Source organism: Ruegeria sp. YKSD163, assembly GCF_059612905.1.
Window position 1 is genome coordinate 110,516 of the sequence record NZ_JBXWRM010000005.1, and the last position, 112,500, is coordinate 223,015.

The 112,500-nt window shown below is 64.1% G+C and carries 108 protein-coding genes (1 of these 108 running past the window's edge); 67 read left to right on the plus strand and 41 right to left on the minus strand.

Going from position 1 to position 112,500, the window contains the following annotated elements:
* The 3 genes in view from cobD to AC2FNA_RS08955 are tightly spaced (at most 31 nt apart) and all read left to right on the plus strand, a layout consistent with a single transcriptional unit that may run on beyond the window.
* On the plus strand, nucleotides 1–239 hold the 3' portion of the coding sequence (cobD, locus tag AC2FNA_RS08945) for a threonine-phosphate decarboxylase CobD (protein ID WP_496825769.1). 751 nt of this gene lie to the left of the window's left edge; only the last 239 of its 990 coding nucleotides appear in the window; its start codon lies beyond the left edge, outside the window; its stop codon occupies nucleotides 237–239.
* On the plus strand, nucleotides 236–1,156 hold the full coding sequence (gene cbiB, locus AC2FNA_RS08950) for an adenosylcobinamide-phosphate synthase CbiB (RefSeq protein ID WP_496825771.1): 921 nt from the start codon (nucleotides 236–238) through the stop codon (nucleotides 1,154–1,156). Before cobD ends, cbiB begins: the two co-directional genes overlap by 4 nt.
* A 31-nt stretch (nucleotides 1,157–1,187) precedes the next feature.
* Entirely contained in the window at nucleotides 1,188–2,351 is a 1,164-nt protein-coding gene (locus AC2FNA_RS08955) for a lytic murein transglycosylase (protein ID WP_496825773.1), read from the plus strand.
* 9 nt (nucleotides 2,352–2,360) lie between these two features.
* On the opposite strand, the gene AC2FNA_RS08960 is transcribed toward AC2FNA_RS08955, so the two are convergent.
* The 4 genes from AC2FNA_RS08960 to AC2FNA_RS08975 form a co-directional block, all read right to left on the minus strand.
* Nucleotides 2,361–2,723, minus strand: coding sequence for a hypothetical protein (locus AC2FNA_RS08960; protein WP_496825775.1), 363 nt, complete (start codon nucleotides 2,721–2,723; stop codon nucleotides 2,361–2,363).
* A 56-nt stretch (nucleotides 2,724–2,779) separates the two neighbouring features.
* Complete coding sequence (locus AC2FNA_RS08965; protein ID WP_496825777.1) at nucleotides 2,780–6,235, minus strand: chromosome segregation SMC family protein; 3,456 nt, start codon at nucleotides 6,233–6,235, stop codon at nucleotides 2,780–2,782.
* Nucleotides 6,236–6,363: 128 nt separating this feature from the next.
* Entirely contained in the window at nucleotides 6,364–6,762 is a 399-nt protein-coding gene (locus AC2FNA_RS08970) for a hypothetical protein (protein WP_496825779.1), read from the minus strand.
* Between the two features lie 37 nt (nucleotides 6,763–6,799).
* On the minus strand, nucleotides 6,800–8,008 hold the full coding sequence (locus AC2FNA_RS08975) for an aminotransferase-like domain-containing protein (protein WP_496825781.1): 1,209 nt from the start codon (nucleotides 8,006–8,008) through the stop codon (nucleotides 6,800–6,802).
* 153 nt (nucleotides 8,009–8,161) lie between these two features.
* On the opposite strand from AC2FNA_RS08975, the gene AC2FNA_RS08980 reads away from it, so the two are divergent.
* On the plus strand, nucleotides 8,162–8,932 hold the full coding sequence (locus AC2FNA_RS08980) for a FadR/GntR family transcriptional regulator (RefSeq protein ID WP_496825783.1): 771 nt from the start codon (nucleotides 8,162–8,164) through the stop codon (nucleotides 8,930–8,932).
* 91 nt (nucleotides 8,933–9,023) lie between these two features.
* Here the strand turns inward: AC2FNA_RS08980 and AC2FNA_RS08985 are convergent, their stop codons facing one another.
* The 5 genes from AC2FNA_RS08985 to AC2FNA_RS09005 all read right to left on the minus strand — a co-directional run bounded on the left by AC2FNA_RS08985 (nucleotide 9,024) and on the right by AC2FNA_RS09005 (nucleotide 11,652).
* Nucleotides 9,024–9,596 carry a F0F1 ATP synthase subunit B gene (locus tag AC2FNA_RS08985; RefSeq protein WP_496825785.1) on the minus strand — a complete coding sequence of 191 codons (573 nt, stop codon included), beginning with the start codon at nucleotides 9,594–9,596 and terminating at the stop codon, nucleotides 9,024–9,026.
* A 5-nt stretch (nucleotides 9,597–9,601) separates the two neighbouring features.
* Nucleotides 9,602–10,147: a F0F1 ATP synthase subunit B' gene (locus tag AC2FNA_RS08990; protein ID WP_496825787.1), complete on the minus strand. Its 546-nt coding sequence runs from the start codon at nucleotides 10,145–10,147 to the stop codon at nucleotides 9,602–9,604.
* Between the two features lie 86 nt (nucleotides 10,148–10,233).
* On the minus strand, nucleotides 10,234–10,458 hold the full coding sequence (locus AC2FNA_RS08995; protein ID WP_011048925.1) for a F0F1 ATP synthase subunit C: 225 nt from the start codon (nucleotides 10,456–10,458) through the stop codon (nucleotides 10,234–10,236).
* Nucleotides 10,459–10,534: 76 nt separating this feature from the next.
* On the minus strand, nucleotides 10,535–11,242 hold the full coding sequence (locus AC2FNA_RS09000) for a F0F1 ATP synthase subunit A (protein WP_235776025.1): 708 nt from the start codon (nucleotides 11,240–11,242) through the stop codon (nucleotides 10,535–10,537).
* A gap of 65 nt (nucleotides 11,243–11,307) precedes the next feature.
* Entirely contained in the window at nucleotides 11,308–11,652 is a 345-nt protein-coding gene (locus AC2FNA_RS09005) for an AtpZ/AtpI family protein (protein WP_496825789.1), read from the minus strand.
* Between the two features lie 230 nt (nucleotides 11,653–11,882).
* Here AC2FNA_RS09005 and AC2FNA_RS09010 point away from each other — a divergent pair, with 230 nt between their 5' ends.
* Nucleotides 11,883–12,224: an ArsR/SmtB family transcription factor gene (locus AC2FNA_RS09010; RefSeq protein WP_234165814.1), complete on the plus strand. Its 342-nt coding sequence runs from the start codon at nucleotides 11,883–11,885 to the stop codon at nucleotides 12,222–12,224.
* A 9-nt stretch (nucleotides 12,225–12,233) separates the two neighbouring features.
* Here AC2FNA_RS09010 and AC2FNA_RS09015 read toward each other — a convergent pair whose 3' ends face one another.
* Nucleotides 12,234–13,133 carry a DMT family transporter gene (locus AC2FNA_RS09015; protein ID WP_496825791.1) on the minus strand — a complete coding sequence of 300 codons (900 nt, stop codon included), beginning with the start codon at nucleotides 13,131–13,133 and terminating at the stop codon, nucleotides 12,234–12,236.
* The gene (locus AC2FNA_RS09020) at nucleotides 13,121–13,999 is read right to left on the minus strand and encodes a LysR family transcriptional regulator (RefSeq protein ID WP_496825793.1); all 879 of its coding nucleotides are present in this window, start codon (nucleotides 13,997–13,999) and stop codon (nucleotides 13,121–13,123) included. Before AC2FNA_RS09020 ends, AC2FNA_RS09015 begins: the two co-directional genes overlap by 13 nt.
* A 160-nt stretch (nucleotides 14,000–14,159) precedes the next feature.
* Here AC2FNA_RS09020 and AC2FNA_RS09025 point away from each other — a divergent pair, with 160 nt between their 5' ends.
* The gene (locus AC2FNA_RS09025) at nucleotides 14,160–14,906 is read left to right on the plus strand and encodes an aspartate/glutamate racemase family protein (RefSeq protein WP_496825795.1); all 747 of its coding nucleotides are present in this window, start codon (nucleotides 14,160–14,162) and stop codon (nucleotides 14,904–14,906) included.
* Nucleotides 14,907–14,955: 49 nt separating this feature from the next.
* On the opposite strand, the gene AC2FNA_RS09030 is transcribed toward AC2FNA_RS09025, so the two are convergent.
* A complete protein-coding gene (locus AC2FNA_RS09030; RefSeq protein WP_496825797.1) occupies nucleotides 14,956–15,501 on the minus strand; it encodes a prolyl-tRNA synthetase associated domain-containing protein in 546 nt (181 codons plus the stop codon).
* 62 nt (nucleotides 15,502–15,563) lie between these two features.
* Here AC2FNA_RS09030 and AC2FNA_RS09035 point away from each other — a divergent pair, with 62 nt between their 5' ends.
* The 13 genes from AC2FNA_RS09035 (at nucleotide 15,564) to rimM (ending at nucleotide 25,369) form a co-directional block, all read left to right on the plus strand.
* Entirely contained in the window at nucleotides 15,564–15,896 is a 333-nt protein-coding gene (locus AC2FNA_RS09035; RefSeq protein WP_496826001.1) for a hypothetical protein, read from the plus strand.
* On the plus strand, nucleotides 15,815–16,867 hold the full coding sequence (gene nadA, locus AC2FNA_RS09040; RefSeq protein WP_496825799.1) for a quinolinate synthase NadA: 1,053 nt from the start codon (nucleotides 15,815–15,817) through the stop codon (nucleotides 16,865–16,867). Before AC2FNA_RS09035 ends, nadA begins: the two co-directional genes overlap by 82 nt.
* 7 nt (nucleotides 16,868–16,874) lie before the next feature.
* The gene (locus AC2FNA_RS09045) at nucleotides 16,875–18,425 is read left to right on the plus strand and encodes an L-aspartate oxidase (protein ID WP_496825801.1); all 1,551 of its coding nucleotides are present in this window, start codon (nucleotides 16,875–16,877) and stop codon (nucleotides 18,423–18,425) included.
* Between the two features lie 14 nt (nucleotides 18,426–18,439).
* The gene (gene nadC, locus AC2FNA_RS09050; RefSeq protein ID WP_496825803.1) at nucleotides 18,440–19,288 is read left to right on the plus strand and encodes a carboxylating nicotinate-nucleotide diphosphorylase; all 849 of its coding nucleotides are present in this window, start codon (nucleotides 18,440–18,442) and stop codon (nucleotides 19,286–19,288) included.
* Nucleotides 19,289–19,614: 326 nt separating this feature from the next.
* Nucleotides 19,615–21,132 (plus strand): signal recognition particle protein, encoded by a 1,518-nt coding sequence (gene ffh / locus AC2FNA_RS09055; RefSeq protein WP_496825805.1) that lies wholly within the window; start codon nucleotides 19,615–19,617, stop codon nucleotides 21,130–21,132.
* Nucleotide 21,133: 1 nt separating this feature from the next.
* Entirely contained in the window at nucleotides 21,134–21,676 is a 543-nt protein-coding gene (locus AC2FNA_RS09060; protein WP_496825807.1) for a GNAT family N-acetyltransferase, read from the plus strand.
* Nucleotides 21,673–22,209: a GNAT family N-acetyltransferase gene (locus tag AC2FNA_RS09065; protein ID WP_496825809.1), complete on the plus strand. Its 537-nt coding sequence runs from the start codon at nucleotides 21,673–21,675 to the stop codon at nucleotides 22,207–22,209. The genes AC2FNA_RS09060 and AC2FNA_RS09065 overlap by 4 nt, the downstream gene beginning before the upstream one ends.
* The gene (locus AC2FNA_RS09070; protein ID WP_496825811.1) at nucleotides 22,206–22,715 is read left to right on the plus strand and encodes a GNAT family N-acetyltransferase; all 510 of its coding nucleotides are present in this window, start codon (nucleotides 22,206–22,208) and stop codon (nucleotides 22,713–22,715) included. The genes AC2FNA_RS09065 and AC2FNA_RS09070 overlap by 4 nt, the downstream gene beginning before the upstream one ends.
* Nucleotides 22,712–23,314 carry a GNAT family N-acetyltransferase gene (locus AC2FNA_RS09075; protein WP_496825813.1) on the plus strand — a complete coding sequence of 201 codons (603 nt, stop codon included), beginning with the start codon at nucleotides 22,712–22,714 and terminating at the stop codon, nucleotides 23,312–23,314. Before AC2FNA_RS09070 ends, AC2FNA_RS09075 begins: the two co-directional genes overlap by 4 nt.
* 4 nt (nucleotides 23,315–23,318) lie before the next feature.
* The gene (locus tag AC2FNA_RS09080; protein WP_011048942.1) at nucleotides 23,319–23,615 is read left to right on the plus strand and encodes a chorismate mutase; all 297 of its coding nucleotides are present in this window, start codon (nucleotides 23,319–23,321) and stop codon (nucleotides 23,613–23,615) included.
* A 93-nt stretch (nucleotides 23,616–23,708) separates the two neighbouring features.
* The gene (rpsP, locus tag AC2FNA_RS09085) at nucleotides 23,709–24,074 is read left to right on the plus strand and encodes a 30S ribosomal protein S16 (protein ID WP_234139885.1); all 366 of its coding nucleotides are present in this window, start codon (nucleotides 23,709–23,711) and stop codon (nucleotides 24,072–24,074) included.
* Between the two features lie 11 nt (nucleotides 24,075–24,085).
* On the plus strand, nucleotides 24,086–24,721 hold the full coding sequence (gene bluB / locus AC2FNA_RS09090) for a 5,6-dimethylbenzimidazole synthase (RefSeq protein ID WP_496825815.1): 636 nt from the start codon (nucleotides 24,086–24,088) through the stop codon (nucleotides 24,719–24,721).
* Nucleotides 24,722–24,865: 144 nt separating this feature from the next.
* On the plus strand, nucleotides 24,866–25,369 hold the full coding sequence (gene rimM / locus AC2FNA_RS09095) for a ribosome maturation factor RimM (protein WP_496825817.1): 504 nt from the start codon (nucleotides 24,866–24,868) through the stop codon (nucleotides 25,367–25,369).
* Between the two features lie 165 nt (nucleotides 25,370–25,534).
* Here rimM and AC2FNA_RS09100 read toward each other — a convergent pair whose 3' ends face one another.
* Nucleotides 25,535–26,917, minus strand: coding sequence for an IS1182 family transposase (locus AC2FNA_RS09100; RefSeq protein ID WP_496825991.1), 1,383 nt, complete (start codon nucleotides 26,915–26,917; stop codon nucleotides 25,535–25,537).
* 290 nt (nucleotides 26,918–27,207) lie between these two features.
* On the opposite strand from AC2FNA_RS09100, the gene AC2FNA_RS09105 reads away from it, so the two are divergent.
* Nucleotides 27,208–28,599, plus strand: a complete 1,392-nt coding sequence (locus AC2FNA_RS09105; protein ID WP_496825819.1) for a ferredoxin reductase family protein — start codon at nucleotides 27,208–27,210, stop codon at nucleotides 28,597–28,599.
* 77 nt (nucleotides 28,600–28,676) lie between these two features.
* On the opposite strand, the gene AC2FNA_RS09110 is transcribed toward AC2FNA_RS09105, so the two are convergent.
* From AC2FNA_RS09110 to AC2FNA_RS09120, 3 genes are read right to left on the minus strand one after another with little or no spacing between them, the layout of a single operon-like run.
* Nucleotides 28,677–29,432 carry a TylF/MycF/NovP-related O-methyltransferase gene (locus AC2FNA_RS09110; RefSeq protein ID WP_496825820.1) on the minus strand — a complete coding sequence of 252 codons (756 nt, stop codon included), beginning with the start codon at nucleotides 29,430–29,432 and terminating at the stop codon, nucleotides 28,677–28,679.
* Between the two features lie 58 nt (nucleotides 29,433–29,490).
* Nucleotides 29,491–30,291: a tRNA (guanosine(37)-N1)-methyltransferase TrmD gene (gene trmD, locus AC2FNA_RS09115; RefSeq protein ID WP_496825822.1), complete on the minus strand. Its 801-nt coding sequence runs from the start codon at nucleotides 30,289–30,291 to the stop codon at nucleotides 29,491–29,493.
* Nucleotides 30,292–30,341: 50 nt separating this feature from the next.
* On the minus strand, nucleotides 30,342–31,151 hold the full coding sequence (locus AC2FNA_RS09120) for a glycoside hydrolase family 25 protein (protein WP_496825824.1): 810 nt from the start codon (nucleotides 31,149–31,151) through the stop codon (nucleotides 30,342–30,344).
* Nucleotides 31,152–31,552: 401 nt separating this feature from the next.
* Here AC2FNA_RS09120 and rplS point away from each other — a divergent pair, with 401 nt between their 5' ends.
* From rplS to AC2FNA_RS09135, 3 genes are all read left to right on the plus strand, one after another.
* Nucleotides 31,553–31,936, plus strand: a complete 384-nt coding sequence (rplS, locus tag AC2FNA_RS09125; RefSeq protein ID WP_234139892.1) for a 50S ribosomal protein L19 — start codon at nucleotides 31,553–31,555, stop codon at nucleotides 31,934–31,936.
* An 11-nt stretch (nucleotides 31,937–31,947) separates the two neighbouring features.
* Nucleotides 31,948–32,169 (plus strand): 50S ribosomal protein L31, encoded by a 222-nt coding sequence (gene rpmE, locus AC2FNA_RS09130; protein WP_234139893.1) that lies wholly within the window; start codon nucleotides 31,948–31,950, stop codon nucleotides 32,167–32,169.
* 196 nt (nucleotides 32,170–32,365) lie between these two features.
* On the plus strand, nucleotides 32,366–33,175 hold the full coding sequence (locus tag AC2FNA_RS09135) for a division plane positioning ATPase MipZ (RefSeq protein ID WP_234137538.1): 810 nt from the start codon (nucleotides 32,366–32,368) through the stop codon (nucleotides 33,173–33,175).
* On the opposite strand, the gene AC2FNA_RS09140 is transcribed toward AC2FNA_RS09135, so the two are convergent.
* Nucleotides 33,176–34,423, minus strand: coding sequence for an adenylate/guanylate cyclase domain-containing protein (locus AC2FNA_RS09140; RefSeq protein ID WP_496825993.1), 1,248 nt, complete (start codon nucleotides 34,421–34,423; stop codon nucleotides 33,176–33,178).
* Nucleotides 34,424–34,497: 74 nt separating this feature from the next.
* Nucleotides 34,498–34,950, minus strand: a complete 453-nt coding sequence (locus AC2FNA_RS09145) for a MarR family winged helix-turn-helix transcriptional regulator (protein ID WP_496825827.1) — start codon at nucleotides 34,948–34,950, stop codon at nucleotides 34,498–34,500.
* 58 nt (nucleotides 34,951–35,008) lie between these two features.
* Between AC2FNA_RS09145 and hmgA the strand changes: the two genes are divergently transcribed.
* The 9 genes from hmgA to speB all read left to right on the plus strand — a co-directional run bounded on the left by hmgA (nucleotide 35,009) and on the right by speB (nucleotide 43,444).
* The gene (gene hmgA / locus AC2FNA_RS09150; protein WP_496825829.1) at nucleotides 35,009–36,364 is read left to right on the plus strand and encodes a homogentisate 1,2-dioxygenase; all 1,356 of its coding nucleotides are present in this window, start codon (nucleotides 35,009–35,011) and stop codon (nucleotides 36,362–36,364) included.
* A gap of 73 nt (nucleotides 36,365–36,437) precedes the next feature.
* Complete coding sequence (gene fahA, locus AC2FNA_RS09155; RefSeq protein WP_496825831.1) at nucleotides 36,438–37,691, plus strand: fumarylacetoacetase; 1,254 nt, start codon at nucleotides 36,438–36,440, stop codon at nucleotides 37,689–37,691.
* A 7-nt stretch (nucleotides 37,692–37,698) separates the two neighbouring features.
* Entirely contained in the window at nucleotides 37,699–38,058 is a 360-nt protein-coding gene (locus AC2FNA_RS09160; protein ID WP_496825833.1) for a VOC family protein, read from the plus strand.
* A 3-nt stretch (nucleotides 38,059–38,061) separates the two neighbouring features.
* On the plus strand, nucleotides 38,062–39,012 hold the full coding sequence (locus tag AC2FNA_RS09165; RefSeq protein ID WP_234220650.1) for an MBL fold metallo-hydrolase: 951 nt from the start codon (nucleotides 38,062–38,064) through the stop codon (nucleotides 39,010–39,012).
* A 181-nt stretch (nucleotides 39,013–39,193) separates the two neighbouring features.
* The gene (locus AC2FNA_RS09170) at nucleotides 39,194–40,807 is read left to right on the plus strand and encodes an FAD-dependent oxidoreductase (RefSeq protein WP_496825835.1); all 1,614 of its coding nucleotides are present in this window, start codon (nucleotides 39,194–39,196) and stop codon (nucleotides 40,805–40,807) included.
* 5 nt (nucleotides 40,808–40,812) lie between these two features.
* Entirely contained in the window at nucleotides 40,813–41,007 is a 195-nt protein-coding gene (locus AC2FNA_RS09175) for a DUF2783 domain-containing protein (protein WP_496825837.1), read from the plus strand.
* 4 nt (nucleotides 41,008–41,011) lie between these two features.
* Nucleotides 41,012–41,557 carry a VOC family protein gene (locus AC2FNA_RS09180; protein ID WP_234137529.1) on the plus strand — a complete coding sequence of 182 codons (546 nt, stop codon included), beginning with the start codon at nucleotides 41,012–41,014 and terminating at the stop codon, nucleotides 41,555–41,557.
* 158 nt (nucleotides 41,558–41,715) lie between these two features.
* Nucleotides 41,716–42,354 (plus strand): maleylacetoacetate isomerase, encoded by a 639-nt coding sequence (gene maiA / locus AC2FNA_RS09185; RefSeq protein ID WP_496825839.1) that lies wholly within the window; start codon nucleotides 41,716–41,718, stop codon nucleotides 42,352–42,354.
* Between the two features lie 130 nt (nucleotides 42,355–42,484).
* Nucleotides 42,485–43,444 (plus strand): agmatinase, encoded by a 960-nt coding sequence (gene speB, locus AC2FNA_RS09190; RefSeq protein WP_496825841.1) that lies wholly within the window; start codon nucleotides 42,485–42,487, stop codon nucleotides 43,442–43,444.
* An 85-nt stretch (nucleotides 43,445–43,529) separates the two neighbouring features.
* Here speB and AC2FNA_RS09195 read toward each other — a convergent pair whose 3' ends face one another.
* The 4 genes from AC2FNA_RS09195 to AC2FNA_RS09210 form a co-directional block, all read right to left on the minus strand.
* A complete protein-coding gene (locus AC2FNA_RS09195; RefSeq protein ID WP_496825843.1) occupies nucleotides 43,530–45,158 on the minus strand; it encodes an acyl-CoA synthetase in 1,629 nt (542 codons plus the stop codon).
* 141 nt (nucleotides 45,159–45,299) lie between these two features.
* Nucleotides 45,300–46,565, minus strand: a complete 1,266-nt coding sequence (locus AC2FNA_RS09200) for an ABC transporter permease (RefSeq protein ID WP_496825995.1) — start codon at nucleotides 46,563–46,565, stop codon at nucleotides 45,300–45,302.
* Between the two features lie 5 nt (nucleotides 46,566–46,570).
* Nucleotides 46,571–47,377 carry an ABC transporter ATP-binding protein gene (locus AC2FNA_RS09205; protein WP_496825845.1) on the minus strand — a complete coding sequence of 269 codons (807 nt, stop codon included), beginning with the start codon at nucleotides 47,375–47,377 and terminating at the stop codon, nucleotides 46,571–46,573.
* Between the two features lie 107 nt (nucleotides 47,378–47,484).
* Nucleotides 47,485–48,492 carry a taurine ABC transporter substrate-binding protein gene (locus AC2FNA_RS09210; RefSeq protein ID WP_496825997.1) on the minus strand — a complete coding sequence of 336 codons (1,008 nt, stop codon included), beginning with the start codon at nucleotides 48,490–48,492 and terminating at the stop codon, nucleotides 47,485–47,487.
* A gap of 397 nt (nucleotides 48,493–48,889) precedes the next feature.
* Between AC2FNA_RS09210 and AC2FNA_RS09215 the strand changes: the two genes are divergently transcribed.
* The 4 genes from AC2FNA_RS09215 to AC2FNA_RS09230 all read left to right on the plus strand — a co-directional run bounded on the left by AC2FNA_RS09215 (nucleotide 48,890) and on the right by AC2FNA_RS09230 (nucleotide 55,703).
* On the plus strand, nucleotides 48,890–50,287 hold the full coding sequence (locus AC2FNA_RS09215; protein WP_234137521.1) for an aminotransferase family protein: 1,398 nt from the start codon (nucleotides 48,890–48,892) through the stop codon (nucleotides 50,285–50,287).
* A gap of 145 nt (nucleotides 50,288–50,432) precedes the next feature.
* Nucleotides 50,433–51,008 (plus strand): hypothetical protein, encoded by a 576-nt coding sequence (locus AC2FNA_RS09220; RefSeq protein WP_234165787.1) that lies wholly within the window; start codon nucleotides 50,433–50,435, stop codon nucleotides 51,006–51,008.
* Entirely contained in the window at nucleotides 50,923–52,401 is a 1,479-nt protein-coding gene (locus tag AC2FNA_RS09225; RefSeq protein WP_496825848.1) for a Y-family DNA polymerase, read from the plus strand. Before AC2FNA_RS09220 ends, AC2FNA_RS09225 begins: the two co-directional genes overlap by 86 nt.
* A complete protein-coding gene (locus tag AC2FNA_RS09230; protein ID WP_496825850.1) occupies nucleotides 52,398–55,703 on the plus strand; it encodes an error-prone DNA polymerase in 3,306 nt (1,101 codons plus the stop codon). Before AC2FNA_RS09225 ends, AC2FNA_RS09230 begins: the two co-directional genes overlap by 4 nt.
* Nucleotides 55,704–55,718: 15 nt before the next feature.
* On the opposite strand, the gene AC2FNA_RS09235 is transcribed toward AC2FNA_RS09230, so the two are convergent.
* Nucleotides 55,719–55,913, minus strand: a complete 195-nt coding sequence (locus tag AC2FNA_RS09235) for a SlyX family protein (protein WP_234137513.1) — start codon at nucleotides 55,911–55,913, stop codon at nucleotides 55,719–55,721.
* Between the two features lie 104 nt (nucleotides 55,914–56,017).
* Here AC2FNA_RS09235 and AC2FNA_RS09240 point away from each other — a divergent pair, with 104 nt between their 5' ends.
* The 4 genes from AC2FNA_RS09240 to hisG all read left to right on the plus strand — a co-directional run bounded on the left by AC2FNA_RS09240 (nucleotide 56,018) and on the right by hisG (nucleotide 60,172).
* Nucleotides 56,018–56,821, plus strand: a complete 804-nt coding sequence (locus AC2FNA_RS09240) for a crotonase/enoyl-CoA hydratase family protein (RefSeq protein ID WP_496825852.1) — start codon at nucleotides 56,018–56,020, stop codon at nucleotides 56,819–56,821.
* 89 nt (nucleotides 56,822–56,910) lie between these two features.
* Nucleotides 56,911–58,398, plus strand: coding sequence for a histidine--tRNA ligase (gene hisS / locus AC2FNA_RS09245; RefSeq protein WP_496825854.1), 1,488 nt, complete (start codon nucleotides 56,911–56,913; stop codon nucleotides 58,396–58,398).
* Entirely contained in the window at nucleotides 58,395–59,483 is a 1,089-nt protein-coding gene (locus AC2FNA_RS09250; protein WP_496825856.1) for an ATP phosphoribosyltransferase regulatory subunit, read from the plus strand. Before hisS ends, AC2FNA_RS09250 begins: the two co-directional genes overlap by 4 nt.
* On the plus strand, nucleotides 59,480–60,172 hold the full coding sequence (gene hisG / locus AC2FNA_RS09255; protein ID WP_234142891.1) for an ATP phosphoribosyltransferase: 693 nt from the start codon (nucleotides 59,480–59,482) through the stop codon (nucleotides 60,170–60,172). The genes AC2FNA_RS09250 and hisG overlap by 4 nt, the downstream gene beginning before the upstream one ends.
* Nucleotides 60,173–60,307: 135 nt before the next feature.
* On the opposite strand, the gene AC2FNA_RS09260 is transcribed toward hisG, so the two are convergent.
* From AC2FNA_RS09260 to AC2FNA_RS09285, 6 genes are all read right to left on the minus strand, one after another.
* Nucleotides 60,308–61,306, minus strand: coding sequence for an ABC transporter ATP-binding protein (locus AC2FNA_RS09260; RefSeq protein WP_496825858.1), 999 nt, complete (start codon nucleotides 61,304–61,306; stop codon nucleotides 60,308–60,310).
* Nucleotides 61,307–62,296: an ABC transporter ATP-binding protein gene (locus tag AC2FNA_RS09265; protein ID WP_496825860.1), complete on the minus strand. Its 990-nt coding sequence runs from the start codon at nucleotides 62,294–62,296 to the stop codon at nucleotides 61,307–61,309.
* Nucleotides 62,296–63,183: an ABC transporter permease gene (locus tag AC2FNA_RS09270; RefSeq protein ID WP_234142889.1), complete on the minus strand. Its 888-nt coding sequence runs from the start codon at nucleotides 63,181–63,183 to the stop codon at nucleotides 62,296–62,298. The genes AC2FNA_RS09265 and AC2FNA_RS09270 overlap by 1 nt, the downstream gene beginning before the upstream one ends.
* Nucleotides 63,180–64,157, minus strand: coding sequence for an ABC transporter permease (locus AC2FNA_RS09275; RefSeq protein ID WP_011046412.1), 978 nt, complete (start codon nucleotides 64,155–64,157; stop codon nucleotides 63,180–63,182). The genes AC2FNA_RS09270 and AC2FNA_RS09275 overlap by 4 nt, the downstream gene beginning before the upstream one ends.
* 67 nt (nucleotides 64,158–64,224) lie before the next feature.
* A complete protein-coding gene (locus tag AC2FNA_RS09280) occupies nucleotides 64,225–65,799 on the minus strand; it encodes an ABC transporter substrate-binding protein (protein ID WP_496825862.1) in 1,575 nt (524 codons plus the stop codon).
* 120 nt (nucleotides 65,800–65,919) lie between these two features.
* Entirely contained in the window at nucleotides 65,920–66,852 is a 933-nt protein-coding gene (locus tag AC2FNA_RS09285) for a LysR family transcriptional regulator (protein WP_496825864.1), read from the minus strand.
* A gap of 98 nt (nucleotides 66,853–66,950) precedes the next feature.
* On the opposite strand from AC2FNA_RS09285, the gene AC2FNA_RS09290 reads away from it, so the two are divergent.
* Nucleotides 66,951–68,594 (plus strand): amidohydrolase, encoded by a 1,644-nt coding sequence (locus tag AC2FNA_RS09290; protein ID WP_496825866.1) that lies wholly within the window; start codon nucleotides 66,951–66,953, stop codon nucleotides 68,592–68,594.
* On the plus strand, nucleotides 68,594–69,490 hold the full coding sequence (locus tag AC2FNA_RS09295; RefSeq protein ID WP_496825868.1) for a CobW family GTP-binding protein: 897 nt from the start codon (nucleotides 68,594–68,596) through the stop codon (nucleotides 69,488–69,490). The genes AC2FNA_RS09290 and AC2FNA_RS09295 overlap by 1 nt, the downstream gene beginning before the upstream one ends.
* Nucleotides 69,491–69,496: 6 nt before the next feature.
* Here the strand turns inward: AC2FNA_RS09295 and dnaE are convergent, their stop codons facing one another.
* Nucleotides 69,497–72,997, minus strand: coding sequence for a DNA polymerase III subunit alpha (gene dnaE / locus AC2FNA_RS09300; RefSeq protein WP_496825870.1), 3,501 nt, complete (start codon nucleotides 72,995–72,997; stop codon nucleotides 69,497–69,499).
* A 196-nt stretch (nucleotides 72,998–73,193) separates the two neighbouring features.
* Here dnaE and AC2FNA_RS09305 point away from each other — a divergent pair, with 196 nt between their 5' ends.
* The 10 genes from AC2FNA_RS09305 to AC2FNA_RS09350 all read left to right on the plus strand — a co-directional run bounded on the left by AC2FNA_RS09305 (nucleotide 73,194) and on the right by AC2FNA_RS09350 (nucleotide 83,976).
* Nucleotides 73,194–73,418 (plus strand): hypothetical protein, encoded by a 225-nt coding sequence (locus tag AC2FNA_RS09305; RefSeq protein WP_496825872.1) that lies wholly within the window; start codon nucleotides 73,194–73,196, stop codon nucleotides 73,416–73,418.
* Between the two features lie 315 nt (nucleotides 73,419–73,733).
* Nucleotides 73,734–75,119: a xanthine dehydrogenase small subunit gene (xdhA, locus tag AC2FNA_RS09310; protein WP_496825874.1), complete on the plus strand. Its 1,386-nt coding sequence runs from the start codon at nucleotides 73,734–73,736 to the stop codon at nucleotides 75,117–75,119.
* Nucleotides 75,116–77,446: a xanthine dehydrogenase molybdopterin binding subunit gene (xdhB, locus tag AC2FNA_RS09315; RefSeq protein ID WP_496825876.1), complete on the plus strand. Its 2,331-nt coding sequence runs from the start codon at nucleotides 75,116–75,118 to the stop codon at nucleotides 77,444–77,446. Before xdhA ends, xdhB begins: the two co-directional genes overlap by 4 nt.
* Nucleotides 77,436–78,404, plus strand: a complete 969-nt coding sequence (gene xdhC / locus AC2FNA_RS09320) for a xanthine dehydrogenase accessory protein XdhC (RefSeq protein WP_496825878.1) — start codon at nucleotides 77,436–77,438, stop codon at nucleotides 78,402–78,404. The genes xdhB and xdhC overlap by 11 nt, the downstream gene beginning before the upstream one ends.
* Nucleotides 78,401–79,918, plus strand: coding sequence for an ABC transporter ATP-binding protein (locus AC2FNA_RS09325; protein WP_496825880.1), 1,518 nt, complete (start codon nucleotides 78,401–78,403; stop codon nucleotides 79,916–79,918). Before xdhC ends, AC2FNA_RS09325 begins: the two co-directional genes overlap by 4 nt.
* Before the next feature lie 39 nt (nucleotides 79,919–79,957).
* Nucleotides 79,958–81,040, plus strand: a complete 1,083-nt coding sequence (locus tag AC2FNA_RS09330; protein ID WP_496825882.1) for an ABC transporter permease — start codon at nucleotides 79,958–79,960, stop codon at nucleotides 81,038–81,040.
* A gap of 3 nt (nucleotides 81,041–81,043) precedes the next feature.
* Nucleotides 81,044–81,964: an ABC transporter permease gene (locus AC2FNA_RS09335; RefSeq protein ID WP_234137497.1), complete on the plus strand. Its 921-nt coding sequence runs from the start codon at nucleotides 81,044–81,046 to the stop codon at nucleotides 81,962–81,964.
* 53 nt (nucleotides 81,965–82,017) lie between these two features.
* Nucleotides 82,018–83,091, plus strand: coding sequence for a BMP family ABC transporter substrate-binding protein (locus AC2FNA_RS09340; protein ID WP_496825884.1), 1,074 nt, complete (start codon nucleotides 82,018–82,020; stop codon nucleotides 83,089–83,091).
* Nucleotides 83,092–83,338: 247 nt separating this feature from the next.
* Complete coding sequence (locus AC2FNA_RS09345) at nucleotides 83,339–83,572, plus strand: hypothetical protein (RefSeq protein WP_234137495.1); 234 nt, start codon at nucleotides 83,339–83,341, stop codon at nucleotides 83,570–83,572.
* Between the two features lie 5 nt (nucleotides 83,573–83,577).
* Nucleotides 83,578–83,976 (plus strand): hypothetical protein, encoded by a 399-nt coding sequence (locus tag AC2FNA_RS09350; protein ID WP_496825886.1) that lies wholly within the window; start codon nucleotides 83,578–83,580, stop codon nucleotides 83,974–83,976.
* Between the two features lie 45 nt (nucleotides 83,977–84,021).
* Here AC2FNA_RS09350 and AC2FNA_RS09355 read toward each other — a convergent pair whose 3' ends face one another.
* Together AC2FNA_RS09355 and AC2FNA_RS09360 are read right to left on the minus strand one after the other, a co-directional pair.
* A complete protein-coding gene (locus AC2FNA_RS09355; RefSeq protein ID WP_496825888.1) occupies nucleotides 84,022–85,260 on the minus strand; it encodes an HlyD family secretion protein in 1,239 nt (412 codons plus the stop codon).
* A gap of 3 nt (nucleotides 85,261–85,263) precedes the next feature.
* A complete protein-coding gene (locus AC2FNA_RS09360; RefSeq protein ID WP_496825890.1) occupies nucleotides 85,264–85,665 on the minus strand; it encodes a hypothetical protein in 402 nt (133 codons plus the stop codon).
* A gap of 151 nt (nucleotides 85,666–85,816) precedes the next feature.
* Between AC2FNA_RS09360 and AC2FNA_RS09365 the strand changes: the two genes are divergently transcribed.
* From AC2FNA_RS09365 to AC2FNA_RS09380, 4 genes are all read left to right on the plus strand, one after another.
* A complete protein-coding gene (locus AC2FNA_RS09365) occupies nucleotides 85,817–86,755 on the plus strand; it encodes an aldo/keto reductase (RefSeq protein WP_496825892.1) in 939 nt (312 codons plus the stop codon).
* Nucleotides 86,752–87,822, plus strand: a complete 1,071-nt coding sequence (locus tag AC2FNA_RS09370) for an NAD(P)/FAD-dependent oxidoreductase (RefSeq protein WP_496825894.1) — start codon at nucleotides 86,752–86,754, stop codon at nucleotides 87,820–87,822. Before AC2FNA_RS09365 ends, AC2FNA_RS09370 begins: the two co-directional genes overlap by 4 nt.
* Entirely contained in the window at nucleotides 87,819–88,469 is a 651-nt protein-coding gene (locus AC2FNA_RS09375; protein WP_496825896.1) for a DUF938 domain-containing protein, read from the plus strand. Before AC2FNA_RS09370 ends, AC2FNA_RS09375 begins: the two co-directional genes overlap by 4 nt.
* Nucleotides 88,470–88,539: 70 nt before the next feature.
* On the plus strand, nucleotides 88,540–88,875 hold the full coding sequence (locus AC2FNA_RS09380) for a carboxymuconolactone decarboxylase family protein (protein WP_234137488.1): 336 nt from the start codon (nucleotides 88,540–88,542) through the stop codon (nucleotides 88,873–88,875).
* 48 nt (nucleotides 88,876–88,923) lie between these two features.
* Here the strand turns inward: AC2FNA_RS09380 and AC2FNA_RS09385 are convergent, their stop codons facing one another.
* The 3 genes from AC2FNA_RS09385 to AC2FNA_RS09395 form a co-directional block, all read right to left on the minus strand.
* Complete coding sequence (locus AC2FNA_RS09385; protein WP_496825898.1) at nucleotides 88,924–89,850, minus strand: PLP-dependent cysteine synthase family protein; 927 nt, start codon at nucleotides 89,848–89,850, stop codon at nucleotides 88,924–88,926.
* A gap of 4 nt (nucleotides 89,851–89,854) precedes the next feature.
* Complete coding sequence (locus AC2FNA_RS09390) at nucleotides 89,855–90,466, minus strand: MliC family protein (protein WP_496825900.1); 612 nt, start codon at nucleotides 90,464–90,466, stop codon at nucleotides 89,855–89,857.
* 75 nt (nucleotides 90,467–90,541) lie between these two features.
* On the minus strand, nucleotides 90,542–91,393 hold the full coding sequence (locus tag AC2FNA_RS09395; protein ID WP_496825902.1) for a LysR family transcriptional regulator: 852 nt from the start codon (nucleotides 91,391–91,393) through the stop codon (nucleotides 90,542–90,544).
* Nucleotides 91,394–91,494: 101 nt separating this feature from the next.
* On the opposite strand from AC2FNA_RS09395, the gene AC2FNA_RS09400 reads away from it, so the two are divergent.
* Nucleotides 91,495–92,085, plus strand: coding sequence for an HD domain-containing protein (locus tag AC2FNA_RS09400; RefSeq protein ID WP_496825904.1), 591 nt, complete (start codon nucleotides 91,495–91,497; stop codon nucleotides 92,083–92,085).
* A gap of 308 nt (nucleotides 92,086–92,393) precedes the next feature.
* Nucleotides 92,394–92,822 (plus strand): EF-hand domain-containing protein, encoded by a 429-nt coding sequence (locus tag AC2FNA_RS09405; protein ID WP_496825906.1) that lies wholly within the window; start codon nucleotides 92,394–92,396, stop codon nucleotides 92,820–92,822.
* 52 nt (nucleotides 92,823–92,874) lie between these two features.
* Here AC2FNA_RS09405 and AC2FNA_RS09410 read toward each other — a convergent pair whose 3' ends face one another.
* From AC2FNA_RS09410 to AC2FNA_RS09425, 4 genes are all read right to left on the minus strand, one after another.
* Nucleotides 92,875–95,382 carry a GcvT family protein gene (locus AC2FNA_RS09410; protein WP_496825908.1) on the minus strand — a complete coding sequence of 836 codons (2,508 nt, stop codon included), beginning with the start codon at nucleotides 95,380–95,382 and terminating at the stop codon, nucleotides 92,875–92,877.
* A gap of 255 nt (nucleotides 95,383–95,637) precedes the next feature.
* Nucleotides 95,638–97,035: an FAD-binding oxidoreductase gene (locus tag AC2FNA_RS09415; protein WP_496825910.1), complete on the minus strand. Its 1,398-nt coding sequence runs from the start codon at nucleotides 97,033–97,035 to the stop codon at nucleotides 95,638–95,640.
* Between the two features lie 101 nt (nucleotides 97,036–97,136).
* Entirely contained in the window at nucleotides 97,137–98,927 is a 1,791-nt protein-coding gene (gene ggt, locus AC2FNA_RS09420) for a gamma-glutamyltransferase (protein WP_496825912.1), read from the minus strand.
* A 96-nt stretch (nucleotides 98,928–99,023) separates the two neighbouring features.
* Nucleotides 99,024–100,010, minus strand: a complete 987-nt coding sequence (locus tag AC2FNA_RS09425; protein ID WP_496825914.1) for a 2-hydroxyacid dehydrogenase — start codon at nucleotides 100,008–100,010, stop codon at nucleotides 99,024–99,026.
* Between the two features lie 158 nt (nucleotides 100,011–100,168).
* Between AC2FNA_RS09425 and AC2FNA_RS09430 the strand changes: the two genes are divergently transcribed.
* Nucleotides 100,169–100,672, plus strand: a complete 504-nt coding sequence (locus tag AC2FNA_RS09430; protein WP_496825916.1) for an SH3 domain-containing protein — start codon at nucleotides 100,169–100,171, stop codon at nucleotides 100,670–100,672.
* A gap of 42 nt (nucleotides 100,673–100,714) precedes the next feature.
* On the opposite strand, the gene AC2FNA_RS09435 is transcribed toward AC2FNA_RS09430, so the two are convergent.
* Complete coding sequence (locus tag AC2FNA_RS09435) at nucleotides 100,715–101,377, minus strand: TetR family transcriptional regulator C-terminal domain-containing protein (RefSeq protein ID WP_496825918.1); 663 nt, start codon at nucleotides 101,375–101,377, stop codon at nucleotides 100,715–100,717.
* 133 nt (nucleotides 101,378–101,510) lie between these two features.
* On the opposite strand from AC2FNA_RS09435, the gene AC2FNA_RS09440 reads away from it, so the two are divergent.
* The 8 genes from AC2FNA_RS09440 (at nucleotide 101,511) to AC2FNA_RS09475 (ending at nucleotide 111,590) form a co-directional block, all read left to right on the plus strand.
* Entirely contained in the window at nucleotides 101,511–102,365 is an 855-nt protein-coding gene (locus AC2FNA_RS09440; RefSeq protein ID WP_430539050.1) for an ABC transporter permease, read from the plus strand.
* Nucleotides 102,362–103,150 (plus strand): ABC transporter permease, encoded by a 789-nt coding sequence (locus AC2FNA_RS09445; RefSeq protein ID WP_496825920.1) that lies wholly within the window; start codon nucleotides 102,362–102,364, stop codon nucleotides 103,148–103,150. The genes AC2FNA_RS09440 and AC2FNA_RS09445 overlap by 4 nt, the downstream gene beginning before the upstream one ends.
* Nucleotides 103,147–104,244 carry an ABC transporter ATP-binding protein gene (locus tag AC2FNA_RS09450; RefSeq protein ID WP_496825922.1) on the plus strand — a complete coding sequence of 366 codons (1,098 nt, stop codon included), beginning with the start codon at nucleotides 103,147–103,149 and terminating at the stop codon, nucleotides 104,242–104,244. The genes AC2FNA_RS09445 and AC2FNA_RS09450 overlap by 4 nt, the downstream gene beginning before the upstream one ends.
* An 18-nt stretch (nucleotides 104,245–104,262) precedes the next feature.
* Nucleotides 104,263–105,324: an ABC transporter substrate-binding protein gene (locus AC2FNA_RS09455; RefSeq protein WP_496825923.1), complete on the plus strand. Its 1,062-nt coding sequence runs from the start codon at nucleotides 104,263–104,265 to the stop codon at nucleotides 105,322–105,324.
* 65 nt (nucleotides 105,325–105,389) lie between these two features.
* The gene (locus tag AC2FNA_RS09460) at nucleotides 105,390–107,453 is read left to right on the plus strand and encodes an FAD-dependent oxidoreductase (protein WP_496825925.1); all 2,064 of its coding nucleotides are present in this window, start codon (nucleotides 105,390–105,392) and stop codon (nucleotides 107,451–107,453) included.
* 1 nt (nucleotide 107,454) lies between these two features.
* On the plus strand, nucleotides 107,455–108,687 hold the full coding sequence (locus tag AC2FNA_RS09465; protein ID WP_496825927.1) for an aromatic ring-hydroxylating oxygenase subunit alpha: 1,233 nt from the start codon (nucleotides 107,455–107,457) through the stop codon (nucleotides 108,685–108,687).
* Nucleotides 108,680–110,251: a trimethylamine methyltransferase family protein gene (locus AC2FNA_RS09470; RefSeq protein ID WP_496825929.1), complete on the plus strand. Its 1,572-nt coding sequence runs from the start codon at nucleotides 108,680–108,682 to the stop codon at nucleotides 110,249–110,251. Before AC2FNA_RS09465 ends, AC2FNA_RS09470 begins: the two co-directional genes overlap by 8 nt.
* On the plus strand, nucleotides 110,244–111,590 hold the full coding sequence (locus AC2FNA_RS09475) for an aminotransferase (RefSeq protein WP_496825931.1): 1,347 nt from the start codon (nucleotides 110,244–110,246) through the stop codon (nucleotides 111,588–111,590). Before AC2FNA_RS09470 ends, AC2FNA_RS09475 begins: the two co-directional genes overlap by 8 nt.
* A 416-nt stretch (nucleotides 111,591–112,006) precedes the next feature.
* Here AC2FNA_RS09475 and AC2FNA_RS09480 read toward each other — a convergent pair whose 3' ends face one another.
* A complete protein-coding gene (locus tag AC2FNA_RS09480) occupies nucleotides 112,007–112,447 on the minus strand; it encodes a MarR family winged helix-turn-helix transcriptional regulator (protein ID WP_496825933.1) in 441 nt (146 codons plus the stop codon).
* Between the last annotated feature and the right edge of the window lie 53 nt (nucleotides 112,448–112,500).

Consider the following 112,500-nt stretch of genomic DNA (forward strand, 5'->3'; position numbering starts at 1 on the left):
CCCGTATCAGGCTGGCACAGGAGGCCACCCGGCTCGACACGCTGATGACCGCGCGCGGCGCCGAACTTCTGGGTGGCACCGACCTGTTTCGCCTTTACCACGTCGATGATGCCGCCGCCTGGCAGCACCGTCTGGCCCAGGCCCGGATCTGGAGCCGCATCTTTCCCTATTCCAACCATTTCCTGCGGCTGGGCCTGCCCCCCGTCGAGGGATGGGACCGGCTGGAGAGCGCGTTATGAGCACCGCCCTGCTCCTCGGCTTTGCCATGCTGCTGGATGCCGCGCTGGGAGAGCCCGACTGGCTGTGGTCGCGCCTGCGCCACCCGGCGGTTCTGATCGGCAACATCATCTCGGTTCTGGACGAAGAGTTGAACGAGGGCGGGCATCGCCGGCTCAAGGGTGTCGCGGTGACCGCGATCCTGGTGGTAGGGGCGTTGTCAGTGGGCGCGCTGCTGTCGCTGCTCGGGCCGGTGGCCGAGGTGCTGATCTGCGCCATCCTGCTGGCACAGAAATCGCTGGCCGGGCATGTGGCGGATGTGGCCGATGCACTGCGCCTGTCACTGCCCGAGGCGCGGCGCAGCGTCGCCCGCATCGTCTCGCGCGATACGGCCACCATGTCCGAACCGCAGGTGGCGCGCGCCGCCATCGAAAGCGCCGCGGAGAACCTCAGCGACGGGGTGATTGCGCCCGCCTTCTGGTTTCTGGTCGGTGGCCTGCCGGGCCTGCTGCTTTACAAGACGGTCAACACCGCCGACAGCATGGTGGGCTATCTGAACGAGCGTTATGCGCAGTTCGGCTGGGCCGCTGCACGGCTGGATGATCTGCTCAACCTGATCCCGGCCCGACTGACCTGCGGCATGATCGTGCTGCTGTCCAATGGCTGGCGCCACTGGCGCGGCATCGTCGAGGACGCCCAGCGCCATATCTCGCCCAATGCCGGCTGGCCCGAGGCCGCCATGGCCCGCGCGCTCAACATCGCGCTGGCCGGACCGCGCAGCTATCACGGCGAAATCCGGTATCTGGCCTGGGTAAACGAAGAGGGCCGCAAGGAAATCGGCCCGCGCGAGATCGAACGCGCGGTGACCCTGCTGTGGCAGGTCTGGGCGCTGGCCCTGGGTCTGACCTTGACGCTGGTGGCGCTGGCGGCGATCTTCTGATCGTATTACAGAACCAAACCAACAGGACATCATGCGCATTCTTCCCCAGATCATGGCCGCTATTGTGCTGGCCTCTCCGGCGCTGGCGCAATGCGGCGGCGGTTTTTCGAACTTTGTCGATGGTCTCAAGGCCGAGGCGGTTTCGATGGGACACGATGCGGCACTGGTCGACCGCTTCTTTCAGGGGGCGGCGCAGGACGCCAAGGTGCTCAGGGCCGACCGCGCGCAGGGCGTGTTCCAGAAACCCTTTGTCGAATTCTCGCGCCGTCTGATCTCACAAAACCGGCTTGAGACCGGCAAGGCGATGGGGCGCAAATACGATGCGGTGTTCGACCGGATCGAGGCGGAATACGGCGTGTCGCGCGGGGTGCTTCTGGCGTTCTGGGCGTTCGAGACCGATTTTGGCGGCTATCAGGGCGATTTCAACACCCGCAATGCGCTGGTCACGCTGGCGCATGACTGCCGCCGGCCCGAGCTGTTCCGGCCGCAGATATTCGCCGCAATCGAGCTTTACAGCCATGGCGATTTCGACCCTGCCCGCACCACCGGCGCCTGGGCGGGCGAGATCGGCATGGTGCAGATGCTGCCGCGCGATATCCTTAAAAACGGCGTCGACGGCGATGGCGACGGGCATGTGACCCTCAAGACCTCGGCACCGGATGCCCTGATGTCGGGCGCGCGGATGCTGTCGCATCTGGGCTGGCGTCCGAACGAGCCCTGGCTGCAAGAGGTCACCCTCCCCGCCCGGATGGACTGGTCGCTGAGCGGGCCGGGCAAGCCGCGTAACACGGCGGACTGGCAGGCCATGGGCGTGCGCTCGCGCGCGGGCGACCTTGCCGATCTGCCCGCTTCGCTGATTCTGCCGCAGGGGCATAAGGGGCCGGCCTTCCTCGCCTATCCCAATTTCGACGTCTATTTCGAATGGAACCAGAGCTTTGTCTATGTGCTGACGGCGGCCTATTTCGGCACAAGGCTGGAGGGCGGGCAGGTCTATGACGCCGGCAATCCCGCGCCCGGGCTGGACGGCGCGGGAATGAAAGCGCTGCAACAGAAGTTGCAGGCGCGCGGCCATGACGTGGGCAAGATCGACGGGATCCTGGGTGCGGGCACACGCGCAGCCGTACAGGCCGAACAGGCCCGGCTGGGCCTGCCCGCCGACGCCTGGCCCACGGCAGAGCTGCTCAACCGGTTGTGAGGGCCCGCCTCACTCTGGCCGGACCGGATACCGCTCGCCCGCTTCGGTGATCAGCAGCAGCCGGGTGCCGTTCAGGACGTAGAGGTCACAGCGGCTGAGGCCGTTGCGGAACAGAGTGCAGATGCTGCCATCCTCGGCGATGTGATAGGTCCCGAACGCAGTTCCGCCACCATTGGCCGGGGAATAGGTGTAGGAAAACGAGCCCCCCGCCGAATAGGTCGAGCGGCCATCGTCGTAGAAGGTCAGCGTGCGCCCGGCCAGCGCCTGTAGCTCCGCAGCATTCAGGGGGCGGTCACCCTCTTTCAGGCGCCATTCGGTGGCCATCAACGGGGTCGTGAAAAGGGTGCAGGCAAGGGCAAGGCGCAGGATCATGGGTCAAACCTAGTCCGGCAGCCCCTGCGCCCCCAGTCACGTTGCGGTGAGGCGGATCAGGCGACCAGCGCCTCGGCCTTCTTGAGGTCGACCGAGACCAGCTGGCTGACGCCCTTCTCCTGCATGGTGACGCCGAACAGCCGGTCCATCCGCGCCATGGTCACCGCGTGGTGGGTGATGATCAGGAACCTTGTGTCGGTCTGACGGCACATCTCGTCCAGAAGATCGCAGAACCGCGTCACGTTGGCATCGTCAAGCGGCGCGTCGACCTCGTCGAGCACGCAGATCGGCGCCGGGTTGGCCAGGAAGACCGCAAATATCAGCGCCATCGCGGTCAGCGTCTGCTCGCCCCCCGACAAGAGCGACAGGGTCGACAGTTTCTTGCCCGGCGGCTGGCACATGATCTCCAGCCCCGCATCCAGCGGATCGTCGCTTTCGACCATGACCAGATTGGCCTCGCCGCCGCCAAACAGGTGGCGGAACAGCATGGCAAAGTTCGAATTGACCTGCTCAAATGCAGTGAGCAAGCGCTCGCGCCCCTCGCGGTTGAGGCTGGCGATGCCGCTGCGCAAGGTCTTGACCGCCTCTTCCAGATCGCCCTTTTCCTTGGACAGCGAGTCGAATTCTTCCTGCACCTCGCGCGCGTCCTCTTCGGCGCGCAGGTTGACCGCGCCCATGGCGTCGCGCTGGCGTTTGTGACGGTTGACCTCGGCCTCAAGCGCGTCACTGTCGGGCATGGCGTCCGGCTCAACCGCCAGCTTCGCCAACAGCTGGTTCGGGGTCAGTTGCTGTTCCTCGGCGATGCGTTCGGCGGCGGCCTGCATGGTCTCGCGGGCGGCCTCGGCCCGGGCCTCGGCGGCTGCCCGGCCCTCGCGGGCCTCGGACGCCAGACGCGCCGCCTCGCGCTCGGCCAGGGCCGCCTCGCGGTGTTTCGTCTCGCCTGCGGCGAGCCGATCCGCGGCCTCGGCCCTGCGAGCCTCGGCCGTTTCAGTTTGCTCCGCCAGGTCCTCACGCGCTTCGGCAATCTCGCCGGGCACCTGCATCGCTTCGGTCAGTTCTTCCTCCGAGGCGGCCTTGCGTTCTTCCAGCTCGGCAATGCGCTTGCCCGCGGTTTCCAACCGGTGGCGCCAGCCGCTGAGGTCCTTGGTGACCTCCTGGCTGCGCTTGGTGCGGGCCTCGCCCTCGCGGCGCACCTCGTCATGGGTCGAGCGGTGGGTCAGCATGGTGATCCGCGCCGCCTCGACCGTGTGGCGGATATCCTCGACCGAAGCGCGGGCGGTGTCGAGATCGCCCAGATCAGCCAGCCCGGCCTCGGCCTCGCGCAGCTGCGCGCGGGCGGCCATCGCGTCTTCCTTGTGGCGGGTGACGGCCAGGCCCAGCGTTTCCAGACGCCCCTGGGCCAGGTTGCGCTCGGCCTCGGCCCGGCTTTGGGAGCGGGCGGCATCGGCCATGCGCTGATCGGCGGCACGGCGGGCCTCACGGGCCTGACGGTCGGCCTCGGTCACCTCGCGCAGGCGCTGCGACAGGCGGTCATGGGCGGCGCGCGCGCCTTCGGCCCGAGCGCTGACCTGGGCCAGTTCCTGCTTCAACGCCTCCAACCGGTTGAGCTGTTCCAGCCGCATCGCCGCCGCGCTGGGGGCGTCCTGCGCCCAAGCGCGGAACCCGTCCCAGCGCCACAGATCGCCCTCGAGACTGACCAGCCGCTGACCGGGTTTCAGAGCCGCTTGCAGGCGGGCGCCGGTGGCGGCATCAACCAGACCGATCTGCGCGATGCGGCGGCTCAGCCGGTCGGGGCCGGACACATGCCGCGCCAGCGGGTCAGCGCCCTCGGGCAGCGGTTGGCCTTGCGTGTAATCTGGCAGGTCAAGCCAACCCGAGGGCCCCTCGCCCTCGACCAGCGGCGCGCGCAGGTCATCGGCCAGCGCCGCGCCCAGCGCCTTTTCATAGCCCGGCTCAACCCGCATCAGGTCGAGCACATGCCCGCCCTCGGCGGTGTCGCGCTCAACAAGTTTGGCCAGCGCACCAGTCTCGGCGCGGATGGCACCCAGCTCGCCCTCGGCCTCGGACAGCTGCGCGCGGGCCTCGGCCTCGCGCGCCTGGGTCTCGCCACGCAGCTCGTCAGCGGCGGCCAGCGCCTCTTCGGCGGCCTCGGCGGCTTCGACAGCCTCTTCGGCAGCACTCTCGGCGCTCTCATAGGCCTCGCCTGCGCGCTCCAGCGCCGCGTGGGCCTCCGCGACCGCGCCCTGGGCGCGGGTCTCCTCGGCCTCGGAGCGGGCCAGCGTCTTGCGGCTGTCTTCGACCAGGCGCTGCGCCGACTGGTGGCGGGCGGCCAGTCGCGCCACATCCTCGGTCACCTGGCTCAGATGATCCTCGCGCTCTTGCAGGACAGCGGCCGCCTCGCGGGCCAGTTCCGCCGCCTCGGCCAGCCGGTCGGCATGGCCGGCCCCGGCCTTGGACAGTTCGCGCGCCTCCCATTCCAACCGCTCGATCGTGTCGCCCGCGTCGCGGTTCAGCCCGGTCTCTCGCTCGATGTCGCGGCCCAGCTGGGCGATGCGGGCTGTCAGAACCTCGATCTGCTGGCGGGCGCGCTGCTCCTGATCGTTAAGCGTGTCGCGCTGCACATGCAGGCGCTGGAGCACCGCACCCGCAATCGCCTCTTCCTCGCGCAGCGCAGGCAGCGCTGCCTCGGTCTCGGTGCGCAGCGCCTCGGCCTGACGCGCGGCCGCCTCGGCACGAGAGGCATCGAGGGTACGGTGACGCAACACTTCTTCGGCCTTGGCGCGCGCCTCGTCGGCATCGCGCCAGCGGCGATAGAGCAGCTGCCCTTCGGCCAGCCGCAGCTGTTCCCCGATCTCGCGATAGCGCGCCGCCTGCCGGGCCTGCCGCGCCAGTTGCGCCAGCTGGGTGCCCAGCTGTTCCAGCACATCATCCACGCGGGTCAGGTTGGTCTCGGTGCCCTTAAGCTTCAACTCGGCCTCGTGGCGGCGCTGGTAAAGGCCCGAGATCCCCGCCGCCTCTTCCAGGATACGGCGGCGCGAGGTGGGTTTGGCGTTGATCAGCTCGGCGATCTGACCCTGCCGCACCAGCGCCGGGGAATGCGCCCCGGTCGAGGCATCGGCAAACAGGATCTGGATGTCACGGGCGCGCACGTCCTTGCCGTTGGCCTTGTATGCGCTGCCCACGTCGCGGGTGATGCGGCGCACGATTTCCAACTGGTCGGCATCGTTGAACCCCGAGGGCGCCAACCGCTCGGAGTTGTCCAGCAATAGTGTGACCTCGGCAAAGTTACGCGCCGGGCGCGAGGAGGCACCGGCAAAGATCACGTCCTCCATTCCGCCGCCGCGCATCGCCTTGGGGCGGTTCTCGCCCATCACCCAGCGCAGCGCCTCGAGCAGGTTGGACTTGCCGCAGCCATTGGGGCCCACAATACCGGTCAGCCCGTCCGCGATGATCAGATCGGTCGGGTCAACAAAGCTTTTGAAGCCGGTCAGTTTGAGCCTGTTGAAACGCAAGTGCGGGCGGCTTTCGGTGATTCCAGTGTCCCGACAGCCTGCCCGGGCCGCTTGCCGCCTGTCAACGCCTCACCCCCATCATCTGGAGGGCTGGGCAGAGTTATCCCCAATATATGGCGATCTCCGGCCTAATAGGGCGTGCATTCGAAATCGGTATACTCGGTGTCACCGCTGGTCCAGCTGTCCACCTCGAAACAGTCGAACCGCAACATCGTCGCGGGCAGCGCCCAGTTGGCCGGGCGCCCGTCGCAGCTGAGGACGCCGGTCGCCACCGCCTGATCGCCCAGCACACCAACCACCCGGCAGCCCGAGACCTGCGCCATGGCAAACCCGGCCCGCTCGCGGATCGGGCCAAAGCGGGGGGCGTATTGCGGGTTGACGCGGATCGCCTCGGCCAGATTGCCGCGCACCCGCACGTCGAACACGCTGCCGCCCACATCGACACGGGTCGCAGGCAGGCCCCGGAACTCGCGGCCGGGGCCGCCGCAACCGGCCAGCAACACGATGAGAGAGAGCAGGCGGAGCATGGCCGCACTCTGCATCATTTCCGGTTAACAGAGGGTTTCACCCGGTGCGCAACAACTTGCCCAGCCGGGCCATCCCCTCTTCGATCATCTCCTCGGAGGCGCAGGAGAAGCTGAGCCGCAGAGTGTTGGCGCCCGACCCATCGGCAAAGAACGCGCGCCCGGGCACAAAGGCCACCCGTACCGTGTCCAGCGACCGGGCCAGCAGCGCGGCGCCATCCATGCCCTGCGGCAGGGTGAGCCAGACGAACATGCCGCCCTCGGGGCGGGTCCAGTCGACGCCCTCGGGCATGTGCCGGGCCAGCGCCGCCAGCATCGCGTCTCGGCGGCGGCGATAGGTGGCGCGCAGGCTGGCGACATGGCTGTCGAACAGGGTCTCGGCCACCCGGTGAATGGCGATCTGGTTGATGGTCGAGGAATGCAGGTCGGCGGCCTGTTTCATCAGCACCAACTGTCGGATCACCGCCTGCGGCGCCACCACCCACCCCACCCGAAGGCCGGGCGAAAGCGTCTTGGAAAACGACCCGCAATAGAGCGTCCGGCAGGCTTCGATCGAACCCTTGCGCGCGATCTCAAGCGCCAGGATCGGCGGCACCGGCGTGCCGTCATAGCGCAGCGCCTGATAGGCCGCGTCCTCGATCACCGCACAGTCCAGCGTCTCGGCCAGATCCAGCAGGCGCTCGCGTCCAGCCTCATCCACCGTCTCACCTGTCGGGTTGGCGAAATCGGCCGAGAGATAGGCCATCTTGACCCGCCCGCCGGCGGCCTCGGCCGCGGTGCGGTAATCTTCGGGCGCGCGGTTGGTGTTGATCCGCAGCCGGTCATAGGCCGGTTCATAGGCGTTGAACGCCGCCAGCGCGCCCAGATAGGTGGGCCAGCCCACCAGCGCGGTATCGCCGGGCGACAGGAACAGCTTGCCCAGGTAATCGAGCGCCTGTTGCGAACCCGAGGTGATCAGGATGTTGTCGGCGCCGCAGGGCACGCCCAGCCTGCCCATGTGATCGGCCAGCCAGCGGCGGAGCGGCAGGTAGCCTTCGCTTATCGAATATTGCAGCGCCTGCGCCTGGTGCGCCGGCGTCAGTGCCTCGGCAAAGGCGGTCGCAAAGGCCTCGGCCGGGAACAGCGCCGGGTCGGGGATTCCACCGGCAAAGGACAGGATATCGGGTTGGTCGAGCAGTTTCAGCAGCTCGCGGATTTCCGAGGCCTTCAGCCGCCCTGCCCGCGTGGCAAAGATTTCTTCCAGACTCATACCCCGGTCCTCCCTGTGATAAGGGTGAGACTAGAAAGCACGAAATTTAAGTCAATAATTCTGACCAATGTTACAGAGGACGTGAACGCGCCCTGTTGCGTCCTGCCGCGCCCGGTCATATGTTTTGACCACATTCAGAGGCCCCGCCCGCATATGCCATTCCAGAAAGTCCAACCCGAAAAACTGTCGACCTCGGTCGTGCGCCAGATCGAGATGCTGATCCTGCAAGGTATCCTGCGACCAGGCGAACGGCTGCCCGCCGAACGTGACCTGGCCGAGCGGCTGGGCGTGTCACGCCCATCGCTGCGCGACGCGGTGGCCGAATTGCAGGAACAGGGTCTGCTGGTGTCGCGGGCGGGTTCGGGCATCTTTGTGGCCGAGGTTCTGGGCAATGCCTTCTCGCCCGCGCTGACCCGACTGTTCGCCTCGCATGAAGAGGCGATGTTCGACTATCTCTCGTTCCGCCGCGATATCGAGGGGCTGGCCGCCGAACGCGCGGCGCGGCTAGGCTCGGAAAGCGACCTCAAGGTGATCCAGGCAATCTTTGACAAGATGGTCGAGGCGCATAAACGCGGAAGGAGCGAGGACGAGGCCCGGTTGGATGCCGAGTTTCACATGGCGATCATCGAGGCCAGCCACAACGTGGTGATGCTTCATATGCTGCGCTCGATGTTCGACCTGCTGCGGCAGGGCGTGTTCTATAACCGCAAGATCATGTTCCACCAGCGTACCACGCGCGAGGCGATCCTGGACCAGCACCGCGCCATCAACGCAGCCTTGCAAGAGCGCGACCCGGCAGGTGCCCGCGCCGCCGTGTCCGACCATCTGAGCTATGTCGAGCAATGTCTGGCCGATCAGGAAAAGGCCGAACGCAACGAAGCGATCGCCCGGCAGCGGTTGGAACATGAAGCAGGGCGTAGCTGAACCGCGCCCCGACAACTACCCTGACAACATCTTTGGAAACGAAAAACCCGACCATCGGCCGGGTTTTCCAGATCGGTACATGCTGTTGACGTCAGTGCAGCTTGGCACCCGCATCGGCAATGCCGGCATCGATCAGCTTGTTGGCCTCGGTCGCAGTCATGCTGCTGGCGATCACATCGCCGGCGGCGGCAACCGCGATAGCGATGGCCCGGTCGCGCACGTCCTTGACCGCTGCCGCCTCGGCCGAGGCGATCTGGTCCTGGGCAGCGGCCAGACGACGGGCGATCGACGCCTGCAGATCCACCTTTGCCTGCTCCGCTGCACGCTCTGCTTCGTCCTTGGCCGCAGCCACGATGGCATCGGCCTGGCCCTGCATTTCCTTCTGCTTGCGCTCGAAGGAGGCCAAGAGGCTTTGCGCTTCTTCACGCAGCTTACGGGCTTCGTCCAAGTCCGACTGGATGCCTTCGGCGCGCTTGTCCAGAGCCCCGCCGATCATCGACGGCACCTTGAAGTAGAACAGGACCGCGACAAAGACGAGGAACGCAATGGTCACCACGAAATCGGTGTTCTTCAGCGAGAAGAACGGGCCGCTCGCGGCAAGGGCCGGGCTGGCGATACCAGCGATCAGGACAAGGCTCAGGACAGGGGCGAGAATGTTACGCATGTCTCTTATCCTTTCATCCGCTGCTCGACGGCACCGGCAACAGAGGCCACGTCGGCCTTGCCACCCAGCGCATCGACCAGTGCCTCGGCAGTATCCTTGGCAACCGCTTCGATACTTTCCAGCGCACCGGCACGGATACCGGCAATCACCTTCTCCGATTCAGCGGCCTTGGCGGCAATCTCGGCATCGGCCTTGGCGATGGCGTCGTTCAGGCCAGCCTGAATCTCGGCACGAGCCTCGGCGGCGATACGCTGTGCCTCGGCGCGGGCATCGGCAAGCGCCTTGATATAGGCTTCTTCCGCTGCGGCGGCCTTGGCTTTCAGGTCTTCTGCAGCGGCGAGGTCGTTTGTGATGGTCCCCTGACGCTCGGCCAAGATCGCCGCGATACGCGGCAGGGCCACGCGCGACAGGACCAGAAAGACGACGACCAGCGTGATGACAAGCCAGAAGATCTGGTTCGGGAACCAGTCGAAACACAGCTGCGGCATGCCGATGGCAGAGCCATGGGAATCGACGCAGGTGCTGACAGCTCCGGTTGTTTCAGTCGCCATGTTGTCCTCCGTCGGAACGTTGTCTTTACAACAGGTGGGCCGCTATGGCCTGGGCCCACCTGCGCGTAAGGATCAGGTTCCGCGAATTAGACGGCGAACATCAGCAGCAGAGCGACGAGGAACGCGAAGATCCCCAGGGCTTCTGCGAATGCGATGCCGATGAACAGGGTCGCGGTTTGCGACGCGGCGGCCGAGGGGTTGCGCAGGGCGCCGGCCAGGAAGTTGCCGGCCACGTTGCCCACGCCGATTGCGGCTGCGCCGGAACCGATTGCTGCCAGGCCTGCGCCGATATGTGCGAGATCGCCTTCCATGATGTGTCTCCTTACGATTGGAAGTTGAATGTCAGGGTGTTGGATACACAGGGCGGGCACGGGCCCGCCGCTGAGATTAGTGATGCGGGTGCAGCGCGTCCTTGAGGTAGACGCAGGTCAGGATGGTGAACACATAGGCCTGGATAAAGGCCACCAGCACCTCGAGACCGTACATGGCGGTGATCGCCAGAACCGAAACCGGGCTGATCGCGGCGATGGCAGCAAAGCCTGCGAAAACCTTGATCACCGCGTGGCCTGCCATGACGTTGCCGGCAAGACGGATGGAGTGGCTGACGGGGCGCACGAAGTAGGAAATCAGCTCGATGATCGCCAGAATCGGGCGCAGGGCCAGCGGCGCGCTCGACACCCAGAACAGGCTCAGGAACCCGGCGCCGTTCTTAACGAAGCCCAGGATGGTCACGGTCAGGAACACCGCCAGCGCCAGCACCATGGTCACCGCGAAATGCGAGGTGGTGGTGAACGACTTGGGCAGCAGGCCCAGGAAGTTGGCGGTCACGATGAACATGAACAGGGTCATGACATAGGGGAAATATTTCACCCCGTCCTTGCCGCAGATGTCCTCGACCATCTTGTAGATGAAACCATAGGCCAGTTCCGCGATCGACTGCATGCGGCCCGGCACGATGGCGCGTTTCGAGGTGCTCAGCACCAAGAGACCGATGATCGCCAGCACCGCCAGACCCATCCACAGGGTCGAGTTGGTGATGGTGAACATGCCCACCGCGCCGTCGCCGAACAGCGGCTTGACGATGAACTGATCCATCGGGTGGAAGACCAGGCTACCACCCTCTGCTGCCTTGTCTGCGGCCTGTGCTTCGCTTGCCACGTCTAGTCCCTCTCGTCTCTCTCGACCGCTGCCTGCGCGGCTTCGGCCTCTGTCTTCGCCTGGATCTCGCGCGCGCTGCGGAGCATGACATTCACCCCGGCGCCAAGACCCAGCAATGTGAACAGCACCAGGAATATCGGGATCGTCCCGAACAGGCTGTCCAGCCCGTACCCGATGCCAAAACCGATCCCCAGACCGGAAACCATCTCGATCACCATCCGCCAGGCCAATTCGCCTTGGGCATGGCTTGCATCCGCGCGTTTGGTGCCGATTTCGCGGGCCTTCTTGGCCGCTTCGATCCGCGCCTCAAGCTGCGTCAATCGCTGCTTTTGGTCGTCTTCGGTCACGGGCGGCACCCCTACGCAGTCTTGGGCATGTGCTAAGGGGGCCGGGGCACAGAGTCAACGCCTCTGTCACCTCAGCAATTCCAAACCCAACCCATTGAAATAAAAATGCATTTATCACCCTCCAAAACAGGGTGCAAATGCGCCGCAGGCAAGTCCGGGACCAAAACCGCCAGAAATGCATATTCAACCAAACGGTTGACGATCCAAGCCGCATATGTTTCTGGCAGATCATGTCAGACCCGCTCGACGATGTCTTTTCGGCGCTTGCCGACCCTACAAGGCGCGCGATCCTCGCGATGTTGCTCGAGGATGACATGGCCGTGACCGATGTGGCCGAACCGTTCGAGATGTCGCTTGCGGCGATCTCGAAACATCTGGTGATCCTCACCCGTGCCGGGCTGATCACGCAAGAAAAACGCGGCCGGGTGAAATGGTGCAAGCTGGAACCAGACGCGCTGCGGCAGGCCTCGGTCTGGATGCAGGGGTTCGGTCAGTTCGAGCCGGTCAATCTGGATGCGTTCGAGCGCTTTCTTGCGACGGAACTGGGCGAAGACGCCCAACCGGGCGGATGAGCCGCCCGGCTATCCCCGCCGCGTCGGTGTTTCCAACAGCATGACCAGCGCCACCACCGTCATAGCGATCCCCACCAGCACCAGTCCGCCCGGCGCGCCATTGCCCAGCGCGATCTCCCAGCAGATCACCCAGGTCGGGGTCAGGTAGGTATAGGCCATCACCTTGGCCGAGGGCAGTCGCAGGGTGGCGAATTGCAGCAGCACAAATGTCATCGCGCTGGCGCAGATCGACACATACAAGAGCCCGATCCAGACGATGGGGGGCAGCGCCGCCCAATCGGTCGACCGCAGGTCCCCCCAGCCATAAAGGGTCAGCAGCAGACAGCCCGCCACCAGCATTCCCAGCGTGAACACCACCGCGGGCTCACCCCGGTTCAGCCGCCGCACCATCGGCGTATAGATCGCATGCGCCACGCAGCCCCAGAAATAGACGATCTCACCCCGTCCGATCTGAAATGCCTTGAGCGCGGCCCAGTCGGCGCGAAAGATCACCCACAGCGCGCCTCCTGCCCCGATCGCGAGCGCCAGCGCCATGCGCGGCGTGGTGACCTGCCGCAGCAGCACCCAGCCCGCAACCGCCGACAGAACCGGGGTCAGGGTGAACACAGCCGCCGCGCTGACCGGCGGTGCCGTCTTCAGCCCCTCGAACATCAGAACGAAATAGGCGGCGAACAGCCCGCCCAGCAGCGCATAGCGCCAAGGCGCCCGTAACGCCGCGCGCGGAATGCCGGTCGTAGCCGCCGCCGCGATGCCAATCACCACCGCGGCAATCCCGAACCGCACCGCGTTCAGCGCCGCCGGAGCGATCTCGTTGGCCACCATCGAACCAAGCGAGAAGCTGCCTGCCACCAGCGCCGAAAAGCAGAGCATCGCCAGATGACCCCGCCCCTCGGGACTCAGACCTCCCATTCGCGCGCAGCCTGCTTGAGGAACTTCAGAAAGCTCTGCACCTTGGGCGTGCGATGCAGGTCGACATGGGTCACGAGCCACAGCTTGCCCGACCATTCCTCTTCTGCAGGGAGCATCTCGATCAGATCCGGGTCGCGCGCGGCGGCCCAGCGCGACACAAAGCCGATCCCGGCCCCCGCCCGCACCGCGTGCCCGGCGGAGTAGGTATCGGAACAACGAAACGAAATCGCCTCGGGCGGCACGTTCTGGCGCAGCCAGATATAGAAAGGTGCCCGGCTGTTCTCGTCATCGCTGCCGACAAACTCGTGGTTTTTCAGGTCCTCGGGTCCCTTGAGCATCCCGCGCCGCGCCACATAGCCCCGGCTGGCATAAAGCCCCACCTCCTGATCGATAAAGGGTTGCACCACGTTGTCGGGCTGGTCGGGCACCCGCCCGGCCCGGATCGCCACATGCGCCTCGCCATATTCCAGCCGGAACAGGCGCGCGCCGGTCAGATATCGCACAATCAGACCCGAATGCTTGCGCTGGAACGCCCCCAGCACTGGTACCACCAGCGGCGCCAGCGATTCCAATGAGGTTACCACCAGCTCACCCGAGACATCGTCGCCCACACCCTTGAGCCGCCCGACAAGCTGACTGAACTGATCGTCGGTCGCCTGCGCCACCCTGAGCAGGTCCAGCCCCGCCTCGGTCGGGGTATAGCCGCGCGCGTGGCGCTGGAACAGCTTGACGCCCAGCCGCGCCTCGATCGCGTCGATATGGCGGATCACGGTGGCATGATGCACACCCAGCACCTCGGCGGCACCACTGACTGTTCCCATGCGCGCCACCTGATAGGCGGTCCGCACCTCGTCCCAATTCTCCATTCGACTTACGGCCTCAAACTGTGCAGATCTCAACAATAACCCCAACTTTTCACGCGCTACGTTCGCCTCTGCAACACAAATCTTCCGTCGCAAGATTTGTGCTGGCAATTTCGCGCCTCCCGCAGGACGCTGCACCAGACCCCACCAATCCGGAGGCCCCATGAAGAAGATCGGCATACTCGGCGGCGTCGGCTGGCCCTCGACCATCGACTATTATCGCGCCATCGCGCAGGGGGCCGGGCGCTTCTTTGCCGCGCGCGGCCATGGCGCTCCGCTGCCAATCCCCCCGATGACCATCGAATCCGTCACCCAGGCACAGACCCGCGCCCTGCGCGGCCGCCCCGGAGACGAGGCCAGCTGGGCGGGCTTCGATGCGGTCTTTCGCACCGCCCTGCTGACCCTGCAAGGGGCTGGCTGCGATTTCGCGGTGATCGCCTCGAACACGCCGCATGCGCGGCTGCATGCAATCCGCCGGGGGGTCGAGATGCCGGTTCTGTCGATCTTTGACGCCACCGCACGAGCCACCGCCAATACCGGCTGCCCCCGGGCATTGGTACTGGGCACCACCGTCACCATGCAGGCGCGCGATTATGCCAGCGCCCTATCCACCGCCGGGGTCATGGCGAATCCTCCCCTATCCCCGGAGGACATCGCAGAAATGCAGGCGCTGATCGACGAAGACCTTTACGCAGGCGTCTCGGAAAACGCGCGCCCGCGCCTGCTGGCCTTTTGCGACCGCCACGCCGAACCGGGCACCGCGATCCTGCTGGCTTGTACCGAACTGCCACTGGCCTTTCCCGACCATGTGGACGACATCACCTTTCGCGCCGGCGGGCATCTCTTCGTCAACCCCTCGGCGGCCCATGTCGCCGCCGCCCTGGACATGGCGCTGGCGGACGAGGTCTGACCCCCTGCTTCTTTCTGGTTGAAAATACTCGCGCCGCAGGCACGCGCCGTCAGGCGCGTTCGGCTCCGTCCAGCCAGGTCACCTCGCACCCGATGCGGTCGAGAAACGCCATCAGGTCCGCGCGCGCCATCGCGATTGTGCGATCATTGACCAGCGGATGCATATAGACCACCTCGGCCTCGCGCACCGCGGCATCCATGATCAGCCTGACCCCCTGCCCAACCCCGTTGATCATCGCCAGCGGGCTGACCGCACCCGGCCAGATACCCAGATTCTGCAACAGCCGGTCCGCCGAGCCAAAGGACAGGTTGCCCGCGCCCAGAACCGCGCCCAGCGCCTTCAGGTCGATCTCACGATCCTGCTCCAGCGTCACCAGATAGTTGCGCTTCTTCTTGTCGCGCAGGTACAGATTCTTGATCCGGAACGCCCGTTCTCCGGGCCGGGTCAGCTCCCCCTCGACCGCCTTGGCGTCTTCGACCGTTCTGAGCGGCACATGGGTAAACAGTCGATAGGCCAGTCCCCAGTCGTCAAGCTGGCCAAGCAGCGCGTCCGAGGAAACGGGCAATGTGTCCTGATAGGCCGAAGAGGCGTCCATGGTCGGGTTCCCTGACAAGTCAATCCACCCCTCTTGCCGCGAACCCCATTGCCTCGCAACCCATGCGCGACCAGTTCACCGCGCGTTGCGTCGTTCGCCCGCCAATGAACTCAATGAGGAAAGAATTCCAAGCCTTAGCCCAACGCATCAAAATTACTGTTTGTTTGCAAACAAACAACCATGAAGATAAAGTCACGACGTTCCAACAAGCGGCTATCTTTCGGGAAAACTTCCCATCACCCCCTATGGCCAGCGGCGTCAAATACCCCTATTTCAACGCCACCCCCTCGCAACTGGCAGGACCTATCGCCCCGTGTTCGACCTTCCCGCAATGCGTGCCGGCCTCGCCGACAAGTATGACCTTGCCCCATCGCCCACACTCGCCGCAGAGATGAGCGCGGAATACGCCCGAATGGCGCGTGTGGTCACCCCCGCCGACTGGGCCATCCATGCGCCCTATGTCCGCGCCATCAACCAGCTCAAGGCCGAACGCGGCGCCGTGATCCTGGGCCACAACTACATGACGCCGGAGATTTATCACGGCATTTCCGATTTCGTCGGCGACAGCCTTCAACTGGCGATCGAAGCCACCCGCACCGATGCCGATGTGATCGTGCAATGCGGCGTGCATTTCATGGCGGAGACCTCCAAGATCCTCAGCCCCGACAAGACCGTCTTGATGCCCGATATGGAGGCGGGCTGTTCGCTGGCCGAAAGCATCACCGCCGACGGCATCGCCCAGATGCGAGCGAAATATCCCGGCGCGCCGGTTGTGTCCTATGTGAACACCACCGCCGAGGTAAAGGCCGCCTCGGATATCTGCTGCACCTCCTCCAACGCCGCCCAGATCGTGGCCGCCCTGCCCGAGCACACGATCATCATGACCCCCGACCAATACCTGGCCCAGAACGTGGCAGCCCAGGTACCGCAAAAGAACGTGGTCTGGTGGGAGGGGTCGTGCATCGTGCACGAGCAATACAGCGCCCGCGACCTGCGCGACTTCCGCGAATGGAACCCTGGCACCCGGCTGATCGCCCATCCCGAATGCCCCCCCGATGTGGTGGCCGAGGCCGATTTCTCGGGCTCGACCAGCGGCATCATCGACTATGTCACGCGGGAGATGCCACAAAAGGCGCTGCTGATCACCGAATGTTCGATGGCCTCGAACATCGCCGATGCCCTGCCCGAGGTCGATTTTGTCGGCCCCTGCAACATGTGCCCCTATATGAAGAAGATCACGTTGGAAAAGGTGCTTTATGCGCTCGATAACATGACCGGTCAGGTCGAGGTCGACCCAACCGTCGCCCAACGGGCGCGGCTGGCGGTGCAGCGGATGATCGACCTCAGCCGGCAACTGGGGGTCTGAGGCCCCGATGCAGGACCTGCGCACCGACCGCGTGGTCATCATCGGCGCCGGGCTGGCCGCGATCTATGCGGCACTGAAACTGGCGCCCCACCCGGTGCTGATGATCTCGCCCGATCCGCTGGGCCATGGCGCCAGCTCGGCCTGGGCGCAGGGCGGCGTGGCCGCCGCGATGGACCCCGCCGACACGCCCGAGGCGCATGCGCGCGACACGCTGCGCGCAGGCGCGGGAACGGTGCTGCAAGAGGTGGCCGATTACGTCACCCGGGCCGCACGCGCGCATATCCTCGACCTCACCGATCTGGGCACCACCTTCGACCGCACCCGCGACGGCGGCTATGTGATGTCGCGCGAGGCGGCGCATTCAGCCGCCCGCGTGGTGCGGGTCAAGGGCGATCAGGCCGGGGCCGAGATCATGCGCGCCCTGATCGCGGAGTTGCGGCAGACCCGGTCGGTCCAGGTCCTCGAAGGCGCCCAGGTCGCACGCCTGCTGGTCGAGGCCGGGTGGGTCACCGGCGTCTGCCTCGCCTCGGCCGCGCCCGAGGGGTCGGCCCCCGTCACCCTGCGCGCGCCCGCCGTTTTGCTGGCGGCAGGCGGGGCAGCGGGGCTGTATGCCCAGACCACCAATCCCGCCCGCATCCGGGGTCAGGCGCTGGGCATGGCCGCCCGCGCCGGCGCGCGGATCGCCGATGCCGAATTTGTACAGTTCCACCCCACCGCCATCGCCACCGGCGTCGATCCCGCGCCCTTGGCGACCGAGGCGCTGCGCGGCGAGGGCGCGATCCTGATCGACCGGCATGGCCAGCGCTTCATGTCCGCGCTGCATCCCGACGGCGAACTGGCGCCGCGCGACGTGGTCGCCCGCGCCGTCTATCTGCAAACACAGGCGGACAATGCCCCCGCGCTGGATACCCGCGCGGCCATCGGCGCGCATCTGCCCACCCTGTTTCCCGCCGTCGCCCGCGCCTGTGCCGAGGCGGGAATGGACCCGCTCTCTGCCCCGATCCCGGTGGTGGCGGCAGCGCATTTCCATATGGGAGGCGTGGCCGCCGACCTAGATGGGAAAAGCAGCCTGCCGGGCCTCTGGGTCTGTGGCGAGGCCGCCTCGACCGGGTTGCATGGCGCCAACCGGCTGGCCTCGAACGGGCTGCTGGAGGCGCTGGTCTTTGCCCGCGCCTGCGCCCGCGACATCGCCCGGCAGGTGCGCCAGACCGTTGCGGCGCGGGTCGAAATAACCTTTGCCCCCGGCGGTGATGCGCCCGATGCGCAGGCGGTTGCCGAACTGCGCCGGATCATGACCGATCATGTGGGCGTGGTCCGCGATGGTGACGGGTTGCGCCGCGCCCTGCGCGCCATCGCGCAGATCGAGGCCGCGCATCCCCCTTGCGACGCGCTTGCCAACATGACCGCCACCGCCACGATGATTGCCGCCGCCGCCCTGATGCGGCAGGAAAGCCGCGGCGCGCATTACCGCACCGATTTCCCGCAGGCCGCGCCCGGCCCCGGCCAGCGCTCGGACCTGACGCTGGAGCAGGCGCTGGCGCTGCGCAACACGCTTTGACCCAAGGACCCGCCATGACCCATGCCCCCCTGCCCGACCTGATCCTGGAACCGCTGGTGCGCGCCGCGCTGATGGAGGATCTGGGAACCTATGGCGACATCACCACCCGCACCGTGATCGCACCCGGCACCCGTTACCGCGCCCGGCTGAACGCCCGCTCCGCCGCCACCGTCTCGGGCATGCAGGTCGCCGCGCTGGCCTTCCGGCTGGTCGACCCGGCGCTGCGGGTCGACACGCTTTTGCCCGATGGCCTGACCTGCGCCGCCGGGGACACACTGATGGTGATCGAGGGCGAGGCCGCCGCGATCCTGTCGGCCGAGCGGGTGGCGCTGAACTTTGCCGGGCGGCTTTGCGGCGTCGCAACCCTGACCGCCGCGCTGGTGGCCGAAACCCACGGCACCGACGCGCGCGTCACCTGCACCCGCAAGACCACGCCGGGTCTCAGGCTGGTCGAGAAACAGGCGGTGCTGCATGGGGGCGGCTTCAACCACCGCTATTCGCTGTCCGACGCGATCCTGATAAAGGACAACCATATCGCCACCGCCGGCGGCATCCGCCCGGTCCTCGAAGCGACCCGCGCCCGCGCCTCGCATATGGTCAAAGTCGAGATCGAGGTCGACCGCCTAGACCAGTTGGAAGAGGTACTGGCAGTGGGCGGCGCCGATGCGGTACTGCTCGACAACATGGACACAGAGACACTGGCGCGGGCGGTGCGGATGGCGCGCGGGCGCCTGATCACCGAGGCCAGCGGCAATGTCGCCCTCGACACGGTCGCCGCGATCGCCGCCACCGGCGTGGACTACATCTCTTCAGGCGCGCTGACCCATTCCTATCGCACCGTCGATCTGGGGCTTGATTTCTGATCCATGCGAGGCGCTGCCTCGCGCTCCGGAGTATTTGTGGCGAAATGAAGAGACAGACTTGCCTCTTTCCTCTTGCTGAAAATATCCCGGGGGAGTCACCGCAGGTGACAGGGGCAGCGCCCCCTCTTGCCCGCGCGGCTTGACTCCCCGGCCCGATCCGCGTAATCCCGCCGCAACTGTCCGGAAGCGTCAAACCTTCCGGTCCCCGGTATTGTCCGGGGATCGCCCTCCACCAGCGTGTTACGCCCGTGGAGGCGATTGTGTATTGATCCACCGCTTCCTACCTTGGGGGCGCCACCGCAACAGGCAAAAGGAGCCGGAGAGCCATGTTTGAAAATCTGTCCGAACGCCTCTCTGGCGTCTTCGACCGCCTGACCAAGCAGGGCGCGCTGAGCGAAGAAGACGTCAAGACCGCCCTGCGCGAGGTGCGCGTCGCACTGCTCGAGGCCGACGTCTCGCTGCCGGTGGCGCGTGACTTCGTCAAGGCGGTGCAGGACAAGGCGACCGGTCAGGCGGTGACCAAATCGGTCACGCCGGGCCAGCAGGTGGTCAAGATCGTGCATGACGCGCTGGTCGACGTGCTGCGCGGCGAAGAAGACCCCGGCAAGCTGAAGATCGACAACCCGCCGGCACCGATCCTGATGGTCGGCCTTCAGGGTGGCGGCAAGACCACCACCACGGCCAAGCTGGCCAAGCGCCTGAAAGAGCGCGAGGGCAAGAAGGTGCTGATGGCCTCGCTCGACGTCTATCGCCCGGCGGCGATGGATCAGCTGGCGGTGCTGGGCGCGCAGATCGGCGTCGATACCCTGCCGATCGTGCCGGGCCAGAAACCCGTGGATATCGCCAAGCGCGCCAAGCAGCAGGCGATGATGGGCGGCTATGACGTCTACATGCTCGACACCGCCGGTCGCCTGCATATCGACCAGGTGCTGATGCAAGAGGTCGAGGATGTCCGCAACGTCGTCACCCCGCGCGAAACCCTGCTGGTGGTCGATGGCCTGACCGGCCAGGTCGCCGTCGAGGTGGCCGAGGAGTTTGACGCCAAGATCGGCATCTCGGGCGTGGTGCTGACCCGGATGGACGGCGACGGGCGCGGCGGCGCTGCTCTGTCCATGCGCGCGGTGACCGGCAAGCCGATCCGCTTTGTCGGTCTGGGCGAGAAGATGGACGCGCTCGAAACCTTCGAGCCCGAGCGTATCGCCGGCCGCATCCTGGGCATGGGCGATATCGTTGCCCTGGTCGAAAAGGCCCAGGACACCATCGAGATGGAACAGGCCGAGCGCATGATGAAGCGCATGGCCAAGGGCCAGTTCAACATGAACGACCTCAAGATGCAGCTGGAACAGATGATCCAGATGGGCGGCATGCAGGGCATGATGGGCATGCTGCCGGGCATGGGCAAGATGGCCAAGCAGATGGACGCCGCCGGTCTCGACGACCGGGTCCTGAAACAGCAGATCGCGCTGATCCAGTCGATGACCAAGCGCGAGCGTGCCAACCCCGCCCTGCTCCAGGCCAGCCGCAAGAAGCGGATCGCCGCCGGTGCCGGGATGGAGGTCAGCGACCTCAACAAGCTTCTGAAGATGCACCGCCAGATGGCGGACATGATGAAGAAGATGGGCAAGATGGGTAAGGGCGGCATGCTGAAACAGGCCATGAAGGGCATGTTCGGCAAGGCTGGCACGCCCGCCGACATGGCCGAGATGGCCAAGGGCATGGACCCCAAGGCGCTGGAGGCAGCGGCCAAGGCGATGGGCGGCAAGGGCGGTCTGCCCGGCGGCCTGCCCGGTCTGGGCGGCATGGGCCTGCCTCCGGGTCTGAGCGGGCTGGGAAAGAAGAAGTAACGTGACCCCGATCCCCACCATATCGACCGAACGGCTGACGCTGCGCGCGCCGGAGCAACGGGATTTCCCGGGCTTCGCGGCCTTCTTCGCGTCAGATCGGTCGAAATTCGTGGGCGGGCCGGTCCCTGCGGAACAAAGCTGGCGCATGCTGGCGGTCGAGCTGGGCCATTGGCAGCTGCGCGGCTATGGCCGCTGGGCGGTCGAAGAGACAGCGACTGGCCGCTTTGCCGGCATCATAGGGCTGTGGTGCCCCGAGGGCTGGCCCGAGCCGGAAATCGGCTGGGACCTGATGGACGGGTTCGAGGGCAAGGGATACGCGACCGAAGCCGCCCGCGCCGCCCGCGACTATGCCTATGACGTGCTGGGCTGGCAGACCGCGATCAGCCTGGTCGCGCCCGGCAATGATCGCTCGCGCCGCGTCGCCCAGCGTCTGGGCGCCACCCAGGACGGGCTGTTCACCCATGAACGGTTCGGCATGCTGGAGATCTGGCGCCACCCGGCCCCGTCCGAACTGTCGGATGGCGGCATGGAGGCTTATGCATGATCGACCTGCAGATCCCGACCCTGAGCACCCAACGCCTGATCCTGCGCGCACCCGAGGCACGCGATTTCGATGGCGTGGCCACCTTCTTTGCCAATGGTGATCGCAGCTGGGGCTTTGGCGGCCCGCTCAGCCGCAACGAGGCCTGGCGCTGGTTCGCCTCGATGATCGGCCATTGGGTGCTGCATGGCTATGGCTTCTGGATGGCCGAGACCCGCGAGGGAGAGCCGGTCGGCTTTGTCGGCATCTGGTCGCCCGAGGGTTGGCCGGAACCGGAACTGGGCTGGGTCGTCTACCAAGGCGCCGAGGGCAAAGGATATGCCCGCGAGGCTGCCGAGGAAATCCGCCGCTACGCCTATGCTGTACTGGGCTTTGAAACGCTCAGCTCGAACATCTTTCCGGGCAATGCCCGCTCGGTTGCGCTGGCCGAACGCATGGGTGCGCGTTTCGAGCGCAGCTATGACAATGTCACGCACGGCACCGAACATGTCTATCGCCATCCCGGCCCCGACGATCTGGCAGGGGGTGTGGCATGAGCATCCCCACCCTGCACACCGACCGCCTGACCCTGCGCGCACCAAAGCTTGAGGATTTCGAGCATTGGGCCGCCTTCTTTGCCTCGCCCCGCGCGGCGCATGAACGCGGCATGATGGACCGCGCCGCCGCCTGGCGCGTCTGGGCCTCGGATGTCGGCGTCTGGACCCTGCGCGGCTATGGCCCCTTTGGCGTCGAACTGCGCGACAGCGGCGCATATGTGGGCGAGGTGGGTATCTACGAACCCGACGGCTATCCGGGCCCGGAACTGGGCTGGTTCGTGACGCCTGCGGCCGAGGGCAAGGGATACGCCGCCGAGGCCGCTCGCGCCGTCATGATCTGGGCGCGGCGCAATTTCGGCTGGAACCGGCTTACCAACATCATCGACCCGGCCAACCAGCGTTCCATCGCGCTGGGCCTGCGGCTGGGCGGGGTGATCGACCCCGACGGCATCGGCGAAGACCCGGGCGATGTGGTGATTGCACACGATCTGCGGGGGTTGGCATGACCCATACCATCCCCGTCATCGAAACCCGACGCCTGATCCTGCGCGGCCCCGAGCCCGAGGATTACCCGGATTTCAAATCGACCTTCACCAGCTATCGCGCCCGGTTCATGGGCGGGCCGCTGAACCCCTATGAGGCGTGGATGCTTTACGCCGCCGAGATCGGCCATTGGCAGATCCGCGGCTATGGCATGTGGATGATCCACGACAAGGTGACGGACGAGACCTATGGCATGGCGGGCGGCTGGAAACCTGCGAAATGGCCCGAGGCCGAGATCGCCTGGGTGATCTGGCCCGATGCCGCCGGCAAGGGCTATGCGCTCGAGGCGACCCATGCGGCGCGCAAACATTTCTACCGCAATCTCGGCTGGGAAACCGCCGTCAGCTATATCGACCCCAAGAACCTCGACTCGATCCGCCTGGCCGAGCGGCTGGGGGCCAAGAAGGACCCCGAGGCACCGACCATCGACGGCAACGACGCGGTCTATCGTCACCCCTCGCCCGCCAAGCTGGAGGGCACCCAGCTGGCACATGGGATCGACATGGAAATCGCGCATTACGCCGACCCGCTGTTCAAACCGAAAGGATGGGCCATTGACTGACACCATGCCTGATCCCGTGGCGCGCGCCGCCGAACTGCTGAAAGGCCACCGCGCCAGCATCGACCGGCTGGACGCGATCCTTGTCTACACGCTGGGCGAGCGGTTCAAACACACCCAGGCCGTGGGCAAGCTAAAGGCCGAGCACGACCTTCCCCCGTCCGATCCGGTGCGCGAGGCACAACAGATCGAGCGACTCGAAGACCTGGCGAAAGAGGCCGATCTGGACCCTGATTTCGCCAAGGCTTTCCTGAATTTCATCATTCAGGAAGTCATCCGACACCACAGGAAACACCAGGAGTGATCCTGTGGATCAACACGTATCAGCAATAACCGGCAGACAGCCGGTCACCACCAAAACACGCCGCTGGCGTGACGCCATCAAAGGAGAAACACAATGGCAATGAAAATCCGTCTGGCCCGTGGCGGCTCGAAAAAGCGTCCCTTCTACCGCATCGTGGCCGCAGACAGCCGCATGCCGCGCGACGGCCGCTTCATCGAGAAGCTGGGCACCTACAACCCGCTGCTGCCCAAAGACAGCGAAGAGCGCGTGAAAATGGATGTCGAGCGCGTGCAGTACTGGCTGAGCCAGGGCGCCCAGACCACCGATCGCGTCGCCCGCATGCTCGAAGCTGCTGGCGTCGTCGGCAAGACCGAGCGCTCGAACCCCAACAAGGCCGTGCCGGGCAAGAAAGCCAAGGAACGCGCCGAGGAGAAGGCGGCAAAGGCCGCTGCAGCAGCCGAAGCGGCAGCCGAAGAGTAAGCAGGACGCGCGTGCGGGATCAGAGCTTTTCCGACGATTTCCGCACGCAGTTCGACCTGCTGATGCGGCTCCGGCGCGATGTACGCCGGTTCTGCACCGATCCGGTGGACGAGGCAGTGCTGACGCGCTGCCTCGACACCTTTCGCCTGGCCCCCTCGGTGGGGCTGAGCGAACCCTGGCGCGTGATCCGCGTCGAAAGCAAGGCCGCCCGCGCGGCGGCGCTAGAGAATTACCAAACCGCGAACGCCGAAGCCCTCAAGGGTTATTCCGGCGATCGGGCGCAGCAGTACAGCCAGCTGAAACTGTCAGGCATGCAAGAGGCGCCGGTGCAACTGGCGGTGTTCTGCGATGATACGACGGTCAAGGGGCACGGGCTGGGCGCGGGCACCATGCCGGAAATGCGGCGCTACTCGGTCGTGTCGGCCATCACCCTGTTCTGGCTGGCGCTCAGGGCCGAGGGGCTGGGGCTGGGCTGGGTGTCGATCCTCGACCCCGACCGCCTTTGCCGCGACCTGCGCACGCCCGAGGACTGGCGGCTGATCGGATATTTCTGCATCGGTTGGCCACAAGCGGTCTCCGACAGTCCCGAACTGGAAACCGCAGGCTGGGAAGAGCGCGACCGCAGTCTGACGGTCGAGACACGGTAGCGCCATGCTCCGCCCCGTCCGGCTGTTTTTCTTTGTCACGGTCGCCTTTGTCGGCGGAGTGGTATACGAACGCAATGCCCACCGCGACCGCTGTCTGGATGCCGGCGGGCGGGTCGAGATGGATTTATGCGAGGGATGGCGGAGATGAGCGATCTGATTTGCGTCGGTTCGGTTGCGGGCTCTTTCGGAGTGCGCGGCGAAGTGCGGCTGAAAAGCTTTTGCGCGGTTCCCGAGGATATCGAACTCTACTCGCCGCTGACCGACGAGAGCGGTACGGCGCGCTATCCCATCGTGCTGACCCGCGCGATCAAAAACGGGTTTGCAGCCCATCTGGGCGGGGTCGAGACCAAGGAAGAGGCCGACGCGCTCAAGGGCCTGCGCCTCTATACCCAACGTGACCGTCTACCTTCGCTGCCTGACGACGAATTCTATCACACCGACTTGATCGGGTTGGAGGTGTTCGACACCGGAGGCACGCTTCTGGGCAAGGTGATCTCGGTGCAGAACCACGGCGCTTCGGATCTGCTGGAGGTGGGCGGTGCCGGGCTGAAATCGCCGGTCCTGCTGCCCTTTACCCAGGCCGTCGTCCCGACCGTGGACCTCGACCAGCGCCGCATCGTCGCCGACCCGCCCGAAGGACTGCTCTGACTGCGGTTGGGGCTGCCCCTAATTCGCGATGTCTGCGCAGGGCCTTTGAGCGCAGCAGCGAATGACGGCATTGAGCCGATTTCGTTGAAAAAGTCACTGATTTCGATGCGTCTGTTTGGGGTATCGGTTTGATTTCGTTCAGATGTCTAAGTCGTAGCCGCTGCTTCAACCTTCGGCGGGCACCATTGGCTTGAGTTTTGCCAGCTTCCGGAGGTTTTGGGCGGTAGCTGCGAGGGTAAATTCGTCTTGGACGCCGCATGGCCCGCGTAATCGGAGCCGTCCCAGGCCGAGGATGCGTTTGAGGTGGGCGAAGAGCATCTCGACCTTCTTGCGTCGCGCCTGGGCTTTGGGATTGAACTCCGATGCTGTGCATTGGCGGGCAAAGTCTCTGACGAGCTCATATTTATCGCGATGGACTGAACGCGTTTCAGCGTTGGGGCAGCACTTTGCTTTCAACTCGCATTCTGTGCAGTCTGATTTCAGGGCGCGATAGTTTCTGGATTTCCAAACTGGCGCATTCCGTTTGGGATCAGAATATGTCCGCCATGTATGCCGCATCTCTTTGCCGCCCGGGCAGATGTAGCGGTCGTTCTCATCATCCCATGTGAAGTCGGACCGCGAGAAGGTTCCGTCGGTCCGTTCGCCTTTGTCAAAGACGGGAATGAAAGGGAGGATCTGGCGCTTCAGAGCCAGCCAGACCAGACTGTCGGACGATCCGTAGGCGGTGTCGGCGGCGATCCAATCCGGCTTCATGCCAAAGCGCCCTTCGGTCCGATCGAGCATCTTGCGCATGGCACCGACCTCGGCGGTCTTGTTCGACCGGCTGGCGTCCACATCGACAATAATCCCGTGATCGGTATCGATCAGATAGTTATCGGAATAGGCAAAGAATGCAGGCCCTTTGCGCGCCGCAGTCCATTGGCTGGCGGGGTCCGCATGCGCCGTGAACTTGGGTTTGGCCGTGGTTGCCGCCCCAAAGGCTTCGTCGTCCAACGTGTCGAGATACTCACGTACCGCGCGCGGAGCTTCTGCGGGATCTATCTCGCGAGCCGCCCAGTCCTCTGGGTTACTGGAGTTCTGTTTCTGGACATCGGCGCTGATCAAACTGGCGTCGACTGCAAAGCCCTGGCCACCGACCAAGCCTTCTTCCATACAACGCGCCACGGTTGCCTCGAACACATGGCGCAGCAGATCGCTTTCGCGGAAGCGCCCATGACGGTTCTTGGAAAAGCTGGAGTGATCCGGGATGCGATCCGTCAGATCGAGGCGGCAAAACCACCGATAGGCGAGGTTCAGATGCACCTCCTCGCAAAGCCGCCGCTCAGATCGAATGCCGAAGCAATATCCGATCAAAAGCATCCGGATCAGCAGCTCTGGGTCGGTGGAGGGCCGACCAGTGTGGCTATAGAAATCCGCCAAATGCGCGCGAACGCTGGTCAGATCAACAAACCGGTCAATCGACCGCACCAGGTGATTATGAGGTACATGCTCTTCGAGCGAGAACTCGTAGAACAAGGCTGCCTGCGCCTCTTGCCTCGGTCCCATCATCCCCAATCCTCCCGTTACTTGAGAGAATTGAATCAGCCGCTTGGCCACCGATCAAGGAAGAGTTTTTCAACAAAATCAGCCCAAATTCACCGATGCTGCGGACCGCTCGAATGGCCGGTTTCCTTCGTAAACATTTGGCCTAAGCCGTGAATCAAGGGGTTTTCCATCGCGGAAATGGCCGATATTCGTGACGCCGAACAAGGAACCTTACAGACGCAATGCGTCTCAGTTTGCTAGATTGCAGAAGTCAAAGGGCGTTTGAAACTGATGAGCCTTTTCCAGATGGTCGCATGGCAGACAGCTTGGTTACTTCGTCGCAGAAATCGGCAATTTTGGAATTTGACATGAACCCTCTTGGACTTTTGGTCATTGCGGCGACAGCACTCTTCCCCGCATATCAACTCTTTTCGCTGCCGAATGTGACCGACAAGGTTGCACTCTTTTCTCAGTATCTTGGTCTTGCTGCGTTGATCCTGATGGCTTGGGGGCAAATCCTGTCTACCCGGTTGCGAGGGATCGAAACCGTCTTTGGTGGATTGGACCGCGTTTATGTCTTGCACAAATGGGCAGGCATCATCGCCATGATCGCGCTTTTGCTGCATGATACGATTGATGCGGACATGAACGACCTAGGCCGCGAAACTGCGCTCAACGAATTGGCAGAGACCTTGGGCGAAATCAGTCTTTATGGCTTGTTGATCCTCGTGGTCGTGTCGGTTGCGACATTCATCCCATATCACCTCTGGAAATGGACGCACAAAGCCATGGGGGCGATGTTCGCCGCAGGGGTGTTCCATTTCTTTTTCATCATGAAGCCCTTTGCCATGAGCGACCCGTCAGGGCTCTATCCCGGGTTTTTCTGTGTGGCTGGGCTTGCGGCTTACATCTGGATGCTTCTGCCTGAAACGATGCGCCCGAGCTACGGCTACAAGATCACAGACATTCAAGACACGGGTGACGCCATGGCCATCACATTGTCACCTTCAGGGAAACCATTGCGTCCCAAACCGGGGCAGTTCGGTGTGTTGCGATTCACTGGCGCCGGCTTGGCTGAGCCCCATCCCTTCAGCTTTTCGAAAATTGATGAAAACGGCTCTTTGCGGGTAACGATCAAGGCCCTTGGCGATTTTACCTATAGCCTCAAAAACGCGGTTCAGATTGGCCAGGATGTTCGGGTCCAAGGGCCTTTTGGCAGATTTCGACACCATGGCAAAACGCCAGAGATTTGGGTTGCCGGGGGCATCGGCATTACCCCGTTTCTGGCTTGGGCACATGCGCTTGAAGAAACCGCCGAGCATGTCGATCTCTTTTACTGCGTGAAGTCCCGTGACCAAGCGCCACATCTTTCGGAGTTGGAGGCCCTTGCTAATGCGAAATCCAACCTTGATCTGCACTTGATCGCCTCGAATGAAGGCAAGAGACTATCGGCCACGATGATTTCCCAAAGCATTTCGGGGGATCTGTCAAAGATGCATGTTTCATTCTGCGGTCCGGTTTCGCTGCGCGAATCGCTCAGGAAAGGTTTGGCGCAGCGTGGCGTCAATGCTCGAAATTTTCACTACGAAGAGTTCGAATTCCGGACGGGCGTTGGGTTGAAAACGCTTGCAGCCTGGATCCTGAACCGAAGGGAGACTTCGGCACTGAAAGGCTCGTTACAAGATCAGGCGGCGATTGAGCCTTGAGCTCCATAGCGGCGCTTCGTCCCGCAAAGCAGCCTCCCAAGTTCCGAGGCGCAACCAACCGAGCCCGGCGCGCGCCCTCAGTGCTTGATCACCAACCCTTGTCCGGTGGGGATCTCCAGCACCGTGTGTGCCCGCGCGGCCATGAAGGCGTTTTCAGCGTGGCGTTGCGCAGCGTAGCCGGTCCAGCCGTAATCGTCGAACACGATCATCCCGCCTGGCACCACCTTGTCGAACAGCGCCTCCAGCGCAGCAATTTCCGAGGCCGCCGAATTCATGTCGATATGCAACAGCGCAATCCGCTCGGGACAGGCCTGCGCGAAACTGTCGGGCACCATGCCCTGCACGATCCGCGTGTTGGGCACCTTGGCAAAGCGCTGCTGCACAACCTTCAGGATCGCATCCGGGTCGTTGACTGTGTCCTTTTCGTAGACCTGGTTCGAGCGGTTTTCGGAGTTCATCGCCTCGGGGATGCCCTGATACGTATCATAGAGATAGAGCGTCTTGTCCGATCTGGCGAAATCCAGATAGTCGGTCAGGAAGGCGAAACAGAACCCTTTCCACACCCCACATTCCACGAAATCGCCGGGCAGGTGCATCACGTTCTGCGCCGCCCAGAGCAGCGTGTGCAGCCGCCAGGCGATGGAAAGTTCCTGCTGGGTCTGAGCGTTACGGCGCAGGGTCTCGACGAATTTCTTGTCCTCGCGGAACCCGCCCGCCCGTTGCAGCCCGATCAGGTTGTCCGAGGCATAGACCGCGCCGAACAGTTCCTGCAACGTCTTGAGCGCCTCGCGGAAGCGGTTGGCGTTTTCACCCTGAAGCTTTCCATAGAACAAGACCGGTCGTCCTCCCTGCTGGCCGCAAAGCTATTAGCACAGTTGACCTGCGGGCCTGTCAATCATCCTTGGCCGCCTGATGCCGCTGCCACAAGTCGGGGCGCCGGGCGCGGGTGATCTCTTCGCTCTTTTCACGGCGCCATTCCGCGACCTTGCCGTGATGACCCGACATCAGAACCTCGGGGATGGGGCGGCCCATCCATTCAGCCGGGCGGGTGTATTGCGGATGCTCCAGAAGGCCCGAGGAAAAGCTCTCCTCCTCGGTCGAGGCCTGGTTGCCCAGTACGCCCGGCAGCAACCGCACGGTGGCGTCGATCAGGGCCTGGGCCGCAATCTCGCCACCGGTCATCACGAAGTCGCCCAGCGAGACCTCCTGAATGCCGTAATGCTCCAGCACCCGCTCGTCGACGCCCTCGAAGCGGCCACAGATCAGCGTGACCCCGTCACAGCGCGCCAGCGACTGCATAAGCGCCTGATCCATCGGGCGGCCGCGCGGCGACAGGTAGATCAGCGGCCAGTTGCCGCTGGCGCCTTGCATCGCCCGTTCGATCGCGGGGGCCAGCACATCGGCGCGCAACACCATGCCGGCGCCGCCGCCGGCCGGGGTGTCATCGACATTGCGATGTTTGCCGATGCCGAACTGGCGCAGTTCGATGGTCTCCAGCTGCCAAAGCCCCTCTTGCAGGGCGCGGCCCGTCAGGCTTTCGCCCAGAACACCGGGAAAGGCCTGCGGAAACAGGGTGATCACCCGCGCCTTCCACACACCGTGCAGATCTGGCGTGTCGGTGATCAACTCGCGGGGTTGCAGCGTCGGGCGGATAGCCTTGCGGCCATGGGAACGGGTGGGTGCGTTGCTCATGGCCGCTGTCATAGGGCAAGGCGCAGGTCGAGGGAAGCGGCCGCGCGCGCCTAGCCGATCTGCCCGGCCTTCCAGCGTAGCCAGATATCAGGGGCACTGCGGAACACGTTGATATCCACCTTGCCCTCGATCCCCGGTATCAGTCCGGTGCCGGTATATTGCCAAAAGGTCCAGTAAGCGCCGGGATAGACCTGGCGCGGATGGCCCGCGACCGAGCGCAACCAGAACTCGGCATCGCGCAACTGTCCGATGCCGGTGTCGCGATAGAAATCCACCGTCGTATAGATGATGGGCCGGCGCCCGTAATGCGCTTCGAGAATGTCAAGGAACTTGCGTGCCTCGGCCCGCACCTTGGCTCCGTCGGGGCGCAGCGGACAAGTGCGCGAGCGGTGGGTCCATTCCATGTCCAGAACATGCGGCAGGTCAGCGCCGCGCGGCACATGTCGGATGAACCAGCGAGCCTGTTCCTCCGCCGGGCGGCAAAAGTAGTAATAATGATAGGCACCCCAGGGCACCCCTGCCGCCTGCGCCCCGCGGCGGTGCTCTGCAAATTTCGGATCGGCGACATCGCCACCCTCGGTCGCCTTGATAAAGGCAAAGTTTACACCTGCCGCGCGGGCGGTCGTCCAGTCGATATTGCCCTGCCAACGCGATATGTCGATCCCGTGAATCGGATAGCTGTGCGGCGCGCGCCCGTCCCAGGGATGCGGATCGGCATCACCGAATTTCGGATAGGTGACCAGTTGCGCCAGTTCGACCCGCATCGGATCGGGGGCTGCGACCGGCTCGGGTTCGGGCGCACGGCGACCACAGGCAGCCATCAGGGACAGAAGGACGGAGAGGAGGAGCAGGGATCGCATAATGACTCGCTATGAAACCGTGATTTGAAATCAGTACTGCACCAGAAATTGGCGCGGCGTCGGCCAAAAGCAACCACCCGCCCCGGGATAAGCGAAAATCGGCGGGACCTTTGCGGACCTGCCTTAAAAAGTCGCTCCGGGACCCGCAAAGCTCTTGATCCCGGCCCCGGTTGCGCCTAAACGAGGCCGGTCTGGAATCGCCGCTGGCGGCTCCGGAAGTTTGGCCTGTTTGCACATTCCGTCCGGTTTCTTCGACCGGTTCACCGAGGCGGCAGACCGAACCAAAGAAACGGACGATCCGATCTCGGGCGGGCGCTGCGGCGGACCCGGTCGAAGGCCACGAGCTCTCGGGACGCACATATCTTCGTGGGTAGAACCACGGGCAAACCAGGAGAAAAGCGATGGATCTTATCGCACAGCTCGAGGCGGAACAGATTGCCGCCCTGGGGAAAGACATCCCCGATTTCAAACCCGGCGACACCATTCGCGTCGGTTACAAGGTGACCGAAGGCACCCGTTCGCGCGTGCAGAACTATGAAGGCGTCTGCATCAGCCGCAAGAACGGCAGCGGCATCGCCGGTTCGTTCACCGTTCGCAAGATTTCGTTCGGCGAAGGCGTGGAACGTGTGTTCCCGCTCTATTCGACCAACATCGACAGCATCACCGTTGTCCGCCGTGGCCGCGTGCGTCGTGCGAAACTCTACTATCTGCGTTCGCGCCGTGGCAAATCGGCCCGTATCGCCGAAGTCACCAACTACAAACCCAAGGCTGACGCCGAAGCGTAAGGAGCGGAAAGATGAAAAACGACATCCATCCCGATTACCACCTGATCGACGTCAAGCTGACCGACGGCACCGTCATCCAGATGAAATCCACCTGGGGCAAGGAAGGCGATACCCTGTCGCTGGAAATCGACCCCTCGTCGCACCCGGCCTGGACCGGCGGCTCGTCCCGCCTGATGGACACCGGCGGCCGCGTGTCGAAGTTCAAGAAGAAATACGAAGGCCTGGGTTTCTGAACCCACTGACTTTGTTCGTCTTCAAGGGTCGCCCGGACGGGCGGCCCTTTTTCTTTGCCGCAACCGGCTCGGGCGGCAGAAACCAACCGGAGGCGAGGTACAGAACCCTGTCTGCGCTTCCCTTCGCCCGGCACACAACATATAGTGTGCCCCAATACCGGGCCAGCAAAGGTTCGGAGATCAGGGGACGCAGGCAATGGCGCATATCATCGTCGTCGGCAACGAAAAGGGCGGCGCGGGCAAATCCACCGTATCCATGCATGTGGCCAGCGCGTTGGCGCGGCTGGGCTACAAGGTCAACACGCTGGACCTCGACCTGCGCCAGCGCAGCCTGGGCCGCTATTTCGAGAACCGCGCGGCCTTCAACAAGGCCTCGGGTCTGGACCTGCCCTCGCCCCGCAACCACGACCTGCCCGAGATCGATCCGGCTTCGTTGAAGCCGGGCGAGAACGTGTTCGACCATCGCCTGTCCGCTGCGGTGGCACGGCTCGAGGCAGACAGCGATTTCATCCTGATCGACTGCCCCGGCTCGCATACAAGGCTGAGCCAGGTGGCGCATTCGCTGGCCGACACGCTGGTCACCCCTTTGAACGACAGTTTCGTCGATTTCGACCTGCTGGCGCGGATCGATTCCAGCGGCGAAAAGATCCTTGGCCCCTCGGTCTATTCCGAGATGGTCTGGAACGCGCGGCAATTGCGGGCGCAGGCCGGGCTGAAACCCATAGACTGGGTCGTGGTGCGCAACCGCGTCGGCACCCAGCGCATGGTCAACAAGGAAAAGATGGAACGCGCCATCGAGATGCTGGCCAGCCGCATCGGGTTCCGCATCGCTCCCGGTTTCTCGGAACGCGTGATCTTTCGCGAGTTGTTCCCGCGCGGGCTGACGCTCCTTGACCTCAAGGACGTTGGGGTCAAGCAGCTCAACATCTCGAACATCGCCGCCCGGCAAGAGCTGCGCGACATGATGAAAGCGCTGCAACTGCCCGGCGTCGAGATCGATTTCTGATCAGGCGGGCGCTTCGTAGATTGTATAGAGTTCCTGTGGCTCGGACACGCCGCGCAGCATGTACCTGCCCAGGCTGACCAGATCATGCGCCGTATGGCCCGCGATCTCGGCCACCGGTTCGGACAGGATGATGTTGCGCCCGACCGACCGGTGCAGGCCGGACAGGCGCACCGTCAGGTTGACCGCCGGACCGATCACGGTGAAATCCAGCCGGTTCTCGGCGCCGATATTGCCATAGAGGATCTCGCCCGCATGCAGGGCCAGCGTGACCCCGGTCGTGGTCTCGCCCTGGGCCTTGCGCTCGGCATTCTTGCGATCCATGCAACGGCGCATCTGCACCACTGCGTCCAGCCCTGCCGCCGCCGATTGTTCGGGCGTCTCAAGGTTGAACATGGCAAGGATCCCATCGCCCAGGAATTTCAGGATATTGCCACCATGCTCCTGGATGATCGCAACCGCCATGCCGAAATAGTCGTTCAGCATCGCGATCAGCTCGGGCCCCGGTGTGCGTTCGGTCAGTGCGGTGAAGTCCTTGAGGTCAAAGTAACACAGCACCGCGTCGATCTGCTGGAGCGATCCGCGCTGGATCTCTCCCGACAGCACCCGCCGCCCCGCGTCGCGCCCCAGATAGACCTGAAGCAGATCGCCCGCCATCTGCCGGTTGGCCGCCGATTTCAGCGCCAGCGCCAGTTGCGGCAGCGCCTCGCGCACCAGCCGCAGATCGGTGTCCGAGAACCCGTCCGGCCCGTTGCTTGTCCACGAGATCAGCACGCCTTCGGGCGTGTTCGATGGGTCGATCCGCTCGAAATGCGCGCGCTTTTCCAAGATCACGCCAGCGGCGAAATAATCGGTCGCCCCACGCTCGCGCAATTCGTTGAGCAGCGGAAAGCGGCTGTCGACATTGCTGTCCAGCAGACGTTCCCGATACTCCTGCTCGCCGCTGTCGAGCAGGTGATAGAGCGGACTGCGTATCCAGGCCGCGTTTGGGGTCTCGGTATAGCCGTATTCCTCGCTGGATACCCCCTGTTCACGGAACCAGTTGAATCCGAGCCCGCCATATTTCGGGTGAAACGCGCTCTGCGCCACATGCAGGCGATAGAGCGGCACGCCAAGTTCCACCAGCCGCTCGCAATAGCCATGCAGCAATTCGTCCTGGCGCGCACCTTCAAGGCCGCGTTGCAGCAGCCACGAGATCAGCTGTGCCGAAGAGGCATCCGCCTCTGCGTGAAATTGCCCTGCCGCATCCATATGTCTCTCCAGCCCCGTGGCACCTACGCCTGTCACGGGATCTATCTATGCGGTCACACCCCCGGTTTCGAGGGTCACTCCATCGCCGCCAAACGCCGCAGCATGACCCGCAACAGTGCCACCTCGCCCTTGGTGAACTTGGCCGCCATCCGTGCGTCATACTGCTCGGCAATACCGCGCAACTCGCGGTAGACTGCCTCTCCCGCCGGGGTCAATGCCAAACGCTCGGACCGGCGGTCGCGTTCATCACGAGTGCGTGTAAGATAACGCCGTTGCCCCAGCTTGGCGACCGCGCGGCTGACCTTTGTCTTGTGGATCAGCGCCAGATCGCCAATCTGCTTGGCCGTCATCTCGCCGGAATTTCCCAGGTGAAACAGCACCCGCCACTCTGTCCGAAGCATGCCAAAGCGATTCTTATAGACCTGCTGAAACTCCAAAGAACTCTGCTCGGCCGCCTGATTCAGCAGGAATGGCAGGAAACTTCGCAACTCAAAGTCATCATTTTCGGGTAAATTGGTCTCTGTCATGCTTGTTAGTTACAAAATCAACTATTATTCCGCAAGCAGATTACCGGAGACACGCGACATGAACCGACCGACAGACCCCCATCTGCTGACGCAGGCCGCGACGCCCGCCGGCACGACCGAAGGTTACATGCCGGGCTGGGGCAACGATTTCGAGACCGAGGCGCTGCCCGGCGCCCTGCCCCAGGGCATGAACAGCCCGCAGAAATGCAACTATGGCCTTTATGGCGAACAGCTGAGCGGCACCGCCTTTACCGCGACCCGCCCCGAGCGGACCTGGTGTTATCGCATCCGGCCCTCGGTCAAGCACTCGCACCGCTATGAAAAGATCGATCTGCCCTATTGGAAGTCGGCCCCCTGCATCGACCCCGATGTGATCAGCTTGGGCCAGTACCGATGGGATCCGGTGGCACATTCGGGCGCGGGGCTGACCTGGCTGACCGGTATGCGCACCATGACCACCGCCGGGGATGTGAACACCCAGGTTGGAATGGCCAGCCATATCTATCTGGTCACCGAGTCGATGGTGGATGACTATTTCTTCTCCGCCGACAGCGAGCTGCTGGTGGTGCCGCAAGAGGGCCGGCTGCGCTTTGCGACCGAGCTGGGCATCATCGACGTCGAACCCAAGGAAATCGCCATCCTGCCGCGCGGCCTGGTCTACCGGGTCGAGGTGCTGGAAGGCCCCTGCCGTGGTTTTGTCTGCGAAAACTATGGCCAGAAGTTCGAGCTGCCTGGTCGTGGCCCGATCGGCGCCAATTGCATGGCCAACCCGCGCGATTTCAAATCGCCGGTAGCAGCGTTCGAGGATCGCGAGGCGCCCTCGACCGTAACCGTGAAATGGTGCGGTCAGTTCCACACCACCAAGATCGGCCATAGCCCGCTGGACGTGGTGGCCTGGCACGGCAACTATGCCCCGGTCAAATACGACCTGCGCAATTATTGCCCTGTGGGCGCGATCCTGTTCGACCATCCCGATCCGTCGATCTTCACCGTGCTGACCGCGCCTTCGGGCGTGCCGGGCACCGCCAATATCGACTTTGTCCTGTTCCGCGAGCGCTGGATGGTGATGGAAGACACCTTCCGCCCGCCCTGGTATCACAAGAACATCATGTCCGAGCTGATGGGCAACATCTATGGCCAGTATGACGCCAAGCCGCAGGGCTTTGTCCCCGGCGGGATGAGCCTGCACAACATGATGCTGCCGCACGGGCCGGACAAGGAAGCGTTCGAGAAGGCGTCGAACGCCAATCTCGGCCCCGACAAGCTGGACCAGACCATGTCCTTCATGTTCGAAACCCGTTTCCCGCAACACCTGACCGAGTTCGCCGCCAAGGAGGCGCCGCTGCAGGACGATTACATCGACTGCTGGACCTCGCTGGAGAAGAAGTTCGACGGCACCCCTGGCAAGAAATAGGCTGCGGCTGAGGGGGCCCAGATTTTTCGACGAAAAATCTCGGCCCCGCCCGTGACATCCGTTTGGAGACAACATGCCCCTTTTGAAATCCTGGGTGACTTCGGCCAATAGCGCCAATCACCCGTTCCCGCTGAACAACCTGCCCTATGGCGTCTTCTCGACCGGCGAGGATGAACCCCGCTGCGGCGTGGCCATCGGTGACATGATCCTCGACATGGCCGCGGCCGAGGCCGAGGGCCTCGTCGCGCTGACCGACTATCCGCTGTTCGACGTGCCCTATTGGAACGACCTGATGGAGGAAGGCCCCGCCGTCTGGGCCGCCCTGCGCGAACGGCTGACCGCGCTCCTGTCCAAAGGCTCGAAAGAGCAGGAGGCTGTCGAACCGCTGCTGGTGCCGATGGCCGAGGCCACGCTGTACATGCCGCTGGTGGTCAGCGAGTACACCGATTTCTACGCCGGTCGTCAGCATGCCCAGAACATGGGCGCGATCCTGCGCGGTTCGCCCGATCTGCCGGCCAACTGGCTGCATATTCCGATCGGGTACAATGGCCGCGCCTCCTCGGTCGTGGTGTCGGGCACGCCGATCCATCGCCCCAATGGCCAGACCAAGGCCCCCGATGCCGAAATGCCGTCCTTTGGCCCCTCCAAACGGCTCGATATCGAGCTGGAGATGGGCGCCATCGTCGGCACCGGGTCCGAGTTCGGCCAGCCGATCACGGTGGACGAGGCCGATGCGATGATCTTTGGCTATGTGCTGCTGAACGACTGGTCGGCGCGCGATATCCAGGGCTGGGAATATCAGCCGCTGGGGCCGTTCCAAGGCAAGGCATTCGGCACCTCGATCAGCCCTTGGATCGTGACGGCCGCCGCGCTGGAGCCCTTCCGCGCCCCCACGCCGCCGCGTGAGAAAGAGCTGTTGCCCTATCTCAAGGGCAGTAAGGACGGGCTTTATGACATCGAGCTTGAGGTTCTGATGCAGCCGGAAGGTGCCGACCGCGCCTCGGTCATCGCCAAGACCAACTATAGCCGCATGTATTATTCGGCGGCCGAGCAGCTGTGCCATCACGCCATTGGCGGCTGCGCGATGAATGCGGGCGATCTGTTGGGGTCGGGGACCATCTCGGGGCCGGAACGCGGTGAATTCGGCTCGCTGATGGAACTCAGTTGGGCCGGGCGCGAACCTTTCACGCTGGAAACCGGCGAAAGCCGCGGCTTCATCGAAGATGGCGACACGCTGACCCTGCGTGGCAATGCGCGCGGCGACGGCTATACCATCGGCTTTGGCGATTGCGTGGGCCAGATCCTGCCCGCCAAGGCCTGGGGCTGAGCTACACATGACCCTGTCTCTTGACCATATCCAGATCGCGATCCCCGCCGGGGGCGAGGACGCGGCGCGCGCCTTTTGGTGCGCGGGTCTGGGTCTGGCCAAGATCGCCAAGCCCGGCGCGCTGAAGGCGCGCGGCGGGCTGTGGCTGGCGCTGAACGGTGCCGAACTGCACCTGGGGGTCGAGCCCGATTTCACCCCCGCGCGCAAGGCCCATCCGGGCTTTGCCGTCATTGACATAGACACCGTCGCCGCGCGGATCGAGGCCCTGGGCCAGAGCCCGCGCTGGGACGACACAATCAAGAACCGCCGCCGGTTCTTTGCCGAAGACCCCTTTGGCAACCGGCTGGAATTCCTGGAAAGGGACTGACACATGGCCAAGGCATTCGCGTCGCAAGGCGACATGAGCGAGAAGAAGATCAGCTTTACCGAGGTGGGCGAGGGGCTTTATGCCTTTACCGCCGAGGGCGACCCCAATTCCGGCGTCATCATCGGCGATGACAGCGTCATGGTGGTCGAGGCGCAGGCCACGCCGCGCCTGGCGCAAAAGGTGATCGACTGTATCCGCGAGGTCACCGACAAGCCGATTTCCCATGTGGTGCTGACCCATTACCACGCCGTACGCGTGCTGGGCGCCAGCGCATTCGGCGCCGGTCAGGTGATCATGTCCGACACTGCCCGCTCGATGGTGGTGGAACGCGGGCAAGAGGATTGGGACAGCGAGTTCCAGCGCTTTCCGCGCCTGTTCGAAGGGCATGAGAGCATTCCGGGCCTGACCTGGCCCACCACCACATTCTCCGACAGCATGACCGTCTACCTCGGCAACCGCCGGGTCGATATCATGCATCTGGGCCGCGCCCATACAGCGGGTGACGCGGTCATCCATGTACCGGATCAGAACGTGATGTTCACCGGCGACATCGTCGAATATCACTCGGCCTGCTATTGCGGCGACGGGCATTTCAACGACTGGGGCGACACACTGGACAATATCGCCTGGTTCGATGTGGACGCCATCGCGCCGGGGCGTGGAGATGCGCTGGTGGGCAAGGAGATGGTGAATGCCGCCATCGAGAACACCCGTGATTTTGTACAAAGCACCTATCGCCCTGCGGCTCGTGTGGCCGCACGCGGCGGCTCGCTGAAAGAGGCCTGGGACGCGGTGCGCGCCGAATGCGACCCCAAGTTTGCCGATTACGCGATCTACGAGCATTGCCTGCCGTTCAACGTGGCCCGCGCCTATGACGAGGCGCGCGGCATCGACACGCCGCGCATCTGGACCGCGCAGCGTGACCTGGAGATGTGGGAGGCCCTGCAAGGCTGACCCAAAAGGGGGGCCCGCCCGTGCGGATGAGCCCCCGGCCCGAACGACATTGATCCAGATCGTGTCGCGCCGGGTGAACTGATGAGACGATGTGACAAGACCTCTGGCGGGTGCCCGGCAGAGGACGGGAGACTTGCGCCCTCGGCCGACCGGGTGCGCCCAGACCTGGGAGGAGAGACCCATGAACAAAATCTTCGAAGTCCCACTCTACGCCTATGAGCGCAGTCCCGATCAGGACGCCTCCAGCCCGGCGCGCCACAAGGTGATCGTGATCGGCGCCGGTCCCATCGGGCTGGCCGCCGCCATCGACCTTGCCCAACAGGGGATCGAGGTGCTGGTGCTGGACGACAATGACAAGGTCAGCTTTGGCAGCCGCGCGGTCTGCTATGCCAAGCGCCCGCTGGAAATCCTGGACCGGCTCGGCTGTGGCCAGCCGATGGTCGACAAGGGGGTTGAATGGAACCTGGGCAAGGTCTTTTTCGACGACCGGCAGGTCTATGACTTCAACCTGCTGCCCGAGGATGGCCACCAGCGCCCCGCCTTTATCAACCTCCAGCAATACTATTTCGAGGAATACCTGGTGAACCGGGTCCGCGAATTGCAGGAGGCCGGGGCCCCGATCGAAATCCGCGGCCGCAACAAGGTCGAGGCGATCGGCACCCATCCCGACCATGTCAAGCTGGAGGTCGAGACGCCCGAAGGCTCGTACACCGTCGAAGCCGACTGGTTGATCGCCTGCGATGGCGCCGGATCACCGGTACGTTCGATGCTGGGGCTCGATTTCGTAGGCCGCGTGTTCGAGGACAACTTCCTGATCGCCGACGTGATCATGGATGCGGGCTTTCCGACCGAGCGCTGGTTCTGGTTCGACCCGCCCTTCAACCGGGGTCAGTCCGCCCTGCTGCACAAGCAGCCCGATAATGTCTGGCGCATCGACCTGCAACTGGGCTGGGACATCGACAAGGAGCGTGAAAAGCGCCCCGAAAACGTGATCCCGCGCCTCAAGGCGATGCTGGGCGAGGATGTGGAGTTCGAACTGGAATGGGTCTCGATCTACACGTTCCAGTGCCGCCGGATGGAGAAGTTCCGCCATGGCCGGGTGCTGTTCGCGGGCGACGCGGCACATCAGGTTTCGCCGTTCGGCGCACGCGGGGCGAACTCCGGCCTGCAGGATACCGACAACCTGATCTGGAAACTGAAACTGGTGATGGAGGGCAAGGCACCCGAAAGCCTGCTGGACAGCTATGATATCGAGCGGGTCCACGGCGCGGATGAGAACATCCTCAATTCGTCGCGCTCGACCGATTTCATCACGCCCAAATCCGAGATGTCGCGCATCCTGCGCGATGCGGTGCTGGACCTGAGCGAGCAGTATGAATTCGCCCGCCCCCTGGTGAACTCGGGCCGCCTGTCGGTGCCCTGCACCTATGACGGCTCGCCGCTCAACTCGGCCGATGCGCTGCTGGACGGCCCGGCGCGCACGCGCCCCGGCAGCCCCTGCTCCGACGCGCCGCTGGGCGACGGGTTCCTGCTGCAAAAGCTGGGCGACAGGTTCATCCTGCTGACCATCGACGCCGATGCCCCCGACCAGATCGAGGAAGACGGGATCGAGGTCACGCGTTTGGCGCTCTCGGTCAAGGACGACCCGACGATGGAGCTGAAGCGCCGCTATCTGGGCGACAATGACAGCGCCGTCTACCTGATCCGCCCCGACCAGCATGTCGCCGCCCGCCGCGCGACATTCGACGAAACCCAGTTCCGGCACGCGATCCGCCGGGCCACCGGCAAGGAGTGAGCCTCATGTCCGATCTGACACTGACCCCGAACATCGCTGGCGCAGACGATTTCTATGCCGAACTGCTGGCCGCCCATGAGGGCCTCGGCAAGGCGGAAAGCGACGCGCTCAACGCGCGCCTCGTGCTGGTTCTGGCCAACCATATCGGCGACCGCGCCGTCCTGTCCAAGGCGCTGAAAGCCGCCGCATTCAAGGAGTAACCCCATGAAGATCGAGAAAATCCACCACGTCGCCTATCGCTGCAAGGACGCCAAGGAAACCGTCGAGTGGTATGGTAAGATGCTGAACATGGACTTCATCCTGGCGATTGCCGAGGATCACGTCCCCTCGACCCATGAACCGGACCCGTATATGCATTTGTTCCTAGATGCAGGTGACGGCAACGTGCTGGCCTTCTTCGAACTGCCGACCAAGCCCGAGATGGGCCGCGACCCGAACACGCCGATCTGGGTCCAGCACATCGCGTTCAAGGTCAAGGACCGCGCGACATTGATCGAGTTCAAGGAGCATCTGGAGGCCAATGGCGTCGAGGTTCTGGGCGTCACCGATCACTCGATCTTCCATTCGATCTATTTCTTCGACCCCAACGGCCACCGTGTCGAGCTGGCCTGCCCGGACCCGGAGGAAGAGGCGCTGCTGAAGCGGATGGACGAGGTCAAGTGGGACATGCTCGAAGAGTGGTCGCGCACCAAGAAGGCGCCTCAGCACGCCGCCTGGTTGCACGCCAAGGAGCTGAACAAGACCGTCTGAGATCAGAGTAACAACAGGATGGGGTCCGGTGCAGATCACCGGACCCCTTTCGCAAGGAAAGCCCGCGAGGGATCGCAAGCCGCTCCAGAGCGAAAGCTGTTAACACCGCGCGGGCAACAGCCTAATATCCGCCTGCCCCTGACAGGAGAGACGCCAGAATGACCGAAACGATCCTTTACGACTACTGGCGCTCGTCGGCCAGCTACCGGCTGCGCATCGCGCTCAACCTTGCGGGCATTGCCTATACGGCGGTGCCGGTCGATCTGGTCAAGGGGGAACACCGCTCCGAAGAACACCTCGCCCGCAATCCGCAGGGGCTGGTGCCGGTTCTCGAGATCGACGGGCTGCGGCTGACGCAGTCGCTGGCGATGCTCGACTATCTCGACCAGACCCGCGGGCTGGGGCTGGTGCCCGCCGATCCGGCGGGCCGGGCGCAGGTACAGGCGCTGGCACAGGCGATCGCGGTCGATATCCACCCGGTCTGCAACCTGAAGGTCGCCCGCCATGCCACCCAGCTCAGCGGCGGGGCAGAGGGCATGCCGGGCGCCTGGATGCGCCATTTCATCCGCCCCGGGCTTCAAGCCTTTGAGACGATGCTGGCCGGGTTCGAACAATCGCCCTATTGCTGCGGCGATGCGCCCGGGCTGGCCGATATCTGCCTGATGCCCCAAATCTACAATGCGCGCCGCTGGGAAGTGGACATCAGCGACCTGCCACGCCTCTTGTCGGTCGAGGCGGCCTGTGCAAAACACCCGGCCTTTGCCGCCGCACATCCAGATCGTCACGCCCCCGCGTGATCTTGGCGCCGCCGGAAAACACACGTTTTCCGGCCCGTTTTCCGTGTCGGAAAACGGCCCCCCTCCGAAAGCCACTGGACAGCCCCGATCCGGGCGCCGTTAATGTGGCAAGGATGAGCGGGAGGCAGGCATGGCATCACACGGATATGACAGCGGAAGGCTGAACCTGCCGTTTGTGGGCATCTGCACCTTTGGCAAATACCCCTATGTCGAGGATTGGGACAATATCGACGCCGATGCGGCGGTCCTCGGCGCGCCGTTCGACTTTGGCGCACAGTGGCGATCCGGCGCACGCATGGGACCGCGGGCCATCCGCGAAGCTTCGACCCTGTTTTCCTTCGGCCATGCAGGCGCCTATGATTTCGAAGACGACATCACCTATCTCGATCCCGCCAAGGTGCGGATCGTCGATATCGGCGATGCCGATATCGTGCACACCGACACGATGAAGAGCCACGCCAATATCGAATTTGGGGTGCGCAAGATCCTGCAGGCCGGGGCGTTGCCGGTGGTGCTAGGGGGCGACCATTCGATCAACATCCCCTGTATCAACGCCTTTGACGATCAGGACCCGATCCATGTGGTGCAGATCGACGCGCATCTGGATTTTGTCGATGAACGGCATGGCGTGCGCTATGGCCACGGCAACCCGATGCGGCGCGCAGCTGAGAAGGCGCATGTCACCGGGCTGACCCAGATCGGTATCCGCAATGTCTCTTCCACCGCCAAGGACGGCTATGACGCCGCCCGCGCCATGGGGTCGGATATCCAGTCGGTCCGGCACGTACGCCGGATGGGAACGGCGGCAATGCTCGACCGTATCCCCGAAGGCGTCCGCTATTACCTGACCATCGACATCGACGCCTTCGACCCGTCGATCGCACCGGGCACCGGCACGCCCAGCCATGGCGGGTTTCTCTACTACGAGGTGCTGGAACTGATCGACGGGCTGGCACAACGCGGCGAAATCGCCGGGATCGATCTGGTCGAGGTGGCGCCGGATTACGACCAGAGCGGCGCCACCTCGATCCTGGCGGCGCAACTGCTGATGAACACACTAGGCCGGGTGTTGCACCACCGCCGACGTTAGACCACCACCCGAAGGCAAGCGCGGCACCGTTTTCCGACGCGGAAAACGGGCCGGAAAATTTGCAATTTTCCGGGGCCCGCCCCGATCAGAGCGCGCGTGCCCGATCACGCAGCAGGAATTTCTGTATCTTGCCGGTCGAGGTCTTGGGCAATTCGCCAAACACCACCATCTTGGGCGCCTTGAAATGTGCCATGTTCGCCCGGCAATGCGCGATCAGGTCGGCCGCCTCCACCGATTGCCCCGGCTTCAGCTCGACAAAGGCGCAGGGCGTTTCGCCCCATTTCTCGTCCGGACGCGCCACCACCGCCGCCTCCATCACCGCCGGGTGCTTATAGAGCACATCCTCTACCTCGACCGACGAGATATTCTCGCCCCCCGAGATAATGATGTCCTTGGACCGATCCTTGAGCGCGATATAGCCATCGGGATGCATCACCCCCAGGTCGCCCGACGCGAACCAGCCACCGCGGAACGACTTGTCGGTGGCGTCGGAGTTCTTGAGATACCCCTTCATAACCACGTTGCCCTGCATGAAGATCTCGCCCATGGTTTCGCCATCGGCGGGCACCGGTTCCAGCGTTTCGGGATCCGCGACCATCAGGCCCGACAGCGCCGCGTTCTTGACCCCTTGGCGCACCTTCAGCGCCGCCCGATCGCTGGCTGGCTGCGTATCCCATTCCTCTTTCCAGGCGCACACCACCGAGGGGCCATAGGTTTCGGTCAGGCCATAGACATGGGTTACCTCAACGCCCATCGCCTCCATCTTCTCGATCACCGCGGCGGGTGGCGGCGCGCCTGCGGTCATCACCTTGATCTGGTGGTCGAAATCCTTGAGATGCGCGGGTGCATTGGCGAGCATGTTCAGCACGATGGGCGCGCCGCAGAAATGGGTCACTTTTTCCTCACGGAAAGCGCGATAGATCGGCTCGTCCCGCACGGCGCGCAGGCAGACGGACACACCGGCATTGGCCGCCATGGTCCAGGGGAAACACCAGCCGTTGCAATGAAACATCGGCAGGGTCCAGAGATAGACCGAGTGCTTCGGCATCCCCCAATCGAGGATATTGGTATTCGCGTTCAGCGCCGCGCCCCGGTGATGATAGACGACGCCCTTGGGGTTGCCGGTGGTGCCCGAGGTGTAGTTCAGCGCGATCGCGTCCCATTCATCATCCGGCAGCGACCAGGCGAATTCGGGGTCACCCCCGGCCAGCAGTTCCTCATAGGTCAGCGCGCCAAGCCGCTCTCCGCCTTCCAAACTGGCATCTTCGATGTCGATGACCAGCAGATCAGGACGATCGATCTGTGCCAAGGCCTCACGCACAACACCCGAGAATTCGGGATCGACGATCAGCGCCTTGGCCTCGGCATGGTTCAGGATGAAGGCAATGATCGGCGCGTCAAGGCGGGTATTGATCGCATTCAGCACCGCGCCCACCATCGGCACGCCGAAATGCGCCTCGTACATCTCGGGGATATTGGCGGCGATGATCGAAACGGTATCGCTCTTGCCGATCCCGCGCGCGGCCAGAGCCCCGGCCAGACGGCGACAGCGCGCATAGGTTTCGGCCCAGGTGTAGCGGCGGGTGCCGTACACCACCGAGGGGTAATCCGGATAGATCGCCGCCGTACGCTCGATCATGCTCAGCGGTGACAGCGGAGTAAAATTGGCACGTGTCCGGTCCAGATGCTGGTCATATATGCTGCTGCCGGTCATGTCCTGTCCTCCCTGAGTGATGCCCTGCGCGCAGATGTGGCACAAACACGCCCGGCAAGGAAAGATCGTAATAACACGTGCCTGCCGCAACAATCGAACCGGGGCCCCGCAGGCCCCCGATTCTTTCTTGCCGAAGGTGGATCAGCCCTTGCTCTTCCAGGGCACCAGCACCCGTTCGGCCCAGCGCATCAGGATATCGATACCAAAGCCGATCACGCCGATCAGGATGATCCCCATGATCACGATATCGGTCAGCTGGAACTTGGACGCGACCATGATCATCATCCCGGCGCCCTTTTCCGCCGCCACCAGTTCGGCGGCAACCACGGTGCCCCAGCAGACCCCCATCGCCACCCGCGCACCGGTGAAAATCTCTGGCAGCGAGTTCGGAACGATCACGTATCGCATGATCTGCGCCTTGCTGGCGCCCAGCGAGTAGGCCGCGTGCACCTTAGAGATCCTGACCCCCGAGACGCCCGAGCGGGCGGCGATGGCCATGATCCACAAGGCCGCCAGAAACAGCAGGATGATCTTGCCCGTCTCGCCGATCCCCGCCCAGATGATGACCAGCGGGATCAGGGCCAGCGGCGGCACCGGGCGCATGAATTCGACGATCGGGTCGAACCAGCCGCGGAACCAGTCGCTCAACCCCATGGCATAGCCCAGCGGAATACCCACCAGCGCGCCGAAGAAGAAGCCGGCAATCACGCGGAACAGGGAAAAGCCCAGATGCTCCCACAAGGTGCTGTCGCGATAGCCGGATTTGGCGATCTCGCCCAAACGGCTCACCACGGCTTCGGGCGGTGGCAACCAGATCGGCTCCATCTGGAGGCCCGAGGGTGGCCGGAAGCTGATCGCCCCCTTGTCGGTCAGCGAAAACTGACCGGAGCCAGTCTTGATCGACTGCCCCTCGGATATGGCGGTGCCGTCGATAGCTACGATCTTGGCGCCTTCCTTGCGCTTGGCCTCGTCATTCTTGTCAAAGATGATGGTGGTCGAGCGCGATGCGGTCATCGACACCGCATCATCCTTGGCAAAGCCGGGCCCTGGGTCCACGTCGAAATTCTCGGTCTTTTCACCAAAGGGGTAGACCTTGACATGGACTGTGGCGTCGTCGCGGGCCCCATTGGCATCCTCGAGCGTGTAGACAAACGAGGTATCGCCGACAAAAGGTGCCGGTGCGTGCAAGAACGACGGCACGTATTTCGATCCGGTGAACGATCCCCAGATCAGGAAGATGGTGAGAACCGACACCACCGAAGCGATCCGGTTCGAGGTGACCGCGCTCTCGTCACCGAATGTGACGGTCTTGAGTGAGGTGAAATCATTGGTGGTCTTGCGCACGAAAAAGCGCACGGTGAGGAACGACCCGACAAAGATCGCGACATAGACCGCAAGGATAATCAGGCCGATCATTGTGCTGCCTCCGTGCGTCCCATGATTTCTTCCTCCATATCCCAAATCATCGAGAGGATTTCCTCGCGAGTCCGGGAATAGCCTTCGGATTTCTTGACCTCGCGCAGGTCTGCGTTCACCCCCATATCGGCATAGGGCAGACGGTATTCCTTGTGGATACGTCCAGGGCGCGGGGCCATGACCAGCAGCCGTTCACCCAGCAGCAGGGCCTCTTCGACCGAGTGGGTGATCAGGATGATGGTCTTGCCAGTCTCTTTCCAGAGCTTCAGAACCAGGCCTTGCATCTTTTCGCGGGTCAGCGCGTCCAGTGCGCCCAGTGGCTCGTCCATAAGGATCACGTCGGGATCGTTGGCCAGACAGCGTGCCAGCGCGACCCGCTGCTGCATGCCGCCGCTCAGCTCATAAATCGCCTTGTCCTTGAAATCGCCAAGGCCGGTCACATCGAGAAGATGGTCGACATGGCTGCCATACTCCGCCGCGCGCTGCCCCTTCATGCGCGGGCCGAAACTGACATTGTCACGCACGTTCATCCATTCGAACAAAGCGCCTTGCTGGAACACCATGCCACGTTCCGCGTCGGGGCCGTGGACCTTGTGCCCGTTCATGGCGATGTGGCCCTCGGTCGGCGCCAGAAACCCGGCGACGATGTTCAACAGTGTTGTCTTGCCACAGCCCGAGGGGCCGAGCACGCTCATCAATTCGCCTTCCTTGATTTGCAGCGTCACGTTTTTCAGCGCCTGCACCGAACTGCCGTTCGGCAGGTCAAAGCGCATGGATATGTTTTCGATAGACAGTCCCGACATGGCCCGCCTTTCCTGTTGGAGATATTTACAGGGGTAATTGTCGCCGTTTCCGGACGAAATGCAAAATGCAGGCGGCGGGACAGCCCGCCGCCCGTCATCCGGTCGGCTTACATGCCGCCTGCCGCGGCCAGCGGCCCGGTGTTCACGGCGTTCTCGTAGGTGTCCAGCGCGCTGTCGATGCTGCCTGCTTCGACGAACACATCCGCCACACCCTTCATGAAGGTCTGCGCATTGCCGCCCAGCCAGGCACCGCTCATCTGTTCCTCGATGGTCGGGAACTTGAAGGTGGCGATGGTCGCGGCGGTCGCCTCTTCATCCATACCCGCATCCTTGGCGATCAGCGGCAGCATCTCGGCATGGTTGGCCTCGTCCGCCCACATGGCGTTTGCATCCGCCGTCACCTTGAGGAACTTGGCGACCAGTTCGCTGTTTTCAGCGACCCAGCCCGCCGGACCCGAGGTCACGTCGAACACCAGGATACCCAGTTCGGTCTTTTCGTCACCGGTCAGCAGCACATTGCCATGCTCAAGCGCACGGCGCAGCGAGCCGCCCCAACCGCAGAACATGTCAACCGCGCCCTGGGCAATCGCCGCGGCGCCATCGGGCGGGTCCATGTCGACAACGTCCATGCTGGCGACATCGACGCCGAAATGGTTCATCTGCTTGAGGAAGCCATAGTGCGCGGCGGTGCCCAGCGGCACGGCCACCTTCTTGCCCGCCAGTTCGCCCGCATTGTCCTTGTCGATCTCCAGCTCCGAGCGCACGACGCAGTTGTCGTTGTCGGCATAGGACACAGCGACGTCGAGGATTTGCAGGTCCTGCCCGGCCGAGGTGGCAACCACGAAGGGCGGAACGCCCTGGCTGACCGACAGGTGCACATCGCCCGACGCCATCGCCGCCGACATCTTCACGCCGCTTTCGAAGCTGACCCAGTTGACCTTGACGCCCAGCGCCTCGTCATAGGTTCCCTTCTGCTTGGCGTATTCGAACGGCATCGGCCATTCGAGGAAGTAGGCCACGGTGATCTCGCCCTCGGCAGCCAACGCCGCAGGCATGGCGCCAACCGCCAGCGCCAGACCGGCTACAGCACCCAAAAGCTTCGTTTTTGCAGTCATCATCCAATTCTCCCTGTGTTCCGCCGGAATGGCGGAGGAATTTCGCGAACGGTTCAGCCGTTTCTGCTGTTTCGCGGGCCCTCGTCCGAGCGCCCCTCCCTACTCCGAAAGGAAATCCCCCTTTCGATCAACGAATTTTTCTGCCATTGGGCCAAGTCTTGGACAGACCAACTTGCGGATTTCAAAACACCAAATCTGGAAATACTTATGTATTTCAGACCGCTAATCAGGCACCTCACGCGTCGCCCTGCCGTAACGGCAACATATTTGGATATATGTGAGGTATATTTCTGGCCCTATCGAATGCCCAGGATTTGACGTCTCTGGACTCTATCACGCGTCTCGGTTTTTCTGGGACATCGGAGTCGATCAAACAGTCATCAGGAAAGGCCACATCATGGACGGCACGTTCAACGAAAACGATCTGAGTCGGGTGGTCGAAGCCGACCGCGCCCATATCTGGCACCATCTGATCCAGCACAAACCCTTTGAGACCAATGATCCCCGCATCATCGTCGAAGGCAAGGGCATGCGGGTCTGGGACCAGAAGGGCAAAGAGCATCTCGACGCCGTCTCGGGCGGGGTCTGGACCGTCAACGTCGGCTATGGACGTGAGTCCATCTGTAAGGCGGTTTATGACCAGTTGATGAAACTGTGCTATTTCGCCAATTCCGCCGGGTCGATCCCCGGTGCGCTTTATGCCGAGAAGCTGATTTCCAAGATGCCGGGGATGAGCCGGGTCTATTACACCAACTCGGGATCCGAGGCGAACGAGAAGGCGTTCAAGATGGTGCGCCAGATCGCGCACAAGAAATACGGCGGCAAGAAGACCAAGATCCTCTATCGCGACCGCGACTATCACGGCTCGACGCTGGCGGCGATGTCGGCAGGTGGCCAGGACGAGCGCAACGCACAATACGGCCCCTTTGCACCGGATTTCGTCAAGGTTCCCCATTGCATGGAATACCGCAAGGAAGAGCTGGGGCTGGGTCATCTGTCGGGCGCCGAGTTCGGCCGCGCCGCCGCCGACCTGATCGAAGAGGTGATCCTGCGCGAGGGCCCCGAGACCGTCGGTGCGCTGTGCCTTGAGCCCGTGACCGCCGGTGGCGGCGTCATCACCCCGCCCGAAGGATACTGGGAGCGGGTTCAGGAAATCTGCAAGCAATACGACGTGCTCTTGCATATCGACGAGGTCGTCTGTGGCATCGGCCGCACCGGCACCTGGTTTGGCTATCAGCAATACGGCATCAAGCCCGACTTCGTGACCATGGCCAAGGGCGTTGCCTCGGGCTATGCGGCCATCGCCTGCATGGTGACCACCGAGGAAGTGTTCGAGATGTTCAAGGACAACAGCGACGATCCGCTGAACTACTTCCGCGATATCTCGACCTTTGGCGGCTGCACCGCCGGCCCAGCCGCAGCGCTGGAAAACATGCGCATCATCGAGGACGAGGACCTGCTGGGCAACTGCACCGCCATGGGCGAGCGGATGCTGGGCAACCTGCACGCGCTGATGGAAAAGCACGCCGTGATCGGCGATGTGCGCGGCAAGGGCCTGTTCCTGGGCGCCGAACTGGTAGCCAATCGCGAGACCAAGGAACCCGTGACCGAGAAACAGGCACAGGCCGTGGTTGCCGACTGCATGGCGCAGGGCGTCATCATCGGGGTGACCAACCGCTCGATCCCGGGTCGCAACAACACGCTGTGCTTCTCGCCGGCGCTGATCGCCACCGCCGAGGATATCGACGCCATCACCGATGCGGTCGATCAGGCGCTGACCCGCGTCTTCGGCTAGGACCGGGGGCCGCGACCGGCACCTCTCCTTTTGGGTCGTCTGCCCGTGAAACCGGCGCGTTCCGCGCGCCGGTTTCGCCATTTTCGGCCCCGGCGCCGGACCGAGACTATTTGAACCCGGCCCCGCCTGTGGTTATTTTTGATCCATGCCGTCCCTGAACGCCTCCTTTCCCCTGCGCCCCGGTCGGGTGCACGAAGCCTGCGGCCCTCTGGCCGTGGCCATGGCCGCCGTCACCGCCGCGCAGGTGAGCGGCCTTCTGTGGCTGCGCGAAAGCTGGCGGCCCGAGCTGATCAACCCCCTGGGGCTGGCCGATTATTTCGATCCCGCGCGGCTGCTGCTGGCGCAGACCAGGGACCAGACCGACACCCTGGCCGTGGCCGAGGAAAGCCTGCGCGACGGCGCCCTGCCCCTTGTGGTGATCGAGCTGACGGCGCCACTGAGCCTGACCGCCGGGAGGCGCCTGCAACTGGCGGCCAAGGATGGCAAGACAACCGGATTGTGCCTGATCCCCGAGGGCATGGGCAGCAACGCGGCCGAAACCCGCTGGCATTGCGCCCCGGTTTTCGACCCATCGGACTCGACTCTGATGCGGTGGGAAATTATTAAGAACAAATCAGGAACATTGGGGGCCTGGCATGTTCGATGGAATAGGGCGTCGCGTCGTCTCGATCTGGTTTCCCCGGTTGGCCAGCGACCGGGCCCTGCGGGCGCGCCCGGTTGATGGCCCCTTTGCCCTGACATTGAAACAGGCCAATGCGGACCGGCTCTATTGCCTTGATACCGGGGCGGAGCGGGCCGGGCTGCATCGCGGCATGGCCTATGCGGATGCCCGCGCCTTTTGCCCCGATCTGCAAACCCGGCCCGCGGATCCGGTGGGCGATGCGCGCTTCCTGCGGATGCTGCGCCGCTGGGCCACGCGCTATTGCCCCTGGGTCGGGCTTGAGGGGCGCGACGGTCTGGTGCTGGACATCACCGGGGCGGCGCATCTGTTCGGCGGCGAGGCAATGCTGCTTTCCGACATGCGCCAACGCCTCACGCGCGCGGGGCTGGCTGCCCGAATCGGGCTGGCCGACACGCGCGGCGCGGCCTGGGCGCTGGCCCATCACGGCGAGGGCTGCGCCGACCCCGGCCAACCACTGGCGGCGCTGGACCATCTGCCCGTCGCCGCCCTGCGCCTGGGTGAGGACACCGTCACCGGCCTGACCCGCCTGGGCCTGCGCAAGATCGGCGAGCTCGAGCGCACCGCCCGCGCGCCGCTGACCCGCCGTTTCGGTCCCGAACCGCTGCTGCGGCTGGATCAGGCGATGGGGCGCCAGCCCGAACAGATCTCGCCCCTGGCCGAACCGCCCCATTACGGGGTTCGCCTGACCCTGCCCGACCCGATCGGCCTGTTCGATGACGTGATGGCGGGCACCGGACGCCTGCTCGACCAGCTTTGCGCCAGGCTCAAGGCGCAGGAGGCGGGCGCGCGCAGCCTGTGCCTGACCCTGCGCCGGGTCGATCAGGAGGCGCAGACGGTCGAGTTGCGCCTGGCCCGCCCACTGCGCGATGCCACCCGTATCCTGCCGCTGTTCGAACGCGGCGTACGCGAGGTCGACGCCGGCTATGGCATCGACCAGATACGGCTGGAGGCAACCCGGGTCGAGCCGCAGCCGGTGCGCCAGCTCAGCCATGTCTCCTCGGGTCGGGCCGACCGTCTGGACGACCTGATCAGCCGGATCGGCACCCGGATCGGGCTGGAGAATATCCAGCGGTTTCTGCCGGTCGACAGCCATATCCCCGAACGCGGCTTTACCATCGCCGCCGCGGCCTGGTCGGAACCGGAGGGGAGCTGGGCATCGCCCCGCCCACGCCCGATCCTGCTGTTCCCGCCCGAACCCCTCGCCGCCACCGGCCCGCGCCCGCCCGAAAGGTTCCGCTGGCGGCGCATGTCGCTGAGCACGGCGCGCGCCACCGGACCGGAGCGGATCGCCCCCGAATGGTGGCTGCCCGACGAGAACTGGCGCGGCGGGGTCCGCGATTACTGGCATGTCGAGACCCGGCAGGGGCGGCGGCTGTGGCTGTTCCATACACCGCAGAACCCGGGCTGGTTCGTACAGGGGGAATTCGCATGACCTATGCCGAGCTTTGCGTCACCACCAATTTCACCTTTCTCACCGGCGCCTCGCATCCCGAGGAGATGGTGACCCGCGCCGCCGAGCTGGGCCTGCATGCCATCGCCATCACCGACCGCAACTCGCTGGCCGGGGTGGTGCGGGCCTATGCCGCGCTAAAGGAGTTGCGGCGCGAGGCGGACGAGGCGATCCGCATCCGCTCGCAGCACCGGATCGATTCCTGCTCGCGCCAGGAGGTCGGGCATCCGCAGCCGATCGCCCGCCCCGAGGGGCCGCACCTGCCCCGGCTGATCACCGGCTGCCGCCTGGTGCTGCGCGACAGCCCGCTGCACTGGATCGCCCTGCCCCGCGACCGCGCCGCATATCAGCGGCTGACCCGGCTGCTGACGCTGGGCAAACGGCGGGCGGAAAAGGGCGATTGCCATCTCGATCTGGCCGACCTGCTGACGGGCTGCACCGGCATGATCCTGATCGCACTGCCGCAGGGGCGGCTCGACGGCGCTCTGCCCCATCTTCAGCAGGTACAGCGCCGCTTTCCCGGCCATGTGTTTCTGGGCGCGGCACCACGCTATGACGGGTCGGATCAGGCCTGGCTGGACGCCTGCGCCCGGCTGGCCCTGCGCAGCTCGGCCCCGATGGTGGCGGTGGGCGATGTGCTGATGCATCGCGCCAGTCGCCGCCAGCTGGCCGATGTGCTGACCTGCATGCGCGAGCATATCACCATCGACCGGATCGGCACCCGCGCCCTGCCCAATGCCGAACGCCGCATCAAGGGCCATGCCGACATGGCCCGGCTGTTCCGCGACCACCCCGCCGCCCTGCGCCGAACGCTGGACATCGCCGCCCGGTGCAGTTTCTGCCTGAGCGAGCTGAGCTATGAATATCCCGACGAGGTTGCCGAGGGCGAAACCCCGCAGGCCCGGCTGGAGCGGCTGACCGCCGAGGGGATCGTGCGCCGCTATCCCGGCGGCGCGCCACAGCGCGTGCATGAGCTGGTGGCCAAGGAGCTCAAGCTGGTCGCCGAACTGGGCTTTCCCGCCTATTTCCTGACGGTGCACGACATTGTCCAGTTCGCCCGCTCGCAGGGCATCCTGTGCCAGGGGCGCGGCTCGGCGGCCAACTCGATCCTGTGCTATCTGCTGGGCATCACCGATGTCTCGCCCGACCAGATCGCCATGGTCTTCGAGCGCTTCATCTCGAAATACCGGGGCGAGCCGCCGGATATCGACGTCGATTTCGAACATGAGCGGCGCGAAGAGGTGATCCAGTGGATTTACCAGAGATACGGCCGCCACCGCGCCGGCCTGTGTGCCACGGTGATCCATTTCCGCTCGCGCGCCGCCATTCGCGAGGTGGGCAAGGTGATGGGGCTCAGCCAGGACGTGACCGCCAGCCTCTCGGGCCAGATCTGGGGCCAGTCTAACGGCGGCGCCGATCCTGCGCGGATACGCGAGCTGGGCCTTGACCCCGACGACCGGCGGCTGGCCCTGACCATCCGCCTGATCGGCGAGATCATCGGCTTTCCCCGCCATCTGTCGCAGCATGTGGGCGGCTTTGTCATCACCCGCGGGCGTCTCGACGAACTGGCCCCGATCGAGAATGCCGCGATGGAGGACCGCACCCTCATCGAATGGGACAAGGACGATATCGACACGCTGGGCATCCTCAAGGTCGATGTGCTGGGCCTGGGCATGCTGACCTGTATCCGCAAGGCCTTTGACCTGATGCGAGAGCACAACCAGCGGCATCTGAGCATCGACACCGTGCCGCAAGAGGACACCGCCACCTATGACATGCTCTGCGCCGCCGATGCGGTGGGCGTGTTTCAGGTGGAAAGCCGCGCGCAGATGAATTTCCTGCCCCGGATGCGGCCACGCACCTTTTACGATCTGGTGATCGAGGTCGCCATCGTCCGCCCCGGCCCGATCCAGGGGGGCATGGTGCAACCCTATATCCGGCGCCGCCAGGGGCTGGAAAAGGCCGACCCCTTTGGCCCGGAACTGGCGGCGGTGACCGCACGCACCCTTGGCGTGCCGCTGTTTCAGGAACAGGCGCTGCAAATCGCTGTGGTGGGCGCGGGCTATTCAGCGGAAGAGGCCGACCATCTGCGCCGCTCGCTTGCCTCGTTCCGCCGCATGGGGACGATCGGCGCGCATCGGGACAAATTCATCACCGGTATGCGGCGCAAGGGTTATAGTCAGGAGGTGGCCGAACGCTGTTTCGGCCAGATCGAGGGTTTTGCCGATTACGGCTTTCCTGAAAGCCACGCGGCGGCCTTTGCGATGCTGGCCTATGTCTCGGCCTGGCTGAAATGCCACCACCCCGCGATCTTTGCCTGCGCGCTGCTGAATGCGCAGCCGATGGGATTCTACGCCCCGGCCCAGATCGTGCGCGATGCCCGCGACCACCAGGTCGAAGTGCGCCCGATCTGCGTCAATGCCAGCGACTGGGACAACCGGCTGGAACGGCGCGCCGACGGGGCGCTGGCCCTGCGGCTGGGCTTTCGCCAGATCAAGGGATTCCGTGAAGAGGATGCGGGCTGGATCGTGGCGGCCCGTGGCAATGGCTATCCCGATCCCCAGGCGCTGTGGCTGCGCGCCGGGGTGACGCCGGCGGTGCTGGAACGGCTGGCCGAGGCGGATGCCTTTGCCGATATGGGGATCGGGCGGCGCGACGCGCTCTGGCAGGTGCGGGCGATCCGGGGTCAGGCGCCGCTGCCCCTGTTCAACGATCCGCTCGACGGCGAGATTATCCACGAACCGCAAGTGACCCTGCCCGCCATGCATCTGGGCGAGGAGGTGGTCGAGGATTACGTGTCGATGCGCCTGACCCTGCGCGCCCACCCTATGGAGCTGCTGCGCCCCGCGATCCCCGGCCTGACCCCGCATGACAAGCTGGCCAGCGTGCCGGCCCACCGGGTCAGCGTCTGCGGCCTTGTCATCACCCGCCAACGCCCCGGCACCGCCTCGGGGGTGATCTTTCTGACGCTCGAGGATGAAACCGGGGTCAGCAATGTTGTGGTCTGGCCCAAGATCTATGAACAGTTCCGCCGCATCGTGATGGGCGGGCGGCTGTTGCGGGTGACGGGCACCCTGCAACGCGAGGGGATCGTGGTACATGTCATCGCCCAACGGATCGAGGATCTCTCTCCCCGCCTCGCCGATTTGGGCCATCCGCTGGACAGTGCAGTTGGCCAGACCACACCGCAGACCGACAGCGCCCCTCGCCCGCGCCCGCAACCCCGCGCCATGCATCCCAGGGAACAGGCCAAGCGCCTGTTCCCCAGCCGGGACTTTCACTAGGGGAGGTTTCCGGGCTCAGTAATGCGGCGGGCGCTCGTCGCCGAGGATCACGCCGCCGCTGCCCTCTTGCGCGCGGTCGGCCTCCCGCTGCCACAGCATCGCGACCCGCCGGGTCAGCCGGTCGATCTCGTCCTGCTGGCGGGCGACCACATCGCTCAATTCATCCACCGTACGGGTCAGATGCGCGATCCGTTCTTCGAGATGCGTCATGGCGCTGTCCTTTCACAGTGGCGTGTCCCCTTCCCATACAGGCGCAACGTCACGCTTGCCAGCCCCGCCGCCACGGTCCGACAGTTGCGGCAGGGAGGACAGACATGAGCGTGATCATCGACAGCGCCCTGGGCGTCACCACCATCACCATCAACCGGCCAGAGGCGCGCAACGCGGTCGATCCCGACACGGCACGCGCGCTGTATCAGGCGTTTCTGGGTTTCGAGGCCGATCCCGACCAACGGGTCGCCATCCTGACCGGGGCGGGCGGTGCCTTTTGCGCAGGCTTCGACCTGAAATCGGCCGGTTCCGGCGCGGCGGATGCCTGGATTGGCGCGCTTGACCTGCCCCCGGATTGGAACGACCCCGTGGGCGATCCGCGCCCCGGCCCGATGGGCCCCTCGCGGCTGATGCTGTCGAAACCGGTGATTGCCGCAATCGAGGGGCCGGCGGTGGCGGGCGGCATGGAACTGGCCGCCTGGTGCGATCTGCGGGTCATGGCCCAGGGCGCGGTAGCGGGCGTGTTCTGCCGCCGCTGGGGCGTGCCGCTGATCGACGGCGGCACCGTGCGCCTGCCGCGTATCCTCGGCCAGGGGCGGGCGAGCGACCTGATCCTGACCGGCCGCGCGGTCGAGGCCGACGAGGCAATGGCCATGGGCTTTGCCAACCGCGTCTGCCCCGAGGGGGAGGCGCTGGCCATGGCGCGGGAACTGGCCCGCGCACTGACCCGGTTTCCGCAGGCCTGCATGCTGGCCGATCACCTCTCCGCGCGGATGGAACCCGCGGAACTGGCCGCAGCGCTGCGCCGCGAATGGCGCTCGACCGCCACCTTTGCCGCCGAAGGCCGCGCCGGGGCCGCCCGCTTTGCCGCTGGCAAGGGGCGCGGTGGCGATTTCGCCGATATCTGAACCCGCTCTGCGGCGGTGCTGCGCCTTGCCCCGGGCCGGGCCATGGGCTAGACCGCGCGCGGAACAACGACCGTGCGAGGACGCCCGTCATGGCCAAGCCCAAGAAAACGCCCCGCCCCAAGGCCGAGACGCCCAAGGGCTTTCGCGATTATTTCGGCGCCGAGGTGACCCAGCGCACCGAAATGCTGCGCACCATCGCGGGGGTCTATCATCGCTACGGCTTCGAGGCGCTGGAATCGAGCGCGGTCGAGACGGTCGAGGCGCTGGGCAAGTTCCTGCCCGATGTCGACCGCCCCAACGAGGGCGTGTTTGCCTGGCAGGAATCCGAGGACGACGGCGCGGGCGACTGGATGGCGCTTCGCTATGACCTGACCGCGCCGCTTGCGCGCGTCTATGCCCAGCACCGCAACGACCTGCCGACGCCTTACCGCCGCTACGCGATGGGGCCGGTCTGGCGCAACGAGAAACCCGGCCCGGGCCGATATCGTCAGTTTTATCAATGCGATGCGGATACGGTGGGCAGCGCGTCCATGGCCGCCGATGCCGAGATCTGCGCCATGCTCAGCGACACGCTGGAAACCGTCGGCATTCCCCGTGGTGACTACGTGGTTCGGGTAAACAATCGTAAAGTTCTGAATGGTGTGCTCGAAACCATGGGCCTGGCCGACGAGGGCCAGCGCGACGCCGTGCTGCGCACCATCGACAAGTTCGACAAGGTCGGCGCCGACGGCGTGCGCGAGTTGTTGGGCAAAGGACGGCTCGACGCCTCGGGCGCGTTCATCGACGGTGTGGGCCTGAGCGACGATCAGGCCGGGCCGGTGCTGGCCTTCCTGACCTCCAAGGGCGCGGATGCAACCGCCACCGTGGCCAACCTGCGCACGGCGGTGGGCGCCTCCCAGATCGGGGTACAGGGGATCGACGAGTTGGAACAGATCGGCGAATTGCTGGCCGCAGGTGGCTACGGCCCCGACCGGATCGTCATCGACCCCTCGGTCGTGCGCGGTCTTGGATATTACACCGGGCCGGTTTACGAGGCCGAGCTAACCTTTGAAATCTTTGACGAAAAAGGCCGCAAGCGGCAGTTCGGCTCGGTCTCTGGCGGCGGACGCTATGACGATCTGGTCAAGCGATTCACGGGACAGGAAGTCCCGGCAACCGGTATCTCCATCGGTGTGGACCGCCTGCTGGCGGCCCTGCGCGAGAAGGGCCGCATTCAGGCCGTGGAACATGGCCCCGTCGTGGTGACGGTGATGGATCGTGACCGCATGGCCGACTATCAGGCGATGGTGGCCGAGCTGCGCAATGCCGGGATCCGGGCCGAAGTTTACCTTGGCAACCCAAAGAACTTCGGCAACCAGCTCAAATATGCCGACAAGCGCAACTCTCCGGTTGCGGTGATCGAAGGCGGCGACGAGAAAGCCAATGGCGTGGTACAGATCAAGGACCTGATCCTGGGCGCGCAGATCGCCGCCAATGCGACGCTGGAAGAGTGGAAGGAGCGCCCCAGCCAATACGAGGTCGCCCGATCCGATCTGGTGGCCAAGGTGCGCGAGATTCTGGCGGGGCAGGCGGAATGATCACCCGCGCCCGTATTCTGGAGCAGGCCGCGCAGCTGCGTGCGCGGTTCGAGGCGGCAGGCGCGCAGACGGTGGAAACGCCGATCCTGCAACCGGCCGAAACCCTGCTTGACCTTTATGGCGAGGATATCCGTGCGCGGGCCTATATCACCTCGGACGCGCTGAGGGGCGAGCAGATGCTGCGCCCCGACTTCACCGTGCCGGTGGTGCAGAAACACATGGAACACGGCGCCGAACCCGCCCGCTATACCTATGCGGGCGAGGTTTTCCGGCGGCAGGAACACGACCCCGACCGCGCCAATGAATATATCCAGGTGGGGTACGAGGTGTTCGACCGGACCAACCCGGCCGCCGCCGATGCCGAGGTATTCGCCCTGATCGCCCAGGCACTCGACGGTCTGGCGTTGCGCGCGGCCACCGGCGATATCGGTATCCTGATGGCCGCCGTGGCCGGGCTGAGAACCACCGAACCGCGCAAGGCGGCTCTGATGCGCCATATCTGGCGCCCGCGCCGGTTCCGGGCGCTGCTTGACCGGTATGCGGGCCGGACACCGGTTCCACCCGCGCGCGCGGCACTGCTGGCCGCCGCTGACCCGCTGGCCGGGGGCGCCCCCGAGATCGGCAAACGCGACCGCGCCGATGTCGAGGCGCGCATCGCGGTCCTGCGCGCAGATGCCGCCGCCGAACCCATTTCCGACAATGAAATCGCCGGGCTCGACGCGCTGCTGTCGGTGCGCGAGACCATGCCCTTTGCGCTGGAACATCTGCGCGACATCGCGGTGGACCTGCCGCAGATCAATCCGGCGCTCGACCGGCTGGAGGCGCGCATCGCCGCCCTGCGGGCGCGCGGGGTCGACGTAGACCGGCTGGATTTCGAAGCCTCCTATGGGCGCACATCGATGGAATATTATGACGGTTTCGTCTTTGGTTTCTATGCCGAGCGGCGGCCCGACCTGCCGCCCATCGCCACCGGCGGGCGCTATGACGCGCTGACCCGGCGGCTGGGCAACGGGGCCGAAATTCCGGCGGTCGGCGGCGTGCTGCGCCCGGGTCTGATGCTGCTGCTTGCGGAGGCCCGGACATGAGCCTGAAGCTTGGGGTGCCGTCCAAGGGGCGGCTGATGGAAAAGACCTTTGCCTGGTTCGACAAGCGCGGCATCACGCTCAGCCGCACCGGATCGGACCGCGAATATGCGGGCCGCGTCGATGGGATCGAGGGCGTGTCGCTGGTGCTGCTCTCGGCGGGGGAAATCCCGCGCGAGCTGGCGGCGGGGCGCATTCATCTGGGCGTTACCGGCACCGATCTGGTGCATGAGAAGCTGCCGCTCTGGGATCAGCAATTGGAAGAGGTGGCCCAGCTTGGCTTTGGCCAGGCCGACCTGATCATCGCGGTGCCCGCCTGCTGGGCGGATGTGGATACGCTCGATGATCTCGACGCCGCGGCGGCGGGGTTCCGGGCGCGGCACGGGCATCGCCTGCGGATCGCCACCAAGTATCACCGGCTGGTACGCGAATTCCTGACCGCTGCGGGCGTGGCCGACTACACCTTGGTCGACAGCCAGGGCGCGACCGAAGGTACGGTCAAGAACGAGACCGCCGAGGCGATCGCCGACATCACCTCAACGGGGGAGACCCTGCGCGCCAACCACCTGAAGATTCTCAGCGACGGGCTGATCCTGCGCAGCCAGGCGACGCTCTGGCGCAGCCGCACCGCTCCGGTCGAAAGCGGGGACAAGCAGGTTCTGGAACAGCTGCTGGACCGGTTGGCAGGATAGGAGAAAGGGGGCGCTGCCCCCGGTGCAAAATTCGTAGAATTTTGTCACCTCCCCCGAAGTATTTCGGGCGGAATGAAGGTGCATCCCTTCGCACAGTTCGGTCGGCTCATGGTTCGTTGAGCCGCTTTGACCGGTTCAGAGCGGCGCGGTCCCGTCGTCACCTACAAGATGGCAGGCAACGCGCTGACCGCCGGCAACCGTGCGCAACACTGGCTCGGCCTCGCGACATTGCGGTTGCGCCACCGGGCAGCGATTGGCGAACCGGCACCCGGGCGGCAGGTTCACAGGGTCGGGCGGGTCGCCCGGAATGAGGATGCGCCGCGTCGCCGCCCGCCGCGCCTTGTCGACCGAGGGCACCGCAGAGAGCAACGCCGCCGTATAGGGATGCAGCGGGTTGTTGAACAGGCTCAGCCGGGGGCCATGTTCGACGATCCGGCCCATATACATCACCGCGATGGAATCGCACATGTGCTGGACCACGCCCAGATCGTGGCTGATAAAGAGATAGGTCAGCCCGAATTCCTTTTGTAGCCGCCGGAGCAGATTGAGGATCTGCGCCTGAACCGCCACGTCCAGCGCCGAGACCGGCTCGTCGCAGATGATCAGTTCGGGCCGGGTGGCCAGCGCTCGTGCGATGCCGATGCGTTGTCGCTGCCCGCCCGAGAATTGATGGGGGAAAAGCCGCTTCTGCTCGGGCCGCAGACCGACCTGAACGAACAGTTCGTCGATCACCTTTTGCTGGTCTACGCGCGGCAAGTCGGTGAGGCTTTGCAGTGGTTCGCGCACCACATCCTCGGCCCGCTGGCGCGGGTTGAGGCTGGAATAGGGATCCTGAAAGATGAACTGAACCTTGCGCCGGACCTTGCGCAGGGCCTCGCCCTCAAGCCCCAGGATATCGGCCCCGTCCAGCTCGACCCGGCCGGAATGCGCCGCCACCAGCCGCGCCACCGCCAGCGCGGTGGTTGTCTTGCCCGAGCCGCTTTCGCCCACGATGGCCAGCGTCTCGCCCCGCGCAAGCGCAAAGCTGACACCGTCAACCGCATCGAGGAACTGCTTGCGGCCAAAGACGCCGCCACGGCGCACCGCAAAGCGCACGGTCAGGTTTTCGACGTCGAGAAGGGGCCGGTCGGTCATTTACAGCGTCTCCGCATGCCAGCAATCGGCCAGCTGTCCGTTGTCAAACCCCATTGCCGGAGGGCGCTGGCGCAGGCATTGCTCGGTCCGGTAGGCGCAGCGCGAGGCAAAAAGGCAGCGATCCTGTCCGAATTCGCGCAAACCGGGCACAATGCCGGGCACCTCGGTCAGGTCGGGACGGTCCTCGGTCAGGGTCGCCATGATATGGGGCACGCATGAAATCAGCCCCTTGGTATAGGGGTGGCGCGGATGGTCGATGATCTGGTCCACCGGCCCGATCTCGGCATTGCGCCCGGCATACATGACGATCATACGCTCGGCCATTTCCGCCACTGCCCCCATGTCATGGGTGATCAGGATGATCGAGGTACCGGTATCGCGCCGCAGATCGCGCAGCAGGTCAAAGATCTGCGCCTGCACGGTCACGTCCAGCGCGGTGGTCGGTTCGTCCGCGATCAGGATCTTGGGACGGCAGGCCAGCGCCATGGCGATCATCACCCGCTGGCGTTGCCCGCCTGACATCTGGAACGGGTAATCCCCCGCCCGCGCCCGCGCATTGGGGATGCGCACCGCGTCCAGCAGGTCGGCCGCCATGTCGCGCGCGGCGCGGGCCGACAGGCCCTGATGGGCGCGCAGCACCTCGGCGATCTGCTCGCCCACCGTATAGACCGGATTAAGCGAGGTCATCGGCTCCTGAAAGATCATCGAGATCTCGTTGCCGCGAATGTCGCGCAAGCGACTGTCGCTGGCCGCGGTCAGGTCCTCGCCCTCGAACAGGATGCGGCCCGATGCGACGCGGCCCACCCCCTCGGGTAAGAGCCCCATGATCGCCAGCGCGGTCATCGACTTGCCGCAGCCGCTTTCGCCAACAAAGCTTATGTTTTCGCCATGTCCCAGTTCAAAGGACAGGTTGTCAATCACCGGCGCCACGCCCGCGCGGGTGGTCAGCTCGATTCGCAGGTTTTCGACCTTGAGCAGTGCTTCGGTCATCAGCGCGCCCTCAGTTTCGGGTTGAGCGCATCGTTGAGCCCATCGCCCACCAGCGAGATGCACAGAACGGTGACAAAGATCGCCACGCCCGGAATGGTGACGGTAAAGCTGGCATCCAGGAAATAGGTCCGGTTAGAGCCGATGATCTGGCCCCAGCTGACCACGTTGGGATCGGTCAGGCCAAGGAAGGACAACCCCGCCTCGAACAGGATGGCCGAGCCCACCATCAGCGCCGATTGCACGATGATCGGCGGCAGCGCGTTGGGAAGGATCACCCGGAACATCAGCTTGGCGTTCCGAGCGCCCGAGGCGCGGCTGGCGGTAACATATTCCAGCTCGCGGATGCGCAGGAACTCGGCCCGGGTGATGCGCGCCACAGCGGTCCAACTGACCACGCCGATAGCAAAGGTGATCATCGGCAGCGAGGCCCCGAACAGCGCCACGATCACCATCGAGAACAGCAGCGTCGGCAGCACCTGAAAGAACTCGGTAAAGCGCATCAGCGCCTCTTCGACCCAGCCGCGATAGAACCCGGCCAGCGCCCCTACGGTGACACCGATGAAGATCGAGACAAAGGCGGCGGACAGGCCGATGATGATCGACACCCGCGCGCCGCTGATGATCATCGCCAGCAGGTCGCGGCCCAGATAATCGGTGCCCAGGATGAAATCCCAGTTCTCGCCGGGCCGGGTGAAGGGTGCCCAGACCATGTCATAGGGGTCGCGGCCATATAGCGCCGGACCGATCACCGCCAGCACGCAGATCAGTACCAGCAGCACCAGCGCCACAAGCGCGGCGTGGTTGCGGCGGAACATTTCCCAGGCCTCGGTAAAGGGATGGCGGGCCTGTTCCGGCGCTTCTTCGGGCAGGGTCACGGGTTCGCTCATCTCTTGCCCCCCACGCGCGGATCGACCAAACGCAAGGCCAGATCGGTCAGCAGGTTACCCACGATCACCACCAGCGCCGAAAAGAACAGGATGCCCAGGATCAGTGGGGTGTCGCGGGCCAGGATCGACTGAAAGGCCAGCGTGCCCAGACCCGGCCAGGAAAACACGGTCTCCACCAGCACCGCCCCCGACACCACGGCCGAAAGTTGTAGCCCCGCCAGCGTGATCACCGGCGACAGCGCGTTCTTCAGCGCGTGTTTATAGACCACCTGCCGCGGGCTCAGCCCCTTGGCCTTGGCGGTGCGCACATAGTCCGAGCCCAATACCTCCATCATCGCGGCACGTGACAGGCGCGAATAGAGTGCCAGAAAGATCGAGGCCAATGTCAGCATCGGCAAGACCAGGTGATGGGCGATATCCAGCGCCTGAACGAAGAAACCACCCTCGACAGTGACATCGCGCATGCCCGCCACCGGGAACAGCGGCACCATCAGCGAGAACATCACCAACATCAGCAACCCGGTCCAGAACACCGGCGCCGAATAGCCAAACAGCGCCAGAAAGGTGACAAAATGGCTGAGAATGCCGTTTGGCTTGCGGGCCGAGAACACGCCCAGCACCACCCCCACCACAAGCGCCAGCAGCTGTGCCGAGATCACCAGAAGCAGCGTCGCTGGCAGGCGGCTGAGGATCAGGTTGGTGACCTTGTCGCTGTAGAAATAGGAATAGCCCAGATCGAATTGCAGCACATTGCCGATATAGCGGCCAAGCTGCACCAGGAACGGCTGATCCAGCCCGTATTCGCGCCGGATCTGCTCCAGCGCCTCGGCGTCGATGCCCCCGGCCGCCTGGGCAATGGTATCGGCCACATCCCCTGGCGCCGCATGCATCAGCGAGAAGTTCAGCACCAGAACCGCAACCAGCAGGAGCGCGGCATAAAGAATACGTATCAGGGTGACGCGCAGAAAGTTCACCAGAAGACCCCGCCGTTCGGAATTGCCCCGGCGGACCAGCGCCGCCGGGGTCGGTGTCGCGGTCGCGTTACTCTTTCAGCCAGACCTGATCGAGCGGCGACGAGGTGGACCAGATGCCGTTCACCGGCGCGTTCATCACCTTGTTAGAATAGACCGTGTGATAGGGCAGCGTCTGGATGAAGTAGATCGGCACCTCGTCATTCACGATGCTCTGGAACTCGTCATAGAGCGCCTTGCGCTTCTCGGGGTCGTTTTCCTTGCCGGCCATGTCCAGCAACTCGTCCACACGGGCGTTGGAATAACCCTGGGTGTTCGACCAGACGCCCTTGGCGATGTTCGAGGACAGATAGGTGCGGTGCACCCCGATCGATGGGTCACCCCAGTTGAACACGGCGTCCCAGCTGAGGTCGAAATCCATCGTGCCCATGCGCTTGGCCCAGGTCGGGAAATCGGCGCTGGCGCGCACCTCGACATTGATGCCCACCTTTTTCAATGCGGCGCGCACATATTCCACATGCGGCTTGGCCGAGGGCCAGCCATAGTCGATGGTGACCGCGAACCGCTCGTCCCCATTCATCGGGAAGCCCGCCTCGTCCAGCAGGGCGTTGGCCTTGTCCAGATCCAGCGCATAGGTGTTGACGTCGGCGTTGTAGAACGGGCTGTCGGGGTGGATACCGGTATTGGAATCCTGCACCGTGCCCTGCATCAGCGCGTTCTGGATGAAGTTCTTGTCGATCGCATAAGCGATGGCCTGGCGCACCCGCTTGTCGGCCAACGGCCCCTTGGTGGTGTTGATCGCCAGCCAGTCCAGCGCGCCGATGGCACCATAGCCGGTGGGCGTGACGGTCAGGTGATCGACCTTCTTCAGCCGGTTGATAATCAGCGGCTCGCTTTCAAAGGCACCGAAATCCAGCTCGCCGTTCTCATAGGCGATGGCGCGGGCGGAACTGTCGGTGATGATCCGCATCACGATCTTGTCCAGATACGGGCGCCCCTCGATGAAAAAGTCGTCGAACCGCTCCAGGATCACATGTTCGCCGTTCTTGTATTCGGCCAACTTGAAGGGGCCGGACCCCACCACATTCTCGATATTGCGGGGATGGGTCTTGAAGTCCTGCCCGTCGCCATAGATGTGCTCGGGGATGATCGACATCAGCTGACCCGACATGGCCAGCATCAGGCCCGGATGCGGATGGGACAGGTTCAGCACCGCCGTATGGTCGTCCGGCGTGTCGACCGAGGTGACCGGCGCGAACATGGATTTGAACGGATGTGCCTCCTGGATCACCTTGACCGAAAAGGCGATATCGGACGAGGTGATCGGATGGCCGTCGTGAAACACCGCGTTCTTGACCAGATTGAGCGTGACCTTGAGACCGTCGGCCGAAACCTCCCAGCTTTCGGCCAGATAGGGCTGCGGCGTCCAGCTGTCGTCATAGCGCAGCGGCGAGGCAAAGAGCTGGGCGCCGGGGAAACCGGTGACGATCCCCGATTGCACCGCCGAATTGAGGGTGCGCAGGTTGCTGCCAAGCTGGGTCTTGAGCGTGCCGCCCTGACGTGGCTCCTCGGCTGTTGCGGTGGTTCCGACCAGAACAGACGCGACGGCGGTCGCGGCAATCAGGCCCTTGAACAGATGCTTCACGGGGTAGTCCTCCTGGTTGGGTCTTTTGTTATGGAATCGAGCGTAGCCGACCGATTCAGACCAAAAAACAGGATTAATTATACCTCATTCCCACATTTTATTGGGGATAGGCTGCTGATCTTAACGGTGGCAACGCACCACGAGGTCCTCGAACACGCCCCGGTCCTTCAACTCGATACAGCTTTGTACAAAGGCCCGCACCATGCGGGTCTGCTGGGCCCCTGCCAAAGTTGCGATGCCGAAAACCGGCGTGTGAGGCACGTCGCTGATTGGCACGATGCGATAGCGCGACTCGCTTTCGCGATAGTCGACCGGCCGGATGTTGAGCAGCGAAAAGCCGAAACCGCCCGCCACGAGCGCGCGCACGATTTCCGAGGAACGGGTGGAATGGGCGATGTTGGGCGACAGGCCCAGCACCTCGAACATGCCAACGAAATAGTCGCGCGTATGCGGCAGGTCGAGCATCACCATAGGCCGGGTCGCCAGCTCCGCAAAAGTCGTGGTGGACTGGCCTGCCAGCGGATCGTCGACCGAGACCATCGCATAGGGCGGCGCGTCGAACAGCGGTTCGAACCGGCAACGCTCGCTCACCACCTCGGAATAGGTAAAGGCAACATCGGCCTCGCCCTCGTCGAGGAATTCCATGATCCGGGCCATGTTGCCTTCGAGCAGTTGAATCGAGAGATCGGGAAACCCCTCGGTTATCGCGCGCAGGACAGGCGGCAGGAACGAGGGGGCGGCGGTGGCATAACAGGCGATGCGGACGGTGCCGCGCGTCAGCCCGCCCAGCGAGCTCAGTTCCTCTTCGAACTGATGCGACTGGTGGATGAACCGGCGAATCAGGCCCAGCGCGTCCCGACCTGACGCGGTGGTGCGGATGCCGCGCGCCGGGGTCCGCACGAACAGGTCAAAACCCAGCCCGCTTTCCAGCGCGTCGATAGCGGCAGTAATCGAGCTTTGCGAGATGTTCAGCTCTTCGGCGGCCTTGGCAATAGACCCCGACCGGTCCGCCGCCTCGACATAGCGTAACTGTTTCAGGGTAAAGTTCAGCATGGGCTTCCCCTAAAAATCCGACCTTAGCCCCCAGTTAATTCCATTTTTTCAACGAAAGAAAGCGCCCTAAGCTCAGGCTGTCAGACAGGGAGAGCCTCATGGCCGAGACGATCATCTATGCTGCCCGCAAAATCATCACCATGGCGCCCTCTCGCCCCGAAGTGAGTCACGTGGCGGTCCGTGACGGGCGTATCCTGGGCATCGGAACGCTCGAGGAGCTGGCCAGTTGGGGCGACTACCGGCTTGACGACCGCTTTGCCGACAAGGTGTTGATGCCCGGCTTTGTCGAGGGGCATGCCCACACGATGGAGGGCACACTCTGGCGCAACGTCTATGTAGGGTGGTTCGACCGGATGGACCCCGAGGGCCGCGTCTGGCCCGGTCTGAAATCCATCGACGCGGTGGTGGCGCGGCTGCGCGAGGCAGAGGCACAGATGAGCGGGCCCGAAACGCCTCTGGCGGCCTGGGCGCTTGACCCGATCTATATGGAGAACCGCCGGGTGACCCGGCTAGAGCTGGATCAGGTCTCGACCACCCGGCCGATCGGCATCCTGCATGCCTCGGGCCATATCATGAATGTCAACACCCGCGCGCTGGAACTGGCCGGGCTGATGAAACCCGGGGTGAACCATCCCGGCATTCCGCTGGGCGAGGACGGGCTGCCGCTTGGCCCGCTTTACGGCCCCGACGCGATGACACCGGTGGGGCCGCATGTGGGGTTCGACCGGGCGATGACCGATTGTGACGAGCGGGGCCTGCGCGACTATGGCAAGCTTTGCGTGCGGGCGGGGGTAACCACCTGCACAGATCTGGCCGCCCGCCTGACCGATGACAGCGTCGACATGATGCTGCGGGTCACCGCAGAGGACGACTATCCCGCCTGTATCGTGCCGCTGCGCGTGTTCTTTGGCATGAGCGCCGAAGAGATCGTCGACTATTGCGTTTCACTCAAGCCGCGCTCGACCGAGCGGTTGCGGCTGGGGCGGATCAAGGCGGTGGCCGATGGCTCGATCCAGGGGTTTTCCGCGCGGCTGCGCTGGCCCGGCTATTACAATGGCGCGCCCAACGGACTGTGGTACACCGCACCCGAGCAGATGTCCGACCTCTATCACAGGGCACTGGCCGCTGGGCTTCAGGTGCATACCCACACCAATGGCGATCAGGCCACCCAGATGGCGCTGGACATGCTGGAACCCGCGCTCAAGGCGCATCCCAGCCCCGACCACCGCTTTACTCTGCAGCATTGCCAGATGGCCGACGCGGCGCAGTTCCGCAAGATGCGCAGCCTGGGCATGAATGTGAACCTGTTCGCCAACCACCATTTCTATTGGGGGGACGAGCATTACCGGCTGACCGTGGGACCCGAACGCGCCTGCCGGATGAATGCCTGCCGCACCGCGCTGGATACCGGCGTGCCCATGGCCATTCACTCGGACGCGCCGGTCACTCCGCTGGGGCCGCTCTTTACCGCCTGGGCGGCGGTCAACCGGATCACCGCCTCGGGCCGGGTGCAGGGCGAAGAGGAGCGGATCAGCGTTTCCGAGGCGCTTTACGCGATCACCCTGGGCGCCGCCTATACCCTGCATATGGATGGCGAGGTCGGCTCGATCGAGGTGGGCAAGCGGGCCGATTTCGCGGTGCTCGACAGCGACCCGACCCAGGCCGACCCGATGGCGCTCAAGGATATCGGGGTCTGGGGCACGGTGCAGGGCGGGCGCATCTTTCCGGCATCGGCGCTTTGATGGCGCCGCTTCCGGTCACCGTCATCGGCGGCTATCTGGGTGCCGGCAAGACGACGCTGGTCAATCACCTGTTGCGCCATGCGGCGGGGCGGCGGCTGGCGGTACTGGTCAACGAATTCGGCGACCTGCCCATCGACGCCGACCTGATCGAGGCCGAAGAGGACGGCATGATCTCGATCGCGGGGGGCTGCATCTGCTGTTCCTTCGGCAGCGACCTGATCGGCGCGCTCAACGATCTGGCGGCGATGGAGCCGCGTCCCGAACATATCCTGGTGGAAAGCTCGGGCGTGGCGATCCCCGGTGCCATCGTGGCGACCATGCTGCTGGCCGAAGGTATCCGATCCGACGGGATCGTGGTGGTGGTTGACGGCGAGACCGTGCGCCAGCGCGCTCAGGACGATTATGTCGGCGACACCATCACCCGGCAGCTTTCGGATGCCGAGATCGTGGTGGTGAACAAGACAGACCTGATGGCGCCTGCGGCTCAAACCCAGTTGATGGAATGGCTGGCCGAGGCCGCCCCCGGCGCGATTGCCATCCCGGCCGAACGCGGCCGGGTGGCGCCCGGCGCGCTGCTGGGCGTGCTGCCCGCCCCCGGCGCGGGCCAGCCCGCTGACCATTCCGACCGCCTGTTCGACAGTGTGGTATTGACCCCGGAAGGAGGCCAGCCAGTCGAGGACCTGGCCTGCGACCTAGCCACCGGACCCCATGGGGTGATCCGCGCCAAGGGCTATCTGCGCGATGTCGACGGGGCGTTGTGGCTGATCCAGACCGTGGGCCGCCGGTGGGAGGTCACCGCCGCGCAAGGCCCGCATGAAACGGGCCTTGTCTGCATCGGCTTTCGCGACCGTCTGGACCGTGACGGCCTGGCCGAACTGGCCGGGGTCACGGCCTGAGACGCCTCACATCTCCTCGACGTCCACCACCCCGTCGAGCGACTTGAGCGCGCCCTTGATCTGCGGGTTCAGGGGAAACTCCTGCCCCAGATCCATCTCGACCTCGCCCGGCAGGCCCGGATCCATCAGGCAGAGCTGCACCGGCCCCCGCGCCGCATTGCGGGCAGCCTGCGCCGCCTCGGCCAGGATATGGGCCACCGTCTCGACCGCGCCGGCGCTGTCCATGAACACCCGCAGGCCGGTGGCACCGGCCTCGGCCACCACCGCATCGGCAGGGCCGACCGAGCGGGCCAGCAACTTCAGCTGGTCGGCTTCCATCGTCGCCTCGGTGGTCAGCACCACATGGGACCCGGTTTCGAGAAACTCGCGGCTTTTCTCCAGCACGTCCGAGAACAGCGTGACCTCGAAGGCGCCGGTCGGGTCGGACATCTGGGCAAAGGCAAAGCGGTTGCCACGGGCGGATTTGCGTTCCTGCCGCCCGGCGACGACGCCGGCCATCTTCGCCAGCACCGGGCCCGAGCGGGCCTGTTCGGTGACCTCGTCCAGCGTCAGCACGCCCTTGCGTTTCAGCGAGAGCATGTAGTCGTCGAGCGGGTGGCCCGAGAGGTAGAAGCCGATGGCCTTGAACTCTTCGGAAAGGCGCTCGGCGGGCAGCCAGTCGGGGGCCTGCGCCAGACGCGGTTCGGGCAGGTCGTCACCTGCCTCGCCAAAGAGCGAGACCTGGTTGGAGCTTTTCTGCTCGAAAATAGCGCCGGAATAGGCCATCAGCGACTCGATACTGTCAAAGACGCGGCGGCGGTTGGGGTCGAGCTGGTCAAAGGCCCCGGCGCGCGCCATCATCTCGAGCGGGCGCTTGCCGACCTTCTTCAGGTCGACCCGACGGGCCACGTCGAAGAGATTGACGAAGGGTTTGCTGCCACGCCCCTCGACCACCAGGCGCATCGCCTCGACGCCCACGTTCTTGAGCGCGCCCAGCGCATAGACCAACTCTCCGTTCACCACGTCGAACGTGGCCTGAGACCGGTTCACGCAGGGCGGAACGTAAGGCAGGCCCAACCCCTTGCGGACCTCCTCGAAATAGACCGCCAGCTTGTCAGTCAGGTGGATATCGCAGTTCATGACGCCCGCCATGAACTCCACCGGATGGTTGGCCTTGAGCCAGGCGGTCTGATAGCTGACCACCGCATAGGCGGCGGCGTGCGATTTGTTGAAACCGTAGTTGGCGAATTTTTCGAGCAGGTCGAATACCTCGGAGGCCTTCTTGGCATCGACGCCGTTCTCTGCCGCGCCCTTTTCGAACTTGGGCCGCTCGGCGTCCATTGCCTCCTTGATCTTCTTGCCCATGGCCCGGCGCAGCAGGTCGGCGCCGCCCAGGCTGTAGCCCGCCATGACCTGGGCGATCTGCATCACCTGTTCCTGATAGACGATGATGCCTTGCGTTTCCTCGAGGATGTGATCGATCAGCGGATGCACCGAGGTGATCTCGCGCAGCCCGTTCTTCACCTCGCAATAGACCGGGATATTCTCCATCGGGCCGGGACGATAAAGCGCCACGAGGGCCACGATATCCTCGATACAGGTAGGCTTCATGCGCTTGAGCGCATCCATCATGCCCGAGCTTTCCACCTGGAACACCGCCACCGTCTTGGCCGCGGAATAGAGCTTGTATGTCGGTTCATCCTCCAGCGGGATGGCGTTGATCTGGTTCTCGGCGCCCTCGGCGGGCTCGTAAAGCTGCCGCCCGTCGGCGGCCACATGCAGCGGACGCCCAGACTTGAAGATCAGGTCCATCGCATTCTGAATCACGGTCAGGGTCTTCAGGCCGAGAAAGTCGAACTTGACCAGACCCGCCTGTTCCACCCATTTCATGTTGAACTGGGTCGCCGGCATGTCCGAGCGCGGATCCTGATAGAGCGGCACAAGCGCGTCCAGCGGCCGGTCGCCGATCACCACGCCGGCGGCATGGGTCGAGGCGTTTCTGAGCAGCCCCTCGACCTGCTGGCCATAGGTCAGCAGCCGGTCGACCACCTCTTCGTTGCGGGCCTCTTCACGCAGGCGCGGCTCGTCTTTCAGCGCTTTCTCGATGCTGACCGGCTTGACCCCCTCGACCGGGATCATCTTGGACAGACGATCGACCTGGCCATAGGGCATCTGCAACACCCGCCCGATGTCGCGCACGGCGGCCTTGGACAGCAGCGCACCAAAGGTGATGATCTGGCCCACCTTGTCGCGGCCGTATTTCTCCTGCACGTAGCGGATCACCTCTTCGCGCCGGTCCATGCAAAAGTCGATATCGAAGTCGGGCATCGAGACCCGCTCGGGGTTCAGGAAGCGCTCGAACAGCAGCGAATAGCGCAGCGGATCAAGGTCGGTGATGGTCAGCGCATAGGCGACCAGCGAGCCCGCACCCGAACCCCGCCCCGGCCCCACCGGAATATCATGATCCTTGGCCCATTTGATGAAATCGGCCACGATCAAGAAGTATCCGGGAAAACCCATACCCTCGATGATATCCAACTCGAAATCGAGCCGTTTCTGATACTCCTCGGGGCTGACCGCGTGCGGGATGACGGCCAATCGCGCCTGCAGGCCCTCGTTGGCCTGGCGCCGCAGTTCCACGACCTCGTCATCGGCAAATTTCGGCAGGATCGGGTCGCGGCGATAGGCCATGAAGGCACAACGCCGCGCGATCTCGACGGTGTTCTCGATCGCCTCGGGCAGGTCGGCGAACAGGGTCGCCATCTCTTGCGGCGATTTCAGGTAATGCTGCGCGGTCAGGCGGCGGCGGCCCTCGGCCTGATCCACATAGGCGCCGTCGGCGATGCAGATCAGCGCGTCATGCGCCTCGTACATGCCGGCCTCGGGGAAATAGACATCGTTGGTGGCCACCAGCGGAAGACCCTTGGCATAGGCCATTTCCACATGACCGCGTTCAGTTAGTCGTTCGGCTTGCGGAGCGCCATCCTCGCCCGGATGGCGCTGCAACTCGATATAGAGCCGGTCCGGAAATATCGCCGCCAGCCGGTCGACCAGCGCTTCGGCCGCCGGGCGCTGGCCCTGCTGCAACAGGCGCCCGACCGGACCGTCCGGCCCGCCGCTGAGACAGATCAGCCCGTCGCCCAGCGCGTCCAGCTCCTCCAGCGTGACCTGCGGCAGTTGCCCGCCCTTGTCCACGTAAAGGCAGCTGTTCAGCTTCATCAGGTTCTCATACCCGGCCTCGCTCTGCGCCAACAGAACAAGCGGCGCCGGTGGCTTGGGCTTTTCCCCGGGCATCGTTTCGACATAGGCCAAATCCATCTGGCATCCGATGATTGGCTGAATACCCGCCCCGCTGGCACCGACCGAGAATTCCAGTGCTGCGAACAGGTTATTGGTATCGGTTACCGCCACCGCAGGCATGCCCATCTTGTCGCAAAGCGCGGGCAGTTTCTTTAGTCGAACCGCCCCCTCCAGAAGAGAGTATTCGGTGTGAAGACGAAGGTGGATGAATCGGGGATCGCTGCTCATGCCCGCGACGATAGGCGATCCGGTTCGCAGGCGCCACGGCGGATGCTTTGCAACTGGCAAAAAGCCCGATTGCGGGGACAAACGAATGGCTTAGCCAGATGGCAGGGTTCTCTTTGTCGCCCATGTCCCCGTGGTTCTGGTCCTCACCTCTTCCCTTGTCGGCCTTTTCGCGCAGCTTGCGGACGGCGCCCCAGGCATGGGGTTCGGCATCATCTCGGCCTCGATCCTGCTGGCGCAGGGCGTGCCGCCGCCGCTGATCTCGGTCAGTGTAAACGCCACCAAGACGCCCACCGAGATCATTGCCATCCTGTCCTTTAGTCTCAGCTGCAATATCGACAAGGCTCTGTTCCAGCGTCTTGCGCTGGCGGTCGGGATACTGGCCAATGTCATCGGCCTGTCTCGGAGCGCCAGATTGTTCTGATACGAGCGGCAAGGTCGGAAACTACCGTCAATCTCCCAAACAGCCAGAGATGATTATTCGTCAAAACCGGAAGGTCTTTCAAAGTCATTTTCCAGCCACCTTGGCAAATAGATGATTCAAATGAGTAAATTTTAGCGCCGACGCCCCCTCTTGCGACAAGTTGTCGAAAATTGCTGCATTGCAGATTGAGTTTTTCTTGCCAGACAACGGTTCCGGTTTCTAACCTTCCTGTCAGACAACAGCCCGGCCCCTTTCTACGTCGCATCGAAGGTGGGCAGTCATGGGCCAACAGGGTAACGCGACCGGTTTCACAGGATGGACATCTCGTTTCTTCTGAATGGAGAGACAGTCACGCTGGCAGGGGTCGACCCCACGGCGACACTGCTCGATTGGCTGCGCGAGGCACGCGGATTGACCGGCACCAAGGAAGGCTGCAACGAGGGCGATTGCGGCGCCTGCACCGTGGCCGTCAGCGATGCCGATGGCACCCGCGCGCTGAACGCCTGTATCCTGTTTTTGCCGCAGCTTCATGGCAAGGCGGTGCGCACGGTCGAAGGGCTGGGCGGCAGCCATCCGGCGCAACAGGCCATGGTCACCCATCACGGCAGCCAGTGCGGCTTTTGCACGCCGGGCTTCGTGATGTCGATGGTCGCGGGCCATGCCGAGGGCGCCACCGACCACGACACCCAGTTGGCTGGCAATCTCTGCCGCTGCACCGGCTATGCCCCGATCATCCGCGCCGCCCGCGCGGTCGAGGATGCGCCCAAACCTGAGTGGCTCCATAGCGATCGTGCCTTCATTTCGCCGGAAATACTCCGGGGGGAGGCCGCAGGCCGGGGGGCAGAGCCCCCCACCTCCCCCTCCTCCTCCGATGAACTCGCGGAACTCTATGCCGCCCACCCAGACGCCACGCTGGTCGCCGGAGCGACCGACGTGGGCCTCTGGGTCACCAAGCAGTTGCGCGACCTGCCCAAGGTCATTTTCCTCTCTGGCTGCGCCGATCTGAAAGAGATCGAGATCACCGACACGCATGTGCGCCTGGGCGCCATGGTGGACATGAACCGAATGCGCGACGCCGTAGCACCCCTGCACCACTCCTATGGCGAGATGATCCGCCGCTATGCCAGCGTGCAGGTGCGCAATGCCGCCACTGTCGGCGGCAACATCGCCAATGGCTCGCCCATCGGCGACAACCCGCCCGCGCTGATCGCGCTGGGGGCGACATTGCATCTGCGAAAGGGTGACACGCGCCGCGACTTGCCGCTCGAGGCGTTCTTTCTCGAGTACGGCAAGCAGGACCGCGAGCCGGGTGAATTTGTCGAGGCGGTGAGCTTCCCGCGCCAGCCCGACCGGCTGAAATGCTACAAGCTGTCCAAGCGCTTCGATCAGGACATCTCGGCCGTCTGCGGCTGTTTCAACATCACCGCCGAGGGCGGCACCGTCACCGCCGCCCGCATCGCCTTTGGCGGTATGGCGGGCATCCCGAAACGCGCCCGCGCGGTCGAGGCGGCGCTGATCGGCCAGCCCTGGACGCAACAGGTTGTTAACGCGGCCCTGCCAGAGTTCGAGGCCGATTTCACCCCGATGTCGGACATGCGCGCCTCGGCCCGCTACCGGATGGAGACCGCCAAGGCGATGCTGCGCCGCTATTACGCCGAGGATCAGGGCCATTTGGCCAATGTGCTGGAGGTACGGGCATGAGCGTCGCCAAACCCCTGCCGCATGACGCGGCACCGCTGCATGTGGCCGGCACCGCCCGCTATGTCGACGATATCCCCACCCCGCGCGACACGCTGCACCTGGCCTTTGGCCTGAGCACGATTGCCAAGGGGCGGATCACCGCGATGGATCTGGACGCGGTACGGAAAGCGCCCGGCGTGGTGCTGGTGATGACGGCCGCTGACCTGCCTTTTGCCAACGATGTCTCGCCCTCGATACATGACGAACCTTTGCTCTCGGACGGTACGGTCCATTACGTCGGTCAGCCGGTCTTCGCAGTAGTGGCGACCAGCCACCTGGCCGCGCGCAAGGCGGTACGGCGGGCGCGGATCGACTATGCCGAGGAACCCGCGATCCTGACCATCGAACAGGCGCTGGCGGCCAACAGCCGGTTCGAGGACGGGCCGCGCATCTATGAAAAGGGCGATGCCGAGGCGGCGATTGCCGGGGCGGCCCATGTCATCGAGGGCACTTTCGAGCTGGGCGGGCAGGAGCATTTCTATCTCGAAGGTCAGGCCGCGCTGGCCCTGCCCGGCGAGGGCGGTGACATGCTGGTGCACAGTTCCACCCAGCACCCGACCGAGATTCAGCACAAGGTGGCCGAGGCTTTGGGCGTGCCGATGCACGCCGTCCGGGTCGAGACCCGCCGCATGGGCGGCGGCTTTGGCGGCAAGGAAAGCCAGGGCAACGCGTTGGCGGTGGCCTGCGCCGTGGCGGCCCGCGCCACCGGACGTGCCTGCAAGATGCGCTATGACCGCGACGACGACATGGTGATCACCGGCAAGCGCCACGCCTTCCGCATTGGTTATCGCGCCGGGTTCGACGGTGAAGGGCATATTCTGGGCGTCTCCTTCCTGCATCACGCGATCTGCGGCTGGGCGCAGGACCTGTCGCTGCCGGTGGCGGACCGGGCGATGCTGCATGCGGACAATGCCTATCTGTTGCCCAACGCCCGGATCGAAAGCCACCGGCTGAAAACCAACACCCAATCCGCCACCGCCTATCGCGGGTTTGGCGGGCCGCAGGGGATGGTGGGGATCGAGCGGGTGATGGATCATGCCGCGCATGTGCTGGAGATTGACCCGGTCGAGTTGAGGCAGCGCAATTATTATGCTGCGCCGGCGGGGGGCTCTGCCCCCCACACCCCCCGGAGTATTTCCGGCGAAATGAAGGAAAACACCACGCCCTATGGGCAGTTGGTCGAGGATTTCGAGCTGCACGGGATGACCGAGGCGCTGCTGGCATCGTCGGATTACGCCGCGCGCAAGGCGGCGGTGGCGGCGTGGAACGCGGCCAACCCGATCGTCAAGCGGGGCATCGCGTTTTCGCCGGTGAAGTTCGGCATTTCGTTCACCCTGACCCATCTGAACCAGGCGGGCGCGCTGGTACATGTCTATCAGGACGGGTCCGTGCATCTGAACCATGGCGGCACCGAGATGGGCCAGGGCCTGTTCCAGAAGGTGGCGCAGGTGGCCGCAAGCCGGTTCGGCATTCCGCTGGAGATGGTGAAGATCACCGCCACCGATACCGCCAAGGTGCCCAATACCTCAGCCACGGCGGCCTCGTCGGGGTCGGACCTGAACGGCATGGCGGTCAAGGCCGCCTGCGACACCATCCGCGACCGGATGGCGGCGTATCTCGCCGAGCGGCATCAGGCAGAGGTCGCCTCGGTCCGGTTCGTGGATGGGCACGTCGAGGTGGGCGAGGCGCGCTATAGCTTTGCCGAGGCGGCGGCGCTGGCCTATCAGGGGCGGATCAGCCTGTCGGCAACGGGGTTCTACAAGACGCCCAAGATCGAGTGGGACCGCATCCAGGGACGCGGGCGGCCGTTTTACTACTTTGCCTATGGCGCCTCGGTGACCGAGGTGGCGGTGGACACGCTGACCGGCGAATACCGCATCCTGCGCGCGGACATCCTGCATGATGCCGGGGCCTCGCTGAACCCCGATCTGGATATCGGCCAGGTCGAGGGCGGCTATGTGCAGGGCGCGGGCTGGCTGACAACCGAAGAGCTGGTCTGGGACGATCACGGGCGGCTCAGGACGCATGCGCCCTCGACCTACAAGATCCCGGCCTGTTCGGACCGGCCCGAGGTGTTCAACGTGGCGCTGTGGGACGGGCAGAACCGTGAGGACACGATCTACCGGTCGAAGGCGGTGGGCGAGCCGCCCTTCATGCTGGGAATTTCGGCCTGGCTGGCCTTGTCTGATGCGGTGGCGTCCTGTGGCGATGCCTATCCGGGGCTGAACGCGCCGGCGACGGCGGAGGAGGTCTGGAAAGGCATCCGGAGGCTTGGCGATGGCATTTGATCTGGAGGGGCTGCGCGCGGCGGTGGCCGCGCATGGGCGAGTGACCCGGGTGGTGATCGCGGCGATCAGGGGCTCCTCCCCGCGCGAGGTGGGCGCGGCGATGCTGGTCTGGGACAACGGCCAGTCGGGCACCATCGGCGGCGGCGCTTTGGAGTTTCAGGCAGCAGAGGCGGCGCGCACCGGGCGTCTGGGGCTGAGCCGCCATGCGCTGGGGCCGGAGCTAGGCCAGTGCTGCGGCGGGGCGGTGACGCTGTTGACGGAAAGCTGGGACGCGGCGCGGATTGACACGGTCGATGGCACGGTGGTCGCGCGGCCCGCGCTGCCGTTTTCCGGCGCGGAAAACGGACCGGAAACCTTGCAGGTTTCCGGCGCACCTCTCACGATCAAGCGCCTGCTCGCACAGGCGCGCGGACAGGGATTGCCTCCTGAACCTCAACTGATTGACGACTGGATGGTTGAGCCTGTCTTGCAACCCTCCCGGCAATTGTGGATCTGGGGTGCCGGCCATGTCGGCCGGGCGCTGGTGAATGCGCTGTCCCCGTTGCCCGACTTCGCCATCACCTGGGTCGATACGGCACCCGAACGGTTTCCCGAAACGATACCCGACGGGGTTACCCGTCTCCCCGCGGCGCGGCCTGCCGATCTGGTTGTCTATGCGCCGAAAGAGGCCGAGCATCTGATCCTGACCTATTCGCACGAACTGGACCTGGAACTGTGCAACCGGTTGCTGCGGCGCGATTTTGCCTTTGCCGGGCTGATTGGCTCGGCTACCAAATGGGCGCGATTCCGGTCGCGGCTGGCCGCGCTTGGTCACGCGCCGCAGCAGATCGGTCGTATCACCTGCCCAATCGGCGATCCCGCCCTGGGCAAACATCCCGCCAGCATCGCCATTGGCGTTGCCGCCCGACTCTTGAGCCCGGCGCATAGCGAAACGACAAGGAAGGAGCTGAGCGCGTGAGCAAACCACTTCTGAGCATCAAGGGGCTGACCAAGGCCTATCCCGGCGTGGTCGCCAACGACAATGTCAGTTTCGACATTGGCGAGGGCGAGGTACATGCCCTGCTGGGTGAGAACGGCGCGGGCAAGTCCACGCTGGTCAAGATGATATACGGGCTGGTCAAGCCCGACAGCGGCACCATGTCCCTGCGCGGCGCGCCTTATGCGCCGCCCGAGCCGCGCGCGGCGCGCGCTGACGGGATTGCCATGGTGTTCCAGCATTTCTCTCTGTTCGATGCGCTGAACGTCGCCGAGAATATCGCGCTGGGGATGGAGAATCCGCCCGCAATGGGCGATCTGGCCGCGCGCATCCGCGAGGTAAGCGAGACCTATGGCCTGCCGCTTGATCCGTTCCGCACGGTGGGCGATCTGAGCGCGGGCGAGCGGCAGCGGGTCGAGATCATCCGCTGCCTGCTCCAGGACCCCAAGCTGTTGATCATGGACGAGCCGACCAGCGTGCTGACGCCGCAGGAGGTGGAGATCCTGTTCCAGACGCTGCAAAAGCTGCGCTCCGAGGGAACCTCGATCCTCTATATCAGCCACAAGCTGGAGGAGATCCGGACACTCTGCGACCACGCGACCATCCTGCGGCTGGGCAAGAACGTGGGCGAATGCACCCCGCGCGAGACCTCGGCCCGCGACATGGCCGAGATGATGGTGGGCACGGCGCTGAAGACGCCGGAGCGGTCGGGCCGGGAGTTCGGCGAGATCGCACTGGATATCTCGGGCCTGTCGGTGCCCTCGCCCAGCGAATTCGGTACCTCGTTGAAGAACGTGCATATGACGGTGCGCAAGGGCGAGGTTCTGGGCATCGGCGGGGTTGCGGGCAACGGGCAGGACGAGCTCTTGGCCGTCTTGTCGGGCGAGATCCTGACGGCCGCGGACGCGGTCAAGAAGGATGGCCAGCCGGTGGGCCGGCTGGGCCCGGTGGCGCGGCGGCGGTTGGGCCTGCTGACGGCGCCCGAGGAGCGGCTGGGCCATGCGGCGGCGCCCAATATGAGCCTGACGGAAAACGCGCTGCTCACCGGATCGGTGCGCGAGGGGCTGGAAAGCAACGGGTTCCTGAAATGGGCCGAAACGCAGGCATTCGCAGAGAGGATCATCAAGGAATTCGACGTGCGCACGCCGGGGCCGGAAAACGCGGCGCGCTCGCTCTCGGGCGGCAACCTGCAAAAATTCGTCATCGGGCGCGAGGTGTTGCAGAACCCGGACGTGCTGGTGGTGAACCAGCCCACATGGGGTGTGGATGCATCGGCGGCCGCCGCGATCCGGCAGGCGCTTCTGGATCTGGCGGCCAAGGGCACGGCGGTGGTCTGCATCAGCCAGGACCTGGACGAGTTGATGGAAATCTCGGACACATTCGCAGCGCTGAACGAGGGCCGGCTGAGCGCGCCGCGCACCACTGTCGGGCTGACCGTTGACGAGATCGGCCTGATGATGGGCGGCGCCCACGGGATGGAGGTGGCGCATGTCTGACCTTTCCCCCGACAACAAGAAGAACAGGGAGACGCGCGCATGATCGTGCTGGAGAAACGTCCGCAGCCTTCGCGCACATGGTCAATGGCAACGCCGCTGGTGGCTGTGCTGGCGACGATGATCTGTGGCGGGCTGCTGTTCGCGGTACTGGGCAAGAACCCGGTCGAAGCGATCGGTACCATTTTTTGGGAGCCGCTGTTTGGCGAATATGCGTTCTACTATCGCCCACAACTGCTGGTGAAGGGCGCCCCGCTGGTGCTGATCGCCATCGGCCTCTCCTTGGGCTTTCGCGCGGGTATCTGGAACATCGGCGCCGAGGGACAGTATATCATGGGCGCCATCGTGGGCGCCGGTGTCGGGCTGGCCTTCTACCCGATGGAGGCCTTCTATATCTTTCCCCTGATGGTACTCGCGGGTGCTTTTGGCGGCTGGGTCTGGGCGATGATCCCGGCGTTCCTGAAGGTCCGGTTCGGCACCAACGAGATCCTGGTCTCGCTGATGCTGGTCTATGTGGCCGAGCAATTCCTTGCCTCGATGTCGCTGGGCCTGCTGAAAAACCCCGAAGGCTTCGGCTTTCCCGGCTCGCGCAACCTGCAATCCTATGCCAGCGCCCATAATGCCGAACTGATCGAAGGGTCCGGCATGCATTGGGGCGTGGTGGCGGCGTTTATCGCTGTGATCTTTGCCTATGTGCTGCTCAACCGGCACATGACTGGGTTCCATATCCGGCTGACCGGCGAGGCGCCGCGCGCGGCGCGGTTCGCAGGCGTGAAACCGGCCCGGCTGATCCTGTTTTGCCTGGGCATGTCCGGCGCGCTGGCAGGGCTGGCGGGGCTCTTCGAGGTCTCGGGCCCCTCGGGTCAGGTCAGCATCGATTTCAACGTGGGCTATGGCTTCACCGCGATCATCGTGGCCTTTCTGGGCCGTCTGCATCCGGTGGGCATCCTGCTGGCCGGGGGGCTGATGGCGCTGACCTATATCGGCGGCGAGATCGCGCAGGGCAGCCTGGGCCTGCCCGCAGCCGCGATCCAGGTGTTCCAGGGGATGCTGCTGTTCTTCCTGCTGGCGCTGGATCTGTTGACCAATTACCGCATCCGTGCGGCCCGCAAAGAGGTGGCGTGAACCATGGACCTGTCTGCAATCAATCCCGTCCTGCTGGTGGCCTCTCTGATGGTCGCCGCAACCCCTCTCCTGCTGGCCGCCATTGGTGAGCTGGTGGTGGAAAAGGCCGGTGTCCTGAACCTCGGTGTCGAGGGCATGATGATCACCGGCGCCATCTGCGGCTTTGCCATCTCGGTCGAGACCGGCTCGCCCTGGCTGGGCTTCATCGCCGCCGCGATCGGGGGGGCCATCCTGTCGCTGCTCTTTGTGCTGATGACCCAGGTGGCGCTGGCCAACCAGGTCGCCAGCGGTCTGGCGCTGACGTTGTTCGGCCTGGGGCTGAGCGCGCTGATGGGCCAGTCTTATGTGGGGATCAAACCGCCCGCGATGGGGCGGCTCGACCTGCCGGTACTCAGCGATCTGCCGGTGGTGGGGCCGATCCTGTTCAGCCATGACCCGATCCTCTATCTGGGCATCCTGCTGACCGGCGCGGTCTGGTGGGTTCTGAAATACAGCCGCGCGGGCCTGATCCTGCGCGCGGTGGGCGAAAACCACGATGCCGCCCATGCGCTGGGCTACAAGGTGATCCGCATCCGCGTTCTGGCGATCCTGTTCGGCGGCGCCTGCGCGGGGCTGGGCGGCGCCTATATCAGCCTGATCCGGGTGCCCCAGTGGACCGAAGGCATGACCGCCGGTGTCGGCTGGATTGCGCTGGCTCTGGTGGTGTTTGCCAGCTGGAAACCCTGGCGCGCGCTGCTGGGTGCCTATCTTTTTGGCGGCGTCACCGTGGTCCAGCTGAACCTTCAGGCGGCGGGCGTTGCCATCCCGGTCGAGTATCTGGCAATGTCGCCCTATCTCATCACGATCCTTGTGCTTGTGATCCTTTCCGCGGACAAGAGCGGTGCGCCTGCCGCACTTGGACGCAGCTTCCACGCCTCTCATTGACGAGGGGCCAACCACAACGAAACTGCAAACGAACCATAAAGGGGAGTCACTACATGAAATTCACCTCACTTCTCGCAAGTGCCGCAATGGTGCTGGGTCTGGCGACCGGCGCCATGGCGGAGGACAAGACCAAGGTCGGTTTTGTCTATGTCGGACCGGTCGGCGACGGCGGCTGGACTTATGAGCACGACAAGGGCCGCCAGGCCGTCGAGGCGGAATTTGGCGACAAGGTCGAAACCGTGTTCGTCGAAAGCGTGCCCGAAGGCCCCGATGCCGAGCGGGTGATGACCCAGATGGCACTGGAAGGCGCCGACCTGATCTTTACCACCTCGTTCGGTTACATGGACCCCACGATCAACGTGGCCAAGAAGTTCCCGAAGGTGAAGTTCGAGCATGCCACCGGCTACAAGCAGGCCGAGAACGTGTCGGTCTATTCGGCCCGTTTCTATGAAGGCCGCGCCGTGCAAGGCACCATCGCCGGGCGCATGACCAAGTCGAACATCGTGGGTTACATCGGCTCCTACCCGATCCCCGAAGTGATCCGCGGCATCAACTCGGCCTTCATCCACGCCCGCAAGGTGAACCCGGACGTCCAGTTCAAGATCGTCTGGGCCTATACTTGGTTCGACCCGGCGAAAGAGGCCGATGCTGCCAAGGTGCTGATCGAACAGGGTGCGGACGTGATTCTGCAGCACACCGACTCGACCGCGCCGCAGGCAGCCGCGCAGGCCGCCGGCAACGTGATCACCTTTGGCCAGGCCTCGGACATGAGCGAATATGCCCCGATGCCGCGCGTCAGCTCGATCATCGACAACTGGGCGCCCTATTACATCGCCCGCACCAAGGCGGTAATGGATGGCACCTGGACCAGCGTAAGCACCTGGGACGGCATTGGCCCTGGCATGGTTGGCATCGGCGAGATCTCGGACGCGGTTCCGGCCGATGTGAAGGCCGAGGCGTTGGCGCTGAAGGATGCGATCGCAAACGGTTCCTACCATCCGTTCACCGGCCCGCTGAAAAAGCAGGACGGCTCGGACTGGCTGGCAGAAGGCGAGACCGCCGATGACGGTACGCTGGCGGGCATGAACTTCTACGTCGAAGGCATCGAAGGCGACATCCCGAACTGATCCCCGTTCTGATGACTGAACCAAAGGCCCCGCCCCGGCGGGGCCTTTTTCTTTGCGGCCTGTACCGCCGGGCCAAGAAAATTCGTCGAATTTTCTTGGCCGTTCCACCCGGCTCTGATCGGCAAAAACGCGCCAATGCGTGTATGACGGTCCGGTTTTCCCGCATAGGGTGCGACCCGTTCAGCGTGTACCCTGTCCCTGCCCCATACGTATTTTCAGGGGTGGCATTTTCATAAAGGAGACTGACATGGCACGTTTTGTTGTCGATACCGGCAATCTGGAAATGGACAAGACCACCGAGATGGAGCTTCAGGGCGAAATCCAGAAGCTGGTCCTTGGCCATATCGCCCGCACCGGGTTCGAGAAGCCCTGGGTGACCAAGTTCCCCCGCGACTGGTACGGAATCATCCTGCACCCCGAACTCGACCCGTTGCTGGAGCGGGAAAAGCAGATGGGCAACATGCTCGCCCGCCTGGGGTGAGGCCGATGTCCAGCCCCGACAGAACCTGCCCGAGCGCGCGCTGCGCGCCGGGCAACCAGCTCTTGGGCGTCAAGGGGTCGGACGGGCATGTGCGCCATCTGCGCAGTTCCATGACCATCGACGCCGATTTCGTCGAAACCGCCTCTGCCCATGGCAAGCCCGAGGCGCGCATGCGCTTTTCCTCCCCCTGCGCGACCTCGGGCTGTGCGCAATGGACCGGCAGCCGCTGTAGCGTGATCGACCATGTCCTGGCACATCTGGATCAGGCGCAGGTGCCGCCGGCCGGTCACCTGCCCCCCTGTCCGATCCGGGGCACCTGCCGCTGGTTCGACCAGACCGGCGAAACCGCCTGCCGCGCCTGCAGCATGGTGATCACCGATCAGTCGGCCATTGCCGCCGAATAGGAAAGGGGCCGGAAACGGCCCCTTTCATTCACCCGTCGCATCGCGTCAATGACCGCCGGAAAGCACAAGGGTTTTCACCGGCATCAAAAGCACACGCAGCCGCAGGCCTGCGGCATGCACCACGCCGATTGTGTCCACCACGTGCAGGAAAGCGCGTTCGAAGCCACCCAGATCGGGGTCATGCTCCAGCCGGTCATGGTTGTTGGTGTACACATTGGCAAGGCAGGCGCTGCCCGGCGGCAACAGATCGGCCCCGCCTTCATAGAGCGGCTCCAAATAGACGGTCACGCTGCCGGGCGTCAGGTTCTTGGCCGGGTCGCGCAGCACGTCGCTGGGGTGGATCTGTCCCGAGGGGATCACGTCCTGCACCGCCACCACCACCATGGGAACGATGGTAAAGGGCTTGGTCATGCACCCGATCTCGCCGACCATGCCCGGTTTTATCACTTGTGCCGCCATCTGATTGAACCCGGCCTGGAACCGGCCCCGGCCCGAATCCGACGGCACCAAAAGGCCGGCGGGCCGCAACAGCGGGCTGACATAGTCGCCGACCTGAAGCCCGAACTGTTCGATCCGGCCATCGACCCCCGCCACGATCAGCGTCTTGCCCAGCTCGGCCTGGGCCAGTTCCAGCTGCGCCTGGGCGCTGGCCATCTGGGCCGGGATCAGCACCTCGATCTGCTGCTCAGCCGCCGCCTTGCTGGCCTCGGCCGCCAGCAACATAGCCTCGCGTTCGCTCACCAGATTGTCGAGCCGCTCGATCTCGGTCAGGCGGACCGCGCTCGATCCCTGATCCTTGAGCGTCTGGTTGCGGGCCAGGTCCTCTTGCGCCTGGGTCAGCGCAGCGCGCGCCTGGGCAATGCCCGCATCCGCCATGGCCAGATCGGTCAGCGCCAGTTTGCTTGCCGCCTCGATCTGGGCAATGCCAGCATTTGCCGCCTCGACCGCTGCCTGTTGCGACAGCCCTTCGAGCCGCAGGATGGGCTGGCCCGCCTCGATCAGCTGGTTGTTTTCCACAAAGACCTCTTCGACGCGTCCGCCCACCTGCGGCAGAATCGTCACCGTACGGAAATACGAGGTCACCGCATTGGTCGCCGGGTGGAAATAGAACAGCGTGGTCAGAACCATCAGGGTCAGCATGGCACAGCTGGTCAGGCCCCAGCGCAATTCATACCAGACCGAGAACAGGGTCAACTCATGACCAATTCGTTTGCCCTGGACATAGCGGCGGAACAGATAGTCCGGCAATAGCGTGACAAGCGCGCAGAGTATCGTTTCGAGCATGGATCAGTGCCCCTCTGTCGCGGCGGCAGGATGGGAATGCGGTTCTGCGACCGTCTCCGGCGGCGAACTGTCCTGCATCGCGGAATCGGAGCCGCGCGCGCGGATCGCATCGGCAATGGCGCGCAGCGGTGCGGCCAGATCGGGAATCTGGAACCCCGCCACCAGAACCGCAGCCACCCAGAACACGTTGTTATGAGTAAAGAGCGCCAGCAGCGCCAGAATTCCCACCAGCTGGAACTGGGAATGGTTGCTTTTGTGGGCCATGCGTTCTGGCAGGGCATGCAGGGTAAAATAACCAACGCCGATCAGCAGGATCAGGCCTATGGTAAAGACGGCCATGAAACCCAGCAGGAAATCACTGCCGTCGGCGGCCACGATATAGGACGGCACATGTCCGGATGCCATCGGATGTATGTTCTCCGCGCTCAAACTGCTCTCCCGAAAACATTTAATCAGTCAGCGCAACTATGCGCCGCCGGAACCGCAGGGTGCAAGCCGTCGCGATCAAATAGGATTTGATCTTTTCGACCCTTTCGGTGCGTGCCATTGTCCGCGCATGACATCGCTCCTCACCACCCCCGACGGCAGCCCGGCAAGCGCTTTTGCCTATGGTACAATGCAATTTGGCGGCCGCGCCGACGCGGCGGCATCGGCCGCCATGTACGCCGCCTGCCGCGCCGCCGGCCTCAGCCATTTCGACACCGCCTATGTGTATACCGGCGGCCAGTCCGAGACCCTTTTGGGAGAGATGATCCGGGCCGAGCGCGAACGGCTCTTGATCGCCACCAAGGTGGGCTATTTGGGGGGCGCGGGGGCGGCGAATATCCGGGCGCAGTTCGATATCTGCCGCCAGCGGCTGGGACTCGACATGATCGATGCGCTTTATCTGCATCGGTTCGATCCCGACACCGACCTCAACGAGACGATGGAATGCCTGGCGCGGCTGCGCGATGCCGGGCAGATCCGCTATGTCGGCCTGTCGAATTTCGCCGCCTGGCAGGTGATGAAGGCGGTGGCGGTGGCCGGTCTGTTCGACCTGCGCATCGACCTGTTGCAGCCGATGTACAACCTGGTCAAACGCCAGGCCGAGGTCGAAATCCTGCCGATGTGCGCCGATCAGGGTATCGCGGTGGCGGCCTATTCGCCGCTGGGCGGCGGGCTCTTGACCGGAAAATATGTCGGCGGCGGCGCAGGGCGGCTGACCGAGGATGACCGCTATGGTGCGCGCTATGGGCTGGACTGGATGCCACGCGCGGCCGAGGGTCTGGTGCGGATCGGGACCGAGTTGGGAGTCGACCCGGCGACGCTGGCGGTGGCCTGGGTGGCGGCCAGCCCGCTGGGCGCGCAGCCGATCATCTCGGCCCGCTCGGCCGAACAGTTGCGGCCCTCGCTGGCGGCGATGAGCTATGAAATGTCACCAGAGCTTTACGCGCGGCTCACGGCACTCAGCCCGACACCACCCCCGGCGACGGACAGGATCGAGGAACAGGCATGATCGACTTTCTGGTGATCGGCGGCGGCATCGCGGGCCTGAGCGCGGGCGCCCGCCTGTCGGCGCATGGCAAGGTCACGGTGCTCGAGGCCGAAGAGGCGCTGGGCTACCACGCCTCGGGCCGCTCGGCGGCGCTGTTCGAGCAGGCTTATGGCAAACCGGCGGTGGTCGCGCTGAACCGGGCCAGCGCCCAGTATCACCATACAGCCAATGGCGGCTATCTGACCCCGCGCGGGCTGATGCTGGTGGGCGCTGCCGATCAGGCGGAGGCGTTTCAGGCCGATATCGTCGACATGGAGATGACGCCGGTCTCGCTGGACGAGGCCCGCGCCATGGTGCCCATCCTGAACCCGGAAACGGTGGTCTATACCGCCTATCATGCCGAGGCCTGGGATATCGACACCGACCGGCTGATGCAGGATTTCGCCCGCGTGATCCGCGCCAATGGCGGCGCGGTGCTGACCCGGCAGCGGGTAACCCGGATCTCGCGTGGCGCGGTCTGGCAGGTCGAGGCGGGTGACGTGTTCGAGGCGCGCAACATCGTCAACGCCGCCGGTGCCTGGGCCGATCAGGTAGCGGTGATGGCGGGGGTGGCACCCATCGGTTTGCAACCCTATCGCCGTTCCATGGCGCGTATCCCCGCGCCCGGCGGTCATGACCTGAGCGGCTGGCCGATGCTGATGGGCGTCGGCGAGACCTGGTATGCCAAGCCCGATGCGGGCAAGCTGATCGTCTCGCCTGCCGAGGCCGACCCGGTCGAGCCGCAGGACGCCTGGGCCGATGACATGGTGCTGGCCGAGGGGCTGGCGCGCTATCAGGAAATGGTGACCGAGGAAGTCACCCGGATGGACAGCAACTGGGCGGGCTTGCGCAGTTTTGCCCCCGACCGGGTGCTGGTGCTGGGGCCGGACCCGGACCAGCGCGATTTCATCTGGTGCGCCGGTCAGGGCGGCTATGGGTTCCAGACCTCGCCTGCGGCGTCGCAGCTGCTATGCGACCTGGTGACAGGGGCCGCACCCGAGATCGAGGCCGGGGTGGTGGCGCAGTTGCGCCCGGAGCGGCTGAGATGAGCCGCAAGCCGCCCTCGGTCGCCAGTATCGCCACGACTGGTGAAGGTGCGCGCATGTTCGCGCCCGCCGCAGATCGGAACACGGGGGTGCTCTGCGATCTGCTGGAGCAGGTGGCCCCGCATAAGGGTCGCGCGCTGGAACTGGCTAGCGGCACCGGCCAGCATGTCAGCGCCTTTGCCGAACGGCTTCCGGGGCTGTATTGGCAACCGACCGAGGTGGATGCCCAGCGTCGCGCCAGCATCGACGCCTATTGCGAGGGCCTGGACAATGTCGCGCCAGTGCAGGAACTGAACGCGACGCGCCCCGGCTGGGGTGCGGACTGGGCGGGGCAGGACCTGGTGGTGCTGATCAACCTGCTTCACCTGATTTCCGAGGGAGAGGCTGCGACCCTGATCGCCGAGGCCGCCGCCGCGCTGGCGCCCGGCGGGCGGCTGGTGATCTATGGCCCCTTCATGCGGGCGGGCGAATTGACCAGCGAGGGTGACGCGCGGTTCCATGCCGCGCTGACCGCCGAGGACCCCGAGATCGGCTACAAGGACGATTTCGACACGATGGACCTGATGCAGGCGGCCGGGCTGGAGATGGCCGAGGTGTTAGAGATGCCCGCGAACAATCTGGCCCTGATCGCTGAAAAGCCGCGGGTCTGATCCAGATCAAGGCCGCCGGGCCGGCAACCCTTACACATGCCGATGTCAATATGTGTGTAAGGACATTCGAATGAACTGGAACGACAAGCTGTCAGCCACCCGCGCGGGGCTGCGCAATCTGCATGGCGCCATTCCCGACACCGCCCGCGCCTTTGGCGCTCTGGGCAAGACGGTAAAGGAAGGCGGCACGCTGGATTTCAAGACCAAGGAATTCGTGGCGCTTGGCATCTCGATCGCCTCGCGTTGCGAGCCCTGCATCTCTCTGCATGTCGAGGCGCTGGTCAAGGCCGGTGCCAGCCGCGAGGAACTGTCCGATGTGCTGGCCATGTCGATCCAGATGGGCGGTGGGCCGTCGATGATGTATGCCGCCAAGGCGCTGGAGTGTTTCGACGAACTGGTCGGGTAACGAGCAGTCCGGGGCGCGGTCGACGCGCGCGCCCCGCCACATCCGGGATCAGCCGTAGATATGGCCACCCAGGTATTTGCCACCGTTGTCGCAACAAAAGGTGACGACGCGTTTGCCCGGGCCGATCTCTTGTGCCAGCTGGATCGCGGCAACCACGTTCAGGCCGGTTGACCCGCCGCCGAACACGCCGGTTTCCCGCGCCAGGCGTCGGCACATCTCGAATCCCTGCTCCTGATCAATCGCCCGAATGTCAGACAGCCGCCCACGGTCCAGAAACGGCGGTTCAAAGCCGACCCCCACCCCTTCGACGCGGTGCGCGCCGCCCTTGCCGGTGGTGAGCAACGGTGATTGCAGCGGTTCGAGCGCGATCACCTGCGCCGTGACCCCGGCCTGTGTCAGGCCATCGGCCGCGCCCATCAGCGCCGCCCCGGTACCTACCGCCGAGACCAGAACATCGACCTGCCCGCCCAGAGCCTCCGCAATCTCGCGCCCCATCGGTTCGTACCCCGCGCGCACGTCGGGCGATCCAAACTGATCGGCGTAATAGCTGCCCGGTTCCCCGGCCAGTGCAAAGGCGCGCGCTTTCATCCGCTGGATCAGGTCGGGTGTGATGCCCCGGCCCTGGCTCTCCTCGACCAGAACCTCGGCGCCAAACGCCTCCATCGCCTGCCGCTTGCTGGCCGAGAAGGCATCGGAGAACACCGCCGTGAAGCGCAGCCCCAGCACCGCCGAGACAAAGGCCAGCGCGGTACCGGTACTGCCGCCGGTGTATTCGACCACCCGGTCGCCCGGGCGCAGATCGCACCGCCGCATGGCACGGCCCAAGACCGATATCGCCATGCGGTCCTTGTAGGATCCGGTCGGGTTGCCGCCTTCGAGCTTGATCCAGATCTCGGCGCCGCCTTCCGGCTCCAGCGCGCGGAGGCGAACCAGCGGTGTGTTGCCGACTGCCGTCAATGTGTCGTCATCACGCATCCCGTTAACCATTCGACGTCAATACACAGTCCCATTCGCTGCCGACCGGATCCGGGTCGCGATACATGGCGTCGTCGCCCTTGATCCAGATCGAGTGGTCAAAACTGCCCTCGTATTTCGCACCCGACGCGGTTCTTACCAACGACCCGGTATCGACTCTGCCGCCGCGTTCGAACCGAACGCTGGGCAGTTCGGTCGCGTAGAAATAGGTCACGACCTCATTCGCCGGGTTGCCGCCGCAGGCCCAAAAGGCGATGCCAGTCGGATCCTCCAGCATCCAGCGGGCCACCAGCTCGCCCTCGCGCCGCAGATAGCTTTCAGAGACGCAGGTGCGCAGGTCGTCGGCCTTCCAGCAGGCATCTCGCCCCTTGATCCAGCCGCGCTGCGCGGCCCGCAGCTGATTTTCTGCCTCGACGGCGCCTGTGTCGAGACCCTTGACCATGTCGATCGCCGCGCCGTAGCGGCCGGCGACCAGACGGTCGAGCCGGGCAAGCTCGGCATCCTGGCAGATCAGCTTTTCCGCTGCGCCCTGCGCCTTGTCACAATCGAAGGAAGGGCCTTGCTGCGCAAGAGCGGGCGTAGCGAAGAACAGACCAATGGCAAAAAGGGTGCGCATTCAGGGGGCTCCGGAACGTCAAACTGACAATTGACCCAAACATAGCAGTTCACCGGCACAAGAGAAATCTCGGCGTCAATATCCGCCGCGCAGCTTGCGCAGGCCCGTGATTGCGGTTTCGATCTGGCCCAGAGCCGGATTGTCTCGCAGATGAATCGCCCGGCAGGCCAGTCGCATATCCGGCGCACCCCGCACCGCATACAGGCGTCCGCGCCGCAACAGACCCGCGACCATCACCTCAGGGAAGTACCCGACTCCACCGCGCCGCATCAGATAGCGCAGGCCCATCGCCACGTTGCCCAGAACGATATGCTGGCGGCTGCCGGGCGGCATCACCTGTTGCCAGAGTCGGTCATATTCGGCACAGAATTCCAGGTTAATGAACAGCGGCAACTCGTCCGACCCAAGTGTCAGGGGCTGATCCGATACCAGCGTCAGCCGTTCGTCGGGCAGGTCAGTAACCTCGATCCCGGGCTGCGTCGGGCGGTCATGTACCAAAGCCAGGTCGACAAGGCGTTCGGCCACCGCCACCCCCATATCAAGCGCGTGATCATAGTTCAGAGTGAAGGGGACAACGCCCTGTTCCTGTTCCAGCCAGACCGCCATGTCGACCAGCAGCGCATCCCAGAGCGACAGTTGCGCCCCCAGCCGCAACGCGCCGCGCGCGCCGGGGCCGGCGGCCATTTCGGCTGTGACGAAGGTCCATGTGCGCAGCATCTGCTCGGCATGCGGGCGGAACCGTTGTCCGGCAAGGCTGAGGCGCGTGCCAGCCGGACCACGCTCGAAAAGCGCGACCCCCAGCGCGGTTTCAAGCGCCTTGATGCGGGCGCTGACAGCGGTCTGGGTGACGTTGAGCCCACGGGCTGCCGCGTGGAAACTGCCGGCCTCGGCAATGGCGAGAAAGGTTTCAAGCGCGATTATCTGCATAACTGAAAGGGTTTTCAGATCACTCTGAGCAAATCAATTCGTTTTTCTGCTCAGTCGCGCTCTGCTACCTTTGCCCCAAGCAGACACGAAGGAAACGCGCCATGCTGGACAAGTCACAAAAACCCACCTGGACCAGTTTCGAAGAGGCCACCCAGGCCGATTGGGACGCGGTGATGGAGTATGAAGAGGCCTATAACGCCGCCCTGCCCGACCGGATACTGGACGCGATCCGCTCGCTGGACGAGGCCTGGACCCCCTACCCGATCAACCGCTATCAGCACTCGCTTCAGGCCGCGACCCGCGCCCATGCGGATGGGGCCGAGGATGAGATCGTGGTGGCGGCGCTGGTGCATGATGTGGGCGATATCCTGTCGCCCTACAACCACGGCGAACTGGCCGCGGCGATGATGAAACCCTATGTCAGCGAGAAATGTTACTGGATCCTGCAACATCACTGCGTGTTCCAGGGGTATTACTACAACCACTACTGGGGCGGCGACCGTAACGCGCGCGACAAGTATCGCGACAGCCCTTATTGGGAGGATGCGCGCTATTTCTGCCATGAATACGACCAATGCGCGTTCGACCCGGACTATCCCACCAAACCGCTAGAATTCTTCGAGCCGATCCTGCGGCGGGTGCTGTCGCGCGGCGGCGGTCACATGGAGCTGAACGAGACCGTCGAAGGATAAGCGACGGATCTGCACCTCACGTCCGTTTCAGATGATATCGAAACGGACGACAGGGAGCGCGCTCATGAAAACCGCTATTCTGGTGGTTGCCATGGCTTTGGCCTCGATCCTGCAACAGTTGGCCCTGCGTGGGGCGGGGCCTCTCTAAGCGCCCGCGCCGCGCCCCGCGCGGCGCCCGGCCCAACGGGAGGGGGTGCATCTGCGATGCGCCTCCGACGGGCGGGAGCCCCCCTGCGGCGAAATGGCCCGACGGATCGGGGCGCATCACCCGTTTGACGCATGAATGCCGTCAAACAGGAGTAACTCTGATGCGCCTTCTCCTTCTCGCTTCGGCCTGTGCCCTTAGCACCGCCGCCCTGGCCCAGGGCACGCCCGGAGCGCATTTCATCGAAAGCTGGGACATGGATGGCGACGGGCTGATCACCGTCGCCGAGATCGCCGAGAAACGCGGCGAGATTTTCGTAATGTTCGACCAGAACGAGGATGGCGCGCTGGATGCCGCCGAATATGACCTGTTCGACGAGACCCGGCGCACCGATATCGAAGCCAATGCCGGCGGCCGCAAGGGGCCGATGGCACTGGTCGATCAGGCGATGGACCGCGCCTTCAACGATGCAGATGGCGATGGCCTGGTCTCGGCCGATGAGTTCACCGCAAAATCCGCCGCCTTCTTCGACATGCTCGACAAGAACGGCGATGGCGTGATCAGCAGCGCCGATTTCAAACCGGGCGGCTGAAACAAGAACGGCCCCGGGGTTCCGGGGCCGTCTCTCATTCTCAAGGGAGGCGTCAGCCGTCCTTGCGGATGGTCTCGTTCTTGGGGTCATAGGGGCTGTCGCAGGTCACGACCGCATCCCAAAGCTGGTCCAGCATCTTGACCTTCAGCTTTGTGCCTTCGACAGCCAGTTCGGGACGAACGTAGCCCATGCCGATCGACTTCTCGAAGGCCACCGAATAGCCACCCGATGTCAGACGACCGACGCGCTCGCCTTCGGGCGTATAAAGCGCCTCGCGACCCCAGGGATCGGCATCGGCAGGCCCGTCGATCAGCAGGGTGCAGCATTTCGAGCGGACGCCCTTGGCCTCCATCTCGGCCTTACCGTGGAAGTCCTTGCCAAGGTCCACGAAACGAGGCAGATCGGCCTCCAGCGGGGTCGCGTCGCGGCCCAATTCGGTGCCAAACGCGCGATAGCTCTTCTCCTGACGCAGCCAGTTCTGGGCGCGGGCGCCAACCAGTTTCATGCCATGCTTTTCACCCGCCTTGGTCAGCAGATCCCAGAGATAGTTCTGCATCTCGATCGGGTGATGCAATTCCCAGCCCAGCTCACCCGTATAGGCCACACGGATCGCGTTCACGGGGCACATGCCCAGTTCGATCTGACGGGCCGACAGCCACGGGAAACGCTTGTTCGAGAGGGCGGTTTCGGGATCGGCGTCCTTGATCACCTCTTTCAGCACGTCGCGCGATTTGGGCCCGGCGATGGCAAAGACGCCCCACTGGGTGGTGACATCCTGGATCTCGATATAGCCGAACTCCTCCATCTTGTCCTCGGCCGCCTTGCGCAGGAAGTCGGCGTCATACTCCGTCCACGCCCCGGCGGAGACGATGTAGAAGTTGTTCTCGCCATTGCGCACGATGGTGTATTCGGTGCGGGTGGTGCCAGCGCTGGTCAGCGCATAGGTCAGGTTGATCCGGCCCACTTTCGGCAGCTTGTTGCAGGTGAACCAGTCAAGGAACTGGGTGGCGCCGGGGCCCTTGACCACGTGCTTGGTAAAGGCGGTGGCGTCGATCAGGCCCACGCCGTTGCGGATCGCCTTGGCCTCTTCGACGGCATATTGCCACCAGCCGCCGCGGCGGAAGCTGCGGGCGTCATGGTCGAAAGTCTCGGGCGCATCGAGCGGGCCGTAATAGTTCGGACGCTCCCAACCGTTGACGAAACCGAACTGCGCGCCCAGCGCCTTTTGCCGGTCATAGGCGGGTGCGGTGCGCAGGGGACGGCAGGCTTCACGCTCTTCATCCGGGTGGTGCAGGATATAGACGTGGCTGTAGCATTCCTCGTTCTTGCGGGCTGCGAACTCGGTGGTCATCCAGTTCGAGCTGTAGCGCTTGGGGTCGAGCGATGCCATGTCGATCTCGGCCTCACCATCGACCATCATCTGCGCCAGGTAATAGCCGGTGCCGCCGGCGGCGGTGATGCCAAAGGAGAAGCCCTCGGCCAGCCACATGTTGCGCAGGCCCGGCGCCGGGCCGACCAGCGGGTTGCCGTCGGGGGTGTAGCAGATCGGGCCGTTGAAATCGTCCTTCAGGCCACTTTCGGCACAAGAGGGCACGCGCTCGGCCATCGCCATGTACTGATCCGCGATCCGGTCCAGATCGAGCGGGAAGAGGTCGGCGCGGAAGCTGTCGGGCACCCCGTATTCGAACCGCGCGGGCGCGCCATGTTCGTAGATGCCGAGGATCCAGCCTCCCCGCTCTTCGCGGGCATAGGATTCGTTGTCGGCGTCACGTACGACGGGGTGCTCCGGGTTGCCCGCCTCGCGCCATTTGACCAGTTCGGGGTCCTGATCCATGACGATGAAGGTGTGCTCAACCGGGATCGCCGGCATCTTGATGCCCAGCAGCTTGGCGGTGCGCTGCGCGTGGTTGCCCGATGCGGTGACGACATGCTCGGCGGTGATCACCACCTGCTCGTCGGAGGGCACGAGGTTGCCGCCTTTTTCCACCATCTTGGTGCAGGTCACTTCCCAATGGGTGCCGGTCCAGTGGAAGGCATCGGCCTGCATCTTGCGCACGATATCCACGCCGCGCTGGCGCGCACCCTTGGCCATCGCCTGGGTCACGTCGGCGGGGTTAATATAGCCGTCCTCGGTGTGATAGATCGCGCCTTTGAGGTCCGAGGTCTCGATCAGCGGCCAGCGTTCCTTGATCTGGTCCGGGGTCAGCCACTCGTATTTGACGCCGCAGGTCTCGGCGGTCGAGGCATAGAGCATATACTCGTCCATACGATCCTGCGTCTGCGCCATGCGCAGGTTGCCGACCACGGCGAAACCGGCGTTCAGTCCGGTTTCCTCTTCCAGGGTCTTGTAGAAATCGACCGAATACTGGTGGATATGGGTGGTCGCGTAAGACATGTTGAACAGCGGCAACAGGCCCGCCGCGTGCCAGGTCGAGCCGGACGTCAGTTCGTCACGCTCGATCAGCATGACATCGTTCCAGCCCGCCTTGGCCAGATGGTAGGCGATCGAGGTGCCAACGGCACCGCCGCCGACGACCAGTGCTTTGACTTGGGTTTTCATGGGACCGCTCTCCGGGTTGAGTCTCTTTGGGATGGTTTATGCCGAAGCCCATTCGCACAAGCCAAGTCCATCCGACGCAAAAACGTGCAAAACCGACCTCCGCCTTGACAACGACGCGCGCGCCCGGTCCAGACATGGTCGCAATTGAGTATTTTGGGCGGAATGAAGGGCCATCACCGCTTCATTCCGCGACAAATACTCCCGCCGGAGGCGAGATTTTTCGTCGAAAAATCTCTGACGTCACACCCGTACCGGTTAGAGAATCTTACCCGGGTTCATGATATTCGACGGATCCAGTGCGGCCTTGATCGCGGTCATATAGCGGGTGGTCGCGCCAAGTTCCTGGCCGAGATAAGCGCGTTTGCCCTGACCGATTCCGTGTTCGCCCGTACAGGTCCCATCCATCGAAATGGCAAGTTCGGCCAGCCAGGCTGTGAACGCTTCGGTCTTGGCGATCTCGTCCGGGTCATCCTTGTCGATGAGCGGCGAGATGTGGAAATTGCCGTCGCCCACATGCCCGACCAGAGGCGCAAACAGGCCGAGTTCCTCGGCCTTGGCAGTGGCCGCATTGACGCATTCCGCCAGCCGCGAAATCGGCACGCACACATCCGTGGCCAGCGCCGTACGGCCCGGGCGCAGTTGCAGCGAGGCCCAGTAGAATTCGTGCCGCGCCTTCCACAGCCGGTTGCGCTCCTCGGTCGAGGTGGTCCAGGCGAAACCACTGCCCTCGTTCTCTTCGGCGATGCTGCCAAACAGTTCCGCTTGTTCGGCGACGCCCGCCTCGGACCCGTGGAATTCCAGCAGCAAGAGCGGCGTTTCCGGCAGATCGAGCTTGGAATAGGCGTTGACCGCCTGCACCGCGATCACGTCCAGCAACTCCATCCGGGCCACCGGGATGCCGAACTGGATCGTGGTCATCACCGCCTGACAGGCGGCATCGACCGTCGGGAAGGAGCAGCGCGCGGCCGAGATCGCCTCGGGGATGCCCTGCAGCTTCAGGGTGATTTCGGTGATGATGCCCAGCGTGCCCTCGGCCCCGATCATCAGCCGGGTCAGGTCATATCCGGCCGAAGTCTTTTTCGCGCGCTGCGCGGTGCGGATCACCTCGCCATCGGGCATCACCACTTCAAGCGCCAGAACGTTGTCCTTCATTGTGCCATAGCGCACAGCGTTGGTGCCGCTGGCCCGGGTCGATGCCATGCCACCCAGCGAGGCATTCGCGCCGGGGTCGATGGGAAAGAACAGGCCCTGGTCGCGCAGGTGGGTGTTGAGCTGTTCGCGGGTGACGCCGGGCTGAACCACGCAGTCGAGATCGCTGGCGTGCACGGCGAGGATATTGTTCATCTGCATCAGGTCGACCGAGATGCCCCCGGCGGGTGCGTTCACGTGCCCCTCGAGCGAAGTGCCGGTGCCAAAGGGGATGACCGGCACCTTGTGTTCGGCGCAGGTCTTGACGATCTCGGACACTTCGGCGGTGGAGGTGGGAAACACCACCGCATCGGGCGGCTGGTTCTCGATCCAGGTGGTGGTGTGGCCATGCTGTTCGCGGATCGCCTGGCCGGTCTGAACCCGGTCGCCAAAGCGCTGTTTCAGGATACCGATCACGGTTTCGATGCCGGTTTCATTACGCGTCAATGCGGTGATCTGAACCATGTCTGTCCCCCCTTGGCCCCGGCGGGCCAGCCCCGCCAAGGTTCATGTGTTAAGTAGAGAGCCGGGTGCTGGCGGGTCAATACCCACAAACCCCGACCGCCCTATTCGCCCATGGCGATGCCTTCGCGGCGGGTATCGGCAGCACCCTTGAGGGTTTCACCGATCTCGATGGCGTGCAGGCCCGAAGTCAGCGCCCGCACCGAGACCTTGTAGCCGAGGCCGGTCAGCGCCTCTTCCATCGCCGCCGCATCGGTGCCCTCTTCCAGATCATAGGTGCCGAAGCGGTTGACCAGATGCGGCGCGTTCAGCGCCTGTTGCACGTTCATGCCCCAGTCGGCCCAGGCGATGATCGCGCGGGCGACATAGCCGATGATACGGCTGCCCCCCGGCGAGCCGATGGCCAGCACCGGCTTGCCATCCTGCATGACGATGGTGGGTGCCATCGAGGAACGCGGGCGCTTGCCCGGCTCCAGCCGGTTGGCGATGGGCACGCCATCGACATGGGTCTTGAACGAGAAATCGGTCAGCTCGTTGTTCAGGAGGAACCCGTTCGTCATCAGCCGCGAGCCAAAGCCGTTTTCGATGGTGGTGGTCATCGACAGCACGTTGCCATAGCGGTCCACGATCGAGATATGCGAGGTCGAAGGCAGTTCGATCGAGATGTCATCAGCCCAGTTCGAGGCATGGTCGAACTCTGGGTTGCCGGGTTCGACACTCTCCAACGCGTTGGGGCCGGACAGCAACTCGCTGCGCGATTTCAAATAAGCGGGATCAACCAACCCCTTGGTGGGCATCGGGACAAAGTCGCTGTCGGCCATGTAGCGGCCCCGGTCGGCGAAGGCGAGGCGCGAGGCATCGCCGATCAACCGCCAGCTTTCGGGGTTTTCGGCCCCCAGCGCCGCCAGGTCATAGGGTTCCAGAAGGCCGAGAATCTGGCCCACGGTCAGCGCACCCGACGAGGGCGGCCCCATGCCGCAAACCTCAAAGGCGCGATAGCTGGCGCAGACAGGTTCACGTTCGATCACCCGGTAAAGCGCCAGATCGGCGCCCGAGAGGACACCGGGATTGCCTTCGGCATTGCGGACGGTGCGCACGATATCGGCGGCGATGGGACCGCCGTAAAAGGCGGCCGACCCTCCCGCGGCCAGCGCCCGCAGGGTGGCGGCATAGGCGGGGTTCTTCAGCGTGTCACCGGCCTTGATGGCCTCGCCACCGGGCAGGAAATAGGTCGCCGTTTCGGGAAAGCGGCCGAGCCTTTCAGCGTCCGCCTCGACCAGACCGGCGAGGCGCGGCGAGACGGTGAAACCGTTTTCGGCCAGCCAGATCGCATCACCAAACAGCGACCCCCAATTGGCCTGCCCCCAGCGGCGGTGCGCCTCTTCCAGCAAGGCGGGCGTGCCCGGCGTGCCGACAGAGAGGCCACCAACCACGGCGTCGAAGAATTTCAGCGGCGCGCCGGTGTCGTCCTGGAACAGGGTCGGTGTCGCTTCGCGCGGGGCGGTTTCGCGGGCATCGAGCGTGGTCATCTGGCCAGTGCTGCCATCATACCAGACCAGAAAGGCGCCACCACCGAGCCCTGAGCTTTGCGGCTCGACCAGGCCCAGCACGGTCTGCACGGCAACCATCGCATCGGCGGCGGTACCGCCCTGGCGCAGCACATTGCCCCCGGCCATGACCGCCAGCGGGTTGGCGGCCGCCACCATCCAATTCTTCGCCTCAACCGGCTGGCCTGCGTCCTTGGCCGCCTGCGCGGCCTCGACAACGGCAGAGAACGGTCTGACCTGACCTGTTGCCGCGCCTTCGGGGGCCACCGTGTCGGCCTCTTGCTGCGCCAGTGCGGCCCCTGCCGCCAGCGCCGAAAGCCAGAGGCCCGCTATCATACCCGTTCGCATCGTCACTCTCCCTGCTGTCGCGTTACCGCGTTCATCCTGACAGCGATGCGGGGACGATACAATCTAAGGCTGTTCGACTCTATCCACCTTGGTGGTTCAGAGCATCGCCGGCACCACCTGATCGGGCGGCCGGTGACCGTCGGCGAAGGTCTTGATATTGATGATCACCTTCTCGCCCATCTCGATCCGGCCCTCCAGCGTGGCCGACCCCATATGCGGCAGCAGCACGACATTGGGCAATTCGCGCAGACGCGGGTTCACCTGGGTGCCGTGTTCATACACATCCAGCCCCGCCCCGGCGATCTCGCCCGCGCGAATCATCCGGGTCAGCGCATTCTCGTCGATGACCTCACCGCGCGAGGTGTTGACGATGACGCCCGAGGGTTTCATCAGCTTCAGACGTCGCGCGTTCATCAGGTGAAAGGTCGAGGGCGTCGAAGGGCAGTTGACCGAGATCACATCCATCCGCGCGATCATCTGATCCAGACTGTCCCACCAGGTCGCTTCCAGCGCATCCTCGACCTCGGGGCGCAGCCGGCGGCGGTTGTGATAGTGGATCTGCATGCCAAAGGCGCTGGCGCGACGGGCCACCGCCTGACCGATGCGGCCCATGCCAAGAATGCCAAGCCGCCGTCCACCGACGCGCCCGCCCAAGAGCGCGGTGGGCGCCCAGCCGGTCCATTCGTTCTTTTGCATAACCGCCAGCCCTTCGGGGATCCGGCGGGTGACGGCGAGAATCAGCGCCATGGTCATGTCGGCGGTGTCGTCAGTCAGCACACCCGGCGTGTTCGAAACCAGAATGCCGCGCTGACGTGCCGTGGCCACGTCAATGTGATCGACCCCAGCCCCGTAATTGGCGATCAGCCGCATCCGCTCGCCCGCCTGTGCCAGCAGGCCCGCGTCGATGCGGTCGTTCAGCGTCGGCACCAGCACATCGGCCTCGCGCAGGGCCGCGGCCAGCTCGTCCCGCGACATTGGCGTGTCGTCATCCCTCAGGCGGACATTGAACAGTTCGCTCAGGCGGGTTTCCACCACCTCGGGCAACCGTCGCGTTACGACAACACTCAGACGTTCTCTTGGCACTTGAGCTCTCCCACGGCTTTGCAATTCGGTGCGCGCCATGGCATCGTGGCGCAGGAGAGAGCGGGGCACAAGAACCCCATGCGCAAATGACGCAGGCTTTTTCCGATTGAGCAGGCAGACAATCCGGCAGGCAGACAGTGACAGGTTTCAACAGTTTCATGCGCCCCCTCGCGGTGGCGGCCCTTTCGATATTCGTAACTTTGGCTCCGGGCACAGCAACGGCCGAAGAGGCCAAGCGTGGCGCGGTGACCAACCTTCCGATTCCCCGCTATGTCTCGATGAAGGCGAACGAAGGCAACGTGCGGCGGGGCCCGTCGCTGACCCATCGGATCGACTGGGTCTTCAAGCGCCGCGACATGCCGTTGCAGATCACCGCGGAACACGGTCACTGGCGCAAGGTGCAGGACCGTGACGGCGCCGGTGGCTGGGTGCATTACGCGCTGCTTTCGGGCGTGCGTACGGTGCTGGTGGAAAAGGACATGATGCCGCTCTATGCCCGTCCCGATCCAGCCTCGCAGGTCGCCGCGCATTTCGAGATGGGCGTGGTGGCGCGGCTGGGAACCTGTACGGACGACTGGTGCCGTATATCTGCCGGCGGATATCGCGGCTGGGCGCCCAAGGCCAGCCTCTGGGGCGTCGCGCCGGACGAGGTCCGAGAATAAGGCGAAATCGCAAAATTTGACCGCGCGCGTGACCGGGTGCCGTCAGCCCGCTTGTCCCCGCCCCCTGTCGAAACATCCCGGATAGAGACCGGCCAGGAACCGCCGCACCAGCGCCGCCGCACCAGCGCGCGAGAATCCCTGCATGTCTGTCAGATAGTTCACCCACATCCCTTCGAGCAAGGCGAGCGTGCCGCTGGTGGCATCATCTGCCAGAGCGGCATCCTGCCCCGCGCGTTCGGAGAGCTCACCAAATGCCTGCCGCAACGTGTCGACCAGCTTCTTGTCCTGGGTGCTGCTGTAGAGCGCGATTCCGGGATGAGAGCTGGCAATGCCGCGAAAGGCATGCCAGATCTTGGTGCTTCGCGGGTTGAGCAGCGTCTCGGACAGGTCGGCGGCAACCACGGCCATGACCCGGTCTTCGGGCGATGCCTCGGGCCCGAGATCGGTCATCCCGTCCAGCGCGGCATAGTATTCGACACTGAATTGCTGGGCCGCCGCCGTGAGCAGATTGTCCTTGCCGCCGAAATGCAAGTGGATCATCCCCCGCGACAATCCCGAGCGTTCGCAGATGCGGCTGACCGAGGTGTCGGTGATGCCGATATCGGCAATCGTGTCCAGAGTCGCCTCAATGAGAAGCCGCTTGTTGGCTTCGGGATCGCGCTTGGCACCACGTTTCCTTGCCCTTGAGCCGGTTGCTTTTTTCAATGAATTCATGCGACTGCGGCCTGCTGTCTGGGTCATCTCACAGGAATATTGACACGAAAGGTCATTCTGGAGCAACATTTAATGGACGATCGTCCATTTGTGGCTCGAAAAACTCGGCAAGGGAGACAGGGTGATCTTTCGCAGCGAAACGTCCCGGGGATACGCCCTGAGCGCGCCAGCCACGCTTTACGTGGGCTTTCTGGTGGCCGCGCCGCTGGTGATTCTGATCGCCTATTCGTTCTGGACCCAGACCTATGTGACGCTCGACCGGACCCCGACGCTCCAGAACTATCGCGACGCGCTGGCCGATCCGCTTGTGCGCCACCTGATGCTGCGTTCGATCTGGATCGCAGGGGCGGTCACGGTGGTGACCGTGGCACTGGCCTATCCCATCGCCTATTTCATCGCGATGAAGGCGCGCAAGAAGACCATCTGGCTTTTGCTCATCACCATTCCGTTCTGGTCCAGCTACCTTCTCCGCGTCTTTGCGTGGAAACTGATCCTGGGTTTCAACGGGGTGATGAACTCGGCGCTGCTGGGCCTTGGACTGATCGACGAACCGCTGGGCTTCCTGCTCTATAATGAATTTGCGGTGGTGCTGACGTTGGCGCATGCCTGGGCACCTTTTGCGATCCTGCCGATCTATGTCAGCCTGCAAAAGATCGACCCCAGCCTGCTGGAGGCCGCCACCGATCTGGGCAACAGCCCGGCGCAACGCTTCTTTAGGGTGACGCTGCCCCTGACCCTGCCGGGTATCATTGCGGCCTGCCTGATCATCTTCATCCCGACCGTGGGCGACTATGTCACCCCGGCGCTGGTGGGCGGATCGGATGGCAAGATGATCGCCAACCTCATTCAGGTGCAGTTCGGGGCAGCCAACAACTGGCCATTGGGTGCCACGCTGTCGCTGATTGCGATGTTGTCGGTGGGCTTTGTCGCCATCGTCTTTGTCATCGCCGGCACATCGCTGGGGAGGCGGATCAGATGAGACGCCCTTCGACCCTGACCGCATATGCCTTTTTGTATCTGGGCTTTCTCTATTTGCCGGTCCTGTTCCTGCCCCTGTTCTCGTTCAACAGCGGCACCATTGTCGCCTTTCCGATCAAGGGCTGGACGCTGGACTGGTATCGGCAGTTGGGCGAACAGGACACGCTGATCCAGGCACTGTGGAATTCGCTGGGGGTCGGATTTGTCGTTGCCCTGCTGTCCACGGCGATGGGTCTGTTCGCCGCACGCGCCTTTGTGAGATACCGGTTCCGGGGCCAGCACGCCGCCGAGGGCCTCGTGATGCTGCCTTTGGTCATTCCGGGGATCATCGTGGCCTCGTCGATGCTGGTGCTGTTTCTGTTTCTCGGCCTCAAACCCTCGCTGTTCACCGTGACGCTGGGCCATACGTTCCTGGCACTGCCCTTTGCGGTCTCGATCCTGAAATCCGCCTTTGATGATTTCGATGCCTCGCTGGAAGAAGCCTCCTATGACCTGGGTGTCGGCGTGTTCGAGACCTTCCGGCGGGTGACATTGCCAGTCGTCGCCCCCGGAATCGTGGCCAGCATGCTGGTCACCTTCACGGTCAGCTTCGATGAATTCGTGCTCGCCTTCTTTCTCTCCGGCAACCAGCCCACCCTGCCGGTCTATATCTGGAGCCAGATCCGCTTTCCCGCCAAGCTTCCCAATGTGCTGGCGCTGGGCTCTATCCTCTTGCTCACCTCGGTCCTGCTGCTGGTGCTGGCCGAGTATTTCCGCCGACGCTCTTCCGCCCGCGAGGTCAGATGACACAGAGAAACATCATAGAACTCAGGGATGTGGAAAAGCGCTATGGCAGCTTCGTGGCCGCCGAAAGCATCAATCTGGACCTCAGGCAGGGCGAATTCTTCTCGCTGCTCGGTCCGTCGGGATGCGGCAAGACCACGGTCTTGCGGATGATAGCGGGGTTTCAAGACCCGACTGCGGGCAGCGTGACGATCGACGGCCAGAACATGGCGGGGGTACCGGCGAACAACCGGCCGACCAACATGGTCTTTCAAAGCTACGCGATCTTTCCGCATCTCAATGTCGGCAACAACGTCGCCTATGGGCTGCGCGGTCGCGTGTCCCGCGCCGAGATCGACCAGCGCGTGACCGAGGCGCTGGAGATGGTCCAGCTCGGCGGCCTTCAGAATCGCGGCGCCAGCGAGCTGTCGGGTGGGCAGCGGCAGCGGGTGGCGCTGGCACGTGCCCTGATCATGCGGCCCAAGGTGCTGCTGCTGGACGAACCGCTGTCGGCGCTGGACAAGAAGCTGCGCGAACAGATGCAGTTCGAGATGCGCAACCTGCAACAATCGCTGGGCATCACCTTTGTCATGGTTACCCATGACCAGTACGAGGCGATGACCATGTCCGACCGGATCGGTGTCATGTTCAACGGGCGGCTCAAGCAGGTCGACACGCCGGCCACGCTCTATGCGCGCCCCTGCGACCGGCAGGTCGCCAGTTTCATCGGCGAGATGAATATCATCGCCGCCGACCTGCTTGACGAGACCGGCGATACGCTTTCGATCGACGCCGCCGCGTTTGGCCGGATGCAAATCGACCGAAACCCGAACGTGCCGAGCCACGCCAGACGGATGAGCATCGGCATCCGTCCCGAACAACTCGAGATCAAGGCCGAGAGGCCCACCGATTATGCCACCGCGGTGCAGGGCACGGTCAGCAATGTCGCCTTTTACGGCGAGAACATCCACTACCACGTTCAGGTTGCAGGCGTCGAAACGCCGATCGCGGTTTCGGTCCCCAACTATTTCCACACGGTCGATTTCAACAGAGGCGATACCGTCTGGCTGGGGCTACTGCCCGCCAGCGTGATCGATCTCGGCAAGGCCACCGAATAATGTCAAAGGGAGGATAGAATGAAACTTCAGGGATTTGCGGCCTTCGCAAGCGCGATGGCGATCAGCACGGCAAGCGCCGGAGCCGGAGGGGCCGATCTAACGGTCTTCGACTGGTCTGGATACGAGGACCCCGGCTTCTTTGCCAGCTACATGGCGAAATACGGGGACGAGGCGCCCAGCTATTCCTATTTCGGCAGTCAGGAAGAGGCCTTTACCAAGCTGATGTCGGGCTTTACCGCCGATCTCGCCCATCCCTGCTCGGACGCGGTGCGCAAATGGGTGGCGGCCGACCTGATCAAGCCGCTGGATGAAAGCAAGCTCACCAACTGGGCCGATATGCTGCCCGAGATCAAGGAGGTCGACGGCATCGTTCTGGATGGCAAGCTCTACATGCTGCCCTTCGAATGGGGCAACACCGGCCTGATCTATCGCACCGACAAGATCGCTGCTGACGCGATCTCGCTGCAACTGTTGGCCGATCCCGCCTATGCTGGCAAGATCTCCATTCCCGATGCGGCCTCGTCGGCCTATGCGCTGGCCTCTCTGGCCACCGGCAACGGCGCCGATTACACCAATCTAAGCGACGAACAGTTCAAGGAAGCGTCGGATTTCCTGCGTGCGATCCATCCGAACATGCGGTTCTACTGGTCCGATGCGGGCCAGCTGGATCAGGCAATGACCAGCGGTGAGATCGAAATGGGCTGGGCCTGGAACCAGTCCGAACTGAACCTGATCTGGAACGAAGTGCCCGCCGCGATGATGCGGGACGTCGACAAAGGTATCGCCACCTGGGTCTGTGGCTATGTGCATCTGAAATCCTCGACCACGCCGGACGAACAGGTCTATGACCTGCTCAACGCGCTCACCGATCCCGCCAGCGGTCAGTACATCATCGACAACTGGGGGTATCCGCATTCCAACACCAAGGCGTTCGAGATGGCCGATCAAGCCAATATCGAAGCCTACGGCTTCTCAGACCCCAAGAGCTTCTTCGAAGGCAGCCTGTTCTTTGACGCGGTCACGCCGGAGCTCGAAGCCAAGATGCTGGCCGAGTTCGAGCGGATCAAGGCCGGGTTCTAACTCACTCACTCTGCCGGGGACGCATGGGCGTCTCCGGCCCCCCAACCGACAGAAAGACGCGCCACATGTCCGACGCGAACCCATACGCATTGCTGTTCGAACCGGTCAGGATTGGGCCGGTGACGGCCCGCAACCGGTTTTTCCAGGTACCCCACTGCACAGGCCTGGGTCATCTGCGCCCGCGCGCCGATGCCGGGGTGCGCGGGATGAAGGCCGCGGGCGGCTGGGCGGTGGTCTCCAATCAGGAGACCGAGATACATCCCACCTCGGACCTGTCTCCCTTTCCCGAGGGGCGTCTTTGGGATGAACGCGACATCCCCGCTCTTCGCCTGATGACGGATGCGGTGCATGAACACGGGGCGCTTGCTGCGATCCAGCTGGTGCATAACGGCAACCACGCAGTCAACCACCTGAGCCGCGCGCCGATCCTGGCCCCCTCCGAGATGAGCGCCGATCTGGCGATGCCGAAACACGCCCGCGCCATGGACAAGACCGATATCCGCGAGTTGCGCCGCTGGCACCGGGACGCGGCGCTGCGCGCCAAACAGGCCGGTGCCGATATCGTCTATGTCTATGCCGGGCATTCCATGTCGATCGCCCAGCATTTCATGCTGCCGCACATGAACACCCGCAGCGACGAATATGGCGGGTCGCTGGAAAACCGTGTGCGGCTTGCCCGCGAGTTGCTGGAGGACACGCGCGAGGTCGTGGGCGACACCTGTGCGGTGGCCTTCCGCTTTGCCATTGACGAGATGCAGGGACCTGACGGCATGCAAGCCGCCGAAGAGGGCCGCGCCGTGGTCGAGTTGCTCGCCGATCTGCCCGACCTGTGGGACGTCAATGTCTCGGGCTGGGACAATGACAGTATCACCACCCGGTTTCAGCCGCAGGACGGGTACCAGAACGACGTACTCACCTTCGTCAAGCAGGTGACGGGCAAGCCGGTGGTGGGGGTGGGCCGGTTGACCTCGCCCGACCTGATGGTGTCGATGGTCAGAAAAGGGATCGTGGACCTGATCGGCGCGGCGCGGCCCTCGATCGCCGACCCGTTCCTGCCGACCAAGATCCGCGAGGGCCGCATCGACGAGATCCGCGAATGCATCGGTTGCAATGTCTGTGTCGCCTCGGACAATCTTGGCATCCCGATCCGCTGCACCCAGAACCCGACCATGGGCGAGGAATGGCGGCGCGGCTGGCATCCCGAAATCATCACCTCGAAGGGCAAGCAGGACGAGGTTCTGGTGATCGGCGGCGGCCCGGCCGGGCTGGAATGCGCCATGCAGATGGCCCGGCGCGGGTATGAGGTGACACTGGCCGAGGCATCGTCCGAATTCGGCGGGCGCGTGGCCCGCGAAAGCCGCCTGCCGGGGCTTTCGGCCTGGGGCCGGGTGATGGACTACCGCTTGAACGACCTGACCCGGCGCGCCAATGTGCGCATGTTCACCAACAGCGCACTGGATGCGGCGCAGGTCGCCGAACTGGGCATCGGCAACGTGTTTGTGGCGACCGGGGCCCATTGGCGCCGCGACGGCATCGGCCGCAACACCCAGCGCCACGCGCCAGATATCGCAGCGAGCGCAACCATCCTGACACCCGACGACATCCTGTCGGGTCAGATGCCCCCTGTGGGCCCGGTCCTGGTCTATGATGACGACAATGTCTATCTGGCGGGCGTGATTGCCGAGAAGCTGGCCATGGCCGGTCTGGACGTGATCTTTGCCACGCCCGAGAGCCTGGTTTCCAGCTTCACCGTGAACACGCTGGAACAGCATCGCATTCAGGCCCGGCTGATCGACCTGGGCGTGGACATCCGCTGCAACCAGACGCTTGTGGCGCTTGGCCCCGACAGCGCCACCTTGGCCTGCGCTTTTACCGGGCGACAACTACCTGTGGCCTGCGGATCAGCGGTGCTGGTGACCGAGCGCATCCGCGAGACGGCCCTGCACGAATCCCTGAAGCCACTGAACCTGACCACGCTCGAGCTGATCGGGGATGCAGCGCAGCCGGGCCTGATCGTCGATGCGGTGTTCTCCGGCCATCGCGCCGCCCGTGATTTCGAACGCCCGCAACAGGATGCCGACAAGGATTGGTTCCGCCGTGAAATCATCGACCTGCGAGAGGAGCTGTGACATGACCGGACGCCCCCCCGAACTGGACGCTTTGATTGCCGAATACCGCCCCGGGCTGGCGATGCCGCGCGGGTTTTACACCTCCCAGGCGATCCATGATCACGATATCGCCCGAGTCTGGAACCGGAACTGGCTCTGGGCCGGGCACGAAAGCCAGATCCCCGAGGCAGGGGACTATGTCCTGCTCGATTACGGGTCGGAATCCATCATAATCGTGCGCGACCGCGACGGCGGGGTGCGCGCACATCTGAATATCTGCCGGCATCGCGGCTCGCGCATCTGTACAGAGGCTGAGGGAACGGCGCGCGTCTTTGCCTGCCCCTATCATGCCTGGACCTTTGAGTTGACAGGCGAGTTGCGCGCGGGCCGGGCCATGGGGCCGGATTTCGACCCCTCGCGCTGGGGTCTGTTCCCGGTCCGGGTGACGTTGTTTCAGGGACTGATCTTTGTCTGCTGCGACGCGGACACACCGGCACTGGAGCCGACGCTGGCGCAACTGGCCCCGCTGACCGCGCCCTATGGGCTGGACCGCCTGAAGGTGGCGCACAAGGCTACTTATCCGGTGCCCGCCAACTGGAAACTGGCGGTCGAGAATTATCTGGAATGCTATCATTGCGGCCCCGCGCATCAGGAATACTCGCGCTCGCACAGCCTGAAATCTCCCAAGGAGATGGCCGAGCTCGTCGGTCCTCTGGCGGAGCGCGCGGCGGCAGCGGGGCTATCCTCCGAGATGCTGGACCTGACCGGGGCGGCCGCTCCGACGCCGTTCACCGGCGCCTATCTGCGCCGCTATCCGCTCTATCCCGGCTACGACACCGGCAGCCGCGATGGCGCGCCCCTCGCTCCGCTTCTGGGTGAGCTCAAAGGGTATGACGGCGGCGCGACCGATATGGGGATCGGACCACTCAACTGGTTCCTGATCTATTCCGATCACCTGGTTGGCTACCGGTTCCTGGCCCGCGACGTGCAGCAGACCGATATCGAAGTGGTTTGGATGGTCCATGCCGACGCCGAGGCGGGGCGCGACTATGACCGCGAAGCGCTCACCTGGCTCTGGCATGTCACCTCCCAGGATGACGAACGCATCATCCGGCACAATCAGGCTGGCGTGAACTCGGCCTATTTCCAGCCCGGCCCGTTGAGCGAAATGGAAGGCTGGGTGGGCGATTTCTACAACTTCTATCTACGTATGATCGGGTCGGACCCCGAATTCAGGAAGGCAGCAAATGGTTGAGACACCCACAAAACCCCGTCGGCGGGGTGGCGGCGGACGTGCCGCGCGGATCGCGGTGCAGCAGGCGACCACCGGTAACGAGGCGGTACATGGCGGGATGCAGGGCGGACGGTACAAACCGCTCAGCCAGCGCGACATGGAAAACATCCACGCTGCCGCGCTGACCGTGCTGGAACGCACCGGCGTGTCCGATCACTTTCCCGAATTACTGGATCTTGTCCTGCCCAAGGGCGCGGTGCTGAACGAGCATGGCCGCCTGTGCTTTCCCCGCGCGCTGATGGAGGACCTGCTCTCTGTCGCCGCAAAGGAGTTCTATGTTTTCGCCCGTGGCGAGCGTGAGGGCAAGGATGACATGCACTGCACCGCCGAAAGCGTCTATTTCGCCAACTCGGGCACGGCGGTCACCACCTTCGACTACGAAACGAGGTCCTATCGCCCCTCGACCCTGCGCGACGTCTACGATTTCACCCGGCTGGTGGATCAACTGGAAAACATCCACATGCTGGGCGATACGGTTCTGGCCACCGATGTGACCGACGATTTCGCCCATGACATGAACACCGTCTATGCGATGCTGGCGGGCAGCCAGAAACCCGCCTGCCTGACCTTTCGCGACCGCAGCCACATCCCGCACGCGATCCGCATGTTTGACCTGGCCTCGGGCGGCGAAGGCAGTTTCATGAAAAAGCCCAGCGTGATCTTTGGCGGCTGCCCGATGGTTTCGCCCTTGCGGATCGGGCGCGAGAACATGGAGCTTCTGATCGACACCGCCAAACTGGGCCTGACCGTCGATCTGGCGGTGCCGCCGCAGGCGGGGGCCACCGCCCCTGCCACGCTGGCCGGGACGCTGGTGCAGACCGTGGCCGAAACCCTCGCTTGCGTGGCGATCGTCAACCTGATCACCCCCGGCTGTCCGGTCTGCTTTGCCGCATGGCCCTTCATCACCGATCTGCGCAGCGGCTCGTTCACCGGGGGCAGCGGCGAACAGGCGCTGATCGGGGCCGCCGCGGTGCAGATGGGCAATTTCTATGGCCTGCCCACATCCGTTGGCGCGGGGATGACCGATGCCAAGGTGCCCGATGCGCAATACGGGCTGGAGAAGGCACTGACCTTTTCACTGGCCGCCCATGCCGGGGCCAACCGGGTGTGCGAGTTCGGCGGCATGATCGGAAGCCTGATGGGATGCAGTTTCGAAAGCATGGTCATCGACGACGAGGCTGGCGGCATGATCCTGCGCACCCTGCGCGGGATCGAGGTGTCGGACGAGACCATGGCGGTGGACGTGATCCACAAATGTGCCATAGACCCCGGCCACTTCCTCGGCAATCCGCACACTTTATCCTATATGAACAGCGAGTTCGTCTACCCTCAGCTGATGGACCGCGAACGCACCGACACATGGGAAAACGAGGGCAAGACCGATCTGCTGGAGCGGGCGCGGGAAAAGGCCACACGGATCCTGGACAGCCATTTCCCCAACTATTTCGGCGCCGCCGACGCCCAGGTGCGCGCCGAGTTCCCGATTGTCATGACGCGCGCGGAAATGGCGGTGCGCCATGGATAACACCAAGGCCAGGGAATGGGACAACGATCACTTTCTGCATCCATGGGAAGGGATGGAAACGCTTGGCCGCAATGACCGGACCCTTGTCGAAGGCGCAAGCGGCATTCATGTCGTCAACGACCGGGGCGACCGGCTGATCGACGGTCCCGGTGGCATGTGGTGCACACAGATCGGATACGGGCGCACGGAAATGGCCGAGGCGATGGCGGAGCAGGCGCGGCAGCTGGCCTATTTCTCGCCTTTCAGCAACACCAATTCGACTGCGGCCCGGTTCGCCCGCGAGATTGCCAGACGCGCGCCCGGTGATCTCAACCATGTCTTTTTCACCACCGGTGGCTCGACTGCGGTCGATACCGCGCTCCGCTTCATCCAGTTCCGGAACAATCTGCTGGGGCGTCCCGAGAAGAAGATCATCATCTCGCGCCAGAAAGCCTATCATGGCAGCACCTATCTGGCCGCAAGCGTCAGCGGAAAGGAGCGCGACCGCCTATGGCTGGACAAGGCGGACGACCTGACCCACTTTCTGCCCAACGTGAACCCGCTCTATCGTCGCGAAGATCAGTCGATGGAAGCGTTTCTGGAGGAAAAGGTCGCCGATCTCGACACCGCCATCCAGACGCTGGGTCCCGACAGGGTGGCCGCGTTCATCGCCGAACCGATCCTTGCCTCGGGTGGTGTCATCGTCCCTCCCCAAGGCTATCACAAGCGCTGTCTCGAAGTCTGCCGCCGCCACGATGTCCTGTATATCTCGGACGAAGTCGTCACCGCGTTCGGGCGGTTGGGTCACTGGTTCGCCTCGAAGGATGTATTCGACATCGACCCGGATATCATCACCTGCGCAAAAGGTCTGACTTCGGGATATTCGCCAATGGGTGCGGCCATCGTATCGGACCGGTTGATCGCCGATGTGGCCGGAATGGAGGCGACCTTTTCCAACGGCTATACCTATTCCGGCCACCCGGTCAGCGCGGCGGCGGGTCTCAAGAGTATGGAGATCATCGAACGCGAAGGTATCCTTGACCATGTGCGGCGGATGACGCCTGTCTTTCAGGGGCGGTTGCAGGACCTGGCAGAGATCGACATCGTCGCCGATACCCGCGGTATGGGGTTGATGGGCTGCGTACAATGCTCCGAGGCCGGTGCCGCGCTTGGCGAGTTGCAGCGCGATTACCAGCTTGGCGCTAGGATCGATGCCGAATGCCAGAAACGCGGGCTGATCCTGCGCCCCATCGTCAATATGTGCGTTTTTTCACCGCCGCTGATCATCACCGAAGCGGAAATCCATCAGATGTTCGATATTCTGCGAGAGGGAATCCTGGCTGCAAGATCCTCCACCTGACCGGGGGCAAGGCCAAGGGGACCGGATGGCCGGCAGGGTTTCACCCCAGTCCGGACGGGAGTTGGGTCGATAGCCGCAAGGGCGGTCTCGGACAGTCAGGGAGAAGCAGCTGCGTCGGTTCAAGGCCTGCGCCAATCTTTTGCGCGCGCTCGTCGAAAGTCACCTCATCGAACCAGCGGGGTCGTCCCGCGCGCTGATTGCATCCCGCACCGTCGCAGCGTTTCATCGCACCTGTCAGCTACAATACGGACATCCGACTGATTTGGTGAGATGACGGTTGAGAGCCCGGAGCGGCCGTTGCTGCAAGATGCACGAATTGCCGCTTCCTGTCAGTGTTTGTCGCCGGTGGGCGATTGGTCCAGGGGCGGTCTCATGCTAGTTTCTGATCCTCAATCCATTTCGGACATCGCTTTGGGCTAAATCTCCAATAACTTTTCCAAAGTCTTTCTGAACCGAACGATTTCGGGTCCGCTGAGGTGTTGCATTGCAGCGCGCTCGACCGCTGTGACGGCTGAAATGGCTTTCTCCGTTCGCTCTCTGCCTTCTTCTGTCAAACGAATATAGACGAAGCGCGCGTCTTTCTCGTCGCGGTGTCGCGTCAACAGCCCCTTTTCCTCAAGCGACGTGACAACCCGGTGCATGGAAGGCGGCGCGGTATCGACAGCCTCGGCCAGCCGCCGCAAGGTGCAGTCCGGGTTCTCGCGCACAAGATACAGCGTGGTGCCTTCGAGCGAGGACAACGAAAGCTTGGCCAGCTCCGTTAATGTCTGGTCCCGCAACATTTTGTCCACTCGGCGAAGCAGGTAACCGGCCGAGTTCCTGAGTTCCATCAGATCAAGCTTTGCGTTGGTGTCCATCTTCCCTCCGGCGTTTCGAATACTTGTACCACGGGATAATTTCAGATGTAATT

Bases quoted from the DNA above. Each gene is read 5' to 3' on its own strand.
- cbiB (WP_496825771.1), top strand. From the start codon at position 236: ATGAGCACCGCCCTGCTCCTCGGCTTTGCCATGCTGCTGGATGCCGCG.
- AC2FNA_RS08955 (WP_496825773.1), top strand. From the start codon at position 1,188: ATGCGCATTCTTCCCCAGATCATGGCCGCTATTGTGCTGGCCTCTCCG.
- AC2FNA_RS08960 (WP_496825775.1), bottom strand. From the start codon at position 2,723: ATGATCCTGCGCCTTGCCCTTGCCTGCACCCTTTTCACGACCCCGTTG.
- AC2FNA_RS08970 (WP_496825779.1), bottom strand. From the start codon at position 6,762: ATGCTCCGCCTGCTCTCTCTCATCGTGTTGCTGGCCGGTTGCGGCGGC.
- AC2FNA_RS08975 (WP_496825781.1), bottom strand. From the start codon at position 8,008: ATGAGTCTGGAAGAAATCTTTGCCACGCGGGCAGGGCGGCTGAAGGCC.
- AC2FNA_RS08980 (WP_496825783.1), top strand. From the start codon at position 8,162: ATGCCATTCCAGAAAGTCCAACCCGAAAAACTGTCGACCTCGGTCGTG.
- AC2FNA_RS08985 (WP_496825785.1), bottom strand. From the start codon at position 9,596: ATGCGTAACATTCTCGCCCCTGTCCTGAGCCTTGTCCTGATCGCTGGT.
- AC2FNA_RS08990 (WP_496825787.1), bottom strand. From the start codon at position 10,147: ATGGCGACTGAAACAACCGGAGCTGTCAGCACCTGCGTCGATTCCCAT.
- AC2FNA_RS08995 (WP_011048925.1), bottom strand. From the start codon at position 10,458: ATGGAAGGCGATCTCGCACATATCGGCGCAGGCCTGGCAGCAATCGGT.
- AC2FNA_RS09000 (WP_235776025.1), bottom strand. From the start codon at position 11,242: ATGGATCAGTTCATCGTCAAGCCGCTGTTCGGCGACGGCGCGGTGGGC.
- AC2FNA_RS09010 (WP_234165814.1), top strand. From the start codon at position 11,883: ATGTCAGACCCGCTCGACGATGTCTTTTCGGCGCTTGCCGACCCTACA.
- AC2FNA_RS09015 (WP_496825791.1), bottom strand. From the start codon at position 13,133: ATGGGAGGTCTGAGTCCCGAGGGGCGGGGTCATCTGGCGATGCTCTGC.
- AC2FNA_RS09020 (WP_496825793.1), bottom strand. From the start codon at position 13,999: ATGGAGAATTGGGACGAGGTGCGGACCGCCTATCAGGTGGCGCGCATG.
- AC2FNA_RS09025 (WP_496825795.1), top strand. From the start codon at position 14,160: ATGAAGAAGATCGGCATACTCGGCGGCGTCGGCTGGCCCTCGACCATC.
- AC2FNA_RS09030 (WP_496825797.1), bottom strand. From the start codon at position 15,501: ATGGACGCCTCTTCGGCCTATCAGGACACATTGCCCGTTTCCTCGGAC.
- AC2FNA_RS09035 (WP_496826001.1), top strand. From the start codon at position 15,564: ATGCGCGACCAGTTCACCGCGCGTTGCGTCGTTCGCCCGCCAATGAAC.
- AC2FNA_RS09045 (WP_496825801.1), top strand. From the start codon at position 16,875: ATGCAGGACCTGCGCACCGACCGCGTGGTCATCATCGGCGCCGGGCTG.
- nadC (WP_496825803.1), top strand. From the start codon at position 18,440: ATGACCCATGCCCCCCTGCCCGACCTGATCCTGGAACCGCTGGTGCGC.
- ffh (WP_496825805.1), top strand. From the start codon at position 19,615: ATGTTTGAAAATCTGTCCGAACGCCTCTCTGGCGTCTTCGACCGCCTG.
- AC2FNA_RS09065 (WP_496825809.1), top strand. From the start codon at position 21,673: ATGATCGACCTGCAGATCCCGACCCTGAGCACCCAACGCCTGATCCTG.
- AC2FNA_RS09070 (WP_496825811.1), top strand. From the start codon at position 22,206: ATGAGCATCCCCACCCTGCACACCGACCGCCTGACCCTGCGCGCACCA.
- AC2FNA_RS09075 (WP_496825813.1), top strand. From the start codon at position 22,712: ATGACCCATACCATCCCCGTCATCGAAACCCGACGCCTGATCCTGCGC.
- AC2FNA_RS09080 (WP_011048942.1), top strand. From the start codon at position 23,319: ATGCCTGATCCCGTGGCGCGCGCCGCCGAACTGCTGAAAGGCCACCGC.
- rpsP (WP_234139885.1), top strand. From the start codon at position 23,709: ATGGCAATGAAAATCCGTCTGGCCCGTGGCGGCTCGAAAAAGCGTCCC.
- rimM (WP_496825817.1), top strand. From the start codon at position 24,866: ATGAGCGATCTGATTTGCGTCGGTTCGGTTGCGGGCTCTTTCGGAGTG.
- AC2FNA_RS09100 (WP_496825991.1), bottom strand. From the start codon at position 26,917: ATGATGGGACCGAGGCAAGAGGCGCAGGCAGCCTTGTTCTACGAGTTC.
- AC2FNA_RS09105 (WP_496825819.1), top strand. From the start codon at position 27,208: ATGGCAGACAGCTTGGTTACTTCGTCGCAGAAATCGGCAATTTTGGAA.
- trmD (WP_496825822.1), bottom strand. From the start codon at position 30,291: ATGAGCAACGCACCCACCCGTTCCCATGGCCGCAAGGCTATCCGCCCG.
- AC2FNA_RS09120 (WP_496825824.1), bottom strand. From the start codon at position 31,151: ATGCGATCCCTGCTCCTCCTCTCCGTCCTTCTGTCCCTGATGGCTGCC.
- rplS (WP_234139892.1), top strand. From the start codon at position 31,553: ATGGATCTTATCGCACAGCTCGAGGCGGAACAGATTGCCGCCCTGGGG.
- rpmE (WP_234139893.1), top strand. From the start codon at position 31,948: ATGAAAAACGACATCCATCCCGATTACCACCTGATCGACGTCAAGCTG.
- AC2FNA_RS09135 (WP_234137538.1), top strand. From the start codon at position 32,366: ATGGCGCATATCATCGTCGTCGGCAACGAAAAGGGCGGCGCGGGCAAA.
- AC2FNA_RS09140 (WP_496825993.1), bottom strand. From the start codon at position 34,423: ATGGATGCGGCAGGGCAATTTCACGCAGAGGCGGATGCCTCTTCGGCA.
- AC2FNA_RS09145 (WP_496825827.1), bottom strand. From the start codon at position 34,950: ATGACAGAGACCAATTTACCCGAAAATGATGACTTTGAGTTGCGAAGT.
- hmgA (WP_496825829.1), top strand. From the start codon at position 35,009: ATGAACCGACCGACAGACCCCCATCTGCTGACGCAGGCCGCGACGCCC.
- fahA (WP_496825831.1), top strand. From the start codon at position 36,438: ATGCCCCTTTTGAAATCCTGGGTGACTTCGGCCAATAGCGCCAATCAC.
- AC2FNA_RS09160 (WP_496825833.1), top strand. From the start codon at position 37,699: ATGACCCTGTCTCTTGACCATATCCAGATCGCGATCCCCGCCGGGGGC.
- AC2FNA_RS09165 (WP_234220650.1), top strand. From the start codon at position 38,062: ATGGCCAAGGCATTCGCGTCGCAAGGCGACATGAGCGAGAAGAAGATC.
- AC2FNA_RS09170 (WP_496825835.1), top strand. From the start codon at position 39,194: ATGAACAAAATCTTCGAAGTCCCACTCTACGCCTATGAGCGCAGTCCC.
- AC2FNA_RS09175 (WP_496825837.1), top strand. From the start codon at position 40,813: ATGTCCGATCTGACACTGACCCCGAACATCGCTGGCGCAGACGATTTC.
- AC2FNA_RS09180 (WP_234137529.1), top strand. From the start codon at position 41,012: ATGAAGATCGAGAAAATCCACCACGTCGCCTATCGCTGCAAGGACGCC.
- maiA (WP_496825839.1), top strand. From the start codon at position 41,716: ATGACCGAAACGATCCTTTACGACTACTGGCGCTCGTCGGCCAGCTAC.
- speB (WP_496825841.1), top strand. From the start codon at position 42,485: ATGGCATCACACGGATATGACAGCGGAAGGCTGAACCTGCCGTTTGTG.
- AC2FNA_RS09195 (WP_496825843.1), bottom strand. From the start codon at position 45,158: ATGACCGGCAGCAGCATATATGACCAGCATCTGGACCGGACACGTGCC.
- AC2FNA_RS09205 (WP_496825845.1), bottom strand. From the start codon at position 47,377: ATGTCGGGACTGTCTATCGAAAACATATCCATGCGCTTTGACCTGCCG.
- AC2FNA_RS09210 (WP_496825997.1), bottom strand. From the start codon at position 48,492: ATGACTGCAAAAACGAAGCTTTTGGGTGCTGTAGCCGGTCTGGCGCTG.
- AC2FNA_RS09215 (WP_234137521.1), top strand. From the start codon at position 48,890: ATGGACGGCACGTTCAACGAAAACGATCTGAGTCGGGTGGTCGAAGCC.
- AC2FNA_RS09220 (WP_234165787.1), top strand. From the start codon at position 50,433: ATGCCGTCCCTGAACGCCTCCTTTCCCCTGCGCCCCGGTCGGGTGCAC.
- AC2FNA_RS09225 (WP_496825848.1), top strand. From the start codon at position 50,923: ATGTTCGATGGAATAGGGCGTCGCGTCGTCTCGATCTGGTTTCCCCGG.
- AC2FNA_RS09230 (WP_496825850.1), top strand. From the start codon at position 52,398: ATGACCTATGCCGAGCTTTGCGTCACCACCAATTTCACCTTTCTCACC.
- AC2FNA_RS09235 (WP_234137513.1), bottom strand. From the start codon at position 55,913: ATGACGCATCTCGAAGAACGGATCGCGCATCTGACCCGTACGGTGGAT.
- AC2FNA_RS09240 (WP_496825852.1), top strand. From the start codon at position 56,018: ATGAGCGTGATCATCGACAGCGCCCTGGGCGTCACCACCATCACCATC.
- hisS (WP_496825854.1), top strand. From the start codon at position 56,911: ATGGCCAAGCCCAAGAAAACGCCCCGCCCCAAGGCCGAGACGCCCAAG.
- AC2FNA_RS09250 (WP_496825856.1), top strand. From the start codon at position 58,395: ATGATCACCCGCGCCCGTATTCTGGAGCAGGCCGCGCAGCTGCGTGCG.
- hisG (WP_234142891.1), top strand. From the start codon at position 59,480: ATGAGCCTGAAGCTTGGGGTGCCGTCCAAGGGGCGGCTGATGGAAAAG.
- AC2FNA_RS09260 (WP_496825858.1), bottom strand. From the start codon at position 61,306: ATGACCGACCGGCCCCTTCTCGACGTCGAAAACCTGACCGTGCGCTTT.
- AC2FNA_RS09265 (WP_496825860.1), bottom strand. From the start codon at position 62,296: ATGACCGAAGCACTGCTCAAGGTCGAAAACCTGCGAATCGAGCTGACC.
- AC2FNA_RS09270 (WP_234142889.1), bottom strand. From the start codon at position 63,183: ATGAGCGAACCCGTGACCCTGCCCGAAGAAGCGCCGGAACAGGCCCGC.
- AC2FNA_RS09285 (WP_496825864.1), bottom strand. From the start codon at position 66,852: ATGCTGAACTTTACCCTGAAACAGTTACGCTATGTCGAGGCGGCGGAC.
- AC2FNA_RS09290 (WP_496825866.1), top strand. From the start codon at position 66,951: ATGGCCGAGACGATCATCTATGCTGCCCGCAAAATCATCACCATGGCG.
- AC2FNA_RS09295 (WP_496825868.1), top strand. From the start codon at position 68,594: ATGGCGCCGCTTCCGGTCACCGTCATCGGCGGCTATCTGGGTGCCGGC.
- dnaE (WP_496825870.1), bottom strand. From the start codon at position 72,997: ATGAGCAGCGATCCCCGATTCATCCACCTTCGTCTTCACACCGAATAC.
- AC2FNA_RS09305 (WP_496825872.1), top strand. From the start codon at position 73,194: ATGGGGTTCGGCATCATCTCGGCCTCGATCCTGCTGGCGCAGGGCGTG.
- xdhA (WP_496825874.1), top strand. From the start codon at position 73,734: ATGGACATCTCGTTTCTTCTGAATGGAGAGACAGTCACGCTGGCAGGG.
- xdhB (WP_496825876.1), top strand. From the start codon at position 75,116: ATGAGCGTCGCCAAACCCCTGCCGCATGACGCGGCACCGCTGCATGTG.
- xdhC (WP_496825878.1), top strand. From the start codon at position 77,436: ATGGCATTTGATCTGGAGGGGCTGCGCGCGGCGGTGGCCGCGCATGGG.
- AC2FNA_RS09330 (WP_496825882.1), top strand. From the start codon at position 79,958: ATGATCGTGCTGGAGAAACGTCCGCAGCCTTCGCGCACATGGTCAATG.
- AC2FNA_RS09335 (WP_234137497.1), top strand. From the start codon at position 81,044: ATGGACCTGTCTGCAATCAATCCCGTCCTGCTGGTGGCCTCTCTGATG.
- AC2FNA_RS09340 (WP_496825884.1), top strand. From the start codon at position 82,018: ATGAAATTCACCTCACTTCTCGCAAGTGCCGCAATGGTGCTGGGTCTG.
- AC2FNA_RS09345 (WP_234137495.1), top strand. From the start codon at position 83,339: ATGGCACGTTTTGTTGTCGATACCGGCAATCTGGAAATGGACAAGACC.
- AC2FNA_RS09350 (WP_496825886.1), top strand. From the start codon at position 83,578: ATGTCCAGCCCCGACAGAACCTGCCCGAGCGCGCGCTGCGCGCCGGGC.
- AC2FNA_RS09355 (WP_496825888.1), bottom strand. From the start codon at position 85,260: ATGCTCGAAACGATACTCTGCGCGCTTGTCACGCTATTGCCGGACTAT.
- AC2FNA_RS09360 (WP_496825890.1), bottom strand. From the start codon at position 85,665: ATGGCATCCGGACATGTGCCGTCCTATATCGTGGCCGCCGACGGCAGT.
- AC2FNA_RS09365 (WP_496825892.1), top strand. From the start codon at position 85,817: ATGACATCGCTCCTCACCACCCCCGACGGCAGCCCGGCAAGCGCTTTT.
- AC2FNA_RS09370 (WP_496825894.1), top strand. From the start codon at position 86,752: ATGATCGACTTTCTGGTGATCGGCGGCGGCATCGCGGGCCTGAGCGCG.
- AC2FNA_RS09375 (WP_496825896.1), top strand. From the start codon at position 87,819: ATGAGCCGCAAGCCGCCCTCGGTCGCCAGTATCGCCACGACTGGTGAA.
- AC2FNA_RS09380 (WP_234137488.1), top strand. From the start codon at position 88,540: ATGAACTGGAACGACAAGCTGTCAGCCACCCGCGCGGGGCTGCGCAAT.
- AC2FNA_RS09385 (WP_496825898.1), bottom strand. From the start codon at position 89,850: ATGCGTGATGACGACACATTGACGGCAGTCGGCAACACACCGCTGGTT.
- AC2FNA_RS09390 (WP_496825900.1), bottom strand. From the start codon at position 90,466: ATGCGCACCCTTTTTGCCATTGGTCTGTTCTTCGCTACGCCCGCTCTT.
- AC2FNA_RS09395 (WP_496825902.1), bottom strand. From the start codon at position 91,393: ATGCAGATAATCGCGCTTGAAACCTTTCTCGCCATTGCCGAGGCCGGC.
- AC2FNA_RS09400 (WP_496825904.1), top strand. From the start codon at position 91,495: ATGCTGGACAAGTCACAAAAACCCACCTGGACCAGTTTCGAAGAGGCC.
- AC2FNA_RS09405 (WP_496825906.1), top strand. From the start codon at position 92,394: ATGCGCCTTCTCCTTCTCGCTTCGGCCTGTGCCCTTAGCACCGCCGCC.
- AC2FNA_RS09410 (WP_496825908.1), bottom strand. From the start codon at position 95,382: ATGAAAACCCAAGTCAAAGCACTGGTCGTCGGCGGCGGTGCCGTTGGC.
- AC2FNA_RS09415 (WP_496825910.1), bottom strand. From the start codon at position 97,035: ATGGTTCAGATCACCGCATTGACGCGTAATGAAACCGGCATCGAAACC.
- ggt (WP_496825912.1), bottom strand. From the start codon at position 98,927: ATGCGAACGGGTATGATAGCGGGCCTCTGGCTTTCGGCGCTGGCGGCA.
- AC2FNA_RS09430 (WP_496825916.1), top strand. From the start codon at position 100,169: ATGCGCCCCCTCGCGGTGGCGGCCCTTTCGATATTCGTAACTTTGGCT.
- AC2FNA_RS09445 (WP_496825920.1), top strand. From the start codon at position 102,362: ATGAGACGCCCTTCGACCCTGACCGCATATGCCTTTTTGTATCTGGGC.
- AC2FNA_RS09450 (WP_496825922.1), top strand. From the start codon at position 103,147: ATGACACAGAGAAACATCATAGAACTCAGGGATGTGGAAAAGCGCTAT.
- AC2FNA_RS09455 (WP_496825923.1), top strand. From the start codon at position 104,263: ATGAAACTTCAGGGATTTGCGGCCTTCGCAAGCGCGATGGCGATCAGC.
- AC2FNA_RS09460 (WP_496825925.1), top strand. From the start codon at position 105,390: ATGTCCGACGCGAACCCATACGCATTGCTGTTCGAACCGGTCAGGATT.
- AC2FNA_RS09465 (WP_496825927.1), top strand. From the start codon at position 107,455: ATGACCGGACGCCCCCCCGAACTGGACGCTTTGATTGCCGAATACCGC.
- AC2FNA_RS09470 (WP_496825929.1), top strand. From the start codon at position 108,680: ATGGTTGAGACACCCACAAAACCCCGTCGGCGGGGTGGCGGCGGACGT.
- AC2FNA_RS09475 (WP_496825931.1), top strand. From the start codon at position 110,244: ATGGATAACACCAAGGCCAGGGAATGGGACAACGATCACTTTCTGCAT.
- AC2FNA_RS09480 (WP_496825933.1), bottom strand. From the start codon at position 112,447: ATGGACACCAACGCAAAGCTTGATCTGATGGAACTCAGGAACTCGGCC.